This is a genomic window from Microbacterium sp. (genome assembly GCF_036823965.1).
Lineage (GTDB): Bacteria > Actinomycetota > Actinomycetes > Actinomycetales > Microbacteriaceae > Microbacterium.
The window spans coordinates 171,211-283,986 of the sequence record NZ_DAITBE010000003.1 but is presented as its reverse complement, the minus strand read 5'-3'; the positions used below and the strand labels follow the sequence as shown (position 1 = coordinate 283,986).

At 69.8% G+C, this 112,776-nt stretch carries 103 protein-coding genes (1 of these 103 only partly in view); 55 read left to right on the top strand and 48 right to left on the bottom strand.

All coding sequences use genetic code 11. The annotated features are described in order from the left end of the window. The first annotated feature begins 47 nt into the window (after window positions 1–47). Window positions 48–1,625, top strand: a complete 1,578-nt coding sequence (locus V7Z82_RS07535) for an SDR family NAD(P)-dependent oxidoreductase (protein WP_334149688.1) — start codon at window positions 48–50, stop codon at window positions 1,623–1,625. A 118-nt stretch (window positions 1,626–1,743) separates the two neighbouring features. Here the strand turns inward: V7Z82_RS07535 and V7Z82_RS07530 are convergent, their stop codons facing one another. After that, window positions 1,744–2,238: a hypothetical protein gene (locus V7Z82_RS07530; RefSeq protein WP_334149686.1), complete on the bottom strand. Its 495-nt coding sequence runs from the start codon at window positions 2,236–2,238 to the stop codon at window positions 1,744–1,746. After that, a complete protein-coding gene (locus tag V7Z82_RS07525) occupies window positions 2,235–2,573 on the bottom strand; it encodes a winged helix-turn-helix transcriptional regulator (protein WP_334149684.1) in 339 nt (112 codons plus the stop codon). Before V7Z82_RS07525 ends, V7Z82_RS07530 begins: the two co-directional genes overlap by 4 nt. A 76-nt stretch (window positions 2,574–2,649) precedes the next feature. Between V7Z82_RS07525 and V7Z82_RS07520 the strand changes: the two genes are divergently transcribed. Then, complete coding sequence (locus tag V7Z82_RS07520) at window positions 2,650–3,306, top strand: FMN-dependent NADH-azoreductase (RefSeq protein WP_334149682.1); 657 nt, start codon at window positions 2,650–2,652, stop codon at window positions 3,304–3,306. A 108-nt stretch (window positions 3,307–3,414) separates the two neighbouring features. Here V7Z82_RS07520 and V7Z82_RS07515 read toward each other — a convergent pair whose 3' ends face one another. Then, on the bottom strand, window positions 3,415–4,722 hold the full coding sequence (locus tag V7Z82_RS07515; protein WP_334149680.1) for an Nramp family divalent metal transporter: 1,308 nt from the start codon (window positions 4,720–4,722) through the stop codon (window positions 3,415–3,417). A 97-nt stretch (window positions 4,723–4,819) separates the two neighbouring features. Continuing rightward, on the bottom strand, window positions 4,820–5,755 hold the full coding sequence (locus V7Z82_RS07510) for a dihydrodipicolinate synthase family protein (protein ID WP_334149678.1): 936 nt from the start codon (window positions 5,753–5,755) through the stop codon (window positions 4,820–4,822). Between the two features lie 151 nt (window positions 5,756–5,906). Between V7Z82_RS07510 and V7Z82_RS07505 the strand changes: the two genes are divergently transcribed. After that, a complete protein-coding gene (locus tag V7Z82_RS07505) occupies window positions 5,907–6,917 on the top strand; it encodes a LacI family DNA-binding transcriptional regulator (RefSeq protein WP_334149676.1) in 1,011 nt (336 codons plus the stop codon). A gap of 10 nt (window positions 6,918–6,927) precedes the next feature. Here V7Z82_RS07505 and V7Z82_RS07500 read toward each other — a convergent pair whose 3' ends face one another. Together V7Z82_RS07500 and V7Z82_RS07495 are read right to left on the bottom strand one after the other, a co-directional pair. Further along, the gene (locus V7Z82_RS07500; protein WP_334149674.1) at window positions 6,928–8,004 is read right to left on the bottom strand and encodes a sensor histidine kinase; all 1,077 of its coding nucleotides are present in this window, start codon (window positions 8,002–8,004) and stop codon (window positions 6,928–6,930) included. A 10-nt stretch (window positions 8,005–8,014) separates the two neighbouring features. Next, window positions 8,015–8,686, bottom strand: a complete 672-nt coding sequence (locus tag V7Z82_RS07495) for a response regulator transcription factor (protein WP_334149672.1) — start codon at window positions 8,684–8,686, stop codon at window positions 8,015–8,017. An 87-nt stretch (window positions 8,687–8,773) separates the two neighbouring features. Between V7Z82_RS07495 and V7Z82_RS07490 the strand changes: the two genes are divergently transcribed. From V7Z82_RS07490 to V7Z82_RS07480, 3 genes are read left to right on the top strand one after another with little or no spacing between them, the layout of a single operon-like run. After that, the gene (locus V7Z82_RS07490; RefSeq protein ID WP_334149670.1) at window positions 8,774–9,436 is read left to right on the top strand and encodes a M15 family metallopeptidase; all 663 of its coding nucleotides are present in this window, start codon (window positions 8,774–8,776) and stop codon (window positions 9,434–9,436) included. Beyond that, window positions 9,433–10,557, top strand: coding sequence for an alanine racemase (gene alr / locus V7Z82_RS07485; RefSeq protein ID WP_334149669.1), 1,125 nt, complete (start codon window positions 9,433–9,435; stop codon window positions 10,555–10,557). Before V7Z82_RS07490 ends, alr begins: the two co-directional genes overlap by 4 nt. Further along, entirely contained in the window at window positions 10,554–11,510 is a 957-nt protein-coding gene (locus tag V7Z82_RS07480) for a D-alanine--D-alanine ligase family protein (protein ID WP_334149667.1), read from the top strand. The genes alr and V7Z82_RS07480 overlap by 4 nt, the downstream gene beginning before the upstream one ends. Window positions 11,511–11,525: 15 nt before the next feature. Here V7Z82_RS07480 and V7Z82_RS07475 read toward each other — a convergent pair whose 3' ends face one another. From V7Z82_RS07475 to V7Z82_RS07460, 4 genes are all read right to left on the bottom strand, one after another. Continuing rightward, entirely contained in the window at window positions 11,526–14,087 is a 2,562-nt protein-coding gene (locus V7Z82_RS07475) for a DEAD/DEAH box helicase (protein WP_334149665.1), read from the bottom strand. Between the two features lie 33 nt (window positions 14,088–14,120). Then, window positions 14,121–14,834 carry a purine-nucleoside phosphorylase gene (gene deoD / locus V7Z82_RS07470; protein WP_334149663.1) on the bottom strand — a complete coding sequence of 238 codons (714 nt, stop codon included), beginning with the start codon at window positions 14,832–14,834 and terminating at the stop codon, window positions 14,121–14,123. 13 nt (window positions 14,835–14,847) lie between these two features. Beyond that, complete coding sequence (locus V7Z82_RS07465; RefSeq protein ID WP_334149661.1) at window positions 14,848–15,516, bottom strand: DNA alkylation repair protein; 669 nt, start codon at window positions 15,514–15,516, stop codon at window positions 14,848–14,850. A gap of 152 nt (window positions 15,517–15,668) precedes the next feature. Continuing rightward, the gene (locus V7Z82_RS07460; protein WP_334149659.1) at window positions 15,669–16,706 is read right to left on the bottom strand and encodes an FUSC family protein; all 1,038 of its coding nucleotides are present in this window, start codon (window positions 16,704–16,706) and stop codon (window positions 15,669–15,671) included. A 132-nt stretch (window positions 16,707–16,838) separates the two neighbouring features. Between V7Z82_RS07460 and V7Z82_RS07455 the strand changes: the two genes are divergently transcribed. The 9 genes from V7Z82_RS07455 to V7Z82_RS07415 all read left to right on the top strand — a co-directional run bounded on the left by V7Z82_RS07455 (window position 16,839) and on the right by V7Z82_RS07415 (window position 26,751). Next, window positions 16,839–17,075, top strand: a complete 237-nt coding sequence (locus V7Z82_RS07455) for a hypothetical protein (RefSeq protein ID WP_334149655.1) — start codon at window positions 16,839–16,841, stop codon at window positions 17,073–17,075. After that, entirely contained in the window at window positions 17,072–20,029 is a 2,958-nt protein-coding gene (locus V7Z82_RS07450) for a helix-turn-helix transcriptional regulator (protein WP_334149653.1), read from the top strand. Before V7Z82_RS07455 ends, V7Z82_RS07450 begins: the two co-directional genes overlap by 4 nt. Before the next feature lie 300 nt (window positions 20,030–20,329). Next, window positions 20,330–20,533 carry a cold-shock protein gene (locus V7Z82_RS07445; protein WP_045277989.1) on the top strand — a complete coding sequence of 68 codons (204 nt, stop codon included), beginning with the start codon at window positions 20,330–20,332 and terminating at the stop codon, window positions 20,531–20,533. Window positions 20,534–20,744: 211 nt separating this feature from the next. Continuing rightward, complete coding sequence (locus tag V7Z82_RS07440) at window positions 20,745–21,773, top strand: iron-siderophore ABC transporter substrate-binding protein (RefSeq protein WP_334149650.1); 1,029 nt, start codon at window positions 20,745–20,747, stop codon at window positions 21,771–21,773. Between the two features lie 32 nt (window positions 21,774–21,805). Beyond that, the gene (locus V7Z82_RS07435; protein WP_334149646.1) at window positions 21,806–22,849 is read left to right on the top strand and encodes a FecCD family ABC transporter permease; all 1,044 of its coding nucleotides are present in this window, start codon (window positions 21,806–21,808) and stop codon (window positions 22,847–22,849) included. Beyond that, the gene (locus V7Z82_RS07430) at window positions 22,846–23,919 is read left to right on the top strand and encodes a FecCD family ABC transporter permease (protein WP_334149644.1); all 1,074 of its coding nucleotides are present in this window, start codon (window positions 22,846–22,848) and stop codon (window positions 23,917–23,919) included. Before V7Z82_RS07435 ends, V7Z82_RS07430 begins: the two co-directional genes overlap by 4 nt. Further along, window positions 23,916–24,716, top strand: a complete 801-nt coding sequence (locus tag V7Z82_RS07425) for an ABC transporter ATP-binding protein (protein WP_334149642.1) — start codon at window positions 23,916–23,918, stop codon at window positions 24,714–24,716. Before V7Z82_RS07430 ends, V7Z82_RS07425 begins: the two co-directional genes overlap by 4 nt. Beyond that, window positions 24,706–25,653, top strand: coding sequence for a siderophore-interacting protein (locus tag V7Z82_RS07420; RefSeq protein WP_334149640.1), 948 nt, complete (start codon window positions 24,706–24,708; stop codon window positions 25,651–25,653). Before V7Z82_RS07425 ends, V7Z82_RS07420 begins: the two co-directional genes overlap by 11 nt. Before the next feature lie 231 nt (window positions 25,654–25,884). Further along, window positions 25,885–26,751, top strand: coding sequence for an alpha/beta fold hydrolase (locus V7Z82_RS07415; protein WP_334149638.1), 867 nt, complete (start codon window positions 25,885–25,887; stop codon window positions 26,749–26,751). A 49-nt stretch (window positions 26,752–26,800) separates the two neighbouring features. Here V7Z82_RS07415 and V7Z82_RS07410 read toward each other — a convergent pair whose 3' ends face one another. After that, the gene (locus V7Z82_RS07410) at window positions 26,801–27,808 is read right to left on the bottom strand and encodes a LacI family DNA-binding transcriptional regulator (RefSeq protein ID WP_334149636.1); all 1,008 of its coding nucleotides are present in this window, start codon (window positions 27,806–27,808) and stop codon (window positions 26,801–26,803) included. Between the two features lie 206 nt (window positions 27,809–28,014). On the opposite strand from V7Z82_RS07410, the gene V7Z82_RS07405 reads away from it, so the two are divergent. The 5 genes from V7Z82_RS07405 (at window position 28,015) to V7Z82_RS07385 (ending at window position 36,866) form a co-directional block, all read left to right on the top strand. After that, window positions 28,015–30,018 (top strand): beta-galactosidase, encoded by a 2,004-nt coding sequence (locus V7Z82_RS07405; RefSeq protein ID WP_334149634.1) that lies wholly within the window; start codon window positions 28,015–28,017, stop codon window positions 30,016–30,018. A 164-nt stretch (window positions 30,019–30,182) separates the two neighbouring features. Beyond that, complete coding sequence (locus tag V7Z82_RS07400; RefSeq protein ID WP_334149632.1) at window positions 30,183–31,409, top strand: sugar ABC transporter substrate-binding protein; 1,227 nt, start codon at window positions 30,183–30,185, stop codon at window positions 31,407–31,409. Window positions 31,410–31,473: 64 nt separating this feature from the next. Continuing rightward, window positions 31,474–33,096, top strand: a complete 1,623-nt coding sequence (locus V7Z82_RS07395; protein WP_334149630.1) for an ABC transporter permease subunit — start codon at window positions 31,474–31,476, stop codon at window positions 33,094–33,096. Then, window positions 33,096–34,007: a sugar ABC transporter permease gene (locus V7Z82_RS07390; RefSeq protein WP_334149628.1), complete on the top strand. Its 912-nt coding sequence runs from the start codon at window positions 33,096–33,098 to the stop codon at window positions 34,005–34,007. The genes V7Z82_RS07395 and V7Z82_RS07390 overlap by 1 nt, the downstream gene beginning before the upstream one ends. Before the next feature lie 93 nt (window positions 34,008–34,100). Continuing rightward, window positions 34,101–36,866, top strand: a complete 2,766-nt coding sequence (locus tag V7Z82_RS07385; protein ID WP_334149625.1) for a glycosyl hydrolase 53 family protein — start codon at window positions 34,101–34,103, stop codon at window positions 36,864–36,866. Window positions 36,867–36,974: 108 nt separating this feature from the next. Here the strand turns inward: V7Z82_RS07385 and V7Z82_RS07380 are convergent, their stop codons facing one another. Beyond that, entirely contained in the window at window positions 36,975–37,817 is an 843-nt protein-coding gene (locus V7Z82_RS07380) for an alpha/beta fold hydrolase (RefSeq protein ID WP_334149624.1), read from the bottom strand. Window positions 37,818–37,912: 95 nt separating this feature from the next. On the opposite strand from V7Z82_RS07380, the gene V7Z82_RS07375 reads away from it, so the two are divergent. Together V7Z82_RS07375 and V7Z82_RS07370 are read left to right on the top strand one after the other, a co-directional pair. After that, window positions 37,913–38,476 (top strand): TetR/AcrR family transcriptional regulator, encoded by a 564-nt coding sequence (locus V7Z82_RS07375; RefSeq protein WP_334149622.1) that lies wholly within the window; start codon window positions 37,913–37,915, stop codon window positions 38,474–38,476. A gap of 81 nt (window positions 38,477–38,557) precedes the next feature. Next, a complete protein-coding gene (locus V7Z82_RS07370) occupies window positions 38,558–39,346 on the top strand; it encodes a tryptophan-rich sensory protein (RefSeq protein ID WP_334149620.1) in 789 nt (262 codons plus the stop codon). A gap of 165 nt (window positions 39,347–39,511) precedes the next feature. Here V7Z82_RS07370 and V7Z82_RS07365 read toward each other — a convergent pair whose 3' ends face one another. From V7Z82_RS07365 to V7Z82_RS07340, 6 genes are all read right to left on the bottom strand, one after another. Further along, window positions 39,512–40,183 (bottom strand): response regulator transcription factor, encoded by a 672-nt coding sequence (locus V7Z82_RS07365; RefSeq protein WP_334149618.1) that lies wholly within the window; start codon window positions 40,181–40,183, stop codon window positions 39,512–39,514. Next, complete coding sequence (locus V7Z82_RS07360; protein WP_334149616.1) at window positions 40,180–42,723, bottom strand: ATP-binding protein; 2,544 nt, start codon at window positions 42,721–42,723, stop codon at window positions 40,180–40,182. Before V7Z82_RS07360 ends, V7Z82_RS07365 begins: the two co-directional genes overlap by 4 nt. Then, window positions 42,720–43,322 (bottom strand): potassium-transporting ATPase subunit KdpC, encoded by a 603-nt coding sequence (gene kdpC / locus V7Z82_RS07355; RefSeq protein WP_334149614.1) that lies wholly within the window; start codon window positions 43,320–43,322, stop codon window positions 42,720–42,722. Before kdpC ends, V7Z82_RS07360 begins: the two co-directional genes overlap by 4 nt. A gap of 75 nt (window positions 43,323–43,397) precedes the next feature. After that, window positions 43,398–45,497: a potassium-transporting ATPase subunit KdpB gene (gene kdpB, locus V7Z82_RS07350; protein ID WP_442927598.1), complete on the bottom strand. Its 2,100-nt coding sequence runs from the start codon at window positions 45,495–45,497 to the stop codon at window positions 43,398–43,400. Window positions 45,498–45,610: 113 nt separating this feature from the next. After that, window positions 45,611–47,290 (bottom strand): potassium-transporting ATPase subunit KdpA, encoded by a 1,680-nt coding sequence (gene kdpA / locus V7Z82_RS07345; RefSeq protein ID WP_334149610.1) that lies wholly within the window; start codon window positions 47,288–47,290, stop codon window positions 45,611–45,613. After that, a complete protein-coding gene (locus tag V7Z82_RS07340; protein ID WP_045278006.1) occupies window positions 47,290–47,379 on the bottom strand; it encodes a potassium-transporting ATPase subunit F in 90 nt (29 codons plus the stop codon). The genes kdpA and V7Z82_RS07340 overlap by 1 nt, the downstream gene beginning before the upstream one ends. Before the next feature lie 373 nt (window positions 47,380–47,752). Here V7Z82_RS07340 and V7Z82_RS07335 point away from each other — a divergent pair, with 373 nt between their 5' ends. The 3 genes from V7Z82_RS07335 to V7Z82_RS07325 all read left to right on the top strand — a co-directional run bounded on the left by V7Z82_RS07335 (window position 47,753) and on the right by V7Z82_RS07325 (window position 50,665). After that, window positions 47,753–48,931, top strand: a complete 1,179-nt coding sequence (locus V7Z82_RS07335; protein WP_334149605.1) for an SLC13 family permease — start codon at window positions 47,753–47,755, stop codon at window positions 48,929–48,931. Window positions 48,932–49,241: 310 nt separating this feature from the next. Continuing rightward, window positions 49,242–49,937: a GntR family transcriptional regulator gene (locus tag V7Z82_RS07330; RefSeq protein WP_334149603.1), complete on the top strand. Its 696-nt coding sequence runs from the start codon at window positions 49,242–49,244 to the stop codon at window positions 49,935–49,937. A gap of 23 nt (window positions 49,938–49,960) precedes the next feature. After that, window positions 49,961–50,665, top strand: coding sequence for a GntR family transcriptional regulator (locus tag V7Z82_RS07325; RefSeq protein WP_334149601.1), 705 nt, complete (start codon window positions 49,961–49,963; stop codon window positions 50,663–50,665). A 94-nt stretch (window positions 50,666–50,759) separates the two neighbouring features. On the opposite strand, the gene V7Z82_RS07320 is transcribed toward V7Z82_RS07325, so the two are convergent. Together V7Z82_RS07320 and V7Z82_RS07315 are read right to left on the bottom strand one after the other, a co-directional pair. Continuing rightward, window positions 50,760–51,704, bottom strand: a complete 945-nt coding sequence (locus V7Z82_RS07320; protein ID WP_334149599.1) for an alpha/beta fold hydrolase — start codon at window positions 51,702–51,704, stop codon at window positions 50,760–50,762. 134 nt (window positions 51,705–51,838) lie between these two features. Further along, a complete protein-coding gene (locus tag V7Z82_RS07315; protein WP_334149597.1) occupies window positions 51,839–53,923 on the bottom strand; it encodes an APC family permease in 2,085 nt (694 codons plus the stop codon). A gap of 253 nt (window positions 53,924–54,176) precedes the next feature. On the opposite strand from V7Z82_RS07315, the gene V7Z82_RS07310 reads away from it, so the two are divergent. From V7Z82_RS07310 to V7Z82_RS07290, 5 genes are all read left to right on the top strand, one after another. After that, the gene (locus V7Z82_RS07310; protein WP_334149595.1) at window positions 54,177–54,875 is read left to right on the top strand and encodes a GTP pyrophosphokinase; all 699 of its coding nucleotides are present in this window, start codon (window positions 54,177–54,179) and stop codon (window positions 54,873–54,875) included. Window positions 54,876–54,932: 57 nt separating this feature from the next. Continuing rightward, window positions 54,933–55,220, top strand: coding sequence for a hypothetical protein (locus tag V7Z82_RS07305; RefSeq protein WP_334149593.1), 288 nt, complete (start codon window positions 54,933–54,935; stop codon window positions 55,218–55,220). A 98-nt stretch (window positions 55,221–55,318) separates the two neighbouring features. After that, complete coding sequence (locus tag V7Z82_RS07300; RefSeq protein ID WP_334149591.1) at window positions 55,319–57,001, top strand: molybdopterin-dependent oxidoreductase; 1,683 nt, start codon at window positions 55,319–55,321, stop codon at window positions 56,999–57,001. Window positions 57,002–57,040: 39 nt separating this feature from the next. Next, the gene (locus V7Z82_RS07295) at window positions 57,041–57,529 is read left to right on the top strand and encodes a MogA/MoaB family molybdenum cofactor biosynthesis protein (protein WP_334149589.1); all 489 of its coding nucleotides are present in this window, start codon (window positions 57,041–57,043) and stop codon (window positions 57,527–57,529) included. Continuing rightward, window positions 57,526–57,960, top strand: a complete 435-nt coding sequence (locus tag V7Z82_RS07290; protein ID WP_334149587.1) for a molybdenum cofactor biosynthesis protein MoaE — start codon at window positions 57,526–57,528, stop codon at window positions 57,958–57,960. The genes V7Z82_RS07295 and V7Z82_RS07290 overlap by 4 nt, the downstream gene beginning before the upstream one ends. A gap of 18 nt (window positions 57,961–57,978) precedes the next feature. Here V7Z82_RS07290 and V7Z82_RS07285 read toward each other — a convergent pair whose 3' ends face one another. From V7Z82_RS07285 to V7Z82_RS07270, 4 genes are read right to left on the bottom strand one after another with little or no spacing between them, the layout of a single operon-like run. Next, complete coding sequence (locus tag V7Z82_RS07285) at window positions 57,979–58,212, bottom strand: MoaD/ThiS family protein (RefSeq protein WP_334149585.1); 234 nt, start codon at window positions 58,210–58,212, stop codon at window positions 57,979–57,981. After that, the gene (gene moaC, locus V7Z82_RS07280; RefSeq protein ID WP_334149583.1) at window positions 58,209–58,703 is read right to left on the bottom strand and encodes a cyclic pyranopterin monophosphate synthase MoaC; all 495 of its coding nucleotides are present in this window, start codon (window positions 58,701–58,703) and stop codon (window positions 58,209–58,211) included. Before moaC ends, V7Z82_RS07285 begins: the two co-directional genes overlap by 4 nt. Next, entirely contained in the window at window positions 58,700–59,935 is a 1,236-nt protein-coding gene (locus V7Z82_RS07275; protein ID WP_334149581.1) for a molybdopterin molybdotransferase MoeA, read from the bottom strand. The genes moaC and V7Z82_RS07275 overlap by 4 nt, the downstream gene beginning before the upstream one ends. Next, window positions 59,932–60,720, bottom strand: a complete 789-nt coding sequence (locus V7Z82_RS07270) for a HesA/MoeB/ThiF family protein (RefSeq protein WP_334149579.1) — start codon at window positions 60,718–60,720, stop codon at window positions 59,932–59,934. Before V7Z82_RS07270 ends, V7Z82_RS07275 begins: the two co-directional genes overlap by 4 nt. A gap of 100 nt (window positions 60,721–60,820) precedes the next feature. On the opposite strand from V7Z82_RS07270, the gene V7Z82_RS07265 reads away from it, so the two are divergent. Continuing rightward, window positions 60,821–61,411, top strand: coding sequence for a dihydrofolate reductase family protein (locus tag V7Z82_RS07265; RefSeq protein ID WP_334149577.1), 591 nt, complete (start codon window positions 60,821–60,823; stop codon window positions 61,409–61,411). 12 nt (window positions 61,412–61,423) lie between these two features. On the opposite strand, the gene V7Z82_RS07260 is transcribed toward V7Z82_RS07265, so the two are convergent. After that, window positions 61,424–62,797, bottom strand: a complete 1,374-nt coding sequence (locus V7Z82_RS07260) for a D-alanyl-D-alanine carboxypeptidase family protein (RefSeq protein ID WP_334149575.1) — start codon at window positions 62,795–62,797, stop codon at window positions 61,424–61,426. Window positions 62,798–62,934: 137 nt separating this feature from the next. Here V7Z82_RS07260 and V7Z82_RS07255 point away from each other — a divergent pair, with 137 nt between their 5' ends. From V7Z82_RS07255 to V7Z82_RS07240, 4 genes are read left to right on the top strand one after another with little or no spacing between them, the layout of a single operon-like run. Next, window positions 62,935–63,327, top strand: a complete 393-nt coding sequence (locus tag V7Z82_RS07255) for a TOBE domain-containing protein (protein ID WP_334149573.1) — start codon at window positions 62,935–62,937, stop codon at window positions 63,325–63,327. Window positions 63,328–63,329: 2 nt separating this feature from the next. After that, a complete protein-coding gene (gene modA / locus V7Z82_RS07250) occupies window positions 63,330–64,121 on the top strand; it encodes a molybdate ABC transporter substrate-binding protein (RefSeq protein WP_334149571.1) in 792 nt (263 codons plus the stop codon). After that, complete coding sequence (gene modB, locus V7Z82_RS07245) at window positions 64,118–64,903, top strand: molybdate ABC transporter permease subunit (RefSeq protein ID WP_334149569.1); 786 nt, start codon at window positions 64,118–64,120, stop codon at window positions 64,901–64,903. Before modA ends, modB begins: the two co-directional genes overlap by 4 nt. Next, a complete protein-coding gene (locus V7Z82_RS07240; protein WP_334149567.1) occupies window positions 64,900–65,973 on the top strand; it encodes an ABC transporter ATP-binding protein in 1,074 nt (357 codons plus the stop codon). The genes modB and V7Z82_RS07240 overlap by 4 nt, the downstream gene beginning before the upstream one ends. Here V7Z82_RS07240 and V7Z82_RS07235 read toward each other — a convergent pair. Together V7Z82_RS07235 and V7Z82_RS07230 are read right to left on the bottom strand one after the other, a co-directional pair. Continuing rightward, entirely contained in the window at window positions 65,970–66,344 is a 375-nt protein-coding gene (locus V7Z82_RS07235) for a bleomycin resistance protein (protein WP_334149565.1), read from the bottom strand. The two genes, V7Z82_RS07240 and V7Z82_RS07235, sit on opposite strands and share 4 nt — an antisense overlap. 166 nt (window positions 66,345–66,510) lie before the next feature. Further along, the gene (locus V7Z82_RS07230) at window positions 66,511–66,879 is read right to left on the bottom strand and encodes a VOC family protein (protein ID WP_334149563.1); all 369 of its coding nucleotides are present in this window, start codon (window positions 66,877–66,879) and stop codon (window positions 66,511–66,513) included. Window positions 66,880–66,941: 62 nt separating this feature from the next. On the opposite strand from V7Z82_RS07230, the gene V7Z82_RS07225 reads away from it, so the two are divergent. Further along, window positions 66,942–67,391, top strand: coding sequence for a MarR family winged helix-turn-helix transcriptional regulator (locus tag V7Z82_RS07225; protein WP_334149561.1), 450 nt, complete (start codon window positions 66,942–66,944; stop codon window positions 67,389–67,391). A gap of 106 nt (window positions 67,392–67,497) precedes the next feature. After that, on the top strand, window positions 67,498–68,571 hold the full coding sequence (gene moaA, locus V7Z82_RS07220) for a GTP 3',8-cyclase MoaA (protein ID WP_334149559.1): 1,074 nt from the start codon (window positions 67,498–67,500) through the stop codon (window positions 68,569–68,571). A gap of 9 nt (window positions 68,572–68,580) precedes the next feature. Here moaA and V7Z82_RS07215 read toward each other — a convergent pair whose 3' ends face one another. Together V7Z82_RS07215 and V7Z82_RS07210 are read right to left on the bottom strand one after the other, a co-directional pair. Further along, window positions 68,581–69,795, bottom strand: a complete 1,215-nt coding sequence (locus tag V7Z82_RS07215) for an amidohydrolase (protein ID WP_334149557.1) — start codon at window positions 69,793–69,795, stop codon at window positions 68,581–68,583. A 146-nt stretch (window positions 69,796–69,941) separates the two neighbouring features. Next, entirely contained in the window at window positions 69,942–70,589 is a 648-nt protein-coding gene (locus V7Z82_RS07210) for a TetR/AcrR family transcriptional regulator (RefSeq protein ID WP_334149555.1), read from the bottom strand. A gap of 157 nt (window positions 70,590–70,746) precedes the next feature. Between V7Z82_RS07210 and V7Z82_RS07205 the strand changes: the two genes are divergently transcribed. From V7Z82_RS07205 to V7Z82_RS07175, 7 genes are all read left to right on the top strand, one after another. After that, window positions 70,747–72,408: an ABC transporter substrate-binding protein gene (locus V7Z82_RS07205; RefSeq protein ID WP_334149553.1), complete on the top strand. Its 1,662-nt coding sequence runs from the start codon at window positions 70,747–70,749 to the stop codon at window positions 72,406–72,408. A 112-nt stretch (window positions 72,409–72,520) separates the two neighbouring features. Further along, window positions 72,521–73,345 (top strand): ABC transporter ATP-binding protein, encoded by an 825-nt coding sequence (locus V7Z82_RS07200; RefSeq protein ID WP_334149551.1) that lies wholly within the window; start codon window positions 72,521–72,523, stop codon window positions 73,343–73,345. Continuing rightward, complete coding sequence (locus tag V7Z82_RS07195; RefSeq protein ID WP_334149549.1) at window positions 73,342–74,157, top strand: ABC transporter ATP-binding protein; 816 nt, start codon at window positions 73,342–73,344, stop codon at window positions 74,155–74,157. Before V7Z82_RS07200 ends, V7Z82_RS07195 begins: the two co-directional genes overlap by 4 nt. Continuing rightward, window positions 74,154–75,242, top strand: coding sequence for an ABC transporter permease (locus V7Z82_RS07190; protein WP_334149547.1), 1,089 nt, complete (start codon window positions 74,154–74,156; stop codon window positions 75,240–75,242). Before V7Z82_RS07195 ends, V7Z82_RS07190 begins: the two co-directional genes overlap by 4 nt. 1 nt (window position 75,243) lies before the next feature. Then, window positions 75,244–76,356 (top strand): ABC transporter permease, encoded by a 1,113-nt coding sequence (locus tag V7Z82_RS07185; protein ID WP_334149545.1) that lies wholly within the window; start codon window positions 75,244–75,246, stop codon window positions 76,354–76,356. Further along, a complete protein-coding gene (locus tag V7Z82_RS07180; RefSeq protein ID WP_334149543.1) occupies window positions 76,356–78,602 on the top strand; it encodes a glycoside hydrolase family 3 N-terminal domain-containing protein in 2,247 nt (748 codons plus the stop codon). The genes V7Z82_RS07185 and V7Z82_RS07180 overlap by 1 nt, the downstream gene beginning before the upstream one ends. 192 nt (window positions 78,603–78,794) lie before the next feature. Continuing rightward, window positions 78,795–79,748, top strand: a complete 954-nt coding sequence (locus V7Z82_RS07175; protein ID WP_334149539.1) for an ATP-grasp domain-containing protein — start codon at window positions 78,795–78,797, stop codon at window positions 79,746–79,748. 295 nt (window positions 79,749–80,043) lie between these two features. Here V7Z82_RS07175 and V7Z82_RS07170 read toward each other — a convergent pair whose 3' ends face one another. From V7Z82_RS07170 to V7Z82_RS07160, 3 genes are read right to left on the bottom strand one after another with little or no spacing between them, the layout of a single operon-like run. Then, complete coding sequence (locus V7Z82_RS07170; protein ID WP_334149537.1) at window positions 80,044–80,871, bottom strand: carbohydrate ABC transporter permease; 828 nt, start codon at window positions 80,869–80,871, stop codon at window positions 80,044–80,046. Then, on the bottom strand, window positions 80,868–81,815 hold the full coding sequence (locus V7Z82_RS07165) for a carbohydrate ABC transporter permease (RefSeq protein WP_334149535.1): 948 nt from the start codon (window positions 81,813–81,815) through the stop codon (window positions 80,868–80,870). Before V7Z82_RS07165 ends, V7Z82_RS07170 begins: the two co-directional genes overlap by 4 nt. Further along, window positions 81,815–83,059, bottom strand: a complete 1,245-nt coding sequence (locus V7Z82_RS07160) for a sugar ABC transporter substrate-binding protein (protein ID WP_334149533.1) — start codon at window positions 83,057–83,059, stop codon at window positions 81,815–81,817. Before V7Z82_RS07160 ends, V7Z82_RS07165 begins: the two co-directional genes overlap by 1 nt. 172 nt (window positions 83,060–83,231) lie before the next feature. Between V7Z82_RS07160 and V7Z82_RS07155 the strand changes: the two genes are divergently transcribed. Beyond that, window positions 83,232–84,221: an NAD-dependent epimerase/dehydratase family protein gene (locus V7Z82_RS07155; protein WP_334149531.1), complete on the top strand. Its 990-nt coding sequence runs from the start codon at window positions 83,232–83,234 to the stop codon at window positions 84,219–84,221. A gap of 93 nt (window positions 84,222–84,314) precedes the next feature. On the opposite strand, the gene V7Z82_RS07150 is transcribed toward V7Z82_RS07155, so the two are convergent. Genes V7Z82_RS07150 through V7Z82_RS07135 form a run of 4 tightly spaced genes read right to left on the bottom strand, consistent with a single transcriptional unit; the run spans window position 84,315 to window position 89,046 of the window. Further along, on the bottom strand, window positions 84,315–85,682 hold the full coding sequence (locus tag V7Z82_RS07150; RefSeq protein ID WP_334149529.1) for an NtaA/DmoA family FMN-dependent monooxygenase: 1,368 nt from the start codon (window positions 85,680–85,682) through the stop codon (window positions 84,315–84,317). Then, window positions 85,679–86,983, bottom strand: coding sequence for an amidohydrolase family protein (locus V7Z82_RS07145; RefSeq protein WP_334149527.1), 1,305 nt, complete (start codon window positions 86,981–86,983; stop codon window positions 85,679–85,681). The genes V7Z82_RS07150 and V7Z82_RS07145 overlap by 4 nt, the downstream gene beginning before the upstream one ends. Before the next feature lie 51 nt (window positions 86,984–87,034). Next, the gene (locus V7Z82_RS07140) at window positions 87,035–88,294 is read right to left on the bottom strand and encodes an adenosylhomocysteinase (RefSeq protein WP_334149524.1); all 1,260 of its coding nucleotides are present in this window, start codon (window positions 88,292–88,294) and stop codon (window positions 87,035–87,037) included. Continuing rightward, window positions 88,291–89,046, bottom strand: a complete 756-nt coding sequence (locus V7Z82_RS07135) for a hypothetical protein (protein ID WP_334149521.1) — start codon at window positions 89,044–89,046, stop codon at window positions 88,291–88,293. Before V7Z82_RS07135 ends, V7Z82_RS07140 begins: the two co-directional genes overlap by 4 nt. A 100-nt stretch (window positions 89,047–89,146) precedes the next feature. On the opposite strand from V7Z82_RS07135, the gene V7Z82_RS07130 reads away from it, so the two are divergent. Both V7Z82_RS07130 and V7Z82_RS07125 read left to right on the top strand, forming a co-directional pair. Continuing rightward, on the top strand, window positions 89,147–90,526 hold the full coding sequence (locus V7Z82_RS07130) for an O-acetylhomoserine aminocarboxypropyltransferase/cysteine synthase family protein (protein ID WP_334149519.1): 1,380 nt from the start codon (window positions 89,147–89,149) through the stop codon (window positions 90,524–90,526). Next, a complete protein-coding gene (locus tag V7Z82_RS07125) occupies window positions 90,523–91,731 on the top strand; it encodes an acyl-CoA dehydrogenase family protein (RefSeq protein WP_334149517.1) in 1,209 nt (402 codons plus the stop codon). Before V7Z82_RS07130 ends, V7Z82_RS07125 begins: the two co-directional genes overlap by 4 nt. Before the next feature lie 172 nt (window positions 91,732–91,903). Here the strand turns inward: V7Z82_RS07125 and V7Z82_RS07120 are convergent, their stop codons facing one another. Then, window positions 91,904–92,368 (bottom strand): hypothetical protein, encoded by a 465-nt coding sequence (locus V7Z82_RS07120; RefSeq protein WP_334149515.1) that lies wholly within the window; start codon window positions 92,366–92,368, stop codon window positions 91,904–91,906. A gap of 145 nt (window positions 92,369–92,513) precedes the next feature. On the opposite strand from V7Z82_RS07120, the gene V7Z82_RS07115 reads away from it, so the two are divergent. Both V7Z82_RS07115 and V7Z82_RS07110 read left to right on the top strand, forming a co-directional pair. Continuing rightward, on the top strand, window positions 92,514–94,556 hold the full coding sequence (locus tag V7Z82_RS07115; RefSeq protein WP_334149513.1) for an acyl-CoA dehydrogenase family protein: 2,043 nt from the start codon (window positions 92,514–92,516) through the stop codon (window positions 94,554–94,556). Continuing rightward, window positions 94,553–95,806: an LLM class flavin-dependent oxidoreductase gene (locus V7Z82_RS07110; protein WP_334149511.1), complete on the top strand. Its 1,254-nt coding sequence runs from the start codon at window positions 94,553–94,555 to the stop codon at window positions 95,804–95,806. The genes V7Z82_RS07115 and V7Z82_RS07110 overlap by 4 nt, the downstream gene beginning before the upstream one ends. A gap of 79 nt (window positions 95,807–95,885) precedes the next feature. Here the strand turns inward: V7Z82_RS07110 and V7Z82_RS07105 are convergent, their stop codons facing one another. The 6 genes from V7Z82_RS07105 to soxR form a co-directional block, all read right to left on the bottom strand. Then, complete coding sequence (locus V7Z82_RS07105; RefSeq protein WP_334149509.1) at window positions 95,886–96,581, bottom strand: hypothetical protein; 696 nt, start codon at window positions 96,579–96,581, stop codon at window positions 95,886–95,888. Then, the gene (locus tag V7Z82_RS07100; RefSeq protein WP_334149507.1) at window positions 96,578–97,846 is read right to left on the bottom strand and encodes an LLM class flavin-dependent oxidoreductase; all 1,269 of its coding nucleotides are present in this window, start codon (window positions 97,844–97,846) and stop codon (window positions 96,578–96,580) included. Before V7Z82_RS07100 ends, V7Z82_RS07105 begins: the two co-directional genes overlap by 4 nt. Next, a complete protein-coding gene (locus V7Z82_RS07095) occupies window positions 97,843–99,126 on the bottom strand; it encodes an acyl-CoA dehydrogenase family protein (protein ID WP_334149504.1) in 1,284 nt (427 codons plus the stop codon). Before V7Z82_RS07095 ends, V7Z82_RS07100 begins: the two co-directional genes overlap by 4 nt. Window positions 99,127–99,129: 3 nt before the next feature. Next, window positions 99,130–100,203 carry a nucleoside hydrolase gene (locus V7Z82_RS07090; protein ID WP_334149502.1) on the bottom strand — a complete coding sequence of 358 codons (1,074 nt, stop codon included), beginning with the start codon at window positions 100,201–100,203 and terminating at the stop codon, window positions 99,130–99,132. A 20-nt stretch (window positions 100,204–100,223) separates the two neighbouring features. After that, window positions 100,224–100,577: a carboxymuconolactone decarboxylase family protein gene (locus V7Z82_RS07085; RefSeq protein WP_334149498.1), complete on the bottom strand. Its 354-nt coding sequence runs from the start codon at window positions 100,575–100,577 to the stop codon at window positions 100,224–100,226. Between the two features lie 161 nt (window positions 100,578–100,738). Further along, entirely contained in the window at window positions 100,739–101,236 is a 498-nt protein-coding gene (gene soxR, locus V7Z82_RS07080) for a redox-sensitive transcriptional activator SoxR (protein ID WP_334149496.1), read from the bottom strand. A gap of 83 nt (window positions 101,237–101,319) precedes the next feature. Here soxR and fdxA point away from each other — a divergent pair, with 83 nt between their 5' ends. From fdxA to V7Z82_RS07060, 4 genes are read left to right on the top strand one after another with little or no spacing between them, the layout of a single operon-like run. Further along, window positions 101,320–101,646, top strand: a complete 327-nt coding sequence (gene fdxA / locus V7Z82_RS07075; RefSeq protein ID WP_334149494.1) for a ferredoxin — start codon at window positions 101,320–101,322, stop codon at window positions 101,644–101,646. Further along, on the top strand, window positions 101,643–103,001 hold the full coding sequence (locus V7Z82_RS07070) for an FAD-dependent oxidoreductase (protein ID WP_334149492.1): 1,359 nt from the start codon (window positions 101,643–101,645) through the stop codon (window positions 102,999–103,001). The genes fdxA and V7Z82_RS07070 overlap by 4 nt, the downstream gene beginning before the upstream one ends. Further along, window positions 102,998–103,507: a flavin reductase family protein gene (locus tag V7Z82_RS07065; RefSeq protein WP_334149490.1), complete on the top strand. Its 510-nt coding sequence runs from the start codon at window positions 102,998–103,000 to the stop codon at window positions 103,505–103,507. Before V7Z82_RS07070 ends, V7Z82_RS07065 begins: the two co-directional genes overlap by 4 nt. Before the next feature lie 41 nt (window positions 103,508–103,548). Then, on the top strand, window positions 103,549–104,178 hold the full coding sequence (locus tag V7Z82_RS07060; RefSeq protein ID WP_334149488.1) for a superoxide dismutase: 630 nt from the start codon (window positions 103,549–103,551) through the stop codon (window positions 104,176–104,178). Window positions 104,179–104,211: 33 nt separating this feature from the next. Here V7Z82_RS07060 and V7Z82_RS07055 read toward each other — a convergent pair whose 3' ends face one another. The 3 genes from V7Z82_RS07055 to V7Z82_RS07045 form a co-directional block, all read right to left on the bottom strand. Beyond that, window positions 104,212–105,723, bottom strand: a complete 1,512-nt coding sequence (locus tag V7Z82_RS07055) for a SulP family inorganic anion transporter (RefSeq protein WP_334149486.1) — start codon at window positions 105,721–105,723, stop codon at window positions 104,212–104,214. 91 nt (window positions 105,724–105,814) lie between these two features. Then, window positions 105,815–106,825, bottom strand: coding sequence for a LacI family DNA-binding transcriptional regulator (locus tag V7Z82_RS07050; RefSeq protein WP_334149484.1), 1,011 nt, complete (start codon window positions 106,823–106,825; stop codon window positions 105,815–105,817). A 141-nt stretch (window positions 106,826–106,966) separates the two neighbouring features. Continuing rightward, window positions 106,967–108,628 carry a glycoside hydrolase family 13 protein gene (locus V7Z82_RS07045; RefSeq protein WP_334149482.1) on the bottom strand — a complete coding sequence of 554 codons (1,662 nt, stop codon included), beginning with the start codon at window positions 108,626–108,628 and terminating at the stop codon, window positions 106,967–106,969. A gap of 207 nt (window positions 108,629–108,835) precedes the next feature. Here V7Z82_RS07045 and V7Z82_RS07040 point away from each other — a divergent pair, with 207 nt between their 5' ends. Next, entirely contained in the window at window positions 108,836–109,264 is a 429-nt protein-coding gene (locus tag V7Z82_RS07040) for a DUF1761 domain-containing protein (protein WP_334149480.1), read from the top strand. A gap of 91 nt (window positions 109,265–109,355) precedes the next feature. Here V7Z82_RS07040 and V7Z82_RS07035 read toward each other — a convergent pair whose 3' ends face one another. Together V7Z82_RS07035 and V7Z82_RS07030 are read right to left on the bottom strand one after the other, a co-directional pair. Beyond that, window positions 109,356–110,252 (bottom strand): SDR family oxidoreductase, encoded by an 897-nt coding sequence (locus V7Z82_RS07035; protein ID WP_334149479.1) that lies wholly within the window; start codon window positions 110,250–110,252, stop codon window positions 109,356–109,358. Window positions 110,253–110,303: 51 nt separating this feature from the next. Beyond that, complete coding sequence (locus V7Z82_RS07030; protein ID WP_334149476.1) at window positions 110,304–112,109, bottom strand: glycoside hydrolase family 15 protein; 1,806 nt, start codon at window positions 112,107–112,109, stop codon at window positions 110,304–110,306. 186 nt (window positions 112,110–112,295) lie between these two features. On the opposite strand from V7Z82_RS07030, the gene V7Z82_RS07025 reads away from it, so the two are divergent. Then, window positions 112,296–112,776, top strand: the 5' portion of a protein-coding gene (locus V7Z82_RS07025) for a hypothetical protein (protein ID WP_334149474.1). 782 nt of this gene lie beyond the right edge of the window; the window shows 481 of its 1,263 coding nt (coding positions 1–481); the start codon lies at window positions 112,296–112,298; the stop codon falls past the right edge of the window.

Genomic DNA, 112,776 nt, shown 5'->3' with positions numbered 1-112,776 from the left:
AGCCGCTCCGCACCGAACCCCCAGGACACTCGCGTAAAATCGGGACAATGACCGACGCACCTGGACCCTTCGACGAGCTCAGGGACCCAGGAGACGACATCCAGGACCCGCGAGACGAGTCCGCTGATCCCGCCGACCCGGGTCCTGGCGTCGACCCCGAAGACCTCGCGACCACCCTGCGAGTGCTGTCGGAGCTGCACCGGATCGACAACGAGCACCCGGACTTCGTCGCCGTCCGCCATGCGACCGCGGCGATGTTCAAGGCAGTGAAGCGCGTTCGGCGCAAGGAGATCCGCGATGCGATCGCCGAAGCAGACAGGGCCGTCGTCGCCCGCACAGCCACCGGCGCACCCGACCGCATCGACGACGAGACGCGCGGCCACGATCTCGCGACGAGTGTCGTCGACGCCCCGATCGCGGGCGAGCTGCTGAAACCGCGCAACTGCTACATCTGCAAGCAGCCGTACACGCAGGTCGACGCGTTCTACCACCAGCTCTGCCCCGACTGCGCCCGCTTCAGCCACGGCAAGCGCAACGCCCGCACCGACCTCACCGGCAAGCGCGCGCTGCTCACCGGCGGCCGCGCGAAGATCGGCATGCACATCGCCCTGCGGCTGCTGCGCGACGGCGCGCACACCACGATCACGACACGCTTCCCTCGCGATGCCGTGCGCCGCTTCTCGGCGCTGCCCGACTCGGCCGACTGGCTGCACCGGCTCCGAGTCGTCGGCATCGATCTGCGCGACCCTGCGCAGGTGATCGGTCTCGCCGACTCGGTCGCAGCGCAGGGGCCGCTCGACATCCTGATCAACAACGCGGCGCAGACCGTTCGCCGCTCGCCCGGTTCGTATTCGCTGCTGGCGGATGCCGAACTGCAGCCGCTCCCGGACGGCCCGCTGCCCGAGATGGAGACCTTCGGGCACACCGTCGACCCGCACCCGCAGGCGCTGCAGGCCTCGGTCGACTCGCACCCGCTGCTGTCGGTCGCCGCGCTCGGCGGCACGGTCGCCGAGCAGGGCGGCCAGGCGCTGACGGCCGAAGACCTCGCGCGCCTCGCGATGGCGCCGGGATCGTCGTCGCTGCAGAAGCATGCCGACGGCACCGCGATCGATGCGGGCGGCCTCGTGCCGGACGTCAATACGGTGAACAGCTGGGTGCAGTCGATCGACCAGGTCGACCCGCTCGAGATGCTCGAGGTGCAGCTCGCGAACACGACGGCGCCGTTCCTGCTGATCAGCCGCTTGCGGGCATCGATGGCGGCATCCGATTCCCGCCGCAAGTACGTCGTGAACGTCTCAGCGATGGAGGGGCAGTTCTCGCGGCGCTACAAGGGGCCGGGCCACCCGCACACGAACATGGCGAAGGCCGCGCTGAACATGCTCACCCGCACCAGCGCGGGCGAGATGCTCGAGACCGACGGCATCCTGATGACGGCCGTCGACACCGGTTGGATCACCGACGAGCGTCCGCACTACACGAAGGTGCGCCTGGCCGAGGAGGGGTTCCACGCTCCGCTCGACCTGGTCGACGGAGCCGCCCGTGTGTACGACCCGATCGTGCGCGGCGAGGCAGGGGAAGACGTGCAGGGTGTGTTCCTGAAGGACTACGAGCCCAGCCCCTGGTGAGTCGCTGCGCGGCTCGGTGCTGCGCCGATTGCAGGAGGTTTCGCCGGATGCAGGGCGGTGCGCCGGCGATTCGTCCTGCAACTCGCACTTCTCCCTGCAGGTCGCGCGGCTCGGTGGCTCAGGCGATCGGATGCCGTGGCCGTGCCGCCCGCATGATGACGCCGATGATCGCCAGCGTCAGCCCGAGGATGCCGACGAACGCGGCACCCGCGATGTCGAAGAGCCCCTGGGTCGGGCCGACCGTGAACTGCGCATCGTCGACAGGGCCGTCGCAGCTGAGGGTCGTCGTGCCGAGGGTCGCGCTGACGAAGCTGCCTTGCGCATCCCATGCCCTGGGCACGAGCAGGCCCTGCTGCGTCATGTCGGGGCGCAGGCGCAGCTCACTGCCGTCGGCGAGCGTGCCGGTGCAGTCGATCGCACCCCACTGGTCCGAGGGTGTGACGTAGATCGCGTGGTCGCCCGCTGCGAGCTCGACCTCCATGGTGTCGCCGAAGTCGGCGGGAGGGGCCAGCCGGAAGCCGGGGCTGAAGGCGAGGAACGCCGACGTCGCGAGCGCGAGGATGCCGATCGCCAAAAGGATCCACCAGGCGCGACGCGGGCGCAGCTCGCTCATCGAGTCGGCCTCTCGAGGTTGACGGACGCCCAGGCGCCGAGCTGATCGAGGATCGGCAGCAGCCCCTGTCCGCTCTCGGTGAGCGCGTACGACACCGTCACCGGAGGGCCGGCATCGACCGTGCGGGCGACGAGCCCGGCGTCCGCGAGTTCGGCGAGCCGATCGGAGAGCACGGTGTCGCTGATGCCTGCGACCGCGCGGCGCAGTGCGACGAACGTCGATGGGCCGCCGCCGAGCGACGACACGATCATCCCGTTCCAGCGCTTGCCGAGCACACTGAACGCCAGCGTGACGGCCGCGTCGCACTGGTGCAGTTCGTGCTCCACCTCGGGCATGCGTCCATCATAGTCGTGCTACGTTAACCGTTGTCGCTAAGAAAAACCTAGCGACTACGAAAACGAGAGGTTCGTCATGTCCCTGTTCCGCCTGGATGCCAGCATCCTGCCCGCGTCGTCCGCCAGTCGTGCACTCGCCGACCTCGTCGAAGCCGAGTGGACGGCATCCCACCCCGACTCGACCGTCACCCGACGCGACGTGGCCGCAGACCCGGTGCCCGCGACCGCCTGGACCGACGCCGTGACCTCCGGCTTCATGGACGCCGCGCAGCGCACCGAGCGCCAGAACGAGGCCCGCGCGCTGGCCACGACGTTCGCCGACGAGCTCATCGGCGCCGATGCGCTGCTCTTCGCCGTACCGCTGTACAACTACGGCGTCTCGCAGCACTTCAAGACCTGGTTCGACCTCGCCTACACCGACGAGCGCATCAACCCGACCGGCACCGCACTGCAGGGCAAGCCGGCGACGCTGGTCACCGTGCTCGGTGGCAACTACGCCGCGGGCACTCCGAAGGAGGGCTGGGACCACTCGACCGGATGGCTGCGCCGCGTGCTCGAGGATGTCTGGGGCCTCGACCTGCGCGTCGTGCAGCGTCCGTTCACGCTGGTCGGCGTGAATCCGGCGCTCGACGCCTTCACCGACACCGCGCGCGAGCTCAAGGAGACCGCCGAGACGGATGCCGTCACCTACGGCCGTGAGATCGCGGCGCTGCGAGGCACCGAGGTCGCCTGACCCGGGGCATCCGGCTCGGTGATGTGCACCTCGCTCGGCCGACCTCGCGGTCTTCGGCCGTTCGAAGCGCACATCACCGAGCCGCGCGCTCAGCGGTCTGCGACGCGGTTACCCGATCAGCGTGAGGAACAGCCGCACCGACAGCGCCAGGACCGCGAGCAGGCCGATGACGCCGGCCGCGTTCTGCCACCAGGTGTTGCGCATGTCGCCCATGAGCTTCACGCGGTTGGCCATGATGATGATGAGTGCCGCGAGCACAGGAGCCACGAAGACGGTCAGCGCCTGAGCGATCACGATCAGCTGCACCGGCGACTCCTGGAAGATCACCGTCACGGCGATGCCGAAGACGAGGATGCCGGCGCTCACGAGCTTCGCGGTCAGCGAGCTCGACGACGCTCCTCGCCCGAGGCCGTCTGACAGCATGGTGCCGCCCGCGGTGGCGTTCGCGATCATCGACGAGAACGCGGCGCCGAAGAATCCGAGTGCGAAGACGGTCGAGCCGACCGGCCCGGCCAGCGGCTCGAAGATCCCGGCGAGGGCCACGACGGTGGGTGCCGCCTCTCCTGTCTGGCCGAGGACGGATGCCGCGACCACGATCACCAGAGCGGTCATGATGCCGGGCGCGACGATGCCCGGGATCGTGTCGACGATCGTGACGTCGCGGTAGTCCGCCTCGGTGCGACCGCGCTCCTTCGTGCCGTAGGCCGTGTAGAACGCCGCGTTGATGGAGAAGTTGGCGCCGACGAGGGCGACGATCAGCAGCCACGCACCGCCCGGGAACGTCGGCAGGAGTCCGGCCCCTGCTGCCGCCCAATCCGGGTTGGAGATGAACGCCGAGGCGATGAACGCGATCGCCATGAGCGCGACGATGACGATGAGTACCTTCTCGACGACGCGGTAGACGTTGCGGAGCAGCAGGAGCGCTGCCACCGCTGCGGTGCAGATGACGGTCCACATGATCGGGCTGCCGCCGAAGAGCATCGACAGGCCGAGGCCGGACCCGACCGCGTTGCCGACCGAGAAGCACAGCGTGATGAGGAAGACGCCGATCCCGGCGAGGACGCCGACCCAGCCGCCGAGATGCTCCTTGATCGAGGAGATGAGCGATGTCGGCGACTTGATGCCGAGACGCACCGCCATGTCGGTGAGGAAGATCATCAGGATCGTGGAGACCACGATCACCCAGATGAGTGCGTACTGGTATCCGCTTCCCGCCTGCACGGCGGTCGTGAGGTTGCCGGGGCCGAACTGCCAGGCGCCGGCGACGAACGCCGGACCGATGAGGGCCAGGTGCTGCCAGAACGGGCGACGCTGCTTGCGTGAGGTGACGATGTTCTTCATCGTCTCAGTCGAGACCCGCCCGTATCCAGTACCGGGTGTCGTCGAGGCGTGACGGGCGGTGGTGCGTTCGTTCATGATCGTGTCCTTCGAGTCGTCGTTGACTGCATGTGTCGCCGCGGGGGCGGAAGGAGAAGGAGGGAGGGCCGTCTCGGGTGACGGCCCTCCCTCTGGGTCACGCGGGGACGGTGACCGTGCCGAGGCCGGCCAATGCGAACGCGGCGGCGATCTCGGCATCCGCTCCGTCCGGCAGGGGCAGCAGCGGGGTGCGGACGGTGGCGTGATCGAGGATGCCGCGCTGGACGAGGCCCCACTTCAATGCCACGGTGCCCTCCATGTGCGAGCCGCGGTGGTAGACGTTCTGCGTCACGGGCAGCAGGCGCTCGTGGATCGCGTGGGCGGCTTCGTAGTCGCGAGCCTTGCCCGCGGCGATGAGCTCGATGAGGGGCTCGGGAGCGATGTTGCCGTAGCCGACGAGCAGGCCGTCGACGTCGAACATGGTCGGGAGCAGGTACTCGTCGTGGCACGACAGGATCTGCAGTTCCGGGTAGGCGGCTCGCAGCGCGGGGATCTCGGTGTACCAGCGGCGCATGTTGCGGACGCCGTTCTTCGTCGCGAACACGCCATCCTGGCCGGCGATCTCGAGCTGGGTGTCGAGGTCGTACGTCGCCTTGGTGTTGTCCGGGTACTGGAACAGGATGAGCGGCAGGCCGGACTCCTCGTAGATCTCGCGATAACGCGACTGCGGGGCGCCCTGCTGGTAGCCGAACCGCAGCCAGCCGTGCGAGGGGTAGACGAGTCCGGCGGTCGCACCGGCATCCACGGCGGCCTTCGCCTCGAGGGCCGCCGTCTTGTTGCCCTCCTTGGTGATGCCGGCGATCACGGGGATTCGGCCGTCGGTCGAGGCGACGAAAGCGCGGATGACGTCGAGCTGCTCCTCCTCGGTGAGGAACGTGCCCTCTCCGGCGTGGCCGAGCACGACCAGGCTCTTGACGCCGTCGATCGAGCCGAGCCAGGAACCGAGGCGCTGGATCGCGTCGTAGTCGACTGCGCCGTCCTCGGTGAAGGGGGTGACGGGGGCGGGGTTGAGGCCGCGGAGGTCGAGGGTCATGATCGGTCCTTTCCTTGGAGCTTCTTCGCTGGTTTCTCGTCTTCGAGACTTGGGAACGTTTGCAGGAACGTTTGCAGGAACGATTGCAAGTATGCTCGGAGGTGCCGGGGGTTGTCAACACTCGGATCCGGAGTCAGTCGAGGGGGATGCCGTGGACGAGCAGCAGGAGCGCCACATCGTCACGCTGAAAGATGTCGCAGCGGCGTCCGGCGTCAGCATCTCCACCGTCAGCCGGGTGCTCGACGATCGCACCCCGCCGTCGCGCTCCGAGACCGCCGAGCGTGTGCGGCGGATCGCGGATGATCTCGGCTATCGGCGCAACATGTTCGCCTCGGGGCTGCGACGCGGGGCGACCGGCACGATCGGCGTCCTCGTGCCGAGGCTCACCGACCACGTCATGGCGCTGATGTTCGAGGCGATCGAGCGCACCGCCCGCGCCCGCGGCTCCTTCGCCGTGGTCGCGACCTGTGGCGATGATCCTGCAGAGGAGCGACGGGCGACCGAGACGCTGCTCGACCGGAACGTCGACGGGCTCGTCCTCGCGACGGCGCGTCTCGACGACACGCTTCCGGCCTCCCTCCGCGAGCGGGGCGTGCCGCATGTCCTGGCGCTGCGAACCGATGGCGTGAGCCCATCCGCACTCGGCGACGACGAGGCGGGCGGATACTTCGCCACGCGGCATCTGGTCGACCTCGGACACCGGGAGATCGCCGTCATCACCGGCCCCTGGTTCACCTCCAGCGCGCGCGATCGCCTCGCCGGTGCGCGCAGGGCGCTCGCCGAGGCGGGGATCGAGCTGCCGGAGGAGCGTGTGATCTCGACCGGCTACGGCATCGAATCGGGCCATGTCGCCGGGCGCTCGCTGCTGGACGACACGGCATCCCCGCCGACCGCGATCTTCGCGGCGAACGACAACCTCGCGATCGGCGTGGTGGCCGCGGCATCCGCTGCCGGACTCACCGTCGGACGCGATCTCTCGGTCGTCGGGTACAACGACATCCCCCTCGCAGCCATGCTGCCGGTGCCGCTCACGTCGGTGCGCACCGCGTTCGACCAGATCGCCGCGAGTGCGCTCGACCTGCTGGGCAGTACCGATGGCGCGGTGACGCGCGCGCTGCCGACGCTGATCCCGCGTGCATCGACGGCGGCCGCGACTCGCTGACGCAGCGCGCCTACGGTCCGGAGACCGGATACGGATGCGGCAGCCACACCGTCACGATCAGTCCGCCGTCGAGCCTGGGCGTCAGCACGAGCGAGCCGCCGTGCGCCCTGGTGATGCGCTCCGCGATCGCGAGTCCGAGGCCGACTCCGGCGTGATCATCGCTGCGGGTGCGTTCGACACCCCGCCGGAACGGCTCGACCAGCGTCGCCACGAGATGTGCGGGGACGACCGGCCCGGTGTTCTCGACCACGAGCGCCAGGGCCTGCGGCTGCACGTGCGTGCGAACAGCGACCTGGCCGCCGAACGGCAGGTTGTGCACGATCGCGTTGAGCACGAGATTCGTCGCCAGCTGCTGCAGCAGTGCCGTCGAGCCGAGGGTGAGGGCCGCAACACCTGACACCTCGACGGTCACGCCGCGGCGATCGGCGAGCGGCAGCAGCGCCTCGACTGCCTCTTCCGCGAGCAGCGACAGGTCGACGGACTCGCGGGTGAACGACCGGCGCTCGGCACGGCTGAGCAGCAACAGTGCTTCGGTGAGCTCGATCGCCCTGGCATTGACCTCCTGCAGGCGCGAGATCAGCGCGTCCACGTCGCGGGCGGGGTCGGTGCGGGCGACCTCGAGCAGCGCCTGCGAGGTCGCGAGCGGCGTCCGGAGTTCGTGCGACGCGTTGGCCGCGAACCGCTGCTGCTCGGCGACCTGCGCCTCGAGCTGCTCGAGCATCGAGTCGAAGACATCGGCGAGATCGCGGAACTCGTCGCGAGGGCCCTCCAGGGCCACGCGATGCGAGAGCGAGCCCTCGGCGGCGAGCTGCGCAGCCGCCCCGATCCGGTCGAGTGGCGCGAGCATCCGCCCGGCGAGGATCCAGCCGCCGGCGAGCCCGATCGCCAGGAGGACGAGCATGACGGTGGCGGCGACCGGCACGAACGCACGCAGCAGGTCGGAGCGGTTGGGCACGAAGATGTCGGCGACGATCTGCACGTCCGGCACGTACCGCAGCAGGAACAGTCCGACGGCCGCGAGCAGCAGGATGCCGGACACGACCACGATGCCCGCGTAGCTCAGCGTCAGCTTGAGGCGGGCGCTCATCCCGCGACGCCTAGGCATCGGCATCCGTCTCGATGCGGTAGCCGACGCCGGGCACGGTGAGGATCATCCACGGCTCGCCCAGCCGCTTGCGCAGCGACGACACCGTGATGCGCACGGCATTGGTGAACGGGTCGGCGTTCTCGTCCCATGCGCGCTCGAGCAGCTCCTCGGCGCTGACGACCCCGCCGTCGGCCTCGACCAGCACCTCCAGCACCGCGAACTGCTTGCGGGTGAGCGCGACGTACCGCTCATCACGGTAGACCTCGCGGCGGAACGGGTCGAGCCGGAGCCCCGCGACCTCGAGCACGGGAGGGCGCGAACGCTGCCGCCGTCGATCGAGGGCGCGCAGACGCAGCACCAGCTCGCGCAGCTCGAAGGGCTTCGTGAGGTAGTCGTCGGCGCCGATCTCGAACCCCGAGGCCTTGTCGTCGAGCCGGTCGGCCGCTGTGAGCATGAGGATCGGGATGCCGCTGCCGGATGCCACGATCCACCGCGCGATCTCGTCGCCGTTCGGGCCGGGGACGTCGCGGTCGAGCACGGCCAGGTCGTATGCGTTGATGCCGAGCAGTTCGAGCGCGGTGTCTCCATCGTTCGCGATGTCGGCGGCGATCGCCTCGAGGCGCAGCCCATCGCGAACCGCCTCGGCGAGGTAGGGCTCGTCCTCGACGATCAGCACACGCATGGCTGTGATCCTACGCACCCGCGCATATCGGGAGCGTATGGAAAACGGCATACGTCCCGGCAACAGCCGGACGGCTGCACTGGAGGCATGAACACCATCAGCATCCCCCGTGCCCGGCGGACGCATCACGTCAGACGCCTCGTCGTCGTCGCCGTGCTGCTCGCCGTGGCAGTGATCGTCGCACTCGCCGTGCAGCAGTCCCTCTCCGCCGCCTCAGCGGCCGGCTTCTCGGGACACCAGGCGCCTCCCGGAGGCCCGACCGGAGAGATCGGCGGGTCCGTGCTCGCGCCGAGCGAGGCGGACGGCGTGATCCGCGACGGCGACCAGCCGACCGTGTTCGACACCGATCGGGTGGCGGTCGGCAACCTCGACCCTGCGCTGCTCGAAGCGCTGCAGCGGGCGGCGACGGATGCACAGGCTGACGGCATCGTGCTGCTGGTCAACAGCGGCTGGCGGTCGCCGGCGCTGCAGGAGCGGATGCTGCAGGACGCGGTCGTGCAGTACGGCTCGGAGGACGAGGCATCGCGCTGGGTCGCGAGCGCCGCGACCTCAGCACACGTCTCGGGCGACGCGGTCGACCTCGGCCCGCTGCCGACGCTCGACTGGCTCGCCCAGCGCGGAGCGCGATACGGCCTCTGCCAGATCTACGGCAATGAGTCGTGGCACTACGAACTGCAATCGGACGCCGTGGACGACGGCTGCCCCGAGATGTACGCGGACCCCACCGAAGACCCGAGGATGCAGCGATGACCGGGGTGCTCGAGCAATCGCGCGTGACGCTCTCACGGCTGCAGGCCCCGACGCTCTCGACGCTGCCGGATGCGGTCGCCGCGAATGTGCGCCGGGTGCAGGCGGTCACGGATGCCCGCATCATGGCGGTCGTGAAGGCCGACGGCTACGGGCACGGGTCGCTCACGGTGGCGGAGTCGGCGATCGCTGCGGGTGCGACGTGGCTCGGCGTGACGGACGTCGCCGAGGCGGTTGCGCTGCGCGAAGCGGGCGTCGATGTGCCGATCCTGTCGTGGCTGAACCCTGCCGGGGCCGATGCGCGCGTGGCCGCGAGGAACCGAATCGATATCGCTGTGGGCTCGGTCGACGAGCTGCGCGAGCTCGTCGCGGATGCGGTCGAGCCGGTGCGGGTGCATCTCCATGTCGATACCGGCATGTGTCGAGGCGGCGTCTCTGTCGGCGACTGGCGCGAGCTGCTCGAGGTCGCTCGTGCCGCCGCCGAGCGGATCGATGTGGTCGGGGTGATGGGCCATCTGCCGAGGGCGGATGAGGGCGATCCCGCGGCGAACGGCCCGGCCGTGCTGCGGATGCGGCAGGCGCGGGATGCCGCGCTGCGAGCGGGCTTCGGTCCGGTGCTGGTGCATCTGGCGGCGACGTCCGGCGCGCTCACCGATCCGGCGACGCACTTCGGGATGGTGCGAATCGGCGCCGGGCTCGTCGGGATCGACCCATCGGAGAGCGTGGCGCTGACCGGGGCGTCGCGGTTCACGGCATCCGTCGTGCAGAGCTCGTTCGTGCCTCGCGGGACGGCGATCGGGTACGGGGGAGCGTTCATCACGGAACAGGCGACGCACCTCGCCGTGATCGGCGTCGGGTACGCCGACGGCATCCCGCGCGAGCTGTCGGGGGGAGCGGGGGTCGAGATCGAGGGGAGGCGGCATCCGATCGTCGGCCGGGTCTCGATGGATCAGATCGTGGTCGACACCGGTGGGGTCGAGGTGCCGCGGGGGGCGACCGCGACCGTGTTCGGGCCGGACGGCGGGGCGGTGCCGTCGGTGCAGGAGTGGGCCAGGTGGGCGGGGACGATCCCGCACACGATCGTGACCGGCATCGGCACCCGCGTGCAGCGGAGCATCGCATGATGACACGTGTGCTGGTGATCGGCGGCGGACAGAACGCCGAGCACGACGTCTCGCTCGCATCCGCCTCGGCGGTCGCCGCGGCACTGCGGATGGGCGACCACGAGGTGCGATGCGTGACGATCGACCGCGACGGCATCTGGCGGGCCGACGGCTCCCCTCCCGGCGACACTCCTGTGACGTCGCTCACGCAGGCGCTGCCGCTGCTCGCCTGGGCCGAGGTCGTCTTCCCTGCCGTGCATGGCGCGCTCGGTGAGGACGGCGCGCTCGCTGCACTGTGCGCGCTCGCAGGGGTGCGGGTGGTCGGGTCGGAGCTGCGGGCCGGTGCCATCGGCATGGACAAGTGGGCCACCAAGCTGGTGGCGGATGCCGTGGGGCTGCGCACTGCGAGGGGGCGGCTCGTCGCGGCATCCGACATCGGCGACGTCGAGTTCGACGGCCCGGTCGTCGTGAAGCCGGTGTCTGCCGGATCGAGCTACGGCGTGAGCCTCGTGCGGGAAGAGGGGGCGCTGCTCACGGCGCTCAGGACCGCGGCGCGGTTCGACTCCCGGATCCTGGTGGAGGAGGTCGTGCGGGGGCGCGAGATCGATGTGGCCGTGCTGCGCGAGGCCGGCGGCATCCGGTGGGCGGCGCCTCCGCTCGAGATCCACGCGACCGGCCTGTTCGACACCGCAACGAAGTACGACGGCACTGCCCGCTTCGAGGTGCCTGCGTCGCTGGATGCCGCCGAGGCCTCGGCGCTGAAGCGGGCGGCGATCGCCGTGTTCGACGCGCTCGGCTGCGCCGGCGTGGCGCGGATGGACTTCTTCCTCACGGATGCAGGGCCGGTGCTCAACGAGGTCAACACGATGCCTGGCCTGACCGCTGCCTCGCAGGTACCGCGGATGTTCGCGGCCGCAGGGGTCGAGTACGGCGAGCTCGTGGCGCGGATGGTGCGGGCGGCACTGCGGGGGTGATCCGGCCGACGTCGGCTACAGCCGGTCGACTCCGGTCACGGTGACGACGGCCTCGCCGGCCTCATCGGAGGCTGCGAGGTCGATCGTCGCCGAGATCCCCCAGTCGTGGTCGCCGGCCGGGTCGTCGAAGATCTGGCGGGCGGTCCACACGGCGCTGCCCTGCTCGAGGATCAGGAGCTTCGAGCTGCGCGCATCCGCGCCCGTGAGGATCTCGTCGTGGTCGGCGTAGTAGCCGTCGAGCGCGTCGGACCAGGCATCCGCGCCGAAGTCCGGATCGAGCTCGGCCAACGTGGTCACGTCCTCGCGTGCCGCGAGCTGCACACGGCGGAACAGCTCGTTGCGGACCAGGGTGCGGAACGCCCTGACGTTGCTCGTGAGTCGCTTCGGTGCCGGCGGCACGATCGGCTCATCCGTGCCGTGCGCAGGGACCACGCCGTTGACCAGCTCCTCCCACTCGTCGAGCAGGCTCGAGTCGACCTGGCGCACCAGCTCGCCGAGCCACTCGATGAGGTCGCGCAGATCCTCGTTCTTCAGCTCGTCCGGGATCGTCTGCGAGGCCGCGCGGTAGGCGTCCGAGAGGTAGCGCAGCACGACGCCCTCGGAGCGCGCGATCTTGTAGTACGCGACATATTCCCCGAACGACATGGCTCGCTCGTACATGTCGCGCACGACCGATTTCGGATGCAGCTCGAAGTCGCGGATCCACGGCTGCGCGGCGCTGAACGTCTCGAAGGCAGCGGTCAGCAGTTCGTCGAGCGGCTTCGGATACGTGACCTGTTCGACGAGCTCCATGCGCTCGTCGTACTCGATCCCCTCGGCTTTCATGGCGCCGATCGCCTCGCCGCGCGCGAGGAACTCCTGCTGACCGAGCACGGCGCGCGGATCATCGAGGGTGGACTCGACGATCGAGATGATGTCGAGATGGTACTGACCTGTCCCGACGCCGACCTGGGCCTCTGAGCCTGTCGAAGGCTCGGGGTCGAGCAGCTCGAACGCCGCCAGGGCGAACGGCGACAGCGGCTGGTTCAGTGCGAAGTTCGGCTGCAGGTCGACCGTCAGACGGATGCCCGTCGACCCACCCTGGGTCGCTGAACCCGTCGAAGCGTCGAACGTCTCGACGATGCCCGATTCGCGCAGGGTGCGGAAGATGCCGATGGCGCGGATCGCCAGCTCGCGCTGCCGCTTCCGCGACTCGTGGTTGTCGTAGACGAGAGAACGCATGTTCCCGAACACGTCACCGCCGCGCGCGATCACGTTGAGCATCATCGAGCTCGTGATCTGCATGTGCGAGGTCAGGGTCTCGGGCGTCGCGTCGATGAGCTTGCGGAACGACGGTTCGCCCCACGACACGAATCCGTCCGGCGCCTTCTTGCGGACGATCTTCCGCTTCTTCTTCGGATCGTCGCCGGCCTTCTTGACCGCAGCGACGTTCTCGCTCTCGTGCTCCGGCGCCTGCGCGACGACGGTGCCCGCGGTGTCGAAGCCTGCGCGTCCTGCACGGCCGGCGATCTGGTGGAACTCACGCGCGTTCAGCTGGCGCATCCGCGTGCCGTCGAACTTCGTGAGCGCGGTCAGCAGCACGGTGCGGATCGGCACGTTGATGCCGACGCCGAGGGTGTCGGTGCCGCAGATCACTCGGAGGAGCCCGCGCTGCGCCAGCTGCTCGACCAGGCGGCGGTACTTCGGGAGCATCCCGGCGTGGTGCACGCCGATGCCGGCGCGCAGGAAGCGCGAGAGTGTCTTGCCGAACGCGGTGGTGAAGCGGAACTCGGCGATCAGCGCAGCGATCTGGTCGCGCTGCTCTCGCGTTGCGACCTTCGAGCTCGAGAGGGCCTGTGCCCGCTCCATCGCCGCGGCCTGCGAGAAGTGCACGATGTAGATCGGCGCCTGGCCGGTGCTCAGCAGGTCGTCGATCGTCTCGTGGATGGGCGTCTGCTCGTAGAAGAAGTGCAGCGGGACCGGACGCTCGACGCCGGTCACGGTCGCCGTGTGCCGGCCGGTGCGACGGCTCAGATCCGCCGCGAGCTCGGTCACGTCGCCGAGGGTCGCCGACATCAGGATGAACTGCGCCTGCGGCAGCTCGAGCAGCGGCACCTGCCACGCCCACCCGCGGTCGGGATCCGCGTAGAAGTGGAACTCGTCCATCACGACCTGGCCGACAGCGGCGTCTGTGCCCTGTCGGAGCGCGAGGTTCGCGAGGATCTCGGCCGTGCAGCAGATGATCGGCGCATCCGCGTTGACCGAGGAGTCGCCGGTGATCATGCCGACGTTCGCGGCGCCGAAGATGTCGACGAGCGCGAAGAACTTCTCGCTCACCAGGGCCTTGATCGGCGCGGTGTAGTAGCTGCGGCGTCCGGACTGGAGTGCGGCGAAGTGCGCACCGACCGCGACGAGCGACTTGCCGGTGCCCGTGGGCGTCGACAGGATCAGGTTGTTGCCTGAGACGATCTCGATGATCGCCTCGTCCTGCGCAGGGTAGAGGCGGATGTCGGTCGACTCGACCCACTCGGCGAACGCCAGGTAGAGCGCATCCGCATCGGATCCGTCGGGGATGGTGGCGTCGAGGAGCGATGGCATGGTCTCTCGATCATCCCTCATCCCGCCGCCGGCTCACACCGCGGTCGCGGCCCGGAGCGCGATGCGGATCATGTCGCCGAAGGTCTGCTCCCGCTCCTGCGCCGTGGTCTCCTCGCCGGTGATGATGTGGTCGGACACCGTGCAGATCGCGAGCGCACGCCGACCGTGGTACGCGGCGAGCGTGTAGAGGCCGGCCGCTTCCATCTCGACGCCGAGCACCCCGTGCTGCACGAACGGCTCGGTGAGCTCAGGCCGGGTGCTGTAGAACTGGTCGCTCGACAGCAGCAGACCGACGTGCACGGCGGATGCCGGCGGCTCGGCCTCGCTCGCCTCGACCGCAGCGCGCAGCAGCGGGAAGTCGGCGACCGGCGCATAGTCCAGTCCGTTGAAGCGCACCCGGTTGATGCCGGAGTCGGTGCAGGCACCGTTCGCGATGATGATGTCGCGCACCGCGAGCTTCTCGGTCAGCGCGCCGCATGAGCCGACGCGCACGATCGTCTCGACACCGTAGGAGTCGAACAGCTCGTTCGCGTAGATCGCCATCGACGGCTGTCCCATGCCGGAGCCCTGCACCGAGACGCGGTGGCCCTGCCAGGTGCCGGTGAAGCCCAGCATCCCGCGTGTCTCGGAGTACAGCTCCGCGTCGTCGAGGAGGGTCTCGGCGATCCACTTCGCCCGCAGCGGGTCGCCGGGGAACAGGACGATGGGGGCGATCCGGCCGGGTGCTGCTGCGATGTGCGTGCTCATCCCCTCAGGCTAGTCAGCCCTCGAGGCGGCGCACCATCTCGCCGATCCACAGCGGCGCGAACGGCGAGGTGCAGCCGGGTGCCGTCGGGTAGTCGGCGAGCACCTGCAGGCGATCACCGATCTCGAGCGCGCGCTGACGCAGGGGCGGGTGATGGATGCCGATCTGCGCGAGCGTCTCGTTCATCGACCACTGCAGGCGGCTCGGAGCATCCTTCATGTCGCGCTCGATCAGGTCGAGCAGGTGGTCGAGGTCGAGCCCCTGCGGGGTCTTGGCGACGCGCACCGAGGTGAGCGACCATGCGGCGGCCGCGACCGTCGGGTCGGCATCGTCGAACCAGCGCAGCCGCAGCTCTTCCGCCAGCGGTGTCTTCTTCGCGAGATAGTTCACGAACCAGTCGTTCACCTTCGGCGGTCGGGTCTCACGGAGCATCGCGTCGAGCTCGTCGGCGGTGAAGCCGCGCGGCGTGGAGATGAGGATCGCGAGCAGTCGGGCGGCCGTCTCGCCGGTGCCCCACAGCTCCTGCGCGAGCGGCTGGTCGGTCTTGATCTGCTTCGCGAGCGCTCGCATGCGGCTGAGGTTGATGCCGTGGTCGTCGCCGCGCTTCTCGTTCGCCGCACGCATCTTCGGGTCCTCGAGGGCGGCGAGCTCACCGAGCGCCTCCGCCAGCGTCATGTCGGCCATGCCCCCAGGGTAATCCTCCTGCCCCGCGCGCCGCCGCTCCGGTGCCGACCCACCCCCTTGTGCGCGAGCCACCCCCGTATCGACGTCCACAAAGGGGTGGCTCGCACACAAGGGGGTGGCTCGGCGCGGGAAGGGAGAGGATGCAGACGGGCTCAGTCCTCGTCGAGCAGCTCGCCGCGGATGCGGCGGAGGTCCTCCATGAGCGAGCCGATCAGGATCCAGTGCTGCGACGACGGCGGGCGGATCACGAGCGGCGCCGTCAACGCCGGGATGGCCGAGGTGAGCGCCTCCGGCTCCGGCGTCACATCGGCGATCTGCACGGCCAGCCGCACGTCGTGCCCTGCGCGCCGCAGCTGCTCGGCGATCGCGACGACCGCTGGCTCCTCGCCGATCGAGTCGTCGTAGTGGTCGAAGTAGGCGCGTGTCATCCCGATCGTCTGCGTGACGATCGGCGAGAGCCGGTCCAGCAGCGCGCGCATCTCCTTCAGATCGTCGCGGTGCACGGAGCGCCGTGGGTTCAGCGTGAGCGATTCCTCGCCGGTCGCGATCGTCGCCTCGGCGGCATCCTTCATCGGACGAAGCAGCCGCACCTCGACCATGAGCTCCTGCAGGCGTGCCGGCGTCTGCGGTTCCGGGAGCGCCGCTGCGAGCCGGTCGAGGCTGGCGGCGAGCTCAGCGCCGAGCAGCCCGAGGTCACGTCGAGCGGGTGCGACGAGCACCGGCGGCACGATCAGCGCGTTCACGATGATGCCGATCACCACGCCGATGAGCGTCTCGCCGATCCGGGCGATGGCGTACTCGGGGCTGTTCGAGCCGAGGGCGAGCACGAGCATCGCCGAGATCGCGACCTGGTTGCCGGTGCCGGGCGTCGCGCGGAACACCCAGGCCAGGAGCATCGCCACGACGATCGCGAGCAGCACGATCCAGCTCGGTGAGCCGAGCAGCAGCCCGAGCGCGACGGCGATCACCACACCCGCGATCACGCCGATGCTGCGCTCGAGCGCCTTCGAGAGGGACTGGTTCACGCTCGGCTGCACGACCAGCAGCGCCGCGATGGCCGCGAACACCGGGAGCTGTCCTGGGAACACGAGCCCCGCGATCAGCCACGCGGCGATGGTCGCGGCGGCGGACTTCACCACCTGCAGGAGGGAGGAGCGCTGGGAGGCGCGGATCGCGGTGGGGATGCGCATGCTCCCAACGGTAGTCCCGTCGCGTCGGCGGGATCTGAGGCGGTGCCGCTCGGAAGATAGGGCATCCGTCCGATGTCGGAGGGGGACCTCAGAGCGGAGTGTGGGGACATCGCACTTCACCGAGGAGCCATCATGTTCGAGCACCCGTATTCCAGCTATCAGGTCACCGAGTTCGACCAGGCGCGGATCGCCCGCGCAGCCGAGCGTCGTCGCGTGCTGATCGAGCGCGCCGACCAGATCGTGCCGCGTCCGGAAGGAGCACTGCGGCGGATGCTGCGGCGGCTGCTCGGGTCGCGCCGTTCGGCTGGAGCGGATGCCGCAGCTGAGCGCCGCGCACCGCAGCCGTGCGAGCCGATCCCGGCTCGGTGAGCATCGCTGTCGCCGCGCAGAACGGCACCGCCGACCGAGACGCTGAGCGCGCCCCGGATGTCGCAGGGGAGTGGGACCATGAATCCATGCACTCCTTCGCACCGAGCCAGGCCATGGTCGGTCGCGATGCCGATCTCGCGGTCGTGCGTCGGGCGTTCGAGGGCGCCGCTGAGGGCACGCCGACCGCGCTGCTCGTCGAGGGGGAAGCGGGCATCGGCAAGTCGCGGCTGCTGCGTGAGTTCGGTGCGGAGGTCTCCGCACGCGCCGACGTGCACGTCGGGTGGTGCCTCGACCTCGGCGCTGCGCGCACGCCGTACGGCCCGCTGACCGGCATCCTGCGCTCGCTCGTCGCGCGGATGGGCGTCGACGAGGCGAGGACCGCCGTCGGCGTCGGCACCGAGGCACTCGGCATGCTGCTGCCCGAGCTGGTGTCCGCGCCGGCCGAGCGCGAGCTCACCAGCCCCGAACGACTCCGCGACGCGATCGCCACGCTGATCGAGGCCGCAGCTGCGCGTGCTCCACAGGTGCTGATCGTGGAAGACCTGCACTGGGCCGACGAGTCGACGCTCGCGATCCTCTCCTTCCTGTTGCGCACGCTCACTCGCGGCCGCGTGCTGGTGCTCCTCAGCTGCCGCTCCGACGACGTCCGCCGCGGCGATGCGGTCAGCCGGTTCATCGCCGAGGCGACCAGGGCGCGGCTGCTCGACCGTCTCGATCTGCAGCGCCTCGACGCCGACGCCGTGCGCGCACTGGCCGAGCAGATCACCGGTCACCCGCTCAGCTCCGCCGCCCTGGAGCGCGTGCGTGAGCGCGCCGAGGGCGTGCCGTTCTTCGTCGAGGAGATCGCCGGGTGCACCGCGGGTCCGCTCCCAGACGGGCTGCGCGACATCCTGCTCGCGCGATTCGACCGGCTCGGCGACGACGCCAGGCGGGTGGTGCAGGTGGCCTCCGGCGCCGAGCGCCCGCTCTCGCATCCCCTGCTCACGCGGCTCACCGGCATGGACGAGGTGCGGCTCGACGAGGCGCTGCGCGAGGCCGCAGGCAGCGGCATCCTGGTGGTCGTCGATGACCTGTACCGATTCCGTCACGCGCTGCTCCGCGAGGCCGTGCACGCTGACCTCCTGCCCGGCGAACGCTCGCGACTGCACCGGTCGTATGCCGAGACGCTCGAAGCCCGGTGCGAGGGCACCGAGAGTGCCGATGCGGCAGCGCTCGCGTATCACTGGCAGCTCGCGCAGGACGACCGCCGCGCGCTGATCGCCGCGGTCGAGGCGATGCGACACGCGAAGGCGCGCTACGCCTTCGGCAGTGCGGCGCGATTCGGCGAGCTCGCGCTCGAGCTCTGGGTGCAGGTGTCGGATGCCGCGGATGCCGCCGGCCTCACCCGTCTCGAGCTGCTCCATCAGCTCGGATCGATCCTGCGGAACGCGGGAGACGGAGAGCGGGCGCTGGCGGTGTCGAACCTCGCGCTCGATGACGTCGACCCGGAGGTCGTCGACCCGCGGCTGCACGCCCGGCTGCTCCGCAACAAGGCGCTGTATCTGGTGAACCTGGGACGGGCGGGGGCGATCCCGCTGCTGCAGCAGGCGCTCACGATCGTCGAGGCGGATGTCGGCGATGAGTCCCTTCGCGCAGAGCTGCTGAACCAGCTGGCGAGCCGACGCATGATCGCCGGCGACCGCGAGGATGCCATCCGGATCGCGGATCAGGCGGCCGAGATCGCCGAGCGCGCGGGGTCGAATGATCAGCTGTCGGTCGCCGCGAACGTCCGCGGCGGCTCGCGCGCGCACCTCGGTGACGTCGAGGGCGGGATCCGGGAATACGCGCTCGCCAGGGACCTCGCCACCGGATCCACCGCGGAGATGCGCTACCGCGTGAACTACTCGGATCTGCTCGGCTTGCTCGGCCGGTACCAGGAGGCGCTCGAGCTCGCCGAAGAAGGGCTGGCGAGGGCGCGCGAACTCGGCGTGGAGCGCACCTCGGGGTCGATCATGGCGCAGAACATGGTGGTGCCCCTCCTCGAACGCGGCGAGATCGATCGGGTCGAGGAGATGCTGGCGCGCGACTTCATGCAGGGCACGCTGCGGGTGTTCCGCATGTACGTGACCATGACGCGAGTACGGGTGCTCGCTTGGCGTGGGCGCTCCGACGACGCGGCCGAGGCGATGCGCGAATGGCTCCCGGCGTTCGAGGAGACCGGGGCGGTCGAGCGGCAGGTCTGGTACGACCGCGTCGTGATGACGGTCGCGGTGGCCGAGAGCGCCGGCGACCTCCGTGGAGCGCTCGCCGCGATCCTGGCGATGCTCGATGACGACGGGCCGGTGCTCCTGCATCAGCGGCGACTGCTGCTGCAGGCCGGAGCGATCATCGCCGAGCTCCGTGCGGCGGGCGACGACGTCGGTGCTGCGACGCGCGCCGTCGCCGAGGCATGGGCGGGGCAGTCGGAGCAGCTGCGCGGCGACGCCTGGTCGACGATCCTCGATGCGCTGCTCGAACCGACCGCCGCGGGCATCGATGCGGCGATCGCGCTGACCGACGGTGACGACGTGCCGGTGATCTTCCGGGTCGTGACCAGATTGGAGCGAGCACGGATGCTCGTGCACGACGGTGATCGGGGAACCGCCGTGACTGTCCTCGCCGACGCCGAGCGGATCGCCGACGAGCTCGGCCACGTGCAGCTGCAGGGTGATGTGGCCGCGTTCGCGACCGCGGCGGGCCTGCGAGCCGAGGCAGCGGACGAGTCGGCGCTCCTCACCGCCCGCGAGCGCCAGGTGCTTGCGCTGATCGCCGAGGGATTGAGCAACAGGCAGATCGGCGAGCGCCTGTTCATCAGTGTCAAGACCGTGAGCGTGCATGTCTCGGCCGTGCTGCGCAAGCTCGGCGTCGGCACCAGGACCGAAGCCGCGCTCGCGGCCCGATCGTTCGAGGCTGCAGGAGTCGCGCACGGGCGCTGATCTGGTGTGCCGGCACTGGCCGATTCAGGCTCGACCGGGACGCCGGAGTGCAGGCGTGGTACGGTTGGCACAGTGCCCCATTCCGGGGGCGTCATTCATCACCGGCCCGCGAACGCTTGCTGCGACGTGTGTGGCCCGACATCTGGATCCGAATTCTGCGCCGATCGGTTCGGCACGGATCCCCTTCACAATCTCGACGCCTTCCCTTGGAAGTCGTCTTCACACGTATCCGCCGGATCTTCCGGCGCGATGCACAGGCCGTGTACAACAGCGGCTAGATCAACAGAAAGAAGAAAGCACATGGCCTCTGGCACTGTGAAATGGTTCAACGCGGAAAAGGGCTTCGGCTTCATCGCTCCCGATGACGGCTCGGACGACCTCTTCGCCCACTACTCGGCCATCACTGGCTCGGGCTTCAAGGAGCTCCGCGAGAACCAGAAGGTCGAATTCGACGCTGAGCGTGGCCCCAAGGGCATGCAGGCTGCGAACATCCGCCCGCTCTGAGCGCGCACTGAACGTCCGGAAGCCGGTCGGATCCCTCGTGGATCCGGCCGGCTTCTGCGTTCCCCGGCGATCGCCCCGCCGCCGCATTCGTCGTCACGATCGGACGCCCTGAATTGAGGTTCGCCTAACTTCGGGTTAGATTAGGCCAGGCTTACCAAAGCCAGACGCCCCTCCGCGTCATCACCCCCCAACCTCTCCGAAGGGAATGCCTGTGCGCACCTCTCGACTTCTTGCCGCTGCCGGCACCGCCGCAGTGCTGGCACTGAGCCTCGCCGCCTGCGCGACGCCGGCTGCCGATGACTCCTCGGACGCCGGCAGCAACCCGGCATCCGATGACGCCTTCCCCGTCACGATCGAGCACGTCTACGGTGAGACCACCATCACCGAGAAGCCCGAGCGCGTCGCCACCATCGCGTGGGCGAACCACGAGGTGCCGCTGGCCCTCGGCATCGTGCCGGTCGGCATGAGCAAGGCGACCTGGGGCGACGACGACGACAACGGCATCCTGCCCTGGGTCGAGGAGAAGCTCGACGAGCTGGGCGGCGACACCCCCGTGCTGTTCGACGAGACCGACGGCATCGACTACGAGGCAGTCGCCGACACCGAGCCCGACGTCATCCTCGCCTCGTACTCCGGCCTGACGCAGGAGGAGTACGACACGCTCTCCAAGATCGCGCCGGTCGTCGCCTACCCCGAGGTCGCCTGGGGCACGCCGGTCGACGAGATGATCGAGATGAACTCGAAGGCCCTCGGCCTCGAGGACGAGGGCGAGGCCCTCATCGAAGACCTGCATGCCGATGCGGATGCCGCGCTCGAGGCGAACAGCGTGCTGAAGGACAAGAAGGTCCTGTTCTCGTACATCGACCCGACCGACCTCAGCCAGGTCGGCTACTACACGGCGATCGACACGCGTCCCGGCTACATCCACGAGCTCGGGCTGCCGTTCCCCTCGATCGTCGAGGAGAACGCCGACAGTGACCAGTTCTACCTGACGGTCAGCTCGGAAGAGGCGGCGAAGTTCGACGACGTCGACCTGTTCATCACCTACGGCGACGAATCGATCATCCCGCTGCTGCAGGCTGACCCGCTGCTGTCGAAGATCCCGGCAATCGCCGAGGGCCGCATCGCGGTGCTGCCCGATGCCTCGCCGATCGCGGCATCCGCGAACCCGTCGCCGCTGTCGATCCCATGGGGTCTCGACGACTACCTCGCCATCCTGGCGGCTCCGCTCGCGCAGTAATCCCACGTCCGCATCAGCGGAGTGAGCACTCAGTGACCTCAGCAACAGCCATCGCGCCGGGCGCCGCAGATCTGCGGCGCCCGGCGCTGGTGCGCACATCCTGGCTCCTCGTCGGGGTCGCGCTCCTGCTCGTCCTCAGCATCCTGTCGATCTCGTTCGGCGTGCGCGCCGTCTCGTTCGACGACATCATCGCGGCGCTCACCGGCCACACCGACACGATCGAGCAGGCCGCGATCGTCAAGCGCATCCCGCGCACGGTGCTGGCCCTGCTCGTCGGCGCCGCGCTCGCGCTCTCGGGCGCGACCATGCAGGCAGTGACCCGCAACCCGGTGGCCGACCCAGGCATCCTCGGCGTCTCGAACGGCGCCTCACTCGCCGTCGTGCTCGGCATCGCGTTCTTCGGGCTCACGAACCCGTACGGGCAGATGGCGTTCGCGATCGCGGGAGCCGCCGTCGCCGCGGCCTTCGTCTACACGGTCGGCTCGCTCGGCCGAGGTGGCGCCACGCCGCTCAAGCTCGCGCTCGCGGGAGCGGCGACCTCCGCCGCGTTCGCCTCGCTCATCAGCGCCATCATGCTGCCGCGGGTCGACCTGCTGCAGACGTTCCAGTCCTGGCAGATCGGTGGCGTCGGCGGCGCCGAGTGGCCGCGCATCGCGCTCACCGCTCCGGTGCTCGCGCTCGGCGCGCTCATCTGCTTCCTCTGCTCGCGCGGCATGAACTCGCTCGCCCTCGGCGACGACATGGCGAAGGGGCTCGGTGAGCACGTGTTCCGCACGAGGCTGCTGTCGGCCCTCGGTGCCGTGATCCTCGCCGGTGCCGCGACCGCGATCGCGGGTCCGATCGGCTTCGTCGGACTCGTCATCCCGCACATCTGCCGGATGCTGATCGGCACTGACCACCGGTGGCTGCTGCCGTTCTCGGCCATCGCCGGTGCGGCGCTGCTGACCGCCAGCGACATCGTCGGCCGCGTGATCGCCCCCTCGTCCGAGGAGATCCAGGTCGGCATCATCACGGCGATCATCGGTGCCCCGTTCTTCATCTGGATCGTCCGTCGTCAGAAGGTGCGTGAGCTGTGAGCACGACCGAGCACACCCTCGACCGACCGCAGCAGTCGGCATCCGACCGCGTCGCCGGCATCATCGCCGGTCGCAGAGCGCGTCACCGCCGCCATGCGGTCGCGACGGTCGTCCTCGGCATCCTGCTGTTCGCGCTGTTCGCGGTCGCCCTCATGGTCGGCAACACGTTCTACACGCCGGACGAGGTCATTCGCGTGCTGCTCGGTCAGACGGTGCCGGGTGCGTCGTTCACGGTCGGCGACCTGCGGCTGCCGCGTGCGATCCTCGCGATCCTCACCGGTATCGGCTTCGGCATCGCGGGCGTCTCGTTCCAGACACTGCTGCGCAACCCGCTCGCCTCGCCCGACATCATCGGCATCTCGAGCGGTGCCGGCGCAGCGGCGGTGTTCGGCATCATCGTGCTGTCGCTCAACGGCCCTGTGGTCTCGATCTTCGCGCTCGGCGGTGCCGTCGTCACGGCGCTGGTGATCTACCTGCTCTCGATCAAGGGCGGCTTCGCGGGCACGCGGCTGATCCTGATCGGCATCGGGATCGCGGCCATGCTGCAGAGCCTCATCTCGTACATGCTGTCGCGCGCCGCGAACTGGGACATCCAGACGGCGATGCAATGGCTCACCGGCAGTCTGAACAACGCGTCATGGGAGCGGGTGCTGCCGATGGCGATCGCCGCTGCGGTCATCGTCCCGCTCATGCTCACGCAGGGCCGCGCGCTCGGTGCGCTGCAGCTCGGCGACGACTCGGCATCCGGCCTCGGCGTGCGCGTCAACGTCACGCGCCTGCTGTTCATCCTCGGCGCGGTCGCCCTGCTCGCCTTCGCGACGGCCGCCGCCGGCCCTATCGCGTTCGTCGCGTTCATGGCCGGGCCCATCGCCGCCCGCATCACCGGACCGGGCGCGAACCTGCTGCTGCCCAGCGCGTTCGTCGGCGCGGTGCTCGTGCTCGGCGGCGACCTGATCGCCCAGTTCGCGCTCGGCACCCGTTACCCGGTCGGCGTCGTCACCGGCGTGCTCGGCGCCCCGTATCTGATCTACCTGCTCATCCGCACCAACCGTTCGGGAGGATCGCTATGACGGTCTCGCACAGCCTGTCGGCCGAAGGGGTTACCCTCTCCTACGGCGACCGCACCATCATCGACACGCTCGACCTGCAGATCACTCCGGGCAAGATCACGACGATCGTCGGAGCCAACGGATGCGGCAAGTCGACGCTGCTGCGTTCGCTCGCGCGTCTGCTCTCACCCAGTGCGGGGCAGGTCGTGCTCGACGGCAAGTCGGTGCATGCCCGCCCGACCAAGGAGGTCGCGCGGATCCTCGGGCTGCTGCCGCAGTCGCCGCTCGCTCCCGAGGGCATCGCGGTCGCCGATCTGGTGGGTCGCGGACGGCACCCGCACCAGAAGACGCTCGCCCGCTGGAGCGCGCACGACTACGAGGTCGTGGCTGACGCGCTCGACGCCACCGGCATCACGGATCTCGCCGATCGCAGCGTCGACGAGCTCTCCGGCGGTCAGCGGCAGCGCGTCTGGATCGCGATGGCGCTGGCACAGGAGACCGACATCCTGCTGCTCGACGAGCCCACCACGTTCCTCGATGTCGCGCATCAGGTCGAGGTCCTCGATCTGCTCACCGACCTCAGCGTCTCGCGCGGCACCACGATCGTGATGGTGCTGCACGACCTCAACCTGGCGGCCCGCTACGCCGACGAGCTCGTGGCGATGAAGGAGGGTCGCGTGCACGCGACCGGCGCTCCGCAGGACGTCGTGACGGCGCAGCTCGTCGAAGAGGTCTTCGGCCTCGCCAATCAGATCACCATCGACCCGGTCTCCGGCAAGCCGATGGTCACACCAATCGGGAGGCACCATGTCCGCTGAGACCACCACCACCGAGCGTCCGACCTACGTGCTCGGCCGCGCCGAGGTGCGCGCCGTCACGCGCGTCTCGCCGAACTTCGTGCGGGTGACCTTCGGCGGCGACGAGCTCGAGGAGTTCGCCACGCCAGGCGCGGTCTTCGACGCGCGCATCAAGCTGATCTTCCCGCCGGCGTCCGGCATCCTGCCTCCGCTGAACCGCGACACGCACGACTGGTGGGGCTCGTATCTCGCGGTGCCGGAGGAGGAGCGCGGTTCGATGCGCACCTACTCGATCCGCGACCTGCGGGTGACGGATGCCGGCACCGAGGTCGATGTCGACTTCGTGCTGCACCTGGCGCCCGGGCTGACCGGCCCTGCGTCGCGCTGGGCGAGCACGGCAGAGGTCGGCACGGAACTCTTCCTGATCGGACCGCGCCGCGGCGCGACCGACCACGGCGGCGCCGAGTACGCGCCGGGTGCTGCACCATCGGTCGTGCTGGTCGGCGACGAGACCGCGGCCCCGGCGATCGCCCGCATCCTCGAGGACGCCGAACGTGACCTGCGCGGCACGGCCTTCATCGAGGTGCCCTCCGCCGACGACATCCTGTCGATCGACGCCCCGGCCGGCGTCGACGTGCACTGGCTCGCGCGCGACGAGGATCAGGCGCACGGTGCGCAGCTGATCCCCGCGGTGCTGTCGCACCTGGGCGATGCGCACACGAACATCGAGGTGCGCGATGTCGAGGGCGAGGACCTGCTGTGGGAGACCCCGGACTACTCGGGCCTCGGCGAGGACATCGCCGCGAACGATGCTCCGGCCGACCGCTACTTCTGGATCGCCGGCGAGAGCGGCGTCGTGACCACGCTGCGTCGCCACCTCGTGAAGGACCTCGGGATCGACCGCTCGCAGGTCGCGTTCATGGGCTACTGGCGCCGCGGCGTCGCGATGCGCGGCTGAGGCGGGCGCCCCGGGCCTTGAGGGCTCGCGTCTCGAAGGAGATCGCACGGAAGGAAGGCCTGAATCCGGCATCCGGTCCTTCATTCCGTGCGATCTCCTTCACCGCATGAGCCGGATGCATCCGGTTCGGCCGTGGATATCCACGTCGACTGGCCACCATGCACCGGTGGCGCGCGGAGGCGCCGCGTCGTAGCATCCCAGTGGAATCGTTCGACGGCGAAAGGGCCTCCGATGACACAGCACACGCTCGCGCTCCCTGAGGTCGATCTCGTCTACGACGTGCACGGGCCGTTGCCGACGGCGGATGGCCGCCCGCCGCTCGTGATGATCGGTCAGCCGATGGATGCGAGCGGATTCCAGGCGCAGGTGCGGCTGTTCGAGGATCGCACCGTCGTGACGTACGACCCGCGTGGCCTCGGTCGCAGCACCCGCAAAGACGGCGGCGTCGCGAACGACCCCGAGGTCCAGGCCGAGGACGTCCACGCGGTCATCGAGGCACTCGGCGTCGGGCGGGTCGACATGCTCGCCAGCAGCGGCGGCGCGGTGACCGCGCTCGCCCTGGTCACGGCGCACCCGAACGACGTCGCGACACTGGTCGCACACGAGCCGCCGATCGACAGTGTGCTGCCCGACGCTGACGCGGTGCATCGAGCCCGAATCGCCTACACGCAGGCGTATCAGGACAGGGGGTGGGGCGCCGGAATGGCGGCGTTCGTCGCGATGACCTCGTGGGAGGGCGAAGTCACCGACGAGTTCCTCGCCCAGCCTGCCCCTGACCCGGCCGCGTTCGGGATGCCGACCGACGACGACGGTACGCGCGGCGATCCGCTGCTGTCGGAGCGATCCTGGGCGGTGCCGCTCTATGAGCCGGACATCGAGGCGCTGAATGCGGCGCCGACCCGGATCGTGGTCGCGGTCGGCGAGGAGTCGCTGCAGGTGTACACCGGGCGCACCGCGACTGCTCTCGCCGAGCGGCTCGGCCAGCAGGCCACGGTCTTCCCCAGTCACCACGGCGGCTTCATGGGCGGCGAGTTCGGCTATGCCGGCCAGCCCGAGGCCTTCGCCGTCAAGCTCCGCGAGGTGCTGGACCAGGCGTGAGCCCGAGTCACCCGGAGCGGCGCTGACGCGGTCGCGGAGCTGCAGCGCGCTACGCGCTGTCGCGCACGATGAGCTCGGTGTCGAGGATCACCGAGCGGGGAGATGCTCCGGCGATCACCTCGAGCAGCACCGAGACCATCTGCGCGCTGATCTGCTCCCACGGCTGGCGCATGGTCGTGATCGGCGGTTCGTGCGTGGCGGCGAGGCCGGAGTCGTCGAAGCCGGCGACCGCGATGTCCTCAGGAACGCGGAGTCCCGCACGCCGGATCGCGGCGATCGCGCCGGCAGCCATGCGGTCGGATGCCGCGAACACCGCATCGACATCGTGCTGGAGCATCCGGGTCATCGCGGCCTGGCCGGACTCGAAGGAGTAGTCGCCGACCTCGACGAGCGTCTCGTCGAACAGGTCGCCGAGCTGCTCGCGGAACCCGACGAGCCGGTATCGCCCACCAGGGGTGTCGTCGGGCCCTGCGATCATGCCGATGCGGGTGTGCCCGTGTGCTGCGAGGTGGGCGGCCATGGTCTTCGCCGAGGCGATCTCGTCGACGGAGATGGTCGACAGGTCGCGTTCATGCCCGAGCGGGATGCCGCAGCACACGGTCGGGATGCCGACCTCGATCAGCTGGTCGAGCAGCGGCTCGGACTCGTGCGAGGAGATCAGCATGACGCCGTCGACGTGCCCGGCGCTGAGGAACTGCGCGACGCTCGAGCGCTCGGCGGCTGTGCCGGCGACGAGCAGCACGAGCGTCATGGAGCGCTGCGCGAGCGCCTCGGCCGCGCCGCGGAGCAGGAGTGCGAAGGTCGGGTCGTCGAACAGCAGCTGCTGCGGCTCGGTGAGCAGGAAGGCGAGCGACCCCGCGCGGCCCGTCGCGAGGCTGCGGGCGTGGTGGTTGGCGGTATAGCCGGTGGCGAGGATCGCATCCTCCACGGCCTGCCTGGCGTCGGGGGACACCCAGTGCCCGCCGTTGATCACGCGGGAGACCGTGCTGCGGGACACGCCTGCCTGCGCCGCGATCTGGCGGATCGTCGGCTTGCGCTTCGTGCTGGCGTCACTCATCGGAGTGACTCTATCGACAGGATCCCGTCCAGCGGTAGTCGAAACTGGGACCGGTCTCAGTTCGGTAACGGCGGTTGTGCACCGCGCCGGTCCTGAGGTAGAACTGAGACCGGTCCCAGTCCACATCCATGTGACAACCTGAGACCGGTCCCAGTCGCTTGCGACGAAGACCCGCACCACAACCGCACCGACCCGATGGAGTGCCGATGACCGTCCCTCACGCCTGGCCAGACCTGGGTGGAATCGCCTATGGCGGCGACTACAACCCCGAGCAGTGGTCCCGCGAGACCTGGGATGAGGACGTCGTCCTGATGCGCGAAGCCGGGGTCACCCTGGTGAGCGTCGGCATCTTCTCGTGGGCGCTGATCGAGACCGCCGAGGGCGAGTTCGACTTCACCTGGCTCGACGAGCTGCTCGACCTGCTGCACGCGAACGGCATCGCAGCAGACCTCGGCACCCCCACCGCCTCGCCGCCGGCCTGGTTCTTCGCGAACCACCCGGACGCGCACGTGATCGACCGCGATGGGCGCACCATGGGCTTCGGCTCGCGCGGCATGGCCTCGCACTCGGCTCCCGCGTACCGCGAGGCGATCGTCAGGATCGCGGATGCGCTCGCCGCACGGTATGCGCAGCATCCTGCGGTCGTGCTCTGGCACGTGCACAACGAGTACGGCGTCCCGGTCGGCGAGGACTACTCCCCGAGCGCGGTCGCTGCTTTCCGGAGCTGGCTGCAGGAGAAGTACGGCTCGCTCGACGCGCTCAACAGCGCCTGGGGCACTGCGTTCTGGGGACAGCACTACACCGCGTGGGAGCATGTGGGTGCGCCGGCGATCGCCCCGAGCGTGGTGAACCCGGCGCAGCGCCTCGACTTCGCGCGTTTCACGGACCACCAGCTGCGCGCCTGCTTCGTCGCCGAGCGCGACGCGATCCGCGCCCACGCCGCGCAGCCCATCACCACGAACTTCATGGCGAACCAGAGCTGGACCACGGACTTGTGGGCCTGGGGCCGCGAGGTCGACATCGTCTCGGACGACCACTACCTCTGGGCCGCCGACGAGGACGCGCACATCGGCCTCGCGATCGCGGCCGACCTCAGCCGCTCGGTCGGCGGCGGCAAGCCGTGGATCCTCATGGAGCATTCCACTTCGGCGGTGAACTGGCAGCCCCGCAACATCGCGAAGCGTCGTGGCGAGATGGCGCGCAACTCGTTCACCCACCTCGGTCGCGGTGCCGACGGCATCCTGTTCTTCCAGTGGCGTGCCGGACGCTCGGGTGCCGAGAAGTTCCACTCCGCGATGCTGCCGCACGCCGGAACCGACTCGCGGGTGTTCCGCGAGGTCACCGCGCTCGGCGCAGACCTCGGACGCCTGGCCGAGCTGCAGGGCAGCACGGTGCGGTCCGAGGTCGCGATCCTCTGGGACTTCGAGTCGTTCTGGGCGCAGGACCTCGAGTGGCGCCCGACCGAGGACCTCACGCACGCCGCGCAGGTGCGTCGCTTCTACGAGCAGCTCTGGCGCGATGGCATCACGGTGGACTTCGCGCTGCCCGGTCAGGACCTCTCCGGCTACCGGCTCGTGGTCGCGCCAGCGCAGTACCTGCTGAGCATCGCGGATGCCGCCAACCTGACCTCCTACGTCGCCGACGGCGGCACGCTGCTGGTGTCGTTCTTCTCGGCGATCGTCGATGAGCACGACGCGGTGCACGAGGGCGGCTTCGTCGCTCCCCTGCGCGATGCGCTCGGCCTCACGGTCGAGGAGTTCCTGCCGCTCCGCGAGGGCGAGAGCCACGGCCTCGACTGGGCGGGGAACGAACGCGTCGTCGCCGACGTATGGCAGGAGGACATCGCGCTCGAGGGCGCAGAGGTCGTCGCACGCTTCGCCGGCGGACCGGGCGAGGGCGAGGCCGCGATCACCCGGCACTCGCACGGCACGGGAACCGGCTGGTACGTCGGCACACGGCTGGACGCTGCGGGCATGCGCGCGCTGCTGCACGCCGTGTACATCGACGCGGGCGTCGCAGCGACGGATGCCCCGGATGGACTCGAGGTCATCACGCGGCACGGCGCCGAGGCGGTCTACCGCATCGCCGTGAACCACCGTGATGACGACGTCGAGCTCGAGGCCACCGGCACCGAGCTCCTCACCGGCGCCGAGCTGTCGGGCGCACTGACCATCGCGGCCGGCGGCGTCGCCGTCATCCGCACCACCTGACCCACCCGTCTGGCCCTTCGACAGGCTCAGGGACCCAGGAATGAGTGGCTGAGCCCGTCGAAGCCCAGGGACTGGCTCAGGGGCCGACAACCGAACAACAGCACCACACACCACCGGTCGCGATGACGCGAAGCGCATCGTCGACCACGAAGAGAGGAACACGCATGCGCAAGCACATCGGAGTCGGCGCACTCGCGCTGGTCGCGGCCGTCGTCCTGGCAGGCTGCTCCGCCGGAGCATCCGACAACGGCGACGACGCCACATCGGGCGACGGCGCTGAACTGGTCATCTGGACGGATGCCGAGCGCGAAGCCGCGATCACATCCGTCGCCACGGCCTTCGAGGAGGAGACGGGGGCGAAGGTCACGCTCGTGCAGAAGAACTTCGAAGACCTCCGCAACGACTTCATCGCCCAGGTGCCGACCGGCGAGGGTCCGGACATCACGGTCGGCGCGCACGACTGGCTCGGCGCGCTCGTCGCCGCCGGTGTCGTCGACACGATCGACCTCGGCGATAAGGCATCGGAGTTCGAGCAGGTCTCGCTCGACGCGATGACCTACGACGGTCAGCTGTACGCGCTGCCGTACTCGCTCGAGACGATCGCGCTGGTGCAGAACGTCGACCTCGTCGGCGCGGAGGCCCCGGCCACGTGGGACGACATGATCGCGAAGGGGCTGGCTGCCGGCACCGAGCGTCCGTTCGTCATCAACACCGCCGGCGAGACCGGTGACGGCTACACGATGTACGGGCTGCAGACCTCGTTCGGCGCACCCGTCTTCGTACAGGACGACACCGGCTCGTACACGAGCGAGGTCGGCATGGGCGGCGCACCCGGTGAGGCCTTCGCGGCCTGGCTCGGAGCGAACGGCTCGAACGGCACCGGCTACATCTCGACCACGATCGACTACGACATCAACAACGAGCTGTTCGCCTCCGGCAAGGCGCCGTACACGATCCAGGGCCCGTGGGCGATCAGCGCCTTCGAGGGCGTCAACGTCGCGGTGAACCCGATCCCGTCCGCCGGTGGCCAGGCCGCCGCTCCCTTCGTCGGCGTGCAGGGCTTCTACCTGTCGAGCAAGAGCAAGAACGCGCTCCTCGCCCAGGAGTTCCTCGTGAACTACCTCGGCACGGAAGACGCGCAGCGCGCGCTGTACGAGGCCGACCCGCGCATCCCCGCCTGGTCGACGCTCGCCGAAGAGGTCTCGTCCGACCCGATCACGGCCGGCTTCGTGGCATCCGCCCAGGGCGGCGTACCGATGCCGTCCATCCCCGAGATGGGCTCGGTCTGGGACCTCTGGAATGCAGCGCAGGTGCAGATCATCAACGGCTCCGACCCCGCGTCGACGTGGAACACCATGGTCACCGACCTCGAGACGACGCTCGCCGGTTGACCTTCGCCGGATGGGGTGCTTCGAACGAGGCGCCCCATCCGCGCTCCTCAGACAGGACGCACACATGACGATCCAGGCACCGCCGACGCAGACGCCGTCACCGCGCCTCACACCCACGCGCGAATCCCACGCCCGCCGCTTCCGCGGCCTCGGCTGGGGCTTCCTCATCAAGCTCGCCCTGATGGCGTTGGTCAACGCCTTCGGGGTCATGACCGCCATCTCGGCATGGAGCGCCCAGTCCTGGGTCGTCCTCGGGGTCGTCGTGCTGCTGGTCGTGATCGCCGACTGGGTGTACTTCACTCGCCGCGCGCTGCCGCTGAAGTACCTGATGCCAGGACTGATCTTCCTGCTCGTCTTCCAGGTCTTCATCTTCGGCTACACGGCCTACATCGCCTTCACGAACTACGGCACCGGCCACGTCGGCACGCAGGAGCAGGCCGTCGAGGCCGCGCTCATCCAGGGCGAGCGCCGCGTCGAGGGCTCGGCCGACTATCCGCTGTCGATCGTGCAGCGCGGCGACGAGCTCGGCTTCGCGATCGTCGATGAAGACGGCGATGTGCGCGTCGGCTCGGCGGACGAGCCGCTGTCGGCGGCATCCGGTGCCGAGATCGGCACCACCGGCGCCCCCGGCGAGGTGCCGGGCTGGACCGTCGTGCCCCGAGCCACCGTCCTCACGGACGCCTCGCTCGGCGAGACGATCAAGAACCTGCGCGTACCGGTCTCCGACGACCCGAACGACGGCTCGATCCGCACGAGAGAGGGCTCGACCGGTTCGGTCTACGAGCCGACACTCGTGTGGGATGCCGACGCACAGACCATCACCGACACGCAGAACGGCACGGTCTACACCGCCACCGAGCTCGGCGCATTCGTCGCGGAGGACGGCACGGCGCTCCCGACCGGGTGGTCCGTCAACGTCGGCTTCGCGAACTTCCTGAAGCTGTTCACCGACTCCTCCCTCGCCGGCACCCTCTTGAGCGTGACGGTGTGGACCTTCGCGTTCGCGATCCTCTCGGTCGTGCTGAGCTTCGCCGTCGGACTCGGCCTCGCGATCGTCTACAACGACCCGAGGGTCAAGGGGCGTCGCTTCCTGCGAGCGCTGTTCATCCTCCCGTACGCCTTCCCGGCATTCATGGCCGCGCTGCTGTTCCGCGGCATGTTCAACGCCGAGTTCGGCATCATCAACGACCTGTTCTTCTTCGGCTCGCAGATCAACTGGCTCGGGGACCCGTGGCTCACCCGTGGTGCGGTGATCTTCGTGAACGTGTGGCTCAGCTATCCGTACTGGTTCCTGGTCTGCACCGGTGCGCTGCAGTCGCTCCCCGGTGACACGCTGGAGGCCGCCGAGATCGACGGTGCCAACAAGTTCCAGCGGTTCCGTTCGATCGTGCTGCCGCTGCTGCTGGTGTCGACCGCGCCGCTGCTGATCGCGTCGTTCGCGGTGGCGTTCAACAACTTCACCGTGATCTACACCTTCAACAACGGCGGGCCCGCGATCGCCGGGGCCCCCTACGCGCTCGGCTCGACCGACATCCTCGTCTCCGCCATCTACGACGTCTCCGGCGTCTCGGGCGGTGCAGCCGACTACGGCCTGGCGAGTGCGCTGTCGATCGTCGCCTTCATCGTGGTCGGTCTCATCTCAGCGCTGAGCTTCCGACAGACCCGCAAGCTCGAGGAGTACCAGTGATGAGTGAGACAAGAGTCATCGTGACCGGTTCGTCGCAGCGGACGGATGCCGCCAGGGCCGGCGCGCGTCGTCGCCGCTGGTGGAGCGAGGTGGGCTGGAAGTACATCCTCGCCGCTGTCGTGCTGTTCTTCGCCGCCTTCCCCCTCGTCTACGTGCTGTCGGCGTCCTTGAACCCGAACGGCAGCCTCGCGGCATCCGGTTCGCTGTTCAGCGCGCTGGACCCGGCGAACTACATCGCGCTCGGCGAATCCCGCTACTGGGTGTGGTTCGGCAACACGCTGCTCATCGGCGGGGTCACCGCGATCGGCTCGGTGCTGATGGGGGCCTGCGGCGCCTACGCGTTCTCACGGTTCCGGTTCAGCGGACGCCGAGCGAGCCTGACGACCCTGCTCGTGCTGCAGATGTTCCCGCAGGCGCTCGCGTTCATCGCGATCTTCCTGATGCTGCAGACCATCGGCGAGGTGGTGCCGGCGCTCGGCATCAATTCGAAGATCGCTCTGATCTGCGTGTACCTCGGCGGAGCCCTCGGGGCGAACACCTTCCTGATGTACGGGTTCTTCAACACGATCCCGGTCGAGATCGACGAGTCGGCGAAGATCGACGGCGCGACCCACGCGCAGATCTTCTGGCGGCTCATCATGCCGCTCGTGGTGCCGATCCTCGCGGTCGTCGCGCTGCTGGCGTTCCTCGCCGCCTTCGGCGACTTCATCCTGTCGAAGATCATCCTCACGTCCGAGGACAACTGGACGCTCGCCGTCGGCATGTACCAGTGGGTGTCGAACCAGTTGGCATCGCGCTGGGGGCTCTTCGCCGCCGGCGTGGTGGTCGCCGCCGTCCCGGTCCTCGCGCTGTTCTTCTCGCTGCAGAAGTACATCGTCGGCGGCCTCACCCAGGGGTCCGTCAAGGGCTGACCCCTGGCCCCGAGCCTGTCGAAGGGCCCGATGAACTGGGTCCCTGAGCCTGTCGAAGGGCCCGCCACCGTTTCCACCTCTCGAAAGGCCGTCATGCACCGTCGCACGCGTTCTCTCCTCTCCACCGCCCTCGCCGCGGTCACCGTGTTCGCCCTCGTCGGCGTCGCGGCGCCGGCGACGGGCGCCGCACCAGCGGCATCCGCAGTCCGCCCGGCCGCAGCCGAGCCGGTCGACGCCACGATCACCGTCCCCCGCGTCGAGAACCTGCCGGACGACTTCATCGGCGGCGTCGATGTCTCATCGGTGCTGTCGCTCGAGGCCTCAGGGGTGGTGTTCCGCGATCAGGACGGCACCCCCGGCGACCTGTTCGAGATCCTCGCCGGCGCGGGTGTCACCGACGTGCGTGTGCGCGTCTGGAACGATCCCTTCGATGCGAACGGCAACGGCTACGGCGGCGGTGACGTCGACGTCGACCGGGCGATCGAGATCTCGGAGCGGGCGACGGCTGCCGGACTCGGGGTGCTCGTCGACTTCCACTACTCCGATTTCTGGGCCGACCCGGCCAAGCAGCAGGCGCCCAAGGCATGGGAAGGGATGACCGCCGACGAGGTCGCCACCGAGGTCGGTGTCTTCACACGCGACGCCGTGCAGCGTCTGGTCGCCGCAGGGGTCGACCTGCGGATGGTGCAGATCGGCAACGAGACGAACAACGGCGTCGCCGGCGTCACCGGCTGGGACGGCATGGCGAAGGTGTTCTCCGCCGGCTCGGCCGCGGTGCGGGCCGAGGCTCCTGACACGCTCGTCGCTCTGCACTTCACGAACCCCGAGCGGGCGGGGTTCTATGCGAACGTCGCGGCGCAGCTCGATCGGCGAGGCGTCGACTACGACGTGTTCGCCTCGTCGTACTACCCGTTCTGGCACGGGACGCCGGCGAACCTCACCGCCGTGCTGACGCAGATCGCCGACACCTACGGCAAGAAGGTCATGGTCGCCGAGACCTCGTGGGCGTTCACGCTCGACGACGGCGACGGGCACGGCAACGTGATCGACCTGCCGAGCGAGGCCACGCAGTATCCGGTCAGCGTGCAGGGCCAGGCGGATGCCGTGCGGGCCGTCGTGCAGGCGGTCGCCGACGTGGGCGATGCCGGGATCGGCGTGTACTACTGGGAGCCCGCGTGGCTGCCGGTCGGTCCTCCGTCGCAGCTCGACGCGAACAGGGCGCTGTGGGAGCGCGACGGATCGGGCTGGGCCTCGAGCTTCGCCGGCGAGTACGAGCCGGAGGATGCCGGCCATTGGTACGGCGGCTCGGCGTGGGACAACCAGGCGCTGTTCGGCTTCGACGGCACGGCATCGGACGCGCTGAACATCTTCTCGTACGTTCGCACAGGCGCTGCGGCGCCCCGTGTGGTCGAGGCGGTGCAGCCGGTCGCGCTGCAGCTCACCGAGGGTGACGACATCGGCCTGCCCGGCGAGGTCACGGTGCGCTACAACGACGGCAGCACCGAGCAGCAGGCGGTCACGTGGTCGGATGCCGCGCAGTACATCGAGGGGATCGGGTCGTACTCGGTCGCCGGCGTCACGGCGGCGGGTCTCGCGGCATCCGCCACCGTCACGATCTCGGCACGGAACTTCCTGCGGAACCCCGGCTTCGAGACCGCCGACACGAGCATGTGGAAGGCGAGCGGCACCGGACTCACGCTGCGCGCCTGGGACGACCCGCGCAGCGGCGCGAACTCGGCGCACTTCTACTCGGCATCCGCGTACTCGTTCGAGCTCGCGCAGACGGTGTCGGATCTGCCGGCCGGGTCGTACATCGCCAGGGCATCGTTGCAGGGCGACGGTGAGGGCACCGACGGTCGAGCGACCCTTGCGCTGTCGACGCCCGCCGCGACGGGAGCGCCGGCGGCCTTCGCATTCGACGGCTGGCGGGTCTGGTCGACGCCGGTGACCGAGGCAGTGCAGGTCGCTGACGGCGGCACCGCGACCGTGCGGGTCACGGGCAGCCTTCCCGCGGGGGCGTGGGGAACGCTCGACGACTTCGAGCTGGTGCGGGCGCCCGGGGTCGGCGCCGACACGACCGAGCTGCGTTCGCAGCGCGATGCCGCAGCGGCCGTGGATCCGGCGCAGTACGTCGAGGAGTCGACGACAGCCCTCGCCGCGGCGATCGCGCGGGCCGACATCGTGCTCGCGGCGACCGCGCCGGGCGAGGATGCGGTGGCCGGAGCGATCGCGGCGCTGAAGACCGCGCTCGATGCCCTGGTGCTGCGCGACGCGGCGACCGCTGCGCCGGCCCGCGGTGTGCTGTCGCACGACAACGGCCACGACACCGGGTTGCTCGACGGCGACTTCGCCGTGACGATGCACCTCTGGTGGGGTCAGAACGCCACCACGCTGCGCGTGTTCGAGAACGGCACGCTGATCTCGACCGTGCCGCTGGACTACGGCGGCACCGCGGCGCAGGCCGCGCGGATCACGGTGAGCGGCAAGACGAACGGCAGCTACGTGTACACGGGTGAGCTCGTGAACTCTCGTGGCACGACGGCGGTGCAGCCGGTCACGGTGACCGTGAAGGATGCCGCGCCGGGCGTACCGGTGCTGTCGCACGACAACTGGGATCGCGACGGGAGCTACACCGTGACGGCGAACCTCTGGTGGGGCACGAACGCGACCTCGTACCGGGTGTTCGAGAACGGCGTGCTGCTGACGCAGGGAGCACTCGAGGCGAAGACGCCGAATGCGCAGCGCGTGGCGGTGCCGGTCACCGGTCGTCCCACCGGGACGCACATCTACCGAGTCGAGTTCGTGAACGCCGCCGGTGTCACCGCGAGTCAGCCCGTGGCGGTCACGGTCGGGCGCTGAGCTGCGGCATCCGATCGCCCTTCGGAGAACTGCGGCATCTCGGATCGATCCGCACTGGATGATCCGAGATGCCGCAGAACTCCGAGATCCGGATGCCGCCGCAGGGGCTTACTTGCTGAGGAAGCTCTTCAGCGCGGCGTTGACCTCATCCGCGTGCGTCCAGAGCAGACCGTGCGGTGCACCCTCGACCTCGACGTACTCCGCCGCGGGGACCGCCTGGTGGAAGCGGCGCGCGGTGGCGTCGATCGGGAGGATGTTGTCCTTCGTGCCGTGCAGGATCAGCGTGGGCTTCGCGGCAGCCGCCACGGCCTCGACGTCGGCGCGGAAGTCCTCGATCCACGACGAGACGACGGCGTAGGCGGCGACGGGGGCGCTGCCGATCGCGACGTTCCAGCTGCCGGTGACGGCCTCCTGGCTGATGCGCGAGCCGAGGTTCTCGTCGAGGTTGTAGAAGTCGTTGTAGAACTGCGTGAACCACGCGAAGCGGTCGCCCTTGGCTGCTGCCTCGATGCCGTCGAAGACATCCTGCGGCACACCCTCCGGGTTGTCGTCGCGCTGCACGAGGAAGGGCTCGAGCGACGCGAGGAAGGCGAGCTTCGCGACGCGCTCGTGACCGTACTTCGAGACGTAGCGCGCGAGCTCTCCGGTACCCATCGAGAAGCCGACGAGCACGACGTCGCGCAGGTCGAGGGTCTCGAGCACGGTGTTGAGGTCGGCGGCGAAGGTGTCGTAGTCGTAGCCCTCGTTCACCTTCGACGATCCGCCGAAGCCACGGCGGTCGTAGGTGATGACGCGGTAGCCCTGGGCCAGGAGCTCGCGGGTCTGGCGTTCCCAGCTGTGTCCGTCGAGCGGGTAACCGTGGATCAGGACGACGGGCTGGCCGGCTCCCTGGTCTTCGTAGTAGAGCTCGATCGGGGCGCTGTTCTCGTTTCCGACGGTGATGTAACCCATGATCCTGATCCTTCCGGTTCCAACGAGAACGATCGTTCTCGACTGATGTCTCCAACATAGAGAACGCTCGTTCTCATGTCAAGTACACTGGGATCATGAACGAGGAAACGGTGCGTGAACAGATCCTTGCGGCGGCTGATGAGCTGTACTACCGCAAGGGCTACGCCGCCGTCGGCATGGACGAGCTGCGCGCCGCGGCGGGCGTGTCGCTTCGCCGTCTCTACGCGCTGTTCCCCGCGAAGACCGACATCGTGATTGCGGTGCTCGCCCGAAAGCACGCCGAGTGGGAGACCGCACTGGCTGCGGCGGTGGCTGATGCCGGCCCCGACCCGCGGGCGCGACTGCTCGCCGTCTACGGCTACCTCGAGGACTGGTTCTGCACCGACGACTTCCGTGGTTGCGCGTTCATCAACGCCTTCGGCGAGCTCGGCGGCACGAACAGCGAGGTCGCCCGCATCGTGCGCGAGCACAAGGCGTCCTTCCAGCGGTACATGACCGGACTCGTCGCCGAGATCGGCGCACCGATCGCACTCGGCGCCCAGTTGTCGATCCTGGCCGAGGGGGCACAGAGCACCGCCGCGATCTCGGCCGACCCGCAGGTCGCCGTGCAGGCGCGCGACGCGGCCGAGGTGCTGATCGACGCTGCGATCGCCGCGTGAGGCCCCGTCTCCGCGCTTCCCGAATCCTAGAGTTCATCAAGTAGCTAACCAAGCTAGCGAGTTCGTGCTAGCGTCGCATGCATGGACACCCGGACGCAGGACATCGCCCGCCAGACCGTGATCATCGCATCGGCATCCTTCATGCTGATCGCCGCAGCCGTCGGCTCCGGTGCCTTCGGCGGCACCTCTGTGAGCGAGCTGCAGGACGGTGCGCTCTCGGCGCAGGGCTCGTATCTCGCCCCGGCCGGCCCGGCGTTCTCGATCTGGTCGCTGATCTACATCGGGCTGATCGCGTACACGGTGTGGCAGGCGCTGCCGGCGCAGCGGGCGGATGAGCGTCAGCGCGGTGTCGGCGGATGGGTCGCCGCCACGATGGTGCTGAACGGGCTCTGGCTGGTGACGGCGCAGTTCCTGACGCTGCCGCTGACCGTGCTCATGATCGCGGTGCTGCTCGCTGTCCTCGCTCGCGTGATCGTGCTCCTCAACCGCGTCCCGGCGAAGAACCTCGCCGATCGCATCGTGACCGACGGCGCGAACGGCCTGCACTTCGGCTGGGTCACGATCGCGACCGTCGCGAACATCAGCGCCTGGTTCACGCAGATCGCCCCCGAGAGCTGGGCGGCGCAGGCCGAGGTCTGGGCCGTCGTCGTGCTCATCGCCGTACTGGTGATCGGCGTCGCCAGTGCGTGGTTCACCGGCCGCATCGCCCCGGCCCTCGCGACCTCGTGGGGTCTCGCCTGGCTCGCCGTCGGTCGCCTGACCGATCAGCCGGAGAGCACCGTCACCGCCGTCGTCGCGATCATCGTCGCTGTCGCGCTGGTCGCCGCCGGCGTCGTCGCGGTGCTGCGTCGTCGCCGGGTCGCCGCGTAGGCGGCCCCTTCGACAGGCCCAGGACCCCAGCGCGTCTGCCGCTCAGAGTGCCGGCCGACCCGGCCCCTTTGCAGCCAACCGGCCTCTTGCAGACGTTCGCAAAGGGCCGGCTCGCACCCAAAGGGGTGGCTCGGCAGGGTCGCTGCGCCTGTCGAAGCGCCGACGTCAGACGACGAGCCGGTAGCCCATCCCCGGCTCGGTGAGCAGATGCACTGGCGCACCAGGCTCCTGCTCGAGCTTCTTGCGCAGCTGCGACATGTACAGCCGCAGGTAGCCCGAGTCCGCCACCTGCTCGCTGCCCCAGATCTCCTTCAGCAGATCCTGGCGGGTCACGAGGGCGCCGGGATGCCGCGACAGGTGCTCCAGCATCCGCCATTCCGTGGGCGTGAGGTGCACGCGCGAGGCGCCGCGCGTCACGGTCTTGGTCACGAGGTCGACCACCACATCGCCGAACGCGACGGTCGACTCGCCGCCGGTCGGCATCGCCCGACGCGAGAGGGCGCGCAGGCGCGCGAGCAGTTCATCGACCTGGAAGGGCTTCGTGACGAAGTCGTCGGCACCGGCATCGAGGGCGTCGACCTTGTCGGCGGACCCGGTGCGCCCGGACACGACGATGATCGGCACGCTCGTCCAGCCCCGCAGCGCCTGGATGACCTCGATGCCGTCGAGCCGCGGCATCCCCAGGTCGAGCATGATCAGATCGGGATGCGTCTGCGCAGCGACCGCGATCGCAGCGGCGCCGTCCGGCGCGACCACGACCTCGTAGCCGTGAGCCGACAGGGTGATCCGCAGCGCCCGCACCATCTGCGGGTCGTCGTCGGCGATGAGGAGCTTCACTCCGTCTCCTCCATTGGTTCCTGAGCGTGTCGAAGGGGTGCGACTCCCGCGAGCGGCAGCGAGATGACCATCGTGAGGCCGCCGCCTGGCGTGTCCTCGGGTGTCAGGCTACCGCCCATGCCCTCCGCGAACCCGCGCGACAGGGCCAGGCCGAGACCGAGTCCTGTGGTGTTGTCGGTGTCGCCGAAGCGCTGGAACGGCTGGAAGATGCTGTCGCGGCGCTCTGCCGGCACACCCTGTCCGCGGTCGGCGATGCGGATCTCGGCGCGCTCGCCGAGGGCGCTGGTCGAGATCAGCACGCGCGAGCCGTCCGGCGCGTACCGGTGCGCGTTCGCGAGCACGTTCACCAGCACTCGCTGCAGCAGCACGGCGTCGGCCTGCAGCAGCGGCAGGTTCGGGTCGAGCGAGAGGTCGACGTCTGCAGGACCGAGGCCGAGCTCGTCCACGGCTGCGAGGATCGGGCCGGTCGCATCCATCGGCGCGGACGACACCGCGAGCACGCCGGCCTGCACCCGGCTCACATCGAGCAGATCGGTGACGAGCGTCGACAGCGTCGCGAGGCTCTCGTCTGCCGTCGCGAGCAGCTCGGCCCGGTCTTCGGGGGAGAGCTCGTGCGCACCGCGCAGGCCGCCGATCGCCGCGACGGCCGAGGCGAGCGGACGCCGCAGATCGTGGCTCAGCGCCGACAGCAGTGCGCTGCGCACCTGGTCGGTCTCGGCGAGCGCTGCGACCTCCTTGGCGGTCTCTCGCAGGTCGGTGTGCTCGATCGCGGCGGAGAGCTGCGCGACGATCGCGTCGAGCAGCCGACGCGCGGGGGCGTCGAGCGAGTCCCCGTGCAGTTCGAGCATCGCGCGGGGCGTGCCGTCAGAGCCCACCGGGATGCTGGTGGCGCGCCCGTCGGCGAGCGGCTCGCCGTCGCACGCCAGCACCTCCCCGGTCGGCGAGAGCAGACGAACGCCGCTCAGACCGAACGCTTCGCGGGTGCGGCTGACCAGCGCGAGGACGGCGTTGTCTCCGCGGAGCACGTTGCCTGCCACGGCGGCGAGCAGCTCGGCTTCCGCGGTCGCGCGCTTGGCGGTGCGTGCGCGGCGGGCGGCCTGGTCGACGATCAGGCTCACCAGGATCGCGATCACGACGTACAGGACGAGTGCGAGGACGTGCAGGGGGTGCGCGATCGTGATCGTGAAGAGGGGTGCGACGAACAGCAGGTCGAGCGTGATGCCGGACAGCACGGCCGCGAAGACGGCAGGGCGGATGCCGCCGATCAGTGCCACGACGACGACGAGCAGCTGGTACGCGAGCACCTCGGAGGTGATGGACTCCGGGCTCCGGAACGTGAACATCAGCCAGGACAGCAGCGGGCCGAACACCACCGCGACCGCGAAGCCGAGCACCTGCCGCCGCCAGCCGAGCGCACCGCCGGTGATCCGAGGGAGCGCGACTCGACCACCCGCCGCCGCGTGCGTGACGATGTGCACGTCGATGTCGCCGGAGCGGCGGATGACCTCGGAGCCGATGCCCGGTCCGGTCAGCGCGGCCATGAGTCGACCGCGGCGGCTGACGCCGATCACGAGCTGCGTGGCATCGGCGCCCTGGGCGAACTCGACGAGGGTGCCGGGGATGTCGTCGCCGATGATCTGGTGATAGCTGCCGCCGAGCGACTCCACGAGCGCACGCTGCGCCGCCAGCGCACCTGGCGTCTCGTCTCTGAGGCCGTCCTGCGTCGAGATGTGCACCGCGAGCAGCTCGCCGCCGGCGGACCGAGCGGCGATGCGGGCGCCGCGGCGCAGCAGGGTCTCGCCCTCCGGGCCGCCGGTGAGCGCCACCACGACGCGTTCGCGGGCCTGCCACGCGCCCTCGATGCCGTGATCGGCGCGGTAGCTGCGCAGCGCGCTGTCGACCTCATCGGCCAGCCACAGCAGTGCGAGCTCGCGAAGCGCGGTGAGGTTGCCGAGCCGGAAGTAGTTCGATAGGGCCGCGTCGATGCGCTCCGCCGGATACACGACGCCGGCAGAGAGTCGATCCCGCAGCGACTGGGGTGCCAGGTCGACGACCTCGATCTCGTCGGCGGCGCGGACCACGGCATCCGGGATCGTCTCCTGCTGCGCGATGCCGGTGATCTTCTCGACCACCGCGTTGAGTGACTCGACGTGCTGCACGTTCACGGTCGTGATGACGTCGATGCCGGCGTCGAGGAGCGCATCGACGTCCTGCCAGCGCTTCGGATGCCGCGAGCCGGGGATGTTCGTGTGGGCGAGCTCGTCGACCAGGGCGATCTCGGGGCGCCGGGCGAGCACGGCATCGAGGTCGAGTTCGGTCAGGGGGACTCCGCGGTGCACGTCGGTGCGGCGGGGGATCTCCGGAAGGCCGACCGTCTGGGCGAGGGTCGCCGCACGGTCGTGCGTCTCGACGACGGCGATCACGACGTCGCGACCCTCCTCGAGCAGGCGGCGTCCCTCGACGAGCATCTCGTACGTCTTGCCGACGCCGGGCGCCGCGCCGAGGAGGACGCGGAGCCGGCCCCGTCGCTCTCGTGTCATGCGCCCTCCAGCTCATCCAGCGCGAGATTGAGTTCGGCGACGTTGATGCGTTCCTCGCCGAGGAATCCCAGATCCCGCCCTTGAATCCTAGACTCCACGAGCGTTCGCACCTCCTGCTCCGAGAGGCCGCGAGCGTCGGCCACACGCGGCACCTGCAGCAGGGCGTAGGCGACGCTGATGTGCGGGTCGAGTCCGGAACCGGATGCCGTGACGGCGTCCGCCGGGACGTCGTCCGGGGAGACGTCCTCGCGCTCGGCGATCGCCGCCCTGCGTTCCTGTATCGCGGCGATCAGGTCGGCGTTCTCCGGGCCGAGGTTGCTGCCGCTGGAGCCGGCGCCGTCATAGCCGTCGCCGGCCGCCGAGGGACGCGACTGGAAGTACTCGGGCAGCGCTTCCCCGTCGGCATCCGTGAAGGACTGGCCGATGAGGGCGCTGCCCGTGTCGTCGGCGAGCGGCGAGCCGTTCGCCTGCCATGGCAGCAACAGCTGACCGATGCCGGTGACGAGCAGCGTGTACAGGACGCCGAGGACGAGCGTGAGCACGAGCATCGCGCGGACGGCGACGCCGGTCGTGCGGAGGGCGGTGCGGGTGGAGGACATGAGGACCTTTCAGAACGTGTGCGGGCCCTTCGAGAGGCGCAGCGACCCAGTCGGCCGGCTGAGCCTGTCGAAGCGTCAGAAACCGGGGATGAGGCTGACGACGAGGTCGATCAGCTTGATGCCGATGAACGGGGCGATCACGCCGCCGAGCCCGTAGATCAACAGGTTGCGCTGCAGGATCTGGCTCGCGCTCGCCGGCCGGTACGCGACGCCGCGGAGCGCGAGAGGGATGAGGAAGACGATCACGATCGCGTTGAAGATGATCGCGCTGGTGACGGCGGATGCCGGGGAGTGCAGCTGCATCACGTTGAGTACCGCGAGTCCTGGGAAGACGCCCATGAACATCGCCGGGATGATCGCGAAGTACTTCGCGATGTCGTTCGCGAGCGAGAACGTGGTGAGCGCTCCGCGCGTGATGAGCAGTTGCTTGCCGATGCGGACGATGTCGATCAGCTTGGTCGGGTCCGAGTCGAGGTCGACCATGTTGCCGGCCTCCTTCGCGGCCGAGGTGCCGGTGTTCATCGCGACGCCGACATCCGCCTGGGCGAGCGCCGGGGCGTCGTTCGTGCCGTCGCCGGTCATGGCGACGAGGCGTCCGCCCTCCTGCTCCCGTCGGATCAGCTCGAGCTTCTGCTCCGGTGTCGCCTCGGCGAGATAGTCGTCGACACCGGCCTCGGCCGCGATCGCCTTCGCCGTGAGCGGGTTGTCGCCGGTGATCATGACGGTGCGGATGCCCATGCTGCGCAGCTCGTCGAAGCGCTCGCGCAGGCCGTCCTTCACGATGTCCTTCAGGTGCACGACGCCGAGGATGCGGCCGTCCTGGAGGTCGGAGCCCGGGGCCTTCACCGCGACGACGAGCGGCGTGCCGCCGCTCTCCGCGACGGCATCCGTCCTGCTCGTGAGCTCGGCATCCGTCGGCATCCCCAGCCACGCCTGCACGGCGGAGCCTGCGCCCTTGCGGATCTGCGTTCCGTCCGCGAGGTCGAGCCCGCTCATGCGGGTCTGCGCTGTGAACGGCACGACGACGGCATCCGCCGGCAGCTCGACCTGGATGCCGCGCGCGGTCGCGAGTTCGACGATCGACGCGCCCTCGGGGGTGGGATCGGCGAGCGACGACAACGCCGCAGTGCGGAGGAGCTCATCCGGGTCGATCCCGGGCATCCGCAGCACTTCGTGCGCCCGGCGGTTGCCGTAGGTGATCGTGCCTGTCTTGTCGAGCAGGAGGGTGGTGACGTCTCCGGCTGCCTCGACCGCACGCCCCGACATCGCGAGCACGTTGCGCTGCACGAGGCGGTCCATGCCGGCGATGCCGATCGCCGAGAGGAGGGCCCCGATCGTGGTCGGGATCAGGCAGACGAGCAGCGCGATCAGGACCGGGATGCTGACGGGGGACGCCGCGTACGACGCGATCGGGTTGAGCGCCAGCACGACGATCACGAAGACGATCGACAGGCTCGCGAGCAGGATGTTCAGCGCGATCTCGTTCGGCGTGCGCTGGCGGCTCGCGCCCTCGACGAGCGCGATCATCCGGTCGACGAAGGTCTCACCCGGCTTCGAGGTGATGCGCACCAGGATGCGGTCGGACAGCACTCTGGTGCCACCGGTGACAGCGCTGCGGTCGCCGCCGGACTCGCGGATGACCGGGGCGCTCTCACCCGTGATCGCCGACTCGTCGACCGTCGCGATGCCCGCGATGATGTCGCCGTCACCCGGGATCAGGTCGCCCGCCTCGACGAGCACGACGTCATCGCGCTGCAGCTCGGCCGAGGAGACCTCGACGGTCTCGACAGCCTGGAACCGGTCATCCCGGGTCCCTGAGTCGCCACCCCGGGTCCCTGAGTCGCCACCTCGGGTCCCTGAGCCTGTCGAAGGGCCGACCACCCGTCGTGCCATCGTGCTCGTGCGGGTCTTGCGGAGCGTCGCCGCCTGCGCCTTGCCGCGGCCTTCGGCCACCGACTCCGCGAGGTTCGCGAACAGCACGGTGAGCCACAGCCACACCGCGATGCCGGCCGTGAACGGCGCGGGGACCGGTGTGCCGCCGGACTCGCCCGGGCCGCCGAGGAACGGCTCGGCGATCGCGAGCACGGTCGTGAAGGCCGCGCCGACCCAGACCAGCAGCATCACGGGGTTGCGCAGGAGCGTCGCCGGGTTGAGCTTGCGCAGCGCGCCCGGCATCGCCTGGGCGAGCGCGGCCCACCCGAAGGTGCTCGGCTTCTCCTGCTGCGCCTCTGTCGTCTCGCTCGGCTCGCTCAGGAGCCGCTGTGTCGATTCGGTGTTGATGGTCATGGTCAGACGAGTCCTTCGGCGAGCGGGCCCAGAGTGAGCACCGGGAAATAGGTGAGCGCGGTGACGATGACCGTCACGGCGAGGAGCAGGCCGACGAACTGCGGCCGGTGGGTGGGGAGTGTGCCCGACGTGGTCGGGATCCGCTCCTGCGCCGCGAAGGAGCCGGCGAGCGCCAGCACCAGCACGATCGGGATGAACCGGCCGAGCAGCATCGCGATCCCCAGAGCGGTGTTGAACCACGGGGTGTTCGCGGTGAGGCCGGCGAAGGCAGAGCCGTTGTTGTTCGCGGCCGAGGTGAACGCGTAGAGCACCTCGCTCATGCCGTGCACGCCGGCGTTCAGGATGCTGGTCGACTCGACGTCGGCCCGGATGCCGGGGATCGCGAAGCTCAGTGCCGTTCCGCCCAGCACGAGCGCCGGGACCACCAGGATGTACAGGCTCGCGAGCTTGATCTCCCGCGGACCGATCCGCTTGCCGAGGTATTCGGGGGTGCGGCCGACCAGGAGTCCGCCGACGAACACCGCGATGATCGCGAGCACGAGCATCCCGTAGAGGCCGGACCCGACGCCGCCGGGTGCGACCTCGCCGAGCATCATGTTCAGCATCGGCATCATGCCGCCGAGTGCCGTGTACGAGTCGTGCATGGAGTTCACCGCGCCGGTGGAGGTGAGGGTGCTGGCGCTGCCGAACAGGGTCGAGCCCAGGATGCCGAAGCGCACCTCCTTGCCCTCCATCGCGGCGCCGGCCAACTCGGGGGCAGTGCCGCGGCCGGCCAGCTCGAGTGCGGAGAGGGCGAACGTCGAGATCAGGAAGATCGTGCCCATCACGGCCGCGATCGCTGAGCCCTGTCGATGGTCGCCGACCATCCGGCCGAACGTCCGGGGGAGGGCGAACGGGATGACGAGGATCAGCAGGACCTGCAGCAGGTTGGTCCAGCCCGACGGGTTCTCGAACGGGTGCGCGGAGTTCGCGTTGAAGAAGCCGCCGCCGTTCGTGCCGAGCAGCTTGATCGCCTCCTGCGAGGCCACAGGACCACCGGGGATCGTCTGCGTTCCGCCCGAGACGGTGGTGACGTCTGTGAACCCGGCGAAGTTCTGGATCACGCCGCCCGCGAGCAGTGCCACCGCGCTGATCAGGGCGATCGGCAGGAGCAGGCGTCCGAGTCCTCGGAACAGGTCGACCCAGAAGTTGCCGATCGTCGTGGAGCCGCGGCGGGCGAGCCCACGGATCAACGCGATCGCGACGGTGAGGCCGACCGCGGCCGACACGAAGTTCTGCACTGTGAGGCCGGCGAGCTGCACGACGTAGCCCATGGTCTGCTCCGGCGAGTACGACTGCCAGTTGGTGTTGGCGACGAAGGATGCCGCGGTGTTGAACGCGAGTCCCTCCGGCACCGCGGGGAGCCCGAGCGACTCCGGGAGGAAGGCCTGCAGCCGCTGCAGCGCGTAGACGAGGATGAGGCCGGTGACCGAGAACACCAGCACGCTGCGTGCATAGGCGCGCCAGGTCTGCTCGGAGCGCGGGTCGACGCCGATCAGGCGGTAGATGCCGCGTTCGACGCGCAGGTCGCGGCCGGACGTGTAGACGTGGGCGATGTAGTCGCCGAGCGGGCGATAGAGGAGCACGAGCACGACGACGACCGCCGTGAGCTGCAGGACGCCGAACCAGATCTCGGAGGTCATCAGAACCTCTCCGGTGCGACGAGGGCGACCACGAGGTAGACGATGGCGGCCAGCGCGAGGGCGGCGGCGATGATGCTGAAGACGATCACAGCTTCTCCACCCCCGTCGCGATCAGCGAGACGAGGGCGAACAGCGCGAGGGTCAGCGCGAGGTAGATGATGTCGAGCACGGATCCGATACAACTCCGCCGAGGGATCCGAGACGTCGATCCTCACGGTTCCCCTACGCGTCCTCGCCGAACCCATGCGGATCACTCACGGCATCCGCTCGGGTTCCGGTCGCCGGTGCCCTCACGCCGCAGCATCCTCCGCCATTCCGGTCGCAGTTGCCGCCGCCCGGAGGGCCGGGGAACGGCACGAAGTGCGACCGGAACGCGGGCCGGCCCCGCGAACTGCGACCGGAACACGGCGAGGCGACGCGAACTGCGACCGGAGCAGGCCGCGGTGGATCTATGCTCGCGGAGTGGGCGCGACGCGACGGCGGATCGGGACGGGGACGTGGATCGTCCTCGCGCTCATCGTCGTCGCCGCGGTCTGCGTGATCAGTGGGCTGCTGCCGACCCCGGATCCCGGTGCGCTCGGGCTGCGCACGGCCCCGGTGCTCGGCTTCGTCGTGGCGATCACGATCGTCGCCGAGCTCGCCCGCGAGGCCGCCGTGTTCGACGTGCTCGCGCAGCGACTCGCCGGGTGGGGGCGCGGCCGCGTGGTCGCGCTCTGGGCCTCGGTCGTCGCGCTCGCGGTCGTGAGCACGGTCTTCCTCTCCCTCGACACGACGGCCGTGATCGTGACCCCCGTCGTGGTCGTGCTGGCGCAGAGCATCGGCGTCTCCCCGCTGCCGTTCGCGCTCGCCACGGTGTGGCTGGCGAACACGGCATCCCTCGCCCTGCCCGTGTCCAACCTGACGAACCTGCTCGCAGCCCCGGCGATCGGCGCCGAGCCGGCTGCGTTCCTCGCGCTGAGCTGGGCGCCGACACTGGTCGGCGTGCTGATCCCGGTCGCGATCCTCACGATCGTGCACCGCCGCACGCTGTTCGGCTCGTACCGGGTGCCGCCGCCAGGTGCGGCATCCGACCGCAGCCTCTTCTGGGGTGCCGCCGGAGTGCTGATCGTGCTGCTCCCGCTGCTCACGGTGACGCACGAGGTCTGGATCCCCGCCACGGCCGCCGCCGTGGTCATGCTCGTGCTCTTCGCCGTGCGTCGACGACACGTGCTGCGACTGTCGCTCGTGCCGTGGCAGGCGCTCGGGCTCGCTGCCGCCCTGTTCGTGCTGGTCGAGACCGCGCACGCCAACGGCATCCTCGACTTCCTCCTGTCGTTCGCATCCGGCGGGAATGACCCCGGCGAACTGCTGCGGCTCGCTGCGGTGGGCGCCCTCACGGCGAACGGCGTGAACAACCTTCCGGCGTACCTGATCCTCGAGCCGGCCGCCGGCGACCCGGTCGCGCTGATGGCGCTGCTGATCGGCGTGAACCTCGGTCCGCTCGTCACGCCCTGGGCATCACTGGCGACCCTGCTGTGGCATCACCGGATCGTGGCGCTCGGCGTCGAGATCCGCTGGGGGCGCTTCATGCTCTGGGGGCTCGTCGTGGCGGTGCCGACCGTGCTGGTCGCCACGCTCGCGCTCATCCTCGTCGCGGGCTGAGCGGCGGCTGCACCTTGCCGGGAGGTGTCGCACCCGGCCGCATCCCGGACCAGGAAGAGGCCATTCGCGACACCGAGTCCGCTGCGCCGCCTCGCCCGCCGCGAACACGCAGCTGAGCTGCCGCGAGGGCAGAGGAAAGGGCAGCGGCCCAAGTACGGGGGATACTGGGGAAAGTGCGGCACAGATGGGGGTGGTGCCGCGGTGGGCCGCTGCCCTATGACCTCGACGGTACGCAACTTCGCGACGTTCCCGTGAAATTTCAGTCTCTGATGTGTGGTGCGAGGCAGGGCGACCGGCATAAAGTGTGGCCGTGGACGACGCCAGCGACTCCCTGCCGATCCGCCCTCGGCAGCTGATCAGAGACCAGGTCTTCGCGACCCTGGCCGAGGAGATCGTCTCAGGACGGATGCAGCCGCTCGAGGAGATCCGCGACCAGGACCTGCAGGCGGAGTACGGCATCTCGCGTACGCCGATCCGTGAGGCGCTCACGCGTCTCGCCGACATCGGCCTGATCGAGGTCAGCACGAATCGTTTCACGCGCGTCGCCCCCGTCGACCTCTTCGCGCAGGCGGATCGTGTCGAGACGGCGGCCGCGATGGTCTCGTACTGCGCCGTCATCGGCATCCCGAGGTACACCGACGAGCAGATCGCCGCGCTCGACGCCAGGATCGACGAGCTCCTCGCCTTCGACATGACCTACGCCGGCAGCCGCGAGATCCGAGCGCACTGGTACGCGTTCTGGGGCTCGATGGTGATCGCGACCGGCAACCGCACGATGGTCGACATCCTCGACGGACAGCTCGCGCTCCATCTGACGCGCACCATCCCCACGGAGCGCACGCCGCAGGACATCGCCGACTACCTGCGGGTGGCGCTCGAAGAACTTCGCGCTCTGCTGCATCGGCGCGATGCGGTCGCGGCCAGGACGCTCATCGAGGACGTCTTCCGACGGACGTCGATCGACCCGCTCCGCGAGGCCGCCGAGGCCGCTGCAGCTGCGCGGTGACACGCGGGTGGCAGGATGATCCCATGACGGATGCCGCACAGGTCGAGTCGCTGAAGTCCACCCGCCTGCTGCGCAGCACCGAGACCGGTGCGCCGATCGTCATCTCCCGAGCCGACGACGTCGTCGACACGTTGGCGTCCGCGATCGAGTCGGGAGAGTTGAGCCCGGGTGATCCGCTCTCGGTGTCGACGCTGACGCAGCGCCTGAACGTGTCCGCCGCGACCGTGCGTGGGGCGCTGGGCGTGCTCGACGGGATGCATCTGATCGAGCACCGGATGAACCGCACCTCCGTCGTGATCACCCCGACCCCCGCGTGGTTCGTCGCGGTCGCCTCCGAGTGCGCAGGGCTGTCGGTCAGCGCCGTCGACCTCGGCATCGCGAACGCGACAGACGAGCAGGTCGCCGAGTTCGTGACCAGGGCAGACGCGGTCCGCGCGTTCTGGGAGACCGATGAACACGACCAGATCGTGGGTGCTGAGGGCTTCTGGGACCTGATCGACCTGCTCGCCGTGTTCTCCCGCAACCAGTACCTGAGCGCGCTGCATGCCTCCAAGCGCACGGCGCTGGTGTTCGGCATCCACACGCTCAGCAAGCCCCGCAACCCGACGATGCTGGTGTCGGTGATCGACGCGCTCGTGCTGGCCGTGCGCTCGCGCGACCGGCTCGAGGCGACCGACATCATCCGTGACCTCTACACGTTCGTGATCGACGGCATCACCGAGCGCTGACCATCGCCCCGGAGGTGTCGCAGCTGGCCGCATCCCGGAGTGAATGGCGGCCATTCGCGACCCCTCAGAGATGCTGCAGCCCGGCGGACGGGAGTCAGCTCGCCGGGATGCCGGCGAGGAACGTCCGCACGTCCTGCGCGATCTCCGACGAGAGCGTGTGGTGCAGGTAGTGGCTGCCCGGCAGTTCGATGAGCGTGCCGTGGTCCACGCTCGCGGCCTGCGCCTCGTGCAGCGACAGCCAGCCCTCGACGTCGGCATCCTCGGTCGCCACGAGCAGGAGCAGCGGGAGGGATGCCGGGAACGTCGCACCGCTGACCGCGGCGAAGTTCGCGGGAGTGCGATCCATCTCGTCGACCAGGGTCGGCGCGGCCGCGTTCCGGTTCGTCAGCAAGGCCATCTGCGCCTTCGTCGCCTCGTCGTAGGGGAGGCCGGCGTACGGATCCTCGGCGACCCCGGAGAGGATGCGGGTGATGCCGAGGTTCCCGAGCGTGACGATCACGGAGGTCGGGATCGCCTCGTCGGATCCTGGCTGGTCGGGCACGCTGCTGTCGATGCCGACGAAGGCCGTGACCTCGTCCTGGTAGACCGCCGTGTAGGTCAGCGCGTAGATGCCGGAGATCGAATGCCCCATCAGCGTGTAGCGGTCGACGCCGAGCTGCTGCAGCGCCGCATGGATCTCGCCGGTGATGTTCTCGGCGGTGCGGGGCACGTCGGTCTGGTCGCTGAGTCCGGTGCCGAACGGCTCGACCGCGACCACGCGGTAGGTGTCGTCGAGCGCGGCGATCAGCGGCTGGAAGTCGAGCGCCGGCGCTGCGGTGCCGAGACCGGGCAGCAGCACGATCGTCTCGTCACCGGTGCCGCTCACCAGGACGTTCATCTCCTTGCCGTCGACCGACACCTTCTCGCCGTACGGGGTGATGTCGCCGGCTTCGACGTTCGTGGCGACGACGTTCACGATGCTGGTTGCGGCCAGGGCCAGGACGGGCACCGCCACGATGGCGCCGATGGTGGTGAGGGCGATTCGCCAGGGCTTGCGCATTGTTCTCTTTCTCGAGCGGCGGGTCGGGTTCCGCGTCTGGACTCCAGTCCATCCGACCCGCGCATCTCGAGGAAGTGTCGCCCCGTCACCACTGCCGGTGACATGTGTCACGAGGTGGTGACGCGCCCAGGCGACTACTCCTTCGGCGGCCCGGCCGGTCGGTGCGCCCGCCGGCCGTTCACGACCACCGGACGTCCTGCGCGCTCCTGGCCCGGCAGCGGACGAGAGCGCCGACCGTAGATGAGCTCGGACGAGTCGAGCAGCCATGGCACCAGCGTGATCGAGACGCCGTGGATCAGCATCAGCTGGTTGGCCATGCGGCGCGCGCGACGGTTGTGCAGGAACGACTCCCACCAGTGCCCGACGATGTACTGCGGCAGGTACACGGTCACGACCGAGGAGCCGTGCTTCGCGCGGTACTGCTTGATGAACTGCGCGACGGGCTGCGCGAACGATCGGTACGGCGACTCGACGATCACGAGCGGGATCGGCATCAGGTGGTCGGCCCACTGCTGCTGCAGCTCGGTCGCGGCATCCGCATCGACCGCGACGTGCACCGCGATCGTCTTGCCGTGCTTGGCGGCGACCGCGTAGTCGACGGCCTTCACCACCGGCTTCTGCAGGCGGCTGACCATCACCAGGGCGACATCGCCGGTCGCGCCGAAGCGGGTGGTGTCGTCGATCGCGATCTCGTGGTCGACGTCTCGGTAGTACCGCTTCACGCCGAGCATCAGGAACGCGAGGATCGGGATCGCGAAGAACACCAGATAGGCGCCGTGCGTGAACTTCGTGATGGTGACGATCAGCAGCACGAGCACGGTCATGACCGCGCCCATGGAGTTGATGACGAGTCCGACCTTCGCCGAACGACGATCGGATGCCGAGGCGCCATCCACCCCGGAGCCAGCCGTGTCCTCGGCCGGCCCTCGCAGCACCCGCCGCCAGTGCCGCACCATGCCGATCTGTCCGAGCGAGAACGACACGAAGACGCCGATGATGTACAGCTGGATCAGGGTCGTCAGCCGTGCCTGGAAGACCACGAGCACGATCATCGCGCCGATGCCGAGCAGGATCATGCCGTTCGAGAACACGAGCCGGTCGCCGCGGGTGTTCAGCGATTTCGGGGCGTAGCCGTCGCGAGCGAGCACGGCACCGAGCAGCGGGAATCCGTTGAACGCCGTGTTCGCGGCGAGCAGCAGCACGCACGCGGTGGCCGCCTGTACGACGAAGAACAGGACGCTGCCGCCGCCGAACGTGGCGCTCGCGATCTGGGCCATCAGGCTGGGCTGCGGAGTCGTGCAGTCGAAGCCGACGAGGTCGCAGGGGTTCTCGGCGTAGTGCACGCCGGTGATCAGCGCGAGCGCGGTCAGGCCGGCGAACAGGCAGGCCGCGATCGACCCCATCAGCACGAGCGTGGACTGCGCGTTGCGAACCTTCGGGGCGCGGAACGCCGGCACGCCGTTCGACACGGCCTCGACGCCGGTGAGGGCGGAGCATCCGCTCGAGAAGGCACGGAGGATGAGCAGGATGACGGCTGCCTGGCTGAGGTTCTCTGCCTGCACCGAGAAGTCCGCGCTGGATGCCATCGGGGCGTCGCCGAGGAAGGTGCGGATCAGGCCGGTGACGATCATGAGGCCGACCGACGCGATGAAGACGTAGGTGGGGATCGCGAAGACCAGCGATGCCTCGCGCACGCCGCGCAGGTTCACGATGATGATGAGGATGACGAAGCCGACGGCGAGCTCGACCCGGAACGGATCGAGTCCTGGCAGCGCGGAGATGATGTTGTCGACGCCGGATGCCACGGAGACGGCGACCGTCAGCACGTAGTCGACGAGCAGCGCGGCCGCGACGATCACGCCGGGGATCTCGCCGAGGTTCTTCGATGCCACCTCGTAGTCGCCACCGCCGGAGGGGTAGGCCTTGATCAGCTGGCGGTAGCTGAGCACCACGACGACCAGCAGCACGATGACCGCCGCGGCGACCAGTGGCGTGAACGACAGGAACGTGAGTCCGCCGATCAGCAGGATCATCACGAGTTCCTGCGGCGCATACGCGACCGAGCTCAGCGCGTCGGAGGCGAAGATCGGCAGGGCCATCCGCTTGGGGAGCAGCTGGTCGTCGACCTGCTGGCTCGTGAGCGGGTCGCCGATCAGGATTCGCTTGGCGAACGGGGCTTCCGCGCCGTCTCGGTTTTCTTCTGACACGTCCGGCGACACTACCCCCACCGACGGCTTCCTCACGCGATCCTTACGGAATCCCTACACCCAGTCGGCTCGGCCCTCACGGAATCCTCACGGCTCTTCCGTCGGCGCTGTCACGATTCGCGGGCATTGTCACGATCAGCGGACGAATCGCGACGATCGGTCCGCTGATCGTGACAGTGTCCGCAGATCGTGACGACGGATGCCGCATTCTGACGCATCGAGGATCCACAGCGATTTCCGATCACGAACCCGTACCGTCGATGACATGACGACCCTTCAGGTCACCGAAGACTCCATCCGCAAGACACGCGAACTGCGTGACGAGTTCCAGCGTTTCCTGCGCGAATACGAGTTCGGGATGCGCGAGGTCGAGACGAAGATCTCGATCCTGCGCGACGAGTTCACGCACGACCACGCGTACAACCCGATCGAGCACGTGAAGAGTCGGCTGAAGACGCCGGACAGCATCGTGGAGAAGATCGCCCGCAAGGGCATCGACGAACCCGACTTCGATCGCATCCGCGCCGAGATCACCGACATCGCCGGCGTGCGCGTGACCTGCAGCTTCGTCGCCGACGTCTACCAGCTCTTCGACCTGCTCACGCAGCAGGACGACGTGACCGTCCGTGTGGTGAAGGACTACATCGCGGAGCCGAAGGACAACGGCTACAAGAGCCTGCACGCGATCATCGAGGTGCCGGTGTTCCTCTCGACCGGCGCGTTGTCGGTGCCCGTCGAGGTGCAGTTCCGCACCATCGCGATGGACTTCTGGGCCAGCCTCGAGCACAAGATCTACTACAAGTTCTCGAACCAGGTGCCGTCGCACCTCGTCGACAGCCTGACGGATGCCGCGGCGGCCGCCGCCGAGCTCGACACCCGCATGGAGCGCCTGCACCGCGAGGCTCACGGCGTGCCGCGCAGGCAGCTCGCTCCGCCGCCGCCCCCTCGCATCGTCGGGGTCTGACCACCCCTGCGGGTGCGCCATCTTGCGAGGGCGCCGCAGCCCTGGGAGCATCGGCAGGTGGTGAGAACGCAGGAAGCCGTGCCCGTGGAGGCCGATCGCGGCGTCGACGAACTCGCGGGCGTCGACGAGCTCGCTGGTGTCGACCGTGGGCGGCAGGTCTGCGAGTGCGACCACGGTGATGACGAGGGCTACCAGCCGTGCGGACGCACGGCGAAGTGGCGCGTGACGGTCGACTGCGTCTGCGGGGAAGGTCACCCGCGCCGGGTCGAGATCCTGTGCTCGCGGTGCATGCGCACGCTGCGTCAGATCCAGGGCCGCGAGGCCATCACCGTGCGTCGCCTCTGACCGAGGCGCGGCGACGCCGGGAAAGCTCGTCACATCCGATCGGGCCTCGTCTCCGAACAAGGGGTGAGCACACCGCACCGGTGTGGGAGGAGACGACCATGGCGCAGCGCAGCAGTGGCAAACGATTCATCGCGTGGGCAGCCCTCGCCGGCCTGATCGGCGGTGCCGTCTTCCTCGCCACCGCTGAGGTCTTCGCGCTGGTGTTCGCCCGCGCGGCCAGTCCCATCCTCGCGGTCGGCGGATTCGTGATCGACATCGTGCCGCAGCCGTTCAAGGAGTTCGCGATCGCGACCTTCGGCGAGTACGACAAGATCGCCCTCCTCGCGGGACTCGGTCTGGCCGTGGTCATCGCCTCGGCGATCGCCGGCATCCTGCAGCTGATTCGACCGCCGCTCGGTGTGATCGCGCTCATCATCGCCGGGGCGCTCTCGACCGCGGCGATCGTGACCCGTGCCGGTGTCCAGCCGCTCGCGTTCCTGCCGCCGGTGCTCGGCACCCTGGCCGGATCGTTCATCCTCGTGCTCCTCATCCGCCGTCTGCGCGCATGGCGCGACTCGGTGCTTCCTGCCAAGGCGTCGAGCGGCACGCAGGCCGCTGTCGAGAAGACGGATGCCGCGGCAACGCCGCCGATCACGAAGCCGACCGCCACCGAGGCCGCGAACGCCACGAGCTCGAAGGCCGAGACCGCTGACGGCAAGCCCGCCGCCGCGGGCATCGACCGTCGCCGCTTCTTCGTGCTCACGGCGATCGCCGGAGCATCCGCTGTCATCGTCGGCGTCGCCTCACGCGCGGTCAGCATGACGGTCTCCTCGGTCGAGTCGATCCGCGACGCCCTGAAGATCCCGTCGCCGCGCAGCACGGTCACGATCCCCGAGGGCGCTGAGCTCGACATCCCGGGTCTCAGCAAGCTGTTCACGCCGAACAAGGACTTCTACCGCGTCGACACCGCGCTCACCGTCCCGTCGATCGACCCCGAGACCTGGCGTCTCGTGATCGACGGCATGGTCGATCAGCGCGTGGAGATGAGCTTCCAGGACATTCTCGACATGGGGCTCGACGAGTACGCGATCACCCTGACCTGCGTCTCGAACGAGGTCGGCGGCGAGCTCGTCGGCAACGCGAAGTGGCTCGGTGTGCCGCTGCGCGACGTGCTGAAGAAGGCCGGTGTGAAGTCCGGCGCCGACATGGTGCTCTCGAAGAGCGTCGACGGCTACACCGCCAGCACGCCGCTCTCGGCGCTGACCGACGACAACCTCGACGCGATCCTCGCTGTGGCCATGAACGGCGAGCCGCTGCCGCTCGAGCACGGCTTCCCGGTGCGCATGGTCGTTCCCGGTCTGTACGGCTACGTCTCGGCGACCAAGTGGCTCACCGAGCTCAAAGTCACGACCTTCGCCGCCGACGAGGCCTACTGGACTCCGCGTGGATACAGCGCAGAGGCACCGATCAAGTTCGCCTCGCGCGTCGACACTCCGAAGATCGGCGAAGCCGTCGCTGCGGGGAAGATTCCGATCGCGGGAGTCGCCTGGGCGCAGTCCGTCGGCATCAAGAGCGTCGAGGTCAGCATCGACAACGGCGACTGGGTGCCTGCGACGCTCTCGGCGCCGATCAACGACGACACCTGGGTGCAGTGGTTCATGGAGTGGGATGCCACCCCGGGAACGCACTACGTGGCCGTGCGCGCGATCAACAAGAACGGCGACCTGCAGATCGAGGAGCGCGCGCCGATCGCGCCCGATGGCTCCTCCGGGTGGCAGCGTTCGCTGGTCCGCGTCAACTGAGCCGGTGCGGCGTCTGACCCCACCGCATAGGGTGGGGTCATGACGTCGCTCCCCGCGTGTGTGATCACCGTCTCCGACCGGTCGTTCGCCGGTGAGCGAGAGGACCGAGGAGGGCCGATCGCGGTCGGGCTGCTGCGGGATGCCGGCTGGCATTGCCCGGATGCCGAGATCATCCCCGACGGTGCGGACTCCGTGTCAGACGCACTGCGACGGGCGGCGGCACGTGGCGTGCGATTGATCCTGACGACCGGCGGTACCGGCGTCAGCCCGCGCGACCAGACGCCGGAGGGAACCCGTCCGGTGATCACGCGCGAAGTGCCCGGCATCGCCGAGGAGCTGCGACGCAGCGGTCTCGCCGACACCCCGCTGTCGGTGCTGTCACGGGGCCTCGCCGGCATCATCGACCCCCAGGGCGCCCTCGTCGTGAACCTCCCCGGTTCGACGCGCGCCGTGGCATCCGGAGTTCCCATCGTGCTCGGCGTCGCCGCGCACATCATCGATCAGGTAGCGGGCGGAGACCACACATGAACGACGTACGGATCGCAGCGGTCAGCGAAGAGCGCCTCGACCTCGACGTGCACCTGCGGGCGGTGGAGGATCCTCGACTCGGCGCGGTCACGACGTTCGTCGGACGCGTGCGCGACAACGACCCAGACGCCGCGACCCCGGTGATCGGGCTGGAGTACAGCGGGCACCCCGACGCCGAGGCGACCCTGCGGACGATCGCCCAGACGGCGGGCGCGAGCGCCGACGCGCCGGCGCTCGTCGCCGTGAGTCACCGGATCGGTCACCTGGACGTCGGCGATGCGGCCGTGATCATCGCGGTCGCGTCCGAGCACCGTGCCGAGGCCTTCGAGGTCTGCCGCGCGGTCATCGAGGCGATCAAGAGCGACCTCCCCGTGTGGAAGCGCCAGCTCGAATCCGATGGTTCCACGTCGTGGAAGGGCATCGGGGGCTGAGCGACCTGCTGCGCGGGGTCAGCCGCCGGCGAAGGGCGGCAGCACGTCGATGAGCTGCACGCCGTCGAGCGGACGATCGGCGTCGGCGCGGACGCCGTCCACCATCACGGCGCAGCGGGGCAGGATGTCGACGAGTGCGGGATGCTCCGCGACGATCGCCGCTCGCAGGTCGAGGAGCGTGAGCTCGCTGCGCTCCTCCGCATCGGTGCCTGCAGCCTCGGCCGCTGCGGCGAAGTAGCGCACGCGCATCATCGGGCGTCCTCGGGAGCGATCTCGCCCTGACGCACCCAGTCGCCGGAGCGTCCGCCCGACTTCGCGACGATCCGCACGTCTTCGATCACGACGGCGCGGTCGATGCCCTTGATCATGTCGACGATGGCCAGCGCGGTCACCGACACCGCGGTGAGCGCCTCCATCTCGACGCCAGTGCGGTCGGCGGTGCCGACGGTCGCCTCCACGTGCACGCCGTCGTCGACGATGTCGAGCTCGACGCTCGCGCGGTGCACACCGATCACATGGGCCAGGGGTAGGAGCGATGGGGTGGCCTTCGCGGCCTGGATGCCGGCGATGCGGGCGACCGCGATCACGTCGCCCTTCGGCGCGGTGCCATCACGGAGCGCGGCGATCACCTCGGCGCTGCAGCGGACGAAGCCGCGGGCGGTCGCCGTGCGGACGGTCGGCTGCTTCGACGTCACGTCGACCATGTGCGCGTGGCCGGCGGCGTCGAGATGCGTGAAACTCATCCCACCAGCATGACATCGATCACGTCGCCCACGGCGACGGCCTCGACCTCCGCCGGCACGATCGCGAAGGCGTGCGCACGGGCGAGGCCGCCGGCCAGGTGCGAGCCTGATCCGCCGGCGGTGGCCGGCCGTACGGTGCGGGCCGCGAGGTCGACGATGGCCGGGAGGTACTGCCGCCGGCCGGGGGGCGTGGTCCATGCGGCGTCCGCGGTGAACGAGGCTCGAGGACGGTGGATGCCGGTGCGTCCCTGCATCGCGAGCAGTGCAGGGCGAACGAACACCTCGAACGAGACGGCGACGCTCACCGGGTTCCCCGGGAGGCCGAAGACGAGCGCGCCGGAGGCCAGCACGCCGAAGGCCTGGGGCTTGCCCGGCTGCATCGCGACCGCGGCGAACTCGACCTCGCCGCCGCCGTCGAAGGCCCCGCGCACCGGCTCGTAGGCACCGGCGCTGACACCGCCGGTGAACACGATGACGTCTGCCCCGAGGGCTGTGGCCTCGGCGGTGACGGCGCGCACGGCATCCGCCTCATCCACGACGCGCGCGACCAGGACGAGCTCGGCATCGGCATCCGCGACCAGCTGCTCCAGCAGCGGACCGTTCGAGTCGGGAATGCGGCCGCGCTCTGGGGCATCGCCGGGGGCGAGCAGCTCGCTGCCCGTCGACACCACGGCGACCCGAGGCGCACGCGTCACCGTGACCTCGGCGATGCCGGCGGCGACGGCGGCCGCGATCTGGAAGGCTCCGAGGCGCTCGCCCGCGAGCACGACCTCGTCTCCCGCGTGCAGATCGGCACCCCGGCGCCGCACGAAGACCCCTGGTTTGGCCGGTGCGCGCAGCACCTGCACCTCGCCGAGGGAATCGGCGAGCCCGCCGGCGGTGTCCTCGAAGGGCACGATCACGTCGGCATCCGTCGGGGTCGGCGAACCGGTCATGATGCGGGCGGCCTCGCCCTGGCCGAGTGCCGGATCGGTCGCGACACCGGCTGGGAGGTCGGCGATCACTCGCAGGGTGACCGGATGCTCTTCGGATGCGCCGGCGACATCCGCTTCGCGCACCGCGAAGCCGTCCATCGCCGAGTTGTCGAAGAGGGGGATGTCGTGGGCGGCGGTCGCCGGATCGGCGAGCGTGCGTCCCGCAGCATCCCGGATCGCACGCGTCTCGGCCTCGAGCACCTGCACAGCCTCGAGCACTCGCGTGAGCTGCTCCTCGACCGTCCGGCGGGCGCTCATGCGGACACCGCCGATGCCGGCGCCGCGGCAGCCGGCCGGATCACGATCTCGTGCTGCCGGCCGGTGCGTGCGTCGATCATCGCCAGACGGCCGAGCAGCGGTTCGCCCGCGCCGGTGATGAGCTTGATCGCCTCGCCGGCCAGCATCCCGCCGACCTGCACGCACAGCGCCCCGAGCACGCCGACCTGCGCGCAGCTCGGCGGCTCACCCTCGGTGCCCAGCGGGAAGAGGTCGGTGAGCACCACGGGGTCTCCTGCTGTCGGTCGGGACCAGAACACCGTGGCCTGGGCGTGCCACTCCTGCACGGCGCCCCACACGAGCGGCTGCCCGAGCGACTCGGTCGCCGCGGCCACGTCGCGGCGGGTGGCGAAGGAGTCGCTCGTGTCGACCACGAGATCGGCGCCGGCGAGCAGACGCTCGGCGTTGGCGGCGTCGAGGCGTTCGGCGATCCGGGTCACGGCGGTCTGCGGGGCGAGCGCGATGATCGCGCGAGCCGCGGACTCGGTCTTGCGCGTGCCGATGTCGTCGACGCGGTGCGCGAGCTGGCGCTGCAGGTTCGTGAGCTCGACGACGTCGTCATCGATCACGGTGATCGCGCCGACACCGGCAGCCGCGAGCGCGAGCAGCACCGGTGAGCCGAGGCCGCCGGCGCCGACGACGGCGACGTGCGCGGCGTTCAGGCGGCGCTGGCCTTCCTCTCCGATGCCGGCGAGCACCGCATGCCGAGCGGTGCGGACGAGTTCGGTCGGCTCCAGGGCCGGCGCCGGATCGACGAGAGGATGCATGGCTTCAGCGTATGCCCGGCGCACCCTCTTCCGCCCGGTCGCGGCATCCGTTATCGTGACTCGCCAACCGGCCTGGTCGGGCCACGAAAGGGGCGCTGACATGCGCACACTCATCGCTGTGGAGTTCACGTCACTGGACGGGATCATGCAAGCGCCCGGCAGGCCCGATGAGGACACGTCCGGCGGGTTCGATCGGGGTGGCTGGGCGGCGGACCACATGGCGCACGATCCCGAGGCCGGGGCGGCGGCCATGGCGGGCAGCGGTGCGACGGAGGGCATGGTCTTCGGTCGACGGACGTACGGCGACCTCGTCGGGCACTGGCTCTCGACATCGGAGCCGAATCCGTTCACCGACGTGCTGCGGGCGACGCCGAAGTTCGTCGCCAGCAGGAACCCCGCGGCGGATCTGCCGTATCCGAACAGCGAGCTCGTCGCCGGAGAAGCCGTCGACACGATCGCGCGGATCAAGGCGGAAGGCGATGGCGAACTGGTCATGCTCGGGAGCGCGACCCTGCTGCACAGCCTGCAGGGAGCCGACCTGATCGACGGGTACATCCTCACGATCCTCCCGGTGACGGTGGGCAGCGGGAAGCGTCTCTTCGTCGACGGCACCGTCCCTGCGACGCTGACGCTCGCCCGATCCGTGGTCACCCGGCAGGGCGCGATCGTCGCGGAGTACCGCCGCGCGTGAGCGGACGGCGCCTCAGCCCGCGGCATCCAGCAGCGAACCGAGCTCGGACGGGTGCGTGAGCCGCCACCACTCCGAGGGCTGGTCGATGCTCCCCTCGATCTTCACCGGAGCGGTGACGGTGTTCGGGCCGGCGGTCCAGGTGATGCTCCCGACGACCGTGCCGTCCGTGTAGGTCGGCGGGGTCGCGATGTCCATGGTCGCGACGATCGGCGTATCCGACCAGGTGAAGATCGACGCGGTCTGACCGACGACGAGGCGGGCGCTCGAGCCCCATGGCGTCGAGATCGTGCCGACCTCCTGGTCTGCTGTCGCGACGGCGACCTGGTGGAAACCGCTGCGGATGCTGTGCAACGTGTCGATCACGGTTGCGTTGACCGACTCGCGTGACACACCTCCGAGCACGACGCCGGTCACCGTGAGCGGCTCAGCGGCACCGACGTCGAGCGTCGCGGTGTACAGCAGGCTGGAGGTGCCCTCGCCCAGGGTGCCGGTCTTCAATCCCGTGATCCCGGCGGTGCCGAGGAGGCCGTTGGTGTTGTACAGCTGGCCGGCTCCTGGGAGCGAGATCGACGGGGTCGCGACGATCTGCGCGATCGCCGGATGCGCGGCGGCGAGCTTCCCGATCGTCAGGAGGTCGGCAGGGGTGCTCGTGTTGCGCGGGCTGATGCCGGTGGGCTCGGTGATCGTGGTGCCGGTCAGGCCGTGCGCGGCGAGCCAGTCGCGGGTCGCACCGAGGAAGGCGTTCTGGGACCCGAAGATCCGGGACGACAGCGCCTCGGCGTAGTTGCTCGCCGAGGGGATCAGCATGGCGGCCAGGGCATCATGCAGTGACATCGAGGTGCCGGTGGGCATGGGAGCGATGGTCGCCCCCTGCACGTAGTACCTGTCGTAGAGGTCGTGATCGGCTTTGGTGAAGGTGATCGTCGGGCCGGGGTCATCGGCTGAGGTGAGGGGTGCCTTGTCGAGGATGACGAGTGCCGTGACGAGTTTGGTGATGCTCGCGATGGGGAGGGGGTCGCCGGTGCCGCTCGACGACCAGATCCCACTCGCGCCCTCGCCCAGGTACGCGTCTGCGCCGGCGACGCTGATCGCCGACGCACCTGAAAGGGGAGCTGCGATGGCAGCGGCTTCGACGGTCGGCACCTGCGGTGCACGGGCGGTCACCTCGGGCTGGTCCACCGGGGCCGTGAGCGCCCATCCGATGTACCCGCCGACCGCGGCCAGCAGCAGGACGACACAGATGGCGGCGATGATGAGTCCCCGACGTCTGCGTGCGCTGCGCACCTCCGGGTCGATTCGATCGCGAGCGCGCGTGAACTCCTGCTCATGGGTCAGCAGCTCAGCGAACTCGGACAGCTCGTCCGTCGGTTGATCCGGTCTCGCCATCCAGGTCCCCCACGGTCGCGTCTGGTCTGAGCATCACCGTAGCGTCGATGCCGGTCCGCGGGGAGAGGCAGGCATGGAGCGTCGCAGTTGCGGCGGATTCGATCGCAGGCATCCGCATCTGCGGTAGTCTCGCGAGTATGCAGACCTATCGGATCTCTCGCGCGGCAGAGCTGCTCGGGGTGAGCGACGACACCGTGCGTCGCTGGATCGATCAGGGGCATCTCCCGGTCACGGATGCCGTGCCGGCAGAGATCCCCGGCGATGCACTCGCCGCCCGCGCGATCGCGCTCGCCGCAGAGGCGAAGGCCGCGGACGACATCCTCTCCAGCGCGCGCAACCGCTTCGTCGGGATCGTCACCAGGGTGCAGATCGACGGGCTGATGGCGCAGGTCGACCTGCAGGCGGGTCCGCACCGCGTCGTCTCGTTGATGTCGGCCGAGGCGGCCCGCGAGCTGCACCTCGAGGTCGGCTCGCTCGCCACTGCATCCGTCAAGGCGACCCAGGTCGTCGTCGAAGTTCCGAAGGGCTGACCATGAACCGCACGATCCGCCGATCCGCCACCGCGCTCCTCGCCGTCGCCGTCCTCGCCCTCACCGGGTGTGCCGGTGCGGCCGGATCCGCACCATCGCCGTCCGCGGCGACCGAGACCGCCGCGGAGAGCACCCTGACCGGCGAGCTCACGGTCTACGCGGCTGCCTCGCTCTCCGGCGCTTTCGACGAGATCGGTGCTGCGTTCACCGACGAGAACCCGGACGTGCAGTTCAGCGGGGTCTACGACGGCTCCTCGACGCTCGTCACGCAGGTCCTCGAGGGCGCTCCCGCCGACGTGTTCGCCTCCGCCGACGAGGCGAACATGGAGAAGGCGACGGATGCCGCGATCGACCCCGAGCTGTTCGCCTCGAACACGCTCGTGATCGCGGTCCCTGCAGGCAACCCGGGCGACGTGAAGACGCTCGCGGACCTGGCAGGCGTCACCACGGTGCTCTGCGCCCCCGAGGTGCCGTGCGGCGCGGCCTCCGCGAAGCTCCTCACCGCCGCCGCTGTCACGGTCGAGCCGGCGAGCCTCGAGCAGAACGTGACCGCAGTGCTCACGAAGGTCGCGGCCGGCGAAGCGGATGCCGGACTCGTCTACGCCACCGACGTGATCGGTCGTGACGACGTCGAGGTGATCGTTCCCGAGAACGCCGATGACGTCGTGAACCACTACCCGATCGCCGCGCTCACCGACGCCCGCAACCCTGACGCCGCAGCAGCCTTCGTCGAATTCGTGCTCTCTGACGCCGGTCAGAAGATCCTGGCGGACTTCGGCTTCGGGAAGCCATGAGCTCGGGCGGACGCGGCTACGCCCCGCGTGCGCTCGCGATCCCGGCCCTGATCGGGCTCGCGTTCCTGATCCTGCCGCTCACGGCGCTCGTCGCGCGCGTGCAGTGGTCGACGTTCATCGCCGATGTGACGAGCGAGGCGGCGCTGTCTGCGCTCGCACTCTCACTCGGCACCGGTCTCATCGCGACGCTGCTGTGCATCGTGGTCGGTGTGCCGCTGGCGCTGTACATCGCGCGGTCGGGGCCACGGCTCGCGGCTGTGCTTCGAGCGGCGGTCACCGTGCCGCTCGTGCTGCCGCCCATGGTCGGCGGCGTCGCGCTGCTCTACCTGTTCGGCCGCGCCGGCTGGTTCGGCGGACTCGGGCTGTCGTTCAGCACCCCGGCGGTCGTGCTCGCGCAGACCTTCGTCGCGCTGCCGTTCCTCGTGCTCGCGGTCGAGGGGGCTGTGCGAACCTCTGGCGTCGACTACGAGCGCACGGCCGCAGCGCTCGGCGCAGGACGCTGGACGATCCTCCGGCGCATCACACTGCCCCTCGCAGCTCCCGGCATCGTGGCCGGTGTCGTGCTGTGCTTCGCTCGTGCGATCGGCGAGTTCGGTGCCACGGCGCTCTTCGCCGGCAACCGTCCGGGCGTCACCCAGACCATGCCGCTCGCGATCTACACGGCCTTCAACGGGGCAGGTGTGACGCAGGGCGCGGCCGTCGCCCTCGCGCTGCTCCTGCTCGCCACCGCGATCGCCGTGCTGCTGCTCGTGCGCGGCTGGCGCCCGGGAGCTGCGCGATGAGCGGCGGGCTGCATGCCCAGGTCGTCGTGGAGCGCGAGCACTTCGCGGTCGACGTGACGGTCGAGGTCGCGCCAGGTGAGACCCTCGCCGTGATGGGACCCAGCGGTGCCGGCAAGTCGACGCTGCTGCAGGCGCTGGCCGGACTCGAACCGCTGACCGCCGGGGAGATCACGATCGACGGACGCGTCGTCGATCGGGTCACCGCGCCGCGGGTGCAGACCCCGCCGATGGGCCGCGGCATCGTGCTGCTCGGACAGGACGCCAGGCTCTTCCCGCATCTGTCCGTGCGCGAGAACGTCGCCTTCGGCCCCCGTGCCGCCGGCGTCGATGCCAGGGCGGCGCGCGACGCGGCAGACGAGTGGCTCGTGCGCGTCGGCCTTCCGGGATCGGGGGATCGGATGCCGCGCGAGCTCTCCGGCGGAGAGGGGCAGCGCGTCGCGATCGCTCGCGCACTCGCCGCGTCGCCCCGTGCGGTGCTGCTCGATGAGCCGCTCGTGGCGCTCGACCCGGCGACGGCAGGAGAGATCCGACGGATGCTCCGCGACCAGCTCGCCGGCACGACGACCGGTGTCCCGGTCACGACGATCGCGGTCACGCATGACGCGGCGGATGCCGTCGCGCTCGCCGAGCGGCTGCTGATCGTGGAGTCTGGTCGCGTCACGCAGCGCGGACCCGTGCGCGAGGTGCTTGCGGCACCGGCATCCGCGTTCGTCGCCTCGATCGCCGGCGTCAACCGGGCCGTCGGGGTCGCCGACGCTGGAGCCTGGCGAAGCGGAGCGGTTCTGCTGCACAGCTCTGATGCGGCATCTCGCGCCCTGGCTGCGAAGGGCGGCGCTGCGCTGGCCGCGGTGTTCCGGCCGGCAGACGTGCACATCGTGTCTGCGGACACCCCGGACGCGTGGCGCACCCGGATCGTCCGGCTCGAGGCCACGCTCGCCGGCATCCGAGTGCATACCGAGGTGAGCCGGGTCGACGTCTCGCTGTCGGACGCCGCCGCGTTCGCGCCGGGCGACGAGCTGCACCTGCGAGTCGACCCCGCCGATGTGCGGTTCGTGCCGGTGGACGCTTAGTCGGGCTGCGCGCTGTTCTCGATCAGATGCAGCTGGCTGCCCTCCGGGTCGACGAGGAACCCCACCCGCTGACCCCACGGCTGCATGGCGACCGGATGCAGCCGCGGGAACCCGACGGTCTTCTCGACGACGCCCGTGCCGGCGATCTGTCGGTACAGCGAATCGACGTCATCGACGCGGATGCTGCACATGAAGGAGCTCATGGCCGGCACGTGCTCGGGGAAGAGGAAGAACTCCAGGACCAGGTCGCCCCGGTGCATGATCAGCCAGCCGTCGTCGCGGTGGTCGAGCTCGAATCCGAACCCGCCGTAGAACGCGATCGTGTCGTCGAAGTCGCGAGACGGCAGATTCGGCACTGCGTGATCGGTCATGCGGCGAGCCTACTCATGGGGCGCTCTGGTGCGTCGGTCGCTGGACTCGTCCCGGTGCCGTCGCGCCGGTGGGGTGTCGCATCGGACCGCGTCAGGTGCCGCGAGGCGGCCGTCCGCGACACCGCCGTCACGGCACGGTGCAGGCCCCAGTGAGCCAGGTCGACGCTCAGGCGCGGTCGTGCAGCGTGACGTGATAGCCGTCGGGGTCGGCGAAGGTGAAGGTGCGGCCGAAGGGGCCGTCGATCGGAGCCGCGACGATGGTGTGTCCGTCGGCGACGAGGGCGTCGTGGATCTCCTGCACATCGGTGGCGTGCAGCCAGATCGCGGCGCCGATGCCCGGCCGGTCGGCGGAGGCGAGGTCGGTGCCGGGCACGATGTCGCGCAGCGCGAAGGCGATGGGCTCGGTCTGGAAGACGACGGCGTGCGGCGGGCCGGCCGGCGAGCGGACCAGGCCGAGGTACTGCTCGTAGAACGCCTGCGACGCGTCGAGATCGCTGGCCTGGAGGGAGATGAAATCGGGACCGGTGACGGGCATGGTGTGACTCCTGTTCTTGTGTCAGTTTTCTGACACGCATCAATCTATGTCAGAATACTGACATGAGTCAAGACGGAGATCGCATCGACCTCGAGACGTCACTCGGCTATCTGCTCAAAGAGGCGTCGAGTGCGCTTCGCGCCGCGATGGAAGACGTGCTCCGCCCGCTCGGGATGACCGTCACCCACTACTCCTGTCTGGAACTGCTCGCGCAGCGGCCAGGGCTGTCGAACTCGGAGCTCGCCCGAGGCACGTTCGTGACGAGGCAGTCGATGAACGTGCTGCTGCAGGCGTTGGAGCGCGACGGCTCGGTGACGCGCCCCGCTGAGGCCGCGGTCGGGAAGGTGCTGCCCGCGCAGCTCACGCCACTGGGCCGGCAGCGGCGCGAGGCTGCGAGCGCGGCGGTCCGTTCGGTCGAGGTCAGGATGCTGGCGGGGATGACCGAGCAGGAGCAGGCGGGCGCGCTGAAGATCCTCCGCAGCATGATCCACTCGCTGCGCGTCGAGCCATAGTCCGGTCCGCGCGAACGCTGGCAATATGCCGGTCGTCGTGGTCTGGCGACCCGGGCCGCCGACCTGCGGGTTAGTCTCGGAGGATGACGGGCAGCGAGGAGACGCCATGACGGCCGTACCGGTCGTGATCGGTGCGCGCGCGCCGCACCCAGCCCCGTCTCCCGCCGACACCAGCGCCCTGGTCGACACGCACGGCCGCGTGCACAGAGACCTGCGCATCTCGCTCACCGACCGATGCTCGCTGCGCTGCACGTACTGCATGCCGGAGCAGGGCAATGAGTGGCTCGCCCGCACCAGCATCCTGTCCACCGACGAGCTCGTCGAGGTCGCCCAGGTGGCAGCGTCGCTCGGCATCCGGACCTTCCGCCTGACCGGCGGGGAGCCGCTGCTGCGCGCGGACATCGTCGACGTCGTGCGCCGCGTCTCGCAGATCGAGGGTGCAGACGGGCCGGTCGAGGTCGCGATGACGACGAACGGCATCACGCTCGCGAAGAAGCTTCCGGAGCTGATCGACGCGGGGCTCACCCGTCTGAACATCAGTATCGACACGGTCGACCGTCAGCGCTTCGCCGATCTCACCAGGCGCGACCGGCTCGACGACGTGCTCGAGGGCATCGCGGCGGCCGCGGCATCCGAACTCCGACCGCTCAAACTCAATGCGGTCGCCATGCGCGGGGTGAACGACGACGAGCTCGTCGACCTCGTGGCGTTCGCGATGGACGTGGGCGCGCAGCTGCGGTTCATCGAGCAGATGCCGCTCGACGCCGGGCACACGTGGGACCGCACGACGATGGTGACGCGCGAGGAGATCCTCGACTCGCTCGGCGAGCGCTGGGACCTCGAGCCGGTGCCGGGGCGCGGCGGAGCGCCGGCCGAGAAGTGGCGCATCGACGGCGGCCCGCACGAGGTCGGCGTGATCGCCTCGGTCACCGCGCCGTTCTGCGGTGCGTGCGATCGCCTGCGGCTGACCGCCGACGGTCAGCTGCGCAACTGCCTGTTCTCGAACGCCGAGTACGACCTCATCGGGGTGCTGCGCGGCGAGGGGTCGATGCCGGGTGAACGCTCCGACGGGATCGCCGACATGCTGCGGTCCTGCGTGCACGGCAAGCTGCCGGGGCACGCGATCAACGATCCCTCGTTCCTGCAGCCGGCGCGCGGGATGAACGCGATCGGCGGCTGAGCCGCGCGATCAGCCCAGGAACTCCCGAGCCGCCGCCGACAGCGCTGTGACGCCGACCTCGATGGTCGGGTGGATCTCGGGCGCGAAGTACGGTGAGTGATTCGTCGGGATGTCCTTGTCGAGCGTGCCGGCCGCCATCGACGCGGCGAACTTCGCGGGGTCGACGCCGCCCCAGAACCAGAACACCAGGGGAGCTCCGGTGTCGCGAGCGAACCACGAGACGTCCTCGCTGCCGGTGAACATGCCGGGGTCGACCACCGCGGCCTCGCCGAGTGCGCGCTGCAGGGCGGAGGTCACGCGGGCCGTCGCCTCGTCGTCGTTGATGGTCGGCGGGAGCGTGTGGTCGGTGCGGATCTCGGGCTCGCGCTCCGCACCGGATGCCGCGGCCTCGGCCCGGACGATGCGCTCGACGCTCGCGAGCACCTTGGCTCTGCCCTCGTCGTTCGGGTAGCGCAGGCTGAGCTCGAGCTTCGCCTCGGCCGGGATGATGTTGTTCTTGAGGCCGGCGTGGATGGAACCGACGGTCACGACGGCGACGTCGCGCGGGTCGACCTCGCGGGAGGCGATCGTCTGCAGACGCATGACGGTCGCCGCGGCCATCACGATCGGGTCGATCGTGGAGTGCGGGCGCGAACCGTGCCCGCCGCGGCCGTGCAGCGTGACGGTGAGTCCGTCCGACGCCGCCATCTGCGTGCCGGGTCGGACCCCGATCGTGCCTGCGGGCAGCGGGGTGACGTGCTGGCCGAGCACGATGTCGGGGTGCGGCACGAGGTCGCGCAGGCCGTCGTCGAGCATCGCGCGGGAGCCTGCGCCGTACTCCTCGGCGGGCTGGATCAGCACGACCAGCGTGCCCGACCAGTCGGCGCGCTCCGCGACGAGCTTCTCGACCGCGCCGATCATGGCGGTCACGTGCATGTCGTGCCCGCACGCGTGCATGACGGGCACCGTGTTGCCACCCGGGTCGATGCCGGTGGCGGTGCTCGCATACGCGAGGCCGGTCTGCTCGCCGACGGGGAGTGCATCCATATCGGCCCGCACCCAGACCACCGGGCCCTCGCCGTTGACGAGCGTGCCCACGACGCCGGTCACGCCGACACCCTCGTGCACCTCGAGTCCCAGATCACGCAGGTGCGCGGCGGCGATGCCGGCGGTACGGGTCTCCTGGAACGAGAGCTCGGGGTGCTGGTGCAGGTCGATGTAGAGCGCTTCGAGATCGATCGTCATGTCCCGAGCCTATCCGCGCCCGTCGCGGATGAGGAGGGATGCTCTGTGCCGACCCGGCCCCGTGCGTGCGACCCGGCCCCTTGCGTCGCGAGAGAAGGGGGTGGCTCGCACAGAAGGGGAATGCTCGGCAGGGTGGCGGGGCGGGGTCAGGCCGGGTGGACGTAGGTGGGGAGCGGCGGGCCTGGATGCAGCACGGCGTTCACGATCGCCTGGATCGCGAACTCACTGGCGGTGCCGAGCTCGACGATCTCCGGATGCAGCAGCCACTGCAGCTGCAGGCCGTCCATGACGGCGAGGATGCTGGCCGCGGCATCCGCGATCGTGTCGGGCGCCGTCACGCCCTCCTGCGCGCAGAGCTCGTGGAAGGCGGCGGTGACCTCGCGGCGGAGGGTCGTGTAGCGGTCCTCGAAGTACTCGCGTCCTGGGTGATCGTCCGTGACGGACTCGGACGACAGCACGGTGTACGCCTGCACGATGCCGGGTCGCAGCTCGTTCGCGAAGGCCGTGCGCACGAGGTGCAGGAACAGCTGCGGGCCGTCGGGGATGTGCTTCTCGGCGAGCTCGGCGACGTCGGCCTGATCGCGGTAGGCGAGCACCTCGAGCAGCAGCTTCTGCTTCGATCCGAAGTGGTGCAGCACGCCGGCGTGCGTGATGCCGACCTGCTCGGCGACGTCGGCGAGCGTGCCGTTGGTCGAGCCCTTGTTGCCGAAGATCTCGACCGCGGCCTTCAGGATCTGCTCGCGCTTCGCGCGGGTCGCCGGGCGCACACGAGTGGTCTCGGTGTCTTCGCTCATCGTGGCCCTCCCTTCGATCGTCGCTGCGCTTGCCATCCTACTTACCAGTCGGTAACCTCACGTAAGCTTACTTTCTCGACAGTAAGCAAATCACACCCAGTCCCGGATCCCCGTCCGGAAGCGACGCAGCACAATGACCCGTGCCCAAGGAGAAGCAATGAAGCTCAGAACATCTCTGATCGCCGCCACGGCGATCACCGCCCTCGGCGTCTCGGCCCTCGCCGGATGCTCTGCCGGCGGTTCGAACGAGAGCGGTGGCGATGCCGCCGCACTCACGATCGCGAAGCCGGACGGCGCGATCACGACCGAGTCGAACAACCCGTACGTCGGCGACTCCGCGGCGTCGAAGTACGGCTACGGCAAGGTCATCTTCGAGTCGCTCGGCCTCGTCAACCAGACCGGTGACCGCGGCGTGACGCCGTGGCTCGCCGAGAGCATCGAGTGGAACGACGACTACACGGCCCTGACGGTCGTGCCGCGCAAGGACGTTACCTGGAGCGACGGCGAGCCGTTCACCGCCGACGACATCGTCTACACCTACGAGCTGGTCTCCACCCCCGCGCTCGACACCGCCGGCCTGAAGTTCGAGGGTGCAGAGGTCGACGGCGACGCCGTGACGCTGAAGTTCGGCGAATCGAAGTACGTCAACCAGGCCCGTGTGCTGCACGTCCCGATCGTGCCGAAGCACATCTGGGAGAACCTCGACGAGCCGGCCACGAACCCCGTCAAGGGCGACGACCTCGTCGGCACCGGCCCCTACGCGCTCTCCAACTGGTCGACCGAGTCGGTCACCCTCGAGGCTCGCGACGACTACTGGGGCGGCGAGCTCGCCGTGCCGGAGCTGCACTACGTCTCCTACGGCGACAACACCGCGCTGACCACTGCGCTCGCGCAGGGCGAAGCCGACTGGGCGCAGGCATTCATCCCGCAGATCCAGGAGCAGTTCCTCGACGCCGACACCGAGCACAACAAGTTCTGGGCGGCTCCGACCACCGGCTCCGCAACGCTGTTCATGAATCTGCAGCAGAAGCCCTTCGACGACCCGGCCTTCCGTCAGGCGCTCGCCTGGGTGATCGACCGCGACGCCTACGTCGACATCGCCCGCGAGGGTGCCAGCGAACCGGTCTGGTCCGTCACCGGTCTCTCCTCGATCCTCGAGGACGAGATCCAGCCGGAGTTCAAGGACGAGAACTACTCGGTCGACGCCGAGAAGGCGCGCGACCTGCTCACCACCGCCGGGTACACGTGGAAGGACGACGCGCTCGTCGATCCCGACGGCACCCCGGTGTCGTTCACGCTCTCAGTGCCATCCGGCTGGAGCGACTGGAACACCGCACAGGAGCTGATCGCGGAAGACGTGAACGAGGCCATCGGCGCCGAGGTCAAGATCGACATGCCCGACTGGGGCGGCTGGCAGGGTCCTCGCGACGAGGGCACGTTCTCGGCCATCATCCACTGGCTCGAGGACAGCGGCACGGCCTACGGCCTCTACACGTCGACCATGGACCCGCGCTGGATCTCGCCGGAGGGCATCGCCGGCTTCAACTTCGGCCGCTTCGAGGACCCGGCGGCGACCGAGGCCCTGAACGCCTACGCGAACGCCTCCTCGGACGAGCAGCGCACCGCGTCGCTCGACACCCTGCAGAAGATCTTCGTCGACCAGGTGCCGGCGATCCCGCTGGGCGCGCACCCGCTGCTGGGTGAGTTCAACACCCGCAACTACGTGGGATGGCCGTCGGAGGAGGACCCGTACGCATCCGCTGACCCGACGCAGCAGAACATCGTGCAGATCCTCACGAAGCTGAAGCCCGCCGAGTAAGCACCACTCGGGGAGGCCCGGTCGGCCTCGACACGCTCAGCCACCCGTTCCCGGGTCTCTGGGCCTGTCGAGGGGCCGGACCTCCCCCACCAGGCCGACGAAGGACACCCCCATGCCAGATCCCCTGCTCACCGTGCGCGACTTCTCGGTCGTGTACGACGTCGATCCGCCGGTCGAGGCGGTGAAGAACGTGACCATCGAGCTGCAGCGAGGCGAGATCCTCGGCCTCGCCGGCGAGAGCGGATGCGGCAAGACGACGCTCGCCTACGGCGTGCAGCGCCTGCTGCGCGCTCCTGCCGTGATCACCGGAGGAGACGTCACCTTCCACGATGCATCCGGCGTCGACATCGACATCAACGCGCTCGACGTCGACGCGATGCAGCGCTTCCGCTGGGACAAGGTCTCGATGGTGTTCCAGGGCGCGATGAACGCGCTGAACCCCGTCGCCACGATCGGCTCGCAGCTGGAGGACGTGTTCGAGATCCACCGTCCGGAGATGAACCGCAAGCAGCGGCGGGCCGAGGCTGAGGAGCTGCTCGAGATCGTCAAGGTCGGTCGCCAGCGCACCCGGTCGTTCCCGCACGAGCTCTCCGGCGGCATGCGACAGCGCGTGATGATCGCGATGGCGCTCGCGCTGCGCCCGCAGCTCATGGTGATGGACGAGCCGACCACCGCCCTCGACGTCCTGGTGCAACGGGAGATCCTCAAGCAGATCTCGCAGCTGCGGCACGAGTTCGGCTTCTCGGTGATCTTCATCACGCACGACCTCCCGCTGCTGCTGGAGATCAGCGACCGGATCGCGATCATGCGCGAGGGCGAGATCGTCGAGCTCGCCACCGCCGAGCAGATCTGGACGAGCCCGCAGCAGGAGTACACCAAGACGCTGCTGTCGTCGTTCCCCCGACTGACCGGTGCCAGAGGAGTGCTGACGCGATGACCACCCTCGAATTCAGGAACGTCGCCAAGACGTACAACGTGCGCGGCGCCGGGCAGCTCAAGGCGCTCGACGACGTCAGCTTCACGCTGCACTCGGGTCAGACGATCGGCCTGGTCGGGCAGTCCGGCAGCGGCAAGTCCACGATCGCGAAGATCCTCACCCAGCTCGAGACCCCGACGAGCGGTCAGGTGCTGCTCGACGGCACGCCGATCCCCCGGCGGGGCAAGGGGCTGCGGAAGTACCGGCAGCAGTTGCGCATGGTCTTCCAGGATCCGTTCGCCTCGCTGAACCCGTACCACTCCATCCGGTACCACCTGGAGCGGCCGATCCGCCTCGACGACGTCGTTCCCAAGAAGGACACCGAGGACGAGGTCCGGCGCCTGCTGGATCGCGTTCGGCTGGACGCGGATGCCGTGATCGACCGCCGTCCGCATGAGCTCTCCGGCGGGCAGCGCCAGCGCGTCGCGATCGCCCGCGCCCTCGCATCCCGCCCTTCGCTGCTCGTCGCCGACGAGCCGGTGTCGATGCTCGACGTCTCGATCCGGCTCGGCGTGCTGAATCTGCTCGCCGATCTGCAGCGCGAAGAGGGACTCGGTGTGCTCTACATCACCCACGACCTCGCCACCGCTCGCCACTTCAGCGACGAGATCATGGTGCTGAACCAGGGGCGTGTCGTCGAATACGGACCGGCCGACGACGTCATCCTCAACCCGCAGGACCCGTACACGCGCGAGCTGCGCGCAGCATCACCCGATCCGGAGAAGCACTTCGCTGCGTCGTCCGGTTCGATCTCGAACGGAGGTGCACTGTGAGCACCGCATTCCCTCAGCTCGACGACGACGACCTCGTGCAGCGCGATGCGCTCGAGGTCGGCACGACCGCGACGACCGCCGAACGTGGCCACCGGCGGGTGCCCTGGCGCTTCTTCGCCGGACGCGCCGGCTTCTACCTGTTCACGCTGTGGGCGGCCATCACGATCAATTTCTTCCTGCCCCGCTTCATGAAGGGCGACGCGGTCAGCTCGTACCTCGCCCGCAACCGCAACGTCAGTCCCGAGGCTGCCGAGTCCCTGCGCATCCTGCTCGGCGTCGACACCGACAAGTCGGTCTGGCAGCAGTACATCGACTACTGGGCGATGCTGTTCCGCGGCGACCTCGGCATCTCGACCCTGCACGGCCTCCGGCCCGTGGTCGAGGTGCTCTCCGCCGCCCTGCCGTGGACGCTCGGCCTGGTCGGCATCGCCACGATCATCTCGTTCCTGATCGGCACGGTCGGCGGCGCGATCGTCGGCTGGCGCCGCGGGAGCAAGCTCGACGCGCTCATCCCGATCACGACCTTCTTCAACACGATCCCCTACTTCTGGCTCGGCCTGATCGCGATCGCGATCTTCTCGTCGACCCTGAAGTGGTTCCCCTCCTCGCACGCCTATGACAAGGGGCAGTCGCCGGAGTGGAGCTTCGACTTCATCGGCCAGGTCATCATGCACGGCACGCTGCCGGCGCTGACGATCATCATCGCCTCGCTGGGCGGCTGGATGCTCGGCATGCGCAACATGATGCTGACGGTCCTCGACGAGGACTACATCACGGTCGCGCAGGCGAAGGGGATGCCGAACAGGCGCGTGCTCTGGGCCTACGCCGCCCGCAACGCGGTGCTGCCGCAGATCCAGAGCTTCGCACTCTCGATCGGCTTCATCGTCGGCGGCACGATCGTCATGGAGATGGTGTTCAGCTACCCGGGCGTCGGCAAGCTGCTGCTCGACGCCACCAACGCCAAGGACTACGCGCTCATGCAGGGCGTGTTCCTGGTGATCACGCTCTCGGTGCTCGTGGCCAACATCCTCGCGGATGTCGTCTACGCCTACCTCGACCCGCGCACGCGCCAGACGGAGGCCTGAGATGACCGTTCCCACCACCACCGGCAGCGCTGCCCCTGACGGGTCGCCCGTCGTCTCCGGGATGCCGGAGACCGCGACGCTGCGCACACCGGCATCCACCCCGCCGGAGCGGAAGACGTTCTGGACGCAGCTCGTGCAGGCGTTCGCGATGTTCCGCAACCCGAAGTCGATCGCCGGGCTCATCATCCTCGGGGCGTTCGTGCTCGTCGCGATCCTGGCCCCGTGGCTCTCGCCGTATGGTCCGACGCAGAAGGATCGAGGGGCGCTCCGGCAGCCGCCGTCGTTCGAGCACTGGCTCGGCACCACGCACATGGGCGAGGACGTGCTGAGCCAGCTCATCTACGGCACCCAGGGCGTGATCGTCGTCGGCTTCCTCTCGGCGCTGATCGCCACGGTCATCGCGATCACGGTGGGTGTGATCTCCGGCTACGTGCGCGGCTGGAAGAGCGAGTCGCTCTCGGCGCTGACCAATGTGTTCCTGGTGATCCCCGGCATCCCGCTGATCATCATCGTGGCCTCGCAGTTCGAGAACCCGCCGCTGATCGTGATCGCCGCGGTGCTCGGACTCACCGGGTGGGCCTGGGGTGCGCGCGTGCTGCGCGCCCAGACGATGTCGCTGCGCAATCGCGACTTCATCCAAGCCGCACGGGCGAACGGCGAGCCGCTCCGCCGCATCATCACGGTCGAGATGCTGCCGAACCTGATGGCGCTGATCGCCTCGAGCTTCGTCGGCACCGTGACCGCCGCCGTGCTCGGCCTGACCACGCTGGCCTTCATCGGCGTGATCCCGGTGAGTAACCTGAACTGGGGCACGATCCTCTTCTGGGCGCAGCAGAACGGCGCCTTCCCACGACTGTGGTGGTGGTACGTCCCCGCAGGACTCTGCATCGCGATCATCGGCGTCGCACTCTCCCTCATCAACTTCGGGATCGACGAGTACGTCAACCCGAGGCTGCGGTCCGCCGGCGAGCGGGCGAGGGCCATGAAGAAGAAGGGACTGAACGTGAACGACGCCGTCACCGCGGTGCGCACGGTCCCGCTGCCGCCGAAGAGCGACCCGCCGACGCGCACCCGAACCGACACGACGACCGATACGACACAGAACGCCGAGTGATGACCTCTCAGACCCTGACCACGGTCCTTCCCTACCAGGACCCCGCCCTCTCGATCCCGGAGCGCGTCGCCGACCTCCTCGGCCGCATGACGGTCGAGGAGAAGGTCGGGCAGATGCTGCAGCTCGACGCGCGCGACGACCTCGACGACCACATCGCCCGTCGTCACGCCGGGTCGATCCTGCACACCTCGCCGGAGCGCATCCTCCGCGCGAACGAGCTCACGGCGCAGACGCGTCTGCGCATCCCGCTGCTGGTCGCCGAGGACTGCATCCACGGACACTCGTTCTGGCCAGGCGCCACGATCTACCCGACCCAGCTCGGGATGGCCGCATCGTGGGATGCCGAGCTGGTCGAGCGCGTGGCCAGGGCGACCGCCGAGGAGGTCGCCGTCACCGGCATCCACTGGACGTTCTCACCGGTGCTGTGCATCGCCCGCGATCTGCGCTGGGGCCGTGTCGACGAGACCTTCGGCGAGGACCCGTTCCTGATCGGCGAGATGGCCTCGGCGATGGTGCGCGGCTACCAGGGCGACGGGCTCGACGACCCCACCGCGATCCTGGCGACCGCGAAGCACTTCGCCGGGTACTCCGAGACGCAGGGCGGACGCGATGCGAGCGAGGCCGACATCTCGCGGCGCAAGCTGCGCTCGTGGTTCCTGCCGCCGTTCGAGCGCGTCGCGCGTGAGGGCTGCCGCACGTTCATGCTCGGCTACCAGACCACCGACGGCGTGCCGATCACGACGAACGACTGGCTGCTCAGCGATGTGCTGCGCGGCGAGTGGGGCTACACCGGCACGCTCATCACCGACTGGGACAACGTCGGCCGCATGGTGTGGGAGCAGCGGATCCAGCCCGACATCACGCACGCGGCCACGGCTGCCGTCCGTGCCGGCAACGACATGATCATGACAACGCCCTCGTTCTTCGAGGGGGCGCTCGACGCCGTCTCGAAGGGGTTGCTCGCGGAGGACGCGTTCGACGCGGCCGCCGCTCGCATCCTCACGCTGAAGTTCGAGCTGGGACTGTTCGAGAACCCGCGTCTGCCCGGGACGGAACTGGATGCCGTGGTCGGCAGCGCCGCCCACGCGGAACTGAACCTCGACATCGCGCGTCGTTCGCTCGTGCTGCTCGAGAACGACGGCACGCTGCCGCTCGATGCCGCAGCTCCCGTGAAGGTCGCCGTGGTCGGGCCGCTCGCGGACGACGCGCAGACGCAGCTCGGCGACTGGGCGGGCGGGTCCGGTCAGGCCGGGTGGCTCGACGGGCAGCCGCGCGAGATGATCACGACCGTGCTCGACGGCCTGCAGGCGATCGACGGCTGGTCGATCGCGCACGCTCGCGGTGCCGACATCCTGACCCTCGAGGCCGACCCGCAGGGCGCGCTGTTCCCGGACGGGCAGCCCCGCCCGCCGGTGGTGAAGCCGTGCGCGCCGGACGAGGCGCTGATCGCGGAGGCCGTCGCAGCGGCGGAGAACGCCGATGTCGTGGTGGCCGTCGTGGGCGACCGCATCGAGCTCGTCGGCGAGGGCCGCTCGACCGCGACCCTCGAACTGATCGGCGGCCAGATCGCGCTGCTCGACGCCGTGATCGCGACCGGCACGCCGGTGGTTGTGGTGCTGCTCGCGTCGAAGCCGCTCGTGCTGCCGGCATCCGTCTCCCCGGCTGCAGCCGTCATCTGGGCCGCGAGCCCCGGCATGCAGGGTGGGCGCGCGCTCGCCGAGATCATCTCGGGTGCCGTCGAGCCCTCCGGCCGGCTGCCGATCTCGTTCGCCCGCCACGTGGGTCAGCAGCCGACGTACTACAACCAGATCCGCGGACAGCATGGCGACCGCTACGCCGACCTCACGCAGTCGCCCGCCTGGGCCTTCGGCGAGGGACGGTCGTACACGACCGTCGAGTACTCGGACCTCTCGGTGGAGCGGTCGGTGCTGGGCCGCGACGACGTGGTCGTGGGACACGTGACCGTGACGAACACGGGTGACCGGCCGGCGCGCGAGACCGTGCAGGTCTACGTGCGGGATGCTGTGACGAGCGTCAGCTGGACCGATCGCGAGCTCAAGGCGTACCGGCAGGTCGACGTCGAGCCCGGCGAATCCGTGCGCGTGCGCGTGGAGGTGCCCGTGAACGACTGCTCGATCGTGGATGCCGCCGGCGACCGCATCGTCGAGCCCGGGACGTTCGAGCTGCTGGTGGGCCCGTCGTCGCGCGAGCAGTCGCTGCTCGCGGCATCCTTCGACGTCGCCTGACCTCCCTGCCTGCCCTTCCCTGCCCTGCCCTGCCGAGCCACCCCCTTCTGTGCGAGCCACCCCTTTGTGGGCGCATACAAGGGGGTGGCTCGCACACACAGGGGTGGTTCGGCAGGGCGGGGGGTGCCGCGGAGATGAAGCTGTATGACGCTCACGGCGCCGCGGCTCCTGGAACGGCTTAGCGTGAGAGGTATGACTGCTGACGCCCGCGTGTACGTGATCCACGAGAACGCCGAATGGTTCCCGCCGTTCGCCGCGGCCTTCGACGCCGAGGGCGTGCCGGCCCAGGAGTGGCTGCTCACCGACGGGTCGATCGACCTGAACGCGGAGCCGCCGGCCGGTGTCTTCTGGTCACGCCTGAGCGCCTCGGCGCACACGCGCGATCACGGCGACTCGAAGGAGTACGGCCGTGCCGTCCTGCGCTGGCTCGAGGCAGCCGGTCGCACGGTCGTGAACGGCAGCCCGGTGCTCGAGCTCGAGGTGAGCAAGGCCGCCCAGCACGCGGCGCTGCAGCGCGCCGGCATCGTCGTGCCCCGCACCGTCGCCGTCTTCGGCACTGCGGCACTCAAGGAGCGGGCCCGCGAGTTCACCGCTCCCTTCATCAGCAAGCACAACCAGGGCGGCAAGGGCCTCGGCGTCCGCCGCCACGACAGCCACGATGAATTCGACGCCTGGGTCGACGGCCCCGAGTTCGAGGCATCGCCCGACGGCATCACGCTGCTGCAGGAGAACCTGTTCGCAGCGGCGCCCTTCGTCACGCGCGTCGAGTTCGCCGGCGGTGAGTTCGTCTACGCCGTGCGGGTCGACACGAGCGCAGGCAGCTTCGAGCTGTGCCCGGCCGAGGCGTGCGCGCTGCCCGGTGCCGACGGGGTCGAGCCCGAGCCGCTGTTCCGCATCCGCGACGAGATCACGGCGGAGCATCCGCTCGTCCAGCAGTACCGCTCCTTCCTGCAGGACGCCGGGATCACGGTCGCAGGCATCGAGTTCATCGAGACCGTCGACGGCCGACTGGTCACCTACGACGTCAACACGAACACGAACTACAACCCGGACGTCGAGGCAGGGGCCGCGGTCTCCGGGCCGGGCACGATCGCCCGGTTCCTCGGCGGGCTGCTGGCCCGCGAGACGGAGCCGGTCGCGGTCTGAGTCGTTGGCGGTCTGAGTCGTTGGCGGTCTGAGTCGTTCGCGGTCTGAGTCGTTCGCGGTCTGAGTCGTTCGCGGCCGCCGCTCCGCCGCTCTGCCACATCGCGGACTCGGCCGTCCGCCGCACCCGTCGTTCCATCGGCATGGAGAAGTCACGGATGCAGGGAGAAACCGGCCGTTCGTCCCTGCATCCGTGACGACTCCCTGCACCGTGCACGCTTGACGGGCAGCAGAAGCCCGACGATCGGGCCGCAGAGGCCGGTCCTCCCGCCCTGGCCGGTCCTCCCGCCCTGGCCGCCTATCGCCCGCTGCCGGTGATCACGCCCTCCTTGACGTACCGCTGCGCCGCGAGCACCAGCACGAGCGCTGGCAGACTGGCGATCAGGGATGCCGCCATGGTCGCCGCCCAGGTGTTCAGGTTCGAGTTCGCGAGCGCGTAGATGAACACCGTCACCGGGTACATGTCGGTCTTGGTGACCAGCGTGAGCCCGAACAGCAGGTCGCCCCACGAGAACAGGAACGTGAAGACGCCTGCCGTGATGATCGCGTTGCGTGACAGCGGTACGACGACGCGCCACAGCGCCCCGAGCGGACCGAGCCCGTCGAGGGTCGCCGCCTCGATCACCTCGGTGTCGAGGCGCAGCATGAACGAGCGGAGCAGGATGATCGCGAACGGGATGCCGGCGGTGGAGTTCGCCAGGATGAGCCCGATGTAGCTGTTGAGCACGCCCCAGGTGTTGAACATCGCATAGAACGAGTTCGCCAGCACGATGCTCGGGATCATCTGCGCCAGCAGCAGCAGGACGAGTCCGAGGCTCACCGCGCGCGAACGCAGCCGGCTCAGGGCGTACGCGGCCGGCACGGCCACGATCAGCGTGAGCAGCACCGAGCCGAACGCCGTGATCAGGCTGACCCGCAATCCCTCGAGGCCGCCGTTCTCGAAGGCATCGACGTAGCCGTCGATGGCGGCCTTCGAGGGGAACCATGCGGTGTCGGTCGAGTTCGCGCCGGGCTGGAGGGACGCCGAGACCATCCAGTACACGGGGAACAGGTAGACGATCAGGATCGCGACGGTGAGGATCGTCCAGAACCAGCCGCGTGGGCGGCGTCGGGCGTGCGGGGTCATCGCTCGGCACGCTCCCGCCGCGCCGACAGCCAGGTGTAGACGATCGCGAAGCCGAGGCTGATGACCAGCAGCAGCATCCCGTAGGCACCGGCCTGTCCGAACTCGAAGGTCGTGAACGCCGCCCGGTACGACAGCACGCCGAGCGTCATGGTGCTGTTGGCCGGGCCGCCCTGCGTGAGCGCGAGCACGAGGTCGACGATGAGCAGGTTGAACACCACACTCATCACGACCAGCACCGAGATCACCGGCCAGATGCTCGGGATGATGATGTGCCACAGCCGCTTGCCGGCACCGGCGCCGTCGAGCGAGGCCGCTTCGAGGTGCTCGGCCGGCACCTGCTTGAGCGCAGCGGCGAGGATCGTCGACCAGTACGGCAGGCTCGCCCACACGGCCACGATGATCACGCAGGCGAGCGCGGTCGTCGGGTCGGCCAGCCACGCGTTGCTCGGCAGCCCGAGGGTGCGGAGGATGTCGTTGATCGCGCCGTCACCGGCGAGCAGCGACTTCCAGATCGTCGCGACCACGACCGCCGGCAGCAGCCACGGGATCAGGATGAGCGCGGGGAGCCAGCGGCTGCCGGGGAAGCGCCGTGTGAACAGCAGCGCGAGTCCGAGCCCGATCACGAGCTCTGCGCTGACGGCGACCACGGTGATCGTGAGCGTGTTCACGATCGCGATGCCGGTCGCGTCGGCGCGGAAGATGTCGAGGAAGTTCTGGAACCCGACGAACGGGGCCTCGCCGGTGATGAAGGTGCCGGTCGTGAAGTCGGTCGTGCTCATGAACACGCCGTACCCGAGCGGGAACAGGAAGAACACGGCGAAGAACAGGATCGCCGGGACGAGGAACGCCCACAGCTCCACGTTCCGCCGCCGGACGAGGGTCAGGCCGAAGCGGCCGGAGACGGTGGTCTCCGGCCGCTTCGGCGCCGCTGTGACTGCGGTCATCAGCCCTGGTCGGCCTTGCTCAACGCTTCCTCGGCGCTCACGCCGTTGACGGTCGCGTTCTGCAGCGCGTCGACGTACTTCTGCTGCAGGGCGTTCCATTCGGTGCCGAGGGATGCCGGGTTGAAGGCGTTCTCGACGGGGGTGACAAAGGCCTCTGCCGCCGGCACCTCGGAGACGAACGCGTCCTGCGCTGAGGTCAGCGCCGGCACGTAGCCGCCCTGCACCGCGGTGTCGATCTGGTTCTCTTCCGCTGTGCGGCACTCGACGAGCGCTGCCGCCGCCTTCTCGCGCTTCTCGTCGGCCTGCACGGCGACGCCGTAACCGTAGCCGAGGAGTCCGACGCTGCTGGTGTCAGCGCTGGTGGCCGCCGGGATCGGGAAGGTGCCGTACTCGAAGCCGAGGCTCGTGTCGACGAGGTTCCAGGGGCCGGAGACCGTGATCGCGGCCTTGCCGGACTTCCACTGGTCGATGCCGTCCCAGCCCCAGTTCACGAACTCCTTCGACAGGCTGCCGTCGGCGACGAGGGTCTTGTAGAGGTCGATCGCGGCGGCCGCACCGTCGCTGGTCACCTCGGCGGGGTCGCCACCGGCGCTGAGCAGGAACGGCAGGAAGTACGAGGAGGTCGAGCCGTCACCGGCGATGCCAGGCAGCGCGATGCCGTAGTGCTCGGCGTTCGTGGTGGCCTTGGCCGCAGCGATGAGCTCGTCGAAGGTGGTGGGGAGCTCGGTGATGCCGGCCGCGTCGAAGATCTCCTTGTTGTAGAAGACCGAGTAGTCCTCGACCTGCACCGGGAGCGCGAAGAGCGTGCCGTCGTACTGGCCGAGGTCGGCGACCGAGTCGGCGAGGCCGTCGGTGGTCAGTCCCAGCTCGCCGAGGTCGGCGAGCACGCCCTGCGCCGCCAGCTGCGGCAGCTGCGTGTCGGTGTTCAGCAGCGCGACATCGGGCAGCGACTTCGAGCTCGCGGCCTGCAGCAGGCTGGTCGTGTAGTCACCGGACAGCGTCTGCACGTCGACCGTGATGCCGAGATCTGCGGCGCACTGCTCGAAGTACTCCTTCTGCAGCGTCTGGTACGGGTCGAAGTCGATGTTGTTCCAGACGGTCAGCTCGACGCCCTCGAAGCCGGCGTCGCCGTCGGATTCGGCCGGTGCGGTCGAGCCGGCGCAGCCGGCGAGGAGGATGACGGTCGCGAGTCCGGCGGAGGCGGAGAGAGCGACGCGGGACGGGCGCGTTCGGAGGATGCTCATGAGGGCGGGGGGTCCTTAGCTCGACCGGGCTGTGACCGATCGTCGGGAGAAGGGCGGCGGATGCCGTGGCATGAGTCTCGTGGACGCGCGCCCGGGCGTGTTCGTTCGCGGAAACATGACGAAATGATCTGACGCACATCGTCGTAATGAGACGCGCGGCTAGCATCGGTGGATGACGGCTCAGCGCATTCTCTTCATCGGCGGCAGCGGCGTGATCAGCGCGGCCTCGGTCACCAGGGCGGTCGCGCTCGGGCACCAGGTCACGGTCCTCAACCGCGGGCGGTCGCACGAGCGTCCGCTGCCCGACTCGGTCGAGGTTCTCCAGGCCGATGTGCATGACGATGCGGCGGTGCGCAGCGTGCTGGGGGACCGGGAGTTCGACGTCGTCGCCCAGTTCACCGCGTTCACGCCGGCGCACGTGCAAGCCGACATCGATCGGTTCGCCGGCCGCGTCGGGCAGTACGTGTTCATCAGCTCCGCCGCGGCCTACCAGAAGCCGCCGCTGCGATACCCGATCACGGAGTCGACCCCGCTGCGCAACCCGTTCTCGGCGTACGCGAGAGACAAGATCGCATGCGAAGACCTGCTCACGGCTGCGTATCGCGAGCACGCCTTCCCGGTGACCGTGGTGCGCCCGTCGCACACCTACGACCACACCCGGCTGCCGACGCTCGGGCAGTGGAACGACATCGCCAGGATGCGCGAGGGGCGGCCGGTCGTCGTGCACGGCGACGGCACGACACCGTGGACGATCACGCACACCACCGACTTCGCCGTCGGGTTCGTCGGACTGTTCGGACGGCGCGATGTCATCGGCGACACGTTCCACATCACCGGCGATCACGCCCCGACCTGGGACCAGATCACCACCTGGCTCGGGGAGGCAGCCGGCGTGCAGGCCGACCTCGTGCACGTGCCGTCGGAAGTGATCGCGCGCGTCAAGCCGGAATGGTCAGCCGACCTGTTCGGCGACCGGATGCACCCGATGGTGTTCGACAACACGAAGATCCGCACCCTCATCCCTGAGTTCCGCCCCATCGTGCCGTTCTGGATCGGCGCGCAGGAGATCATCGCCCACCACGATGCGACGCCGGCGCTGCAGGTCGTCGATGCGCAGCTCGACGCGGACCTGGATCGGATGATCGCGGCCGTCCGCGGGTGACGTCGCTTCGACGGGCTCAGCGACCCAGTCGGGCCTCGCCTCTGCGTCCCTGAGCCCGCCTTGGGTCCCTGAGCGTGTCGAAGGGTGGCGGCGTCAGCGCCGCCGAGCGCCGGCGGGGTGGTCGGCGCCGAGCACATCGGAGCCGTCGGTGCGCAGCCGCGAGCGAAGCGTGCCAGAGTCGGGGAACCCGCCGAACAGTCCGCGCTCGCGCAGCTTCGGCGCGAGCAGCTCGCTGAAGTCGTCGAGCGTGCCAGGGGAGAGGAACTGGTGCAGCAGGAAGCCGTCGACCCCGGACTCGTCGACGAACTCCTCGATGTTCGCCGCGACCTCATCCGGCGTGCCGATGTAGCGGTCGTCGGCGAAGGCCGTCACCGAGGCGAACCGCGCCCGCACATCGCCAGCGGTGAGCGGCGGAGCATCCGTCCTCGTCTCCTTCGTCTGCGTGTGCGTGGTGCTCTGCTTGGCGATCGGCTCGTCGTCGGCATAGGTGCTGAAGTCGATGCCGCTCCACCCCGCGTACGCGGCGAGCTGGGCGTCGGCGTTATAGTGCGCCTGGTAGCCGTCGAGCTTCTCCTGCACCTCGACGCGGGTGCGGGCGATCACCGGGTTCATGCCGACCACGGCGCGGATCTGCTCCGGGTCGCGACCGAGCTCGGCCGCACGGGCACGGATGCCGGCGAGCCCCGCCTTGATCGCCTGCGGGTCGGAGTCGCCGACGAAGATGAGCTCGGCGTGCCTGGCGGCGAACTCGCGGCCGCGTGGCGACCAGCCGGCCTGGATCAGGTAGGGCGTGCGCTGCGGCGAGGGGATGCTGAGGTGCGGACCGGCGACCGTGAAGTGCGTGCCCTCGTGGTCGATCCGGTGCACCTTCGAGGGGTCGGCGAACAGACGCTGCGCTCTGCTGCCGACGAAGGCGCCCGGCTCCCAGCTGCGCTCCCACAGGTCGTAGACGACCTCGAGGAACTCGTCTGCGCGGTCGTACCGGCTGTCGTGCGCCATCACGTCGAGCCCGAAGTTCGCGGCGGCACCGGGGAGGTACGAGGTGACGATGTTCCAGGCGATACGGCCGGCGGTGAGGTGGTCGAGCGTGCTGAAGCGGCGCGCGTGCGCGAAGGGGTGCTCATAGGTGGTCGACACGGTCGCGCCGAAGGCGATGCGCTCGGTGACGGCGGCCAGTGCGGGGATGTGCATGAGCGGATCGTGCGCCGGCAGCTCGACACCCCACTCCAGGGCAGTCGCGGCGCCACCTCGATAGGTGTCGTACAGCCCGAGCACGTCGCCGAAGAAGAACAGGTCGAAGCCGGCATCCTCCGCCCGTCGTCCGAGGTCGAGCCAGTACTTCAGCGAGGTCGCGCCGAGTCGCTCGTCGGCCGGGTGCGTCCACAGGCTCACGGCGCCGGAGCCGTTGCCCACGCACGCCTGCTCGTAGAGCCCGTACATCAGGGGACGTCGTTCGCTCATCGGTTCGCTCCGTTCGTGAGGGCGGTGGTCCACAGCGTGCGTCCGTCGACGATGGTGGCGACCGCCGCCGGGGCATTCTCGACGAGTTCGGCCAGGGCGTCGCGCGGGTCTGCCGAGGCGACGTCGAACACCGCGAGGTCGGCTCGCGCGTCGGCGGCGAGGAAGCCGCTCGGTGCTGGGCCGCTGCCGAGACCGAGTCCGAGCGCGCGGGCACCGCCGGCCGTGGCCGCGTGCAGCAGTCTGGCGTGCAGGTCGTCGCCCGTGTACCCCTGCGCCTGGGCCAGGCGGTGCAGCTCGGCGACGTCGTCGAGCACGTGCAGCGACGGCGACGACGACAGCGAATCGGTGCCGACGCCGATCGGGTTGCCCTCATGCAGGTACGCGGCGATCGGCGGCGCGTCCAGTCCGATCACGGCATTCGACCGCGGGCACAGCGCCACCGAGACGCCGCGTTCGCGCAGGAGCGCGCGGTCGTCGGCGTCGACGTAGATGCCGTGCGCGAGGTGCGAGTGCGGGGTGAGCACGCCGACCGTGTCGAGGTAGTGCACGACGCCGCTGCCGGAGCCGTTGCCCGAGAGCAGCTGCATGTCGGAGTGCCCGAGCCCGCGCCAGCGATCGGCCAGCGGACCGGTGCCGAAGCGGGCAAACTCGTCTTCGGATGCCGACTCGGCGGCGTGGATGTGCAGGCGGACGCCCTGCTCCTCGGCGAGCTGCTGCAGGGAGCGGAACACGTCGGTGTCGAGCGAGTAGATCGCGTGCGGCGACAATCCGGTCGCGGGTGGCGACGGCAGTGCCTCGAGCTGGGCGAGTACCCGATCGCGGCCGTCGAGCTCCCAGGCGGCGCGCTTCCAGCCGAACACCTCCCAGAACACGATGCCGTGCAGGCCGGCGTCGTGCACCGCGCTGCCGGCTGCCGGGTCGGTGACGATCTCGGCGACCGCAGTGGTGCCGCCCTCGAGCGACAGCCGGACGCCCTCGGCTGCCGAGGCCGCCCAGTCGTGCTCGACGCGATAGCCCCGCTCGAAGGCCAGCGCCCAGGTCTCGAAGCTCGGATACGAGCCGCGGCCGACCTCGGCCATGTCGGTGTACTGCAGGTGGGTGTGCGCGTTCACGAGCCCTGGCGTGAGGGCACCGTCCCACTCATGGCGCTCGCCGACGGCATCGCCGAGTTCGGCGGTCAGGACGTCGTGCGTCCCCACGGCGACGATGCGGCCATCGCGCACGGCGACGGCGCCGTCGGCGATCGGCGGGGTGGCGACGGGGAGCACGGTGCGCGCGCGGTGGAGGGTGATGCTGCTCATGCGGATCCGGTCTGTTCGGGTTCGACGGGTCGGGTGCTGACTGGTCGAGGGTCAGGGGGTGATGTCGCGCGGGCGCCACGACGTCAGGTAGTCGCGCTGCTCGGTCGAGACGGTATCCAGTCCGCCGCCGAAGGCGCGCAGCGCGAGCGCCGCGACGCGGTCGTCGGCCGCGGCGGGCAGGATGTGCACGGTCGGCGTGAGGGTGCCGCGCGATGCGAGCAGGTGGTCGACCGCCGCGAGCTGCACGCCGAACGACAGGTCCATCACCTGGATCGGGTTGCCCTCTGCCGCGCTCACATTGATGCAGTGGCCGTCGTCGAGCACGCGGATGCTGCGCCCGTTCGACAGCCGCAGCATCGAGACGGCGCCGACCCGCGAGGTCTCCACTGCACCGGCCTCGCGGGCGTGCAGCAGCGAGATCTCCTGGAACGCGCCGCCGCCGACCGCGACGGCAGCGCCGTCCGGCAGGCGTTCGAGGTGCTCGAGCGCCACGGTGTGGGCGATCCCGGTCGTCGAGATGAGCACGTCGGCGTGGGCCGCGGCATCCGACAGCGTCTCGACCGCGTAGCCGGCGAACGCCGCCTGCAACGCTGCGACCGGATCGACCTCGGCGACCGTGACGTGCGCGCCGAGCGCCGCCGCGTGCCTGGCGATGCCGCTGCCGACGCGGCCGAAGCCGGCGACCACGACCTCGGTGCCGGCCCAGGGCCGGTCGAGCAGGTCGGCGATCGCCAGCACGACGGACTGGCCGGTGCCGTGCGCGTTGTCGAACAGCGACTTCGTGCGGGCGTCGTTCGCGGCGACGATCGGGATGCGCAGCTCGCCGAGTCGCGCCATGGTGCGCAGCGGGCGGACGCCGCTCGTGGTCTGCTCGGTCGCACCGGCCATCGCGGGCAGGATGCCTGGACGCTCGGTGTGCGCGAGCCGGATCGTCGCCGCACCGTCGTCGACGATCACCTCGGGGTGGTGGTCGAGGAGTGCGAGCACGTTGTCGCGGTCGTCCGTCTCGGAGGCGTTCCGCTGCGCGTAGGTGGGGATGCCGGCGCGCACGAGGGCCGCGGCCACCGCGTCGTCGGTGTCGCGCCCGACGCACGACACCGCGACATCGGCGCCTGCCTCGGCGAGCAGCAGGGCGACCGTCGCGGTCTTCGGCTCCAGCACGTCGGAGACGGCGATGCGGATGCCGCGGACGCGCCCCGACTCCGCGAGCTCGGCGGCGATCGCGGTCGTCGCAGGCATGAACTCCCGCGCCCAGGCGATGCGCTCAGCGCCCTCGCGCCAGAGCCTCGGGTCGGCGATCCGCCCGGTCATGAGAGCTCCAGCTCGGCGAGCGCGCTGTCTGCGTCATCGGTGTGCGCCCGCAGGATCGACAGCGCGACGAGCAGATCGGCGATGCGGCCGGGGCCGCCGTCGGCCGCCGTGAACGACTCCGGCGGGTCCACGAGCCAGGAGCGGGGAGCGAGGCGCTGCACGAACGGACGCACGGTCTCGCCGGATGCCGGGATGAGCCCCGTCCCGTCGAGCGACGCGTCGATCGCGACCCCCGACCGGGCTGCCGGATCGACGCGAGCGTGTCCTTCGCCGGTCGTGATCAGGAGGTCGGCAGCAGGCAGGGAACCGGATGCCGTCAAGGTGCGAGTGCCCGCGAGGTGCGCCCGCAGTCGCGCGACGGGGGCGTCGATCGCGCGGATGATCCGGGAGCCGCCGGCGGAGAGCGAGGCGGCGATCGTCTCGGCGATCTGCCCGTCGCCGACCACGAGCGCGGTCGCTGCGGGGAGCACCAGGTTCGTGCGTCCGGCGAGGGCGCGGACGACCTGCTCGGAGCGAGCGTGCGCGAGCAGCGCGGAGAACGCCTGCCCGTCGCGCGGGTCGGGCGCGGTGTCGTCTGCGACGACCGTCACGTTCCAGAACGTGCTCGCCGCATCAGCCACGACAGCGGGCAGCCCGGGGAAGCGCCAGCCGATCGTACGAGGCTCGGTCGAGGGGTGCGCGGATGCCGCGGCGGCGGCGAGCGGGAAGCCGGCGGGCGGAGCATCCGCGGCTCGCGAGGGGACTGCGATCACGCTGGTGACGCTACGCGCTCGCGCTCACGGGATGCCGGTCTGTGACCTCTCATGACGCCCGGGCGCGCGCGAGACGCACGCGTTGTCTAGCGTCGGGGCAATGAGCCACGGCATCCCTCCCGAATCCGTCCCGCACGAGGTGCTCGAGCCGGTGTACGACTGGACCGACTTCGGCTTCGACACCCGCCAGGTGCACGCCGGCGAGTTCGACGAGCCCGCGTACGGCTCGCGCACCGCGCCGATCTACCTGAGCGCCGCGTTCCGCTTCGACTCGTTCGACGAGAGCACCCGTCGCTTCGGTGGCGAGGACGGGCAGATCTACTCGCGCAACCTCAACCCGACGAACGGCGTCGCCGAGCGGCGCATCGCCGCACTCGAGGGCGGCGTCGGCGCGATCGTGGTGGGGTCAGGGCAGGCCGCGATCAGCGCGGCGATCCTCTCGATCGTCGGCAACGGCGACCGATTCGTGTCGACCGCGAGCATCTACAGCGGCACCCGCATCCTGTTCGGCCGGTCGTTCGCGCGCTTCGGCGTCGGCGTCGACTACGTGTGGGACCCAACCGACGAGGCCGAGTGGGAGGCCGCGATCGGGCCGGACACCAAGGCGATCTTCACCGAGACGATCCCGAACCCGAAGAACGACGTGGTCGACATCGCCGCGGTCGCCCGCATCGCCGAGCGTCACGGCATCCCGCTCATCGTCGACAACACGATCGGCACGCCCTACCTCGTCCGCCCGATCGAGCAGGGTGCGCACATCGTGGTGCACTCCGGCACGAAGTTCCTCACCGGACACGGCGCCGCGATCTCGGGCATCGTCGTCGACGGCGGCACCTTCGACTGGGCGGGCAGCCCGCGCGACTTCTCGGGCATCACGGCATCCCCGGCTCCCGGTGTGCCATCCGCCCTCGAGGCGCACGGCCCTCGTGCGTACGAGCAGTTCGTTCGCGGCGGCATCGTGAACGACCTCGGACCGGCGCTCTCGCCGTTCCACGCGTTCCTCCTGCAGCAGGGCATCGAGACGCTGTCGCTGCGGATGGAGCGGCACGTCTCGAACTCCAGAGCGATCGCCGAGTTCCTGGCGCAGCATCCGGCCGTCGAATACGTCGACTACGCCGGACTCCCGGGGCATCCGCAGCACGAGGTCGCGCAGCGCACCCTCGACGGACGCTCCGGATCGGTCTTCGCCGTCACGGTGCGCGGCGGTCGTGCCGGCGCCGAGGTGTTCATCGATAGCCTGCGCGTGTTCAGCCGCATGACGAACATCGGCGACGTGCGCTCGATGGCACTGCACCCGGCGACCACCACGCATCTCTCCTTCACGCCGGAGCTGCGCGCGCAGCTCGGCATCGACGACGGGCTGGTTCGCCTCTCGGTCGGCATCGAGACCGTCGCCGATCTCATCGCCGACCTCGACAGTGCGCTCGCCGCGGTCACCGCGCACCTCGACGGCGCTGCAGGCACGGAGGCGGCGTCATGACCGCCCGCAGCCAGTGGACCGGCGTCGCCACCCGCGAGGAGCACGCGCACTGGCGGCAGGTCGCGCAGGACGTCGCGGCCGAGCTCGCTGTCGACGTGCTGGAGCGCGAGAGGGCCGGCGCCGTGCCACGGGCGGAGTCCGCGCTGCTGCAGCGCTCAGGGCTCACGACACTGCTCGACCCCGCAGAGTTCGGCGGCGGCGGCGGACACTGGTCGTCGGCGTTCATCGCGGTGCGCGAGATCGCCAGGGTGGATGCCGGCATCGCCCAGCTGCTCGGCTACCACTACGCGAACTCGGCCACGATCGCGCTGGTCGCAGATGCCGCCGATCGCGAGGACTGGTTCCGACGCAGCATCCGGAGCACCTGGCTGTGGGGCGACTCGGTCAATCCGGTCGACCCGACGCTGAGCCTCACACCAGACGGCGACGGCTTCCGCCTCGTCGGCACCAAGCGCTTCTCGACGGGGTCCTCGGTCGGCGATGTGATCCTCGTGAACGCCGTGGTCGACTCGGGTCCGGATGCCGGACGCTTCGCGTTCCTGGTGCTGCCGGCCGGACACCCGGGCGTCGAGGTGCAGGACGACTGGGACTTCCTCGGGCAGCGCCTCTCGGCGAGCAACACCGTTCGCTTCGACGACGTGCCCGTCGGCCCAGAGCACCTGCTCGGCTACGGCACCGACGAGTGGTTCCAGGCGCTGCTCACCCCGGCGGTGCAGCTCATGTTCGGCAACCTCTACCTCGGCATTGCGCAGGGTGCGCTCGACCAGGCACGCGCGCTGACGAACGCGCGGCCGAACGCATGGTTCCTGAGCTCGGCCGAGAAGTACCGCGACGACCCCTTCGTGCAGCGCCTCTACGGTGAGCTCGTGGCGCAGGTCGCCGCGATCGAGGCCCTCGCCGACCGGGTGAACGAGGAGTACGACGCAGTCGTCGCGCGCGGCGCCGAGGTCGACGAGCGGGCGCGCGGCGACATCGCGATCCGGGTCGCGCAGCTCAAGGTCGTCTCGAGCGACACGGCCGTCGACGTCGCGAACCGCGTGTTCGAGGCGACGGGGTCGAGCTCGACCGCAGCCAAGCACGGGCTCGATGCGCACTGGCGCAACGTCCGCACGCACTCGCTGCACGACCCGATCGACTACAAGAAGCTCGAGGTCGGAGCGGACTTCCTGCTCGGCACGAGGCAGCCGCTCTCGCTCTACACCTGACCCGGGCGCCGCAGCGCCGGTTCCGGTCGCGGTTCCTGCCGCCTCTCGGGGCCTGGGGCGGCGTCGACTGCGACCGGAGCCGCAGCGGGTGCTGGGACGGCTGCGTCGACGGGCTCAGCACCCCAGGGGGCGCCTGAGCTGGGTCCCTGAGCCTGTCGAAGGGGCCGCAGGGTCAGCGGGCTTCGAGCTCGTGCAGCCGGGTCCAGAAGTGGTGCAGGCCGTGCTCGGTGAGGGTGCTGGAGGCGCCGAGGGTCTCGAACAGGGCGCGCACGGCCTCACGCGCCAGCGGAGCGAGGCCAGCGGCGATCAGCTCGGCGTCCTCGACGGATGCTGCGCCTGACGCTGCCCGCTGCACCAGCGAGTCGGCGGCGGCGGATGCCACGGCCGAGCGCGCTGCGGCATCCGCGAGCACCCGGAGGAACTGCGGATCGTCGGCCGCCCGCTCGGTGTTGCCGTGCTGCTGCCGACGCGTGCGCGCCGCGGTCTGCGCCACACCCGTCTCGGTGACCTCGGCGATCAGCTCGGCGTGATCCAGCACCAGGCCGAGCGCCCGTGCTCCGGCGCCGTCGTTCCACGGAGCGCCGAGCGCGGCGGCGCGCGAACGGACTGGCGTGACGGGAGCGGTGTCGACGGGCATGATTCTCCTCGGCGCGGACGCGCGGAATACGGGTCCGTGCGGATCGGGTGCGGAAGCTCCGACTGTACCGAACAGCATCCGATCCTGCCGTCATGCGCGTTCACATGGGCGCCCGCACCGAGTGACGCTGGCTACGCTGAAGAGCATGACCTCCCGTCCGTTCGGCTCCCTCGATTGGGCGCGGAGAACCCCCGGCATCCCCGAGCTCCTCGACCAGATCCGTCAGGCGAGCATCGCCGATGCCCCTGAGCTCCCGAAGAGCTTCTTCACCCGCCTCGCCGCTGCCGGTTTCGGCCGCATCCGTGTCCCGGTCGCCGAGGGCGGACTCGGCGGCGATGTGCTCGACCTGCTCGACGCGATCGTCGCGATCGCCGCGGCAGACTCGAATCTCGCGCAGAGCTGGCGCACCCACGTGCTCGCGACCGAGCGGCACGTGAAGGCGCCCGCCGGACCGCTGCGCGACCGGTGGATCGCCAGGGTCGCCGCCGGCGAGATCATCGGCGGGGGGTGGACCGAGGCAGACGGCTCGGGCCCGAGCGTCTTCACCACGCGCCTCTCGACCGAGAGCGGAGCGCCGACACTGACCGGCCGCAAGTTCTACTCGACCGGCAGCCGGTACGCCGACTGGCTCGAGTACAGCGCGGTCGATGATGCGGGTGAGCTCGTGATCGCAGCCCTGCGCACGACCGCTCCCGGTGTCACCCTGCTCGACGACTGGACCGGGTTCGGACAGCGCGCCACCGCCAGCGGCACGACCGTGCTCGACGGCGCTCCGGTCGACCCGGACGACGTCGCGCCGTTCGACACGCAGCACCTCGGCACTCCCGGGTGGCAGCAGCTCATCCTGCTCGCGGTGCTCGTCGGCATCGGCGAGGCCACGCGCGCCGCCGCTGCCGACCTCGTCGCACGCATCGACCGCGCCCACGGCGGATCGCCGATCCTGGTGCTCGAGGGGTACGGCCGCATCAGTGCGCTCGCCGCCTCGTCGCACGCCTCGCTCGGCCAGATCGGGCGTCTGAGCGAGATCGCGCACCAGGCGATCATCGCGGGGGATGCGGATGCCGCCGAGCTCGCCGACGACGCGGTCAACGCCGTGTTCCAGGCGCAGGCCGTGATCGTGGAGCAGACCATCGAGGCCGCCGACCGGCTGATGACGCTGCCCTCGTTCCTCGACGACAACGCCGAGGCCGCCGACCTGCGGAGCACGCTGCGGCTCGACCGCTTCTGGCGGAACGCCCAGACCCTCTCGACGCACAACCCGGTGCTGCACCGGCTCCGTGCGATCGCAGACCGGGAGCTGTACGCGCTCGACCGGATCGCCGAGCCAGGAGAACGGGCCGCCGCCGTCCAGAAGGCGATCGCCGACGGCATCCGTCCGCTGACCGTCCTCCGTGTCGATCCGGCGCTCGCCGCCAGGCTCACGGCAGACCCGCGCGCCCTCGACCAGGTCGCCGCGGCGTTCCGCGACCGCGAGCCGGCACTGTTCCAGTTCGATGAGCGGCCCGGCGCCCACTTCGACGCCGCCGTCGCGATCGCGACGCTGCTGCACCGGCTGCCCACCGCCTGGTTCGCGATCGGCACGGCCGATCTCACCGTCACCGGGCACCCGTACAACCTGGCGCGCCGCATCGCCTCGCTCGAGCAGCTCTCGGGAGGGCGCACGGCCTGGGTGCTCGACGACGGCGCCACCGAGGACGGTTTCGTCGAGAGTGAATCCGAGCGCGACCGCATCCGCGTCGTGCAGCAGCTGCTGCGCAGCTGGCCGCTCGAGAGCATCGCCGCCGATGCGTCGGCCGAGCACTTCTCGCAGGTCGAGCGCATCCGCCGCATCAACGCCGAGGGTGCGTTTCCGACCGCCGGGCCGCTGAACGTGCCGAGCAGCCCGCAGCAGCTTCCCGTCACGGTGTCGTCGCGGCGCTTCGACGACGTGCACCGCTTCGTCGACCTGCTCGTGCGCGGCGACGCCTGGGTGCTGCCGTACGCTGACGCCGCCGGTCACGTGCTCGCCGCTGGACACGTGGTCGCCGATGTCGACGGACTGCTCGCGATCGCGGCATCCCTTCCGGCCGCCGAGACCACCACCCCGCAGACCCTGCGCGCGCGACTGCAGCTCCCCGTGCCGGCACTGTACGAGCTGCCGGGAGCATCCGCCCGCTTCGAGCGCGGCAGCGACACGGAGGCATCATGACCGACGACCAGCGACTGCTCACGGTCAACATCAACGTGCTCGGCGTCGGGCAGCGTCCAGCCGCCTGGCGTGCGCCCGACATCCGTCCCGATGCGATCGTCGACCTCGCGCACTGGCAGGAGGTCGCCCGCATCGCGGAGCGCGGCCTGGTCGACGCGATCTTCCTCGCCGACCGTCCGGCGATCACCGATCCGCGCAGCCGTCCGGTGCAGTACCTCGACCCCGGCGTGCTCGTGCCGGCCATGGCCGCGGCCACCGAGCACCTCGGCTTCGTCGCGACGGCCTCGACCACACTGAACGAGCCGGTCGAGCTCGCCCGGCGCCTCTGGGCGCTGCACACCGCGACCGGCGGACGCTTCGCCTGGAACGCGGTGACCAGCTGGGACCCGGAGGCCGTGCGCAACTTCGGCATCTCCGAGCTGCCGGAGCGCGCGGTGCGATACGCCCGTGCCGAGGAGTTCGTGACGGTGGTCAAGCGCCTGTGGGAGACCGCCGGCACTGCCGATCTGGTCGAGCACGACGGCTCGTTCTCGGTGCGTGCAGGGCTCGAGATGGAGCACCTCGTGGCTGACCGTCCGGCGATCGTCCAGGCCGGCGGATCGGAGCCCGGCTGGCGTCTGGCAGGCCTCGTCGCCGATGGCGTCTACTCGGTCGACCACGACCCGGCATCAGCTGCCGAGCACCGGCAGAAGATCCGCGGCTATGCGGTCGAAGCCGGACGATCGGCCGATGACGTGCGGGTGTTCCCCGGGCTCGCCGTCGTGATCGGCAGCACCGAGCAGGAGGCCTGGGATCGCTTCGATCACTGGGAGCACCTGGCGCCGGCGACGTACAGTCTCAACGAGCTGTCGAAGGCGCTCGGCGCGGACTTCTCGGGCCTCGACATCGACGAGCAGGTTCCCGAGCAGCTGCTGCTCGACGCGGAGCAGCAGGATGCCGGGTGGTCGACCGCCTACCGACGCGTGCTCGTCGAGCGGATCCGCGCAGAGCGCCCGACCGTGCGACGCCTGCTGCGCGACTTCGGCGGCTACGGCCAGCGGTTCCTCGCCGGGACGCCCGAGCAGATCGCCGACACCATGGAGGCCTGGTTCCGCAGCGGTTCAGCCGACGGCTTCAACATCATGCTCGACCTGTTCCCCTCCGGGCTGACCGACTTCGTCGATCAGGTCGTGCCCGAGCTGCAGCGCCGCGGCATCTTCCGTCGCGAGTACGGCCAGGGCGGCATCCTGGAGCGCTTCCGCCGACCCTGAGCTCGGTGGCGTCGGGCCCCTCGACAGGCTCAGGGGGCCGCGCCCGGCTGGGTCGCTGGGCCTGTCGAAGCGTCGAACCTCAGACCTGATCGAGCCGGCCGGCGCCGGCGAACGCAGGAGAGCCGGACGCGAACGGCACGGATGCACCGAGCCCGAACGCGGCGCGTGCGCCGGCAGACGTGGCATCGTCGCGCTCGACGGCACCTTCGCCCCACACCGGCACCGCGCTCGCGTCGAGCACCAGGTCGATGCCGCGGGCCACGGCTCCGGATGCGGCAAGCAGCACCGTCACCGGCTTGTCCGCCAGGTCGACCGGCACCGTGATCGGTCCGCCGATCGCGGGGAACACCGGGTCGGCGATCCGCAGGATGCGGGAGTCGTCCACGTAGACGCCGGCATCGGCATCCCCGATGATCGCGTCGAGCGGCCAGGACTCGAACAGCCCGGCGATGAGGGCGAGCACCGATGCGTCACCGCCGGCGAGGCCGATGCGCCGCGCGTGGAGGTTCGACAGGGTCGCGACGTTCCGAGCCAGATTGATCGGATGCTGCCGCGCACCGATGATCGGCACCACCACGACCCGCCTGGTGACCGCCAGCAGCGCACCCGCCGCGGCCGTCCGATCGGGGGCGACCCCGTCGAGGTCGCCGAGCAGCAGCACGTCGGCCGCGGCATCCAGTTCGGCGCCGAGTGCCGCGCGCGAGTCGCGCCCGGCACCCGAGCGCACCGCGAAGTCAGCGAGCGTGGCGTCGTCGACGCGCAGGATCCGGGTCATCGGCGTGCACCTCTCATCCAGGCCGTGAACGGTTCGTCGCCGCGCTCCACGAGCAGGCCGCGGGCGCGCAGCACCGGCGTGACGTGCTCCGCGAACTCGCGCAGCCCCCACGGGTTGGTGTCGAACAGCAGGTTGAAGCCGTCGGCTGCTCCGGCATCCACCCAGTCCGTCATGATGTCGACCAGGCGCTCGGGTGATCCGACGAACAGCTGGTGTCCGAAGCCGGCGAAGTAGCGCAGCAGTTCGCGCACCGTGAGGTTGCCGGCAGCGCCGTACGCGGCGATCGCCTTGCGGAACCCGATCGGGGCTGCGGAAGGGTCACCCGACAGGCGGGTGATCTCCTCCTCGGCCGGCGCATCGAGGTCGAGGCGTGAGCCGTCGATGCCGAACATGGCCGTGAAGCGCTTGAGCACATAGCCGTCAGGGCTGCGCTCGTGGATGACCGAGAAGCGGCGCTCGGCCTCCTCCTCGGTCGAGCCGACGACGAGATGGATGCCCGGCAGCACGAGCGGCGCGGGGCGGCCGAGTGCAGCGGCGCGCTCGCGGAGGTCCGCGGCGTTGGCGGCCGCGGTCTCCTTCACGGTCTCGGCGGCGAACACGGCTTCGGCGCTCTCGGCGGCCAGCTGGCGTCCGCGCGGCGAGCCGCCCGCCTGCACGATGAGCGGTGCGACGTCGGGCAGCAGCGCCCGGATCACCGGGTCGACGCCGAGGTCGGAGCGCGCGATGCGCTCGCCGAACAGCTCGCCCGTGTGGTGGTAGTCGGTGTCGTCCCGGACGGCGGCGATGAAGGCGCTGTACGCCTCGACGAACTCCTCGGCACGGGCGTAGCGCTCCTCGCGGCCGGGGTCCGCCTCGTACCCGAAGTCGGTGATCGCGTTACCGGTGATGCCCGTGACGACGTTCCAGCCGAAGCGCGACCCGCTGAATGCGCTGACCGAGAGCAGGCGGCGCGCGAGCTCGACCGGATCGTTCGAGCTCGACGAGACGGTCGAGATGATGCCGAGGTGCTCGGTCTCGGCGGCGACCGTCGCCAGTGCGGCAAGCGGCTCGAGCAGGCGGCTCGGACGGATCGCCGGGTTCGATGCGAGGCCAGGGGTGTCGGCGAGGAAGATCGCGTGGATGCCGGCGTCCTCGGCCGTGCGAGCAGCGTCGCGCCAGAAGTCCGCACCGAACACCCGGAGCGGGTCTTCACCCGGCGCGCGCCAGGCGCCGGCATCCGTGCCGTAGTCGTAGACGTTCGCGCCGAGCACGAGGGGACGGGTCATCGGGCTGCCTCCGTTGCATCGGTGCCGGTCGCGCTGCGATTCGTGCCGAGCCGGCCGGTGCCGACGTACCAGATCTCCGGCAGGTCGGCGTCGAGCAGGGCGCGCTCGCCGAGCGCCTTGGCCTTCAGGTGCACCGGGTTGTGGTTGCTGAGGGTGCGGGCGTTGCGCCAGTGCCGGTCGAGCGCGAGGCGGCCGTCGACGAGCGAGCCGCCGCCGAGGTCGAACACGCTCTGCGCCGCCTGCAGCACGAGCGACGGCACGAGCACCTGGGCGCGGGTCACTGCGAGATGCCCGTCGCCGGTCTGCTCCTCGAGTGGACGGTCGAGGTCCGCCCCGAGCAGCGCGGCAGCCGCGCGCACCGAGGCGACGATGCCCTGGGCGAGGGCGTCGAGCGTCCCGATGCGTTCCTGCAGCTGCGGGTCCTCGGCGGGGATCGCGGTCGATGCGTGGCTGAAGGTGCGGGTGCGCGACCGCAGCCAGGCGATCGCGTCGTCGCGGGTGCGCAGCGCGATGCCGGCGAGCGTCGCGAGATGCGTGAGCTGCAGCACGGCGTCGAGGTTGCCGAGGCGGTCGGTGCGCGAGCCCTCGCCGACGCGCAGGCGGTCAGGGTCGACGACGACGTCGGTGAACTCGACGGTCCCGGAGGTGGTCAGGCGCTGCCCGACGCCGTCCCAGTCGTCGTGCAGCACGACGCCGTCGGCATCCGCCCGCACGAGCGCCACCAGGTGGCGGCCGTCCTCATCCGAGACGAGCACCGAGATCCAGTCGGCATAGCCGGTGCCGGTCGCGTAGGCCTTGCGACCGTTCAGGCGGAGGATGCCGTCGGCATCCGTCCGCAGTGTCGTGCCGACCGTGCCGATCGCGTTCTCGCCGCTCTCGGTGGTCGCACCGGCGTACACGCGCCCGGCCGCGATCTCCGCGGCCGCCGGGTCGTTCTCGCCGCGCGCGATCGCCCTGGCCGCGCGGTCGCTGGTCGTGAAGTGGGTGCGGAGGCTCTGCGTCACGTTCGAGTCGGCACGGGCCAGGAGGATCTGCAGGTCGACCAGTTGCGGGTACGTCAGCCCGGCGCCGCCGGCGCGGACCGGGAGTCGAGCGGCGGTCAGGCCGAGCGCTGCGAGCTCGCGCACGTCGGCCCGCAGCCCGCGGTCGGGGTCGCCGTCGTGGTCCCGCGCCGGTGCCGCGGCCGCGATCCGGGCGATGACCTCATCGATCTCGGCGGCGTTCGCCAGGGCGTACCCCGCATCGGCGACCGAGGTGAACGCGAGCAGATCCTCCGGCATCCCTCAGCCCTGCCCGCCCGCGGAGCCTGCGGCGCCCGAGTTCGGCCAGTTCGCGGGTGCCGTGCGACCGGCGGCGTCGAGCGCCGGCCGGGTGCGCCCGTAGGCGAGCGCGTGCACGAAGCGCCGACGGAACTGCGTCAGGTCGAACGACGTGATCGCGCGGGTCGACGGCCCCTCCGGGGTGCCCCAGACCAGCGGCAGCCCTTCGGCGGTGAGCGCGACGCGCGTCGCGAGCGAGCCGGCGGCTGGCGTGAAGTCGACCGGTCCCTCGACCCAGCCGGTCACGATCTCCGGACGGTGCAGGATGACCGAGGCCAGCCCGTCGTGCGCCGCCGAGATCCGGCGTCCCCACTTGTACTGGTAGAAGTCGTTGTACGCGTCGAGGATCGTGCCGGCGAACTGCGCGGACGGCAGGTCGGAGTCGAGCAGCGTCGCGGTCACGTGCTCCTCGAGCAGCGCCTGCGAGGTGACGTTCACGCCGACCATGATCACGTTGCCGCGGTTGACGGCGCCGAACACCCGCTCTGCGGCAGCGCGGTCGTTGTGCGTGTTCGCATCGGTGACCGTGGGGGTGCCGGCTGCCGGGTAGGGTCCCGCGCCGCCCATGATGACGACCGAGCGGAACTTCAGGAACAGCTCGGGGTCCTGTTCGAGCGCGAGCGCGATGTTGGTGAGCGGACCGAGCGGGTGCAGGTCGATCCGACCGGGGTACTCGTTCGCGATCCGCACCAGGTAGTCGGCGGCCGACTCCGCCTCGAGCTTCGGCTCAGGTCGCACCAGGCCGCGGTCGCCGAGGCCGTCGTGCCCGTGCACGAACCACGCGATCGACGCGTCGCCGTCGAGCGGCGCATCCGCTCCGCCGTAGATCGGGATGCCGGGAGCATCCGCCACGTCGAGCACGGCGGCGACGTTGCGGGCGGAGTCCTCGACCGAGCAGTTGCCGTAGATCGTCGTGATGCCGACGATCTCGACGTCGGGCTGCGCGAGCAGGTACAGCAGCGAGTGGGCGTCGTCGATGCCGGTGTCGGTGTCGACGACGATCCACTGCTTCTCGGGGGCGAAGGCAGGCGAAGGCATGGTTCTCTCCGTCGTCCGGATCAGTGCTGGTGCTCGTGCGCGGGTTCGGCGAGCTTGAACGCCAGCCGGCCGTGCGCGAATCCGCCGCCGGCACGGATCGCGGTCGCGACCCAGGCCGCCTCGGCGAGCTCTGCCTCGTCGGCGCCGGCTGCGACGGCCTTCTGCGAGTGCGCGTCGATGCAGTACACGCACTGCGTCGTGATGCCGACGGCGAGGGCGATCAGCTCGCGGTACTTCAGCGGGATCGCGCGCGCCTCGTCGGGTGCGAACACCGCGCTGTCGAATGCGGCGAAGGCGGCGAGGATGTCGGGGGTGTGCTGCTTGTAGACCTTCGTGTAGGTCTTGTCTGCCTCGCTGTCGAAGTATGCGCTCATGCTCTGCTCTCTCATCTGTCTCGGATGCCGGCGGTGCTCCCGACGCGGATGCCTGGCGCGGTGGCGCGACGGCACGACGAAGGGAGCAGGGGTCTACCGCGACGCTATGACCCCCGGCATCCGACCGCATCTCGGAGCGCAACATGCGGTCATGCGACGACTCAGTCCTCGTCTTCTCCGCGAAGACGCTGCGGGCCGACGCCCTGGTTCGCCAGTTCGTCGTCCGGGTTGAGCAGTCCGCAGGCCTTCATCGACAGGCAGCCGCAGCCGATGCATCCGGTCAGTTCGCGCTCGAGCCGCTCGATCCCCTCGCGGCGCTTCTCGAGCTCGCGCTTCCACCGGCGCGATGCGCGCTGCCAGTCGGCATGCGTCGGCGTCTCGGTGAGCGGCACGTCGGCGAATGCGCTCTGCACGTCGGCGAGCGGGATGCCGAGCCGCTTGGCGACCGAGATGAGCGAGACCCGGCGCAGCATGTGCCGCGGGTAGCGCCGTTGATTGCCGGGGGTGCGGGTCGAGGCGATCAGACCGAGGTTCTCGTAGAAGTGCAGAGCGGATGCCGCCACGCCGGTGCGGCGGGTCATCTCGCCGATCGTGAGGAACTCGTCGGCGGTGTGCAGGTGCGTTCCCTCGCCCGGGTCGGCGGTCGGTTCAGCGGTCATGGTGGTCCACCCCGATTTCGTCGGATTTGCCCTCAAGCGTACTTGAGGTTTTACGGTAGAGGTATCCCGAGGAAAGCCGCCAGATGACCTATGTGATCGCCCTGCCCTGTGTCGACGTGAAGGATCGTGCGTGCATCGACGAGTGTCCCGTCGACTGCATCTACGAGGGAGAGCGCTCGCTCTACATCCACCCGGACGAATGCGTGGACTGCGGAGCCTGCGAACCCGTCTGCCCCGTCGAGGCCATCTTCTACGAGGACGACCTGCCCGACGAGTGGCAGGACTATTACACGGCCAACGTCGAGTTCTTCGCCGAGCTCGGCTCGCCGGGCGGCGCCGCCAAGGTCGGCATGTACTCGTTCGATCACCCGTTCGTCGCGGCGCTGCCGCCGCAGGAGGGTGCCGAATGAGCGCGCTCGCACCCCGCGTCGCGATCGTCGGGGCAGGACCGGCGGGCATCTACGCGGCCGACATCCTGCTCGGCCTCGCGCCCACCGCGGAGATCGACCTCTTCGAGAAGCTGCCGGCGCCGTACGGGCTGGTCAGATACGGGGTCGCACCGGATCATCCGCGGATCCGCAAGATCACGGATGCCCTGCATGAGGTGCTCAGCGATCCGCGGATCCGACTGCGCTGCAATGTCGAGATCGGCGCCGACATCACGATCGACGAGCTCCGCGCGGTGTACGACGGGGTGATCATCGCCACCGGGGCCGACCTCGACGTGCGCCTCGACATCCCCGGCATCGACCTGCCTGGCTCGTTCGGGGCGGCCGACTTCGTCGCCTGGTATGACGGGCACCCTGATGTGCCGAGGCACTGGCCGCTGGCGGCGGAGTCCGTCGCCGTGCTGGGCGCGGGCAACGTGGCGCTCGACGTCACCCGGATCCTCGCCAAGCACGCGTCGGCCCTCACGCACACCGACACCCCCGATCACGTCCTCGAATCGCTCGAGGCCAGTCCGCTGCGCGACGTGCACCTGTTCGCGCGCCGTGGTCCGGCCGATCTGCGGTTCTCGGCGCTCGAGCTCCGGGAGCTCGCCGAACAGCACGATGTCGACGTCATCGTCGATCCCGACGAGGTCGCGCTGGATGCGCACGCCGAGCGCATGATCGCGCAGTTCTCTCAGCGCCGGATCATCGTGCGGACGCTCACGGAGTGGGCCGCGCGCGATCGGAGCATCCGGACGGCCTCGCGACGGGTGCATCTGCACCTGCGCCAGCGCCCGGTTCGCGTGCTCGGCGACGGCGGCGTGACCGGCATCGAGATGGAGCGCACCGCGTCTGACGAGCTGGGCCGCATGGTCGGCACCGGCGAGTTGCTGCGCTACGACGTCGGCGCCGTGTACCGCGCGATCGGGTACCGGTCGACGCCGGTGCCGGGCGTGCCGTTCGACGCCGAGAACGGCGTCGTGCCGCAGGTGGAGGGGCGGGTGCTCGGCGAAGGCGGAACCCCGATCCCGCGGCTGTACGCGACCGGCTGGATCAAACGCGGTCCGGTCGGTCTGATCGGCTCGACGAAATCGGATGCGGCGCAGACGGTGAAGCACGTGGTCGACGATCTCGACGCCGCCGATGTTTCGGAACGCGACGCCGACCCGATCGCACACCTCGTCGATGCGGTAGACCTGGACGGGTGGCTGCGGATCGACGCCGCCGAACGCGGCGCCGGTGCGGAACGCGGCCGTGAGCGCACGAAGATCGTCGACCGGGCCGAGATGCTCTCGCACGCCGGGCGGAATCACATGACGGAGGCAGGACGATGACCGAGAAGCCCGTGCCGAGTGCGGTCGGAGAAGGACTCAAAGCGGCATTCCGCACCCATCCCGCCGGAGTCGCGATCATCACGGCATCCACCCCGGACGGACCGGTCGGCCTCACCGCGTCGAGCGTCGCATCGGTGTCGGTCGATCCGGCCGCGATCGTGTTCTCGGTCACGCGGGCGACCGGCTCGGCCGGGGCGCTCCTCTCGGCCTCGAGCTTCGTCGTGCACCTGATCGACGACGAGCACTCCGAGCTCGCGCAGAGCTTCGCCACGAGCGGGGCAGAGCGCTTCACGCCGAGTCAGGGATGGACGGCGCTCGAGACCGGCGAGCCGCACCTGGCCTCCGCTCGTGCCGCCCTGCGCTGCCGAGCGCTGCAGACCGTGCCCGTCGGCGCATCCACCGTCGTGATCGCCGAGGTGCTCGACGTCATCTCGGGCCCGCAGGGCCGTCCCCTCGTCTACCTGGATCGCCGCTTCCACACCCTGGCATCCGACTACACCATCTGAGCTCCGAACCTCTGAGATCCGCACCACCGAAAGGAACACGCATGTCAACGCTGTACACGCTCCCCGAACTGCCCTACGACTACTCGGCGCTCGAGCCGCACATCTCCGGCAAGATCATGGAGCTGCACCACTCCAAGCACCACCAGGCCTACGTGACGGGCGCGAACACCGCGCTCGAGCAGCTGGCCACGGCACGCAGCGCCGGCGACCTCGCCAACGTGAACAAGCTCGAGAAGGACCTCGCGTTCAACCTCGGCGGCCACATCAACCACTCGGTGTTCTGGCAGAACCTCTCGCCCGAGGGCGGCGGAGCACCCGAGGGCGAGCTCGAGTCGGCGCTCGTGGACGCCTTCGGCTCGATCGACGCCTTCCGCGCCCACTTCACCGCCACTGCGCTCGGTGTGCAGGGCTCCGGCTGGGCCGTGCTCGCCTGGGACAGCGTCGGTGCCCGCCCGGTGATCTTCCAGCTGTTCGACCAGCAGGGCAATGCGCCGCTCGGCGTCATCCCGCTGCTGCAGCTCGACGTCTGGGAGCACGCCTACTACCTCGACTACCTCAACGTGCGCGCCGATTACGTCAAGGCGTTCTGGAACCTCGTGAACTGGCCCGACGTGCAGCGCCGCTTCGAGGCAGCCCGCACCGCGACGCAGGGACTGATCACCGCTCCGTGATCCGGGTCAGCGGAGCGATCTGAATCCGCGACGTCAATGACCGCCGTCGAGCGTGCCGGAGAGCCTCCGGTGCAGCTCGGCGGCGGTGTCGTTGAGGCCGCGGATCTCGACCGTCGTGCCGCGCTGCTCGTACTTCGTGACGACGGCGTCGAGCGCCGCGACCGTCGACGCGTCCCAGATGTGCGAGCCGCTCATGTCGATCACGACGTGCGCAGGGTCGACCGCGTACTCGAACTGCGTCGTGAGGTCGTTGCTCGACGCGAAGAAGAGCTCGCCGTCGACCGTGTACAACGCGCGCTCGTCGTCGAGCGTGCGCGTGACGGTCGCGAAGTGCGCCACCCGTCTCGCGAACATGACCATCGCCGCGATCACGCCGAGCACGACGCCGATCGCGAGGTTGTGCGTCCAGACGGTCGCGATCACCGTGATCAGCATCACGGCGGTCTCGCTCTTCGGCATCCGCCGCAGTGTCGCCGGACGGATGCTGTGCCAGTCGAAGGTCGCGAAGCAGACCAGGAACATCACGGCGACCAGCGCCGCCATCGGGATGACAGCGACGACGTCGCCGAGCGCGAGCACCAGGATCAGCAGGAAGACGCCGGCGAGGAACGTCGAGATGCGGGTGCGTGCCCCTGACGCCTTGACGTTGATCATGGTCTGCCCGATCATCGCGCAGCCGCCCATGCCGCCGAACGCGCCGGAGAGGATGTTCGCGACGCCCTGGCCCCAGGCCTCGCGGGTCTTGTGGGAGTGCGTGTCGGTGATGTCGTCGACGAGCTTGGCGGTCATCAGCGACTCGAGCAGTCCGACCACGGCCATCGCGAGTGCGAACGGTGCGATGATCGCGAGCGTCTCGACCGTGAACGGCACATCGGGGATGAACAGCGACGGCAGGCTCTGGGGCAGCTCACCCTGGTCGCCGACCGTCGGCACGCTCCAGCCGAAGACCGCGACCGCCGCCGTGAGCAGCACGATCGTGACGAGCGGAGCCGGCACGACCTTCGTGATCCGCGGCATCAGGACCAGGATGACGAGGCCGACCGCGACCAGCGGGTACACGAGCCACGGCACGTCGAACAGCTGCGGAAGCTGGGCGATGAAGATCAGGATCGCCAGCGCGTTCACGAAGCCGACCATGACCGATCGGGGGATGAAGCGCATGAGCTTGGCGACGCCGAGCAGCGCCAGCACGATCTGGATCACGCCGCCCAGCAGCACGGTCGCGATCAGGTAGTCCACGCCGTACTCGCGCACGACCGGGGCGATCACGAGCGCGACGGCGCCGGTCGCCGCGGTGATCATGGCCGGGCGTCCGCCGACGAAGGCGATCGCGACGGCCATGATGAACGACGAGAAGAGCCCGACGCGGGGATCGACCCCCGCGATCAGCGAGAAGGCGATGGCCTCGGGGATCAGCGCCAGGGCGACGACGAGCCCGGCGAGCACCTCGCGGGTCAGCAGACGAGGGCTCCGCAGCGCCTGCAGCACGGTCGGTTCGATGCGGTAGCGCGAGGCGCTGTCGCGTGGGGGCGTGACCGCGGTCATGGGTCCTCCTGGAGGGCGTGCGATCGCAGGCCGTCGGGCGCGGGCGCGGAGGACGGTGCGGAGCAGAGGGGGAGTGGCGGAGCGAGCGCTCTCAGTCCGAGAGTACCCGCCCGGTCGACCCGCGCACCGTCAGCTCGAACGGCAGCGGCGACGGCGCCGGGGCGGTATCCGCTCCGCTGAGCTGGCGGATCACGGCATCCGCTGCCCGCTCCCCCTGCCCGAGCGGGAACTGATCGACCGTGGTCAGGCCGAAGAACGCGCCGAGCTCGTGGCCGTCGACGCCGATGATCGACAGGTTCTCGGGCACACGGAGGCCCCGCTCGCGGGCGGCCAGGATCGCGCCGATCGCCATCTCATCGGATGCCGCGAAGATCGCCGTCGCACCCGGCATCCGAGTGAGGATCCGCGCGGCCGCCCGGTGCCCGCCCTCGACCGTGAAGTCGGCGAGCTCGATCAGGGCCGGGTCCTGCGCGATGCCCGCCGCGGCCAGCGCCCGCTCGAAGCCGGCGCGTCGCCGACTCGGCACGCGGAAGCCGGTGTCGAACGCCGGACTCGCGCTGATGTGGGCGATGTCGCGGTGGCCGAGCGAGATGAGATGCGTCGTCGCCAGCTGAGCGACGGCCTCCTCATCGACCGTGAGCGTCTCGAGGCGCGGATGCGGTCCGCCGATCGCGACCACCGGCATCCCGAGGTCGAGCAGCCGTTGCGTCTCGTCGTCGTCCAGCTTGATCGACACCGCGATCACGGCATCCACCCGCTGTCGCCGCAGGAACGTGTCGAAGACCTCGCGACGCACGTCCTGATCGCTCGTGATGTTGTACAGCGTGATGTCGTAGCCCTGGCGCATCGCGGCTGCCGAGACGCCCGAGAGTACCGCGCTGAAGAACCAGCGGTCCAGGAACGGCACGATCACGCCGATGTTGCGGGTGCGTCCTGAGGCCAGGCTCGATGCCCGAGACGACACCACATAGCCGAGGGCGGATGCGGCGGCCAGCACTCGTTCGCGGGCGGATGCCGAGACCTGACCCCGACCACTCAGCGCGCGCGAGACGGTCGCCGTCGAGACCCCGGCGAGCCGGGCGACCTCATCGATGCTCGTCATGTCGTCGCTCCGTCTGCGCTCGTACCGGTCCGTCCGTGTTCCGTCCCTCCGCGTTCCGGTCCTTCCTCCGCGTTCCGGTCGCGATTCCTGCCGCCCGTCAGCGCGACACGCGGCAGCAATCGCGACCGGAACCGAGGTGCATCAGCCCTGGGTGTACCAGACCGCCGTGTCGACCGGCAGCGCGGTGCCGTCGAACGGCTGGGTGCGCACCAGGATCGTCGCATCGGCCGGGAGCTCGAGCGGCGTCGAGCCGAGGTTGGCGACCACGTGCACGTCGCCACGGCGGAACGCCACGGCATCCGATCCGGCGTCCTCCCAGATCAGCGAGCCGCTGCCGAACCCGTGGGCGCGGCGCTCGGCGAGCAGCTCCTTGTAGAGCGACAGCGTCGAGTTCGGGTCGCTCTCTTCGACATCGCGGGCGTAGGTCGCCCAATCGGCCGGCTGCGGCAGCCACGAGCGGCCGGTGTCGTTGAACCCGAAGGCATCGCCTTCTGCGGTCCACGGCAGCGGCACGCGGCAGCCGTCGCGGCCGTAGCGCTCGCCGTGCGTGCGGAACCAGGTGGGGTCCTGACGGAACGCATCCGGGATCTCCATCGCCTCCGGCAGTCCGAGCTCCTCGCCCTGGTACAGGTACGACGAGCCGGGGAGGGCCAGCATCAGCGTCGTGGCCGCGCGTGCACGGGCCAGGCCGATCGCGGCATCCGGCTTGTCGGGGGTGTTCGGGCCGATGCCCTCACCCTGCGGGTTGTCGGCCGTCAGCGCGAGACGGGTGGCGTGCCGCACGACGTCGTGGTTCGAGAGCACCCAGGTGCTGGGGGCTCCGACCTCGCCGAAGGCATCGAGCGACTCTCGGATCACGTCGCCGAGCTCCTTCGCGTCCCACGCCGTCTGCAGGTACGGGAAGTTGAACGTCTGATGCATCTCGTCCGGGCGCACCCAGAGCGCGGTCTTCTTCAGCGTGGGCAGCCAGGCCTCGCCGCAGAGGGCACGGTCGCCGTCGTACTCCGCGAGCACCTCGTGCCAGTCCCGGTAGATGTCATGCACGGCTTCCTGTCCCCAGTAGGGGACGTTCGCCTCGGCGCCGCCCATGGAGTCGGCGTCCGCCGGGGGCGTGTAGTCGGGCAGGCCATCGGCCTTGATCATGCCGTGCGCGACGTCGACGCGGAAGCCGTCGACCCCGCGGTCGAGCCAGAAGCGCAGGATGGAGCGGAACTCCTCGCGCACCTCTTCGTTGTTCCAGTCGAAGTCGGGCTGCGTGGGGTCGAAGATGTGCAGGTACCACTGGCCGGGCGTGCCGTCGGCTTCGGTGATGCGCTCCCACATGCCGCCGCCGAACACGGACTCCCAGTTGTTCGGGGGCAGCTCGCCGTTCTCGCCCTTGCCGTCGCGGAAGATGTACCGCGCGCGCTCGGGGCTGCCAGGGGCCGCCTTCAGCGCTGCCTGGAACCAGGCGTGCTGCGAGGAGGAGTGATTCGGCACCAGGTCGACGACGACGCGGATGCCGCGGGCGTGCGCCTCGGCGAGCATCTCGTCGAAGTCGGCGAGCGTGCCGAACAGCGGGTCGACGTCGCGGTAGTCGGCGACGTCGTAGCCGGCGTCGTGCTGCGGGCTGGTCATGAACGGGCTGAGCCAGATCGCGTCGACGCCGAGGTCCTGCAGCGAGTCGAGGCGGCTCGTGACACCCGGCAGATCGCCGATGCCGTCGCCCGACGCATCCGCGAAGGAACGGGGGTAGATCTGGTAGATGACGGCGCTGCGCCACCACTCGGAACCGGGCGCTGCGATCTGCTCAAGCTGGGTCATGCGACCAGGCTAGTGCAAGCGCTTGCAGCCACGCCAGCGCAGGGGTCGAATCGGTTCGATTCGGCATCCGTCTTCTGTGCCGAGCGGCCCCCTTGTGTGCGAGCGGCCCCCGTATGTGCAGCACCCAAGGGGGTGGCTCGCACACAAGGGGGCCGGTCGGTGAGGGGCGGGGAGTAGCCTGACGGCATCCGATTCGAGGAGGCAATGATGGTTCCCGAGATCAACTACTGGGCTGTGCTGCTGGCCACTGCGTCGAGCATGGTGGTCGGCTCGATCTGGTACACGCCGAAGGTCTTCGGCACCCGCTGGTCCAAGCTCGCGAACGTCGACATGGACCGGCCTGCGGCCACCGCGACCTGGGCGATCGTCACGACCGTGATCGTCAGCTTCATCACGGCGTGGGTGCTGGCAGGCGCAGCCGCCATCTCCTGGCACTTCTACGGGGGCTCGTTCTTCTGGGGCGCCATCGTCACCGCTGTCACCCTGTGGGCCGGATTCACGGCCGCGCGCTTCATCACCCACGACGCCTTCGAGGGCCGCTCGACCAAACTGACCACGCTGAACATCGCGCACGAGCTCGTGACGGTCGTGGTCATGGCCGTGCTGATCGGGGTCTGGCCGCCGGCGCTCGGGTAGCCACCCCACGAACGACGGACCGGAGGTCGGATGCTGCGAGCTGCAGCATCCGACCTCCGGTGTGTCGAGACCCCGAAGGGCGGGGCTCCGGTCAGGGAGTCGGCATGCCGCCGTTCACGTTGAGCGTCTCGCCGATCACGTAGCTCGACTCGGCGGATGCCAGGAAGACGTACGCCGGTGCGAGCTCGGCGGGCTGCCCCATACGCCCGAGCGGAGTGTCCTCGCCGAACTCCGGGAGCTTCTCCTGCGGCTGACCGTCGCTCGGCTGCAGGGGCGTCCAGATCGGGCCAGGGGCGACCGCGTTCACGCGGATGCCCTTCGGTGCGAGCTGGTCGGCGAGCCCCTTCGTGAAGGCGTTGATGGTCGCCTTCGTCGAGGCGTAGTCGACGAGGATGCCGGACGGCGAGTACGCCTGGATCGACGTGGTGTTGATGATCGCCGAGCCTGCGGGCAGGTGCGGCAGCGCGGCCTTCGTGATCCAGAACATCGCGTAGACGTTGGTCTTGAAGGTGTCGTCGAACTGCTCGTCCGTGATGTCGGACAGCGACTCCTGGTAGATCTGCTTGCCGCCGTTGTTGACGAGGATGTCGAGGCCGCCGAGTGCCGACACGGCGTCGGCCACGAGCGAGCGGCAGTAGTCCGCGTCCCGCAGATCGCCGGGCAGCGTCGCGACCGTCGCGCCTGCGTCGCGGAGGATGCCGGCGATGCGGCTCGCGTCCTCCTCTTCCTCCGGGAGGTAGGAGATCGCGACGTCTGCACCCTCGCGGGCGAAGGCGATCGCGGTCGCCGCGCCGATGCCGGAGTCGCCGCCGGTGATGAGCGCCTTGCGGCCCTTCAGGCGGCCGGTGCCGCGGTAGCTCTCCTCGCCGAGGTCGGCCGCGGGGGCCAGGGCGGCGTCGAGGCCGGGCTCCGGCATGTGCTGCTTCTCGGGGGAGATGTCCGAGTAGAGCTCGGCGGGGTTCGTGAAGGTGTACTGGTCACGGGACATGGGGTGTCCTTTCCTTGTTTCCGGTGGGTCTGTCAGGTCTGAGGGGAGCGGTCATCGATCGCCGAGCAGCTCGGCCGGCACGATGTCGCGGATGGTCATGGCAGCGGTGAGGAAGCCGAGGTGGCTGAGCGCCTGCGGGGTGTTGCCCCAGGCGGTGCCGTCGTCGGCGTCGATCATCTCGGCGTAGATGCCGACGTCGTTCGCGAGCGCGATGAGCTCGTCCATCCGCTCGATCGCCTCCTCGTGCCGGCCGACGCAGGCGAGGGCTTCGGCGCGCCAGAACGCGCACGCCACGAAGGTCTTCTCCTCGGCGGCGGCACCGCTGTACCGATACATCAGGCTGCCGGCACCGAGCTCGTCGGCCAGGGCGTCGATCGTGCTCGACATCCGCTCGCCGCGGTCGAATCCGCTCGGGGCGTGCAGCAGCACGGAGGCATCGAGCTCGTCAGACCCGGCGAAGAACACGTAGGCGGCGCGGTCCTGCGACCAGCAGTGCTCCTCGATCCAGAGACGGATGCGGTCGCGCTCGGCCCGCCAGCGGTCAGCGCTCCCTGGAATCGCACCGGACTCCGCGAGCGCGACGGCGTCGTCGAGCGCCTTCCAGCAGCCCATCTTCGACGACGTGTAGTGCCGCAGCTCCGGCAGCTCCCACATGCCGGAATCCGGATTGCGCCACAGATCGCACGTTCGATCCGCGATGCCGGCGAGCATCCGTGCCGTCTCGACGTCGAGCACGTTGCCGGCGTCGACGTAGGTACGGCAGATCGCGATCAGGTCGCCGTAGACCCCCAGCTGCAGCTGGCCGTTGGCCGGGTTGCCCGTCACGACCGGGCCGATGCCGCGCCACCCGTCGACGTCGTGCTCGTCCGGCTCCGGCACGAGGTCGCCGTCGAGGGTGTACATCACGTGCAGCTCGGGGCCGTGGTCGCGGATCGTGCGCAGCATCCACGACAGCGCCGCATGGGTCTCCTCGCGCAGCCCGAACCGGACCAGTGCGTGCGTCGTGTACGCAAGGTCGCGCACCCAGGCGTAGCGGTAGTCCCAGTTCTTGCCGCCGTCCGGCGACTCCGGCAGCGACGTGGTCGCCGCCGCCGCGATCGCGCCGGAGGGGCTGTGGATCAGCTGCTTGAGGGTCAGCGCGCTGCGCTGGACGTGCGCCTGCCACGGGCCGTCGTACGAGAACACGGCCGACCAGTGCTGCCAGCTCTCGATGGTCCGGTCGATGCCGTCGTCGATGTTGTGCGGGGCGGGAAGATGCAGCGGTTCATCGTGCGTCGCCGCGAGGGCGAGGAGGTGGCGGGAGCCGGCGGATGCCGTGAATCCGCCGGTGAGCTGCGGTCCGCTCGGGCCGTCGTCGACGGGCGGATTCGGTCCGTGCTCGAATCCGACCACCACGAACGCGGTGCTGCCGCTCCGAACGATGTCACCGTGCTGGGTGCTCTCGATCCAGGGTGCCGCGGTCTGCAGCGAGGTCCCCGGCTGCACGCGCCAGCGCATCGCGACCTCGCCCTGCACGCCGTCGATGCGTCGTGCGAGCTCGGCCCACGGCAGTCGTCCGGCGACACCCGACACGAGCGCGTCCGTCACCCGCACGGTGCCGGCCGCTGTGGTGAACGTCGTCTCGAGCACGTTCGTCTCGGGGAGGTACCGGCGCTCGCTGCGGAACTCCTCGGTCGGCTGCAGCTCGATGCATCCGCCGGTCTCCTCGTCGAGCAGTCGGGCGAACACGGGCAGGTCCGTCAGCCCCGGGAGCGGCAGCCAGTCGATGCATCCGTCGGTGCCGATCAGCGCGACGGTCCGCCCATCGCCGATCGGCGCGTACGACGCCAGCGGGCGGAACGGGGGAGCGGCGGGCATGACGCCATGGTGCGGCCGCGCAGGGCACGGCACAAACGCCTTGCACCTGACGAATGTCGTTGCTATACGCGAGGACGGCGCGGATGCTCCGAGGTTCCCGCTTCCCGGATGGCACCCGAACGTGCCAAGATCGTCTCGCGACCCCCCAGATCGCGCGCAGCCCCACCAGTCATCGAGGGATCCCCCATGCCCGCAGCTTCTCGACGCTCGGCGTCAGCAGCGGTCGCCGGTGCGCTCGTGCTCGCTGTCGTCCTCGCGGGGGCTGTCTCCTCGGCGCTGGTCGCCACAGCATCCGATGACCCCGGAGCAGACACCGGCACCCCCGATCCGACGCTGTCGGTCGCCCTCGCCTACGAGTTCCTGGATGCCCGCGTCGACGAGTTCTGCGACGGGGACGGACGCTGCCTGCCGCGAAGCTACGAGGGCGGGTTCTTCACGACCCCGAGCTGGGACTTCACGCCGTCGTTCGTGTACGACGATGCGCTCGTGGTGATCGCGTACACCGCACGCGGGCGTCCCGACGACATCCGCCGGGCGCAGGCGGTCGGCGACACGCTGCTCTTCGTGCAGGCCGAGGATCCGATCGGCGACGGGCGGGTGCGCACCTCGTACGAGCCGCACGGGATCCGCCAGGGCCGCGTCGAGATCACAGGACCCGGCACGTTCA

Bases quoted from the DNA above. Each gene is read 5' to 3' on its own strand.
- V7Z82_RS07535 (WP_334149688.1), top strand. From the start codon at position 48: ATGACCGACGCACCTGGACCCTTCGACGAGCTCAGGGACCCAGGAGAC.
- V7Z82_RS07530 (WP_334149686.1), bottom strand. From the start codon at position 2,238: ATGAGCGAGCTGCGCCCGCGTCGCGCCTGGTGGATCCTTTTGGCGATC.
- V7Z82_RS07525 (WP_334149684.1), bottom strand. From the start codon at position 2,573: ATGCCCGAGGTGGAGCACGAACTGCACCAGTGCGACGCGGCCGTCACG.
- V7Z82_RS07520 (WP_334149682.1), top strand. From the start codon at position 2,650: ATGTCCCTGTTCCGCCTGGATGCCAGCATCCTGCCCGCGTCGTCCGCC.
- V7Z82_RS07515 (WP_334149680.1), bottom strand. From the start codon at position 4,722: ATGAACGAACGCACCACCGCCCGTCACGCCTCGACGACACCCGGTACT.
- V7Z82_RS07510 (WP_334149678.1), bottom strand. From the start codon at position 5,755: ATGACCCTCGACCTCCGCGGCCTCAACCCCGCCCCCGTCACCCCCTTC.
- V7Z82_RS07500 (WP_334149674.1), bottom strand. From the start codon at position 8,004: ATGAGCGCCCGCCTCAAGCTGACGCTGAGCTACGCGGGCATCGTGGTC.
- V7Z82_RS07495 (WP_334149672.1), bottom strand. From the start codon at position 8,686: ATGCGTGTGCTGATCGTCGAGGACGAGCCCTACCTCGCCGAGGCGGTT.
- V7Z82_RS07490 (WP_334149670.1), top strand. From the start codon at position 8,774: ATGAACACCATCAGCATCCCCCGTGCCCGGCGGACGCATCACGTCAGA.
- alr (WP_334149669.1), top strand. From the start codon at position 9,433: ATGACCGGGGTGCTCGAGCAATCGCGCGTGACGCTCTCACGGCTGCAG.
- V7Z82_RS07480 (WP_334149667.1), top strand. From the start codon at position 10,554: ATGATGACACGTGTGCTGGTGATCGGCGGCGGACAGAACGCCGAGCAC.
- V7Z82_RS07475 (WP_334149665.1), bottom strand. From the start codon at position 14,087: ATGCCATCGCTCCTCGACGCCACCATCCCCGACGGATCCGATGCGGAT.
- deoD (WP_334149663.1), bottom strand. From the start codon at position 14,834: ATGAGCACGCACATCGCAGCAGCACCCGGCCGGATCGCCCCCATCGTC.
- V7Z82_RS07465 (WP_334149661.1), bottom strand. From the start codon at position 15,516: ATGGCCGACATGACGCTGGCGGAGGCGCTCGGTGAGCTCGCCGCCCTC.
- V7Z82_RS07460 (WP_334149659.1), bottom strand. From the start codon at position 16,706: ATGCGCATCCCCACCGCGATCCGCGCCTCCCAGCGCTCCTCCCTCCTG.
- V7Z82_RS07455 (WP_334149655.1), top strand. From the start codon at position 16,839: ATGTTCGAGCACCCGTATTCCAGCTATCAGGTCACCGAGTTCGACCAG.
- V7Z82_RS07445 (WP_045277989.1), top strand. From the start codon at position 20,330: ATGGCCTCTGGCACTGTGAAATGGTTCAACGCGGAAAAGGGCTTCGGC.
- V7Z82_RS07425 (WP_334149642.1), top strand. From the start codon at position 23,916: ATGACGGTCTCGCACAGCCTGTCGGCCGAAGGGGTTACCCTCTCCTAC.
- V7Z82_RS07420 (WP_334149640.1), top strand. From the start codon at position 24,706: ATGTCCGCTGAGACCACCACCACCGAGCGTCCGACCTACGTGCTCGGC.
- V7Z82_RS07415 (WP_334149638.1), top strand. From the start codon at position 25,885: ATGACACAGCACACGCTCGCGCTCCCTGAGGTCGATCTCGTCTACGAC.
- V7Z82_RS07410 (WP_334149636.1), bottom strand. From the start codon at position 27,808: ATGAGTGACGCCAGCACGAAGCGCAAGCCGACGATCCGCCAGATCGCG.
- V7Z82_RS07405 (WP_334149634.1), top strand. From the start codon at position 28,015: ATGACCGTCCCTCACGCCTGGCCAGACCTGGGTGGAATCGCCTATGGC.
- V7Z82_RS07400 (WP_334149632.1), top strand. From the start codon at position 30,183: ATGCGCAAGCACATCGGAGTCGGCGCACTCGCGCTGGTCGCGGCCGTC.
- V7Z82_RS07395 (WP_334149630.1), top strand. From the start codon at position 31,474: ATGACGATCCAGGCACCGCCGACGCAGACGCCGTCACCGCGCCTCACA.
- V7Z82_RS07390 (WP_334149628.1), top strand. From the start codon at position 33,096: ATGAGTGAGACAAGAGTCATCGTGACCGGTTCGTCGCAGCGGACGGAT.
- V7Z82_RS07385 (WP_334149625.1), top strand. From the start codon at position 34,101: ATGCACCGTCGCACGCGTTCTCTCCTCTCCACCGCCCTCGCCGCGGTC.
- V7Z82_RS07380 (WP_334149624.1), bottom strand. From the start codon at position 37,817: ATGGGTTACATCACCGTCGGAAACGAGAACAGCGCCCCGATCGAGCTC.
- V7Z82_RS07375 (WP_334149622.1), top strand. From the start codon at position 37,913: ATGAACGAGGAAACGGTGCGTGAACAGATCCTTGCGGCGGCTGATGAG.
- V7Z82_RS07370 (WP_334149620.1), top strand. From the start codon at position 38,558: ATGGACACCCGGACGCAGGACATCGCCCGCCAGACCGTGATCATCGCA.
- V7Z82_RS07360 (WP_334149616.1), bottom strand. From the start codon at position 42,723: ATGACACGAGAGCGACGGGGCCGGCTCCGCGTCCTCCTCGGCGCGGCG.
- kdpC (WP_334149614.1), bottom strand. From the start codon at position 43,322: ATGTCCTCCACCCGCACCGCCCTCCGCACGACCGGCGTCGCCGTCCGC.
- kdpB (WP_442927598.1), bottom strand. From the start codon at position 45,497: ATGCCGGGCGCGCTGCGCAAGCTCAACCCGGCGACGCTCCTGCGCAAC.
- kdpA (WP_334149610.1), bottom strand. From the start codon at position 47,290: ATGACCTCCGAGATCTGGTTCGGCGTCCTGCAGCTCACGGCGGTCGTC.
- V7Z82_RS07325 (WP_334149601.1), top strand. From the start codon at position 49,961: ATGACGGATGCCGCACAGGTCGAGTCGCTGAAGTCCACCCGCCTGCTG.
- V7Z82_RS07320 (WP_334149599.1), bottom strand. From the start codon at position 51,704: ATGCGCAAGCCCTGGCGAATCGCCCTCACCACCATCGGCGCCATCGTG.
- V7Z82_RS07310 (WP_334149595.1), top strand. From the start codon at position 54,177: ATGACGACCCTTCAGGTCACCGAAGACTCCATCCGCAAGACACGCGAA.
- V7Z82_RS07300 (WP_334149591.1), top strand. From the start codon at position 55,319: ATGGCGCAGCGCAGCAGTGGCAAACGATTCATCGCGTGGGCAGCCCTC.
- V7Z82_RS07295 (WP_334149589.1), top strand. From the start codon at position 57,041: ATGACGTCGCTCCCCGCGTGTGTGATCACCGTCTCCGACCGGTCGTTC.
- V7Z82_RS07290 (WP_334149587.1), top strand. From the start codon at position 57,526: ATGAACGACGTACGGATCGCAGCGGTCAGCGAAGAGCGCCTCGACCTC.
- V7Z82_RS07285 (WP_334149585.1), bottom strand. From the start codon at position 58,212: ATGATGCGCGTGCGCTACTTCGCCGCAGCGGCCGAGGCTGCAGGCACC.
- moaC (WP_334149583.1), bottom strand. From the start codon at position 58,703: ATGAGTTTCACGCATCTCGACGCCGCCGGCCACGCGCACATGGTCGAC.
- V7Z82_RS07275 (WP_334149581.1), bottom strand. From the start codon at position 59,935: ATGAGCGCCCGCCGGACGGTCGAGGAGCAGCTCACGCGAGTGCTCGAG.
- V7Z82_RS07270 (WP_334149579.1), bottom strand. From the start codon at position 60,720: ATGCATCCTCTCGTCGATCCGGCGCCGGCCCTGGAGCCGACCGAACTC.
- V7Z82_RS07265 (WP_334149577.1), top strand. From the start codon at position 60,821: ATGCGCACACTCATCGCTGTGGAGTTCACGTCACTGGACGGGATCATG.
- V7Z82_RS07260 (WP_334149575.1), bottom strand. From the start codon at position 62,797: ATGGCGAGACCGGATCAACCGACGGACGAGCTGTCCGAGTTCGCTGAG.
- V7Z82_RS07255 (WP_334149573.1), top strand. From the start codon at position 62,935: ATGCAGACCTATCGGATCTCTCGCGCGGCAGAGCTGCTCGGGGTGAGC.
- modA (WP_334149571.1), top strand. From the start codon at position 63,330: ATGAACCGCACGATCCGCCGATCCGCCACCGCGCTCCTCGCCGTCGCC.
- modB (WP_334149569.1), top strand. From the start codon at position 64,118: ATGAGCTCGGGCGGACGCGGCTACGCCCCGCGTGCGCTCGCGATCCCG.
- V7Z82_RS07240 (WP_334149567.1), top strand. From the start codon at position 64,900: ATGAGCGGCGGGCTGCATGCCCAGGTCGTCGTGGAGCGCGAGCACTTC.
- V7Z82_RS07235 (WP_334149565.1), bottom strand. From the start codon at position 66,344: ATGACCGATCACGCAGTGCCGAATCTGCCGTCTCGCGACTTCGACGAC.
- V7Z82_RS07230 (WP_334149563.1), bottom strand. From the start codon at position 66,879: ATGCCCGTCACCGGTCCCGATTTCATCTCCCTCCAGGCCAGCGATCTC.
- V7Z82_RS07225 (WP_334149561.1), top strand. From the start codon at position 66,942: ATGAGTCAAGACGGAGATCGCATCGACCTCGAGACGTCACTCGGCTAT.
- moaA (WP_334149559.1), top strand. From the start codon at position 67,498: ATGACGGCCGTACCGGTCGTGATCGGTGCGCGCGCGCCGCACCCAGCC.
- V7Z82_RS07215 (WP_334149557.1), bottom strand. From the start codon at position 69,795: ATGACGATCGATCTCGAAGCGCTCTACATCGACCTGCACCAGCACCCC.
- V7Z82_RS07210 (WP_334149555.1), bottom strand. From the start codon at position 70,589: ATGAGCGAAGACACCGAGACCACTCGTGTGCGCCCGGCGACCCGCGCG.
- V7Z82_RS07205 (WP_334149553.1), top strand. From the start codon at position 70,747: ATGAAGCTCAGAACATCTCTGATCGCCGCCACGGCGATCACCGCCCTC.
- V7Z82_RS07200 (WP_334149551.1), top strand. From the start codon at position 72,521: ATGCCAGATCCCCTGCTCACCGTGCGCGACTTCTCGGTCGTGTACGAC.
- V7Z82_RS07195 (WP_334149549.1), top strand. From the start codon at position 73,342: ATGACCACCCTCGAATTCAGGAACGTCGCCAAGACGTACAACGTGCGC.
- V7Z82_RS07185 (WP_334149545.1), top strand. From the start codon at position 75,244: ATGACCGTTCCCACCACCACCGGCAGCGCTGCCCCTGACGGGTCGCCC.
- V7Z82_RS07180 (WP_334149543.1), top strand. From the start codon at position 76,356: ATGACCTCTCAGACCCTGACCACGGTCCTTCCCTACCAGGACCCCGCC.
- V7Z82_RS07175 (WP_334149539.1), top strand. From the start codon at position 78,795: ATGACTGCTGACGCCCGCGTGTACGTGATCCACGAGAACGCCGAATGG.
- V7Z82_RS07170 (WP_334149537.1), bottom strand. From the start codon at position 80,871: ATGACCCCGCACGCCCGACGCCGCCCACGCGGCTGGTTCTGGACGATC.
- V7Z82_RS07165 (WP_334149535.1), bottom strand. From the start codon at position 81,815: ATGACCGCAGTCACAGCGGCGCCGAAGCGGCCGGAGACCACCGTCTCC.
- V7Z82_RS07160 (WP_334149533.1), bottom strand. From the start codon at position 83,059: ATGAGCATCCTCCGAACGCGCCCGTCCCGCGTCGCTCTCTCCGCCTCC.
- V7Z82_RS07155 (WP_334149531.1), top strand. From the start codon at position 83,232: ATGACGGCTCAGCGCATTCTCTTCATCGGCGGCAGCGGCGTGATCAGC.
- V7Z82_RS07150 (WP_334149529.1), bottom strand. From the start codon at position 85,682: ATGAGCGAACGACGTCCCCTGATGTACGGGCTCTACGAGCAGGCGTGC.
- V7Z82_RS07145 (WP_334149527.1), bottom strand. From the start codon at position 86,983: ATGAGCAGCATCACCCTCCACCGCGCGCGCACCGTGCTCCCCGTCGCC.
- V7Z82_RS07140 (WP_334149524.1), bottom strand. From the start codon at position 88,294: ATGACCGGGCGGATCGCCGACCCGAGGCTCTGGCGCGAGGGCGCTGAG.
- V7Z82_RS07130 (WP_334149519.1), top strand. From the start codon at position 89,147: ATGAGCCACGGCATCCCTCCCGAATCCGTCCCGCACGAGGTGCTCGAG.
- V7Z82_RS07125 (WP_334149517.1), top strand. From the start codon at position 90,523: ATGACCGCCCGCAGCCAGTGGACCGGCGTCGCCACCCGCGAGGAGCAC.
- V7Z82_RS07120 (WP_334149515.1), bottom strand. From the start codon at position 92,368: ATGCCCGTCGACACCGCTCCCGTCACGCCAGTCCGTTCGCGCGCCGCC.
- V7Z82_RS07115 (WP_334149513.1), top strand. From the start codon at position 92,514: ATGACCTCCCGTCCGTTCGGCTCCCTCGATTGGGCGCGGAGAACCCCC.
- V7Z82_RS07110 (WP_334149511.1), top strand. From the start codon at position 94,553: ATGACCGACGACCAGCGACTGCTCACGGTCAACATCAACGTGCTCGGC.
- V7Z82_RS07105 (WP_334149509.1), bottom strand. From the start codon at position 96,581: ATGACCCGGATCCTGCGCGTCGACGACGCCACGCTCGCTGACTTCGCG.
- V7Z82_RS07100 (WP_334149507.1), bottom strand. From the start codon at position 97,846: ATGACCCGTCCCCTCGTGCTCGGCGCGAACGTCTACGACTACGGCACG.
- V7Z82_RS07095 (WP_334149504.1), bottom strand. From the start codon at position 99,126: ATGCCGGAGGATCTGCTCGCGTTCACCTCGGTCGCCGATGCGGGGTAC.
- V7Z82_RS07090 (WP_334149502.1), bottom strand. From the start codon at position 100,203: ATGCCTTCGCCTGCCTTCGCCCCCGAGAAGCAGTGGATCGTCGTCGAC.
- V7Z82_RS07085 (WP_334149498.1), bottom strand. From the start codon at position 100,577: ATGAGCGCATACTTCGACAGCGAGGCAGACAAGACCTACACGAAGGTC.
- soxR (WP_334149496.1), bottom strand. From the start codon at position 101,236: ATGACCGCTGAACCGACCGCCGACCCGGGCGAGGGAACGCACCTGCAC.
- fdxA (WP_334149494.1), top strand. From the start codon at position 101,320: ATGACCTATGTGATCGCCCTGCCCTGTGTCGACGTGAAGGATCGTGCG.
- V7Z82_RS07070 (WP_334149492.1), top strand. From the start codon at position 101,643: ATGAGCGCGCTCGCACCCCGCGTCGCGATCGTCGGGGCAGGACCGGCG.
- V7Z82_RS07065 (WP_334149490.1), top strand. From the start codon at position 102,998: ATGACCGAGAAGCCCGTGCCGAGTGCGGTCGGAGAAGGACTCAAAGCG.
- V7Z82_RS07060 (WP_334149488.1), top strand. From the start codon at position 103,549: ATGTCAACGCTGTACACGCTCCCCGAACTGCCCTACGACTACTCGGCG.
- V7Z82_RS07055 (WP_334149486.1), bottom strand. From the start codon at position 105,723: ATGACCGCGGTCACGCCCCCACGCGACAGCGCCTCGCGCTACCGCATC.
- V7Z82_RS07050 (WP_334149484.1), bottom strand. From the start codon at position 106,825: ATGACGAGCATCGATGAGGTCGCCCGGCTCGCCGGGGTCTCGACGGCG.
- V7Z82_RS07045 (WP_334149482.1), bottom strand. From the start codon at position 108,628: ATGACCCAGCTTGAGCAGATCGCAGCGCCCGGTTCCGAGTGGTGGCGC.
- V7Z82_RS07040 (WP_334149480.1), top strand. From the start codon at position 108,836: ATGGTTCCCGAGATCAACTACTGGGCTGTGCTGCTGGCCACTGCGTCG.
- V7Z82_RS07035 (WP_334149479.1), bottom strand. From the start codon at position 110,252: ATGTCCCGTGACCAGTACACCTTCACGAACCCCGCCGAGCTCTACTCG.
- V7Z82_RS07030 (WP_334149476.1), bottom strand. From the start codon at position 112,109: ATGCCCGCCGCTCCCCCGTTCCGCCCGCTGGCGTCGTACGCGCCGATC.